This is a genomic window from Arenibacter troitsensis (assembly GCF_900177645.1).
Lineage (GTDB): Bacteria > Bacteroidota > Bacteroidia > Flavobacteriales > Flavobacteriaceae > Arenibacter > Arenibacter troitsensis.
The window spans coordinates 57324-142742 of sequence record NZ_FXAO01000005.1 but is presented as its reverse complement, the minus strand read 5'-3'; the positions used below and the strand labels follow the sequence as shown (position 1 = coordinate 142742).

At 40.6% G+C, this 85419-nt stretch carries 77 protein-coding genes; 37 read left to right on the top strand and 40 right to left on the bottom strand.

Features of this window, described 5'->3' with window-relative positions; translation table 11 throughout:
* Positions 1–1490: collagen-like domain-containing protein (locus tag B9Y87_RS12535; protein WP_217807512.1), on the bottom strand; the 1490-nt coding region annotated here is incomplete at its 3' end.
* 273 nt (positions 1491–1763) lie between these two features.
* Between B9Y87_RS12535 and B9Y87_RS21935 the strand changes: the two genes are divergently transcribed.
* Positions 1764–1982, top strand: coding sequence for a hypothetical protein (locus B9Y87_RS21935; RefSeq protein WP_176225628.1), 219 nt, complete (start codon positions 1764–1766; stop codon positions 1980–1982).
* Between the two features lie 328 nt (positions 1983–2310).
* Here the strand turns inward: B9Y87_RS21935 and B9Y87_RS12530 are convergent, their stop codons facing one another.
* From B9Y87_RS12530 to pepE, 3 genes are all read right to left on the bottom strand, one after another.
* A complete protein-coding gene (locus tag B9Y87_RS12530) occupies positions 2311–3459 on the bottom strand; it encodes a T9SS type B sorting domain-containing protein (protein ID WP_085499350.1) in 1149 nt (382 codons plus the stop codon).
* Between the two features lie 18 nt (positions 3460–3477).
* A complete protein-coding gene (locus B9Y87_RS12525) occupies positions 3478–7773 on the bottom strand; it encodes a bZIP transcription factor (protein WP_139827222.1) in 4296 nt (1431 codons plus the stop codon).
* Positions 7774–8016: 243 nt separating this feature from the next.
* Positions 8017–8709 carry a dipeptidase PepE gene (gene pepE, locus B9Y87_RS12520; RefSeq protein WP_085499597.1) on the bottom strand — a complete coding sequence of 231 codons (693 nt, stop codon included), beginning with the start codon at positions 8707–8709 and terminating at the stop codon, positions 8017–8019.
* Between the two features lie 186 nt (positions 8710–8895).
* On the opposite strand from pepE, the gene B9Y87_RS12515 reads away from it, so the two are divergent.
* The 6 genes from B9Y87_RS12515 (at position 8896) to B9Y87_RS12485 (ending at position 15490) form a co-directional block, all read left to right on the top strand.
* Entirely contained in the window at positions 8896–9654 is a 759-nt protein-coding gene (locus B9Y87_RS12515; RefSeq protein ID WP_085499348.1) for a carboxypeptidase-like regulatory domain-containing protein, read from the top strand.
* A 396-nt stretch (positions 9655–10050) separates the two neighbouring features.
* The gene (locus B9Y87_RS12510) at positions 10051–10794 is read left to right on the top strand and encodes a carboxypeptidase-like regulatory domain-containing protein (protein ID WP_085499347.1); all 744 of its coding nucleotides are present in this window, start codon (positions 10051–10053) and stop codon (positions 10792–10794) included.
* Between the two features lie 511 nt (positions 10795–11305).
* Entirely contained in the window at positions 11306–11815 is a 510-nt protein-coding gene (locus tag B9Y87_RS12505) for a DUF6702 family protein (protein WP_085499346.1), read from the top strand.
* Between the two features lie 60 nt (positions 11816–11875).
* Complete coding sequence (locus B9Y87_RS12500; protein WP_085499345.1) at positions 11876–14185, top strand: M1 family metallopeptidase; 2310 nt, start codon at positions 11876–11878, stop codon at positions 14183–14185.
* Between the two features lie 467 nt (positions 14186–14652).
* Positions 14653–14934 (top strand): Sec-independent protein translocase subunit TatA/TatB, encoded by a 282-nt coding sequence (locus B9Y87_RS12490; protein WP_085499343.1) that lies wholly within the window; start codon positions 14653–14655, stop codon positions 14932–14934.
* A 1-nt stretch (position 14935) separates the two neighbouring features.
* Positions 14936–15490: a phosphatase PAP2 family protein gene (locus B9Y87_RS12485; protein WP_085499342.1), complete on the top strand. Its 555-nt coding sequence runs from the start codon at positions 14936–14938 to the stop codon at positions 15488–15490.
* Between the two features lie 999 nt (positions 15491–16489).
* Here the strand turns inward: B9Y87_RS12485 and B9Y87_RS12480 are convergent.
* Complete coding sequence (locus tag B9Y87_RS12480; protein WP_085499341.1) at positions 16490–17131, bottom strand: O-methyltransferase; 642 nt, start codon at positions 17129–17131, stop codon at positions 16490–16492.
* 41 nt (positions 17132–17172) lie between these two features.
* On the opposite strand from B9Y87_RS12480, the gene B9Y87_RS12475 reads away from it, so the two are divergent.
* The 3 genes from B9Y87_RS12475 to B9Y87_RS12465 all read left to right on the top strand — a co-directional run bounded on the left by B9Y87_RS12475 (position 17173) and on the right by B9Y87_RS12465 (position 20210).
* Positions 17173–17637 (top strand): GNAT family N-acetyltransferase, encoded by a 465-nt coding sequence (locus tag B9Y87_RS12475; protein WP_085499340.1) that lies wholly within the window; start codon positions 17173–17175, stop codon positions 17635–17637.
* 64 nt (positions 17638–17701) lie between these two features.
* Positions 17702–18973, top strand: coding sequence for a kynureninase (kynU, locus tag B9Y87_RS12470; RefSeq protein WP_085499339.1), 1272 nt, complete (start codon positions 17702–17704; stop codon positions 18971–18973).
* Between the two features lie 88 nt (positions 18974–19061).
* Positions 19062–20210 carry an MFS transporter gene (locus B9Y87_RS12465; protein ID WP_085499338.1) on the top strand — a complete coding sequence of 383 codons (1149 nt, stop codon included), beginning with the start codon at positions 19062–19064 and terminating at the stop codon, positions 20208–20210.
* Positions 20211–20225: 15 nt separating this feature from the next.
* Here B9Y87_RS12465 and B9Y87_RS12460 read toward each other — a convergent pair whose 3' ends face one another.
* Positions 20226–20912 carry a hypothetical protein gene (locus tag B9Y87_RS12460; protein ID WP_085499337.1) on the bottom strand — a complete coding sequence of 229 codons (687 nt, stop codon included), beginning with the start codon at positions 20910–20912 and terminating at the stop codon, positions 20226–20228.
* Between the two features lie 275 nt (positions 20913–21187).
* Here B9Y87_RS12460 and B9Y87_RS12455 point away from each other — a divergent pair, with 275 nt between their 5' ends.
* A complete protein-coding gene (locus tag B9Y87_RS12455) occupies positions 21188–21736 on the top strand; it encodes a ClpP family protease (protein WP_072863430.1) in 549 nt (182 codons plus the stop codon).
* A 325-nt stretch (positions 21737–22061) separates the two neighbouring features.
* Positions 22062–23426: an FAD-dependent oxidoreductase gene (locus tag B9Y87_RS12450; RefSeq protein ID WP_085499336.1), complete on the top strand. Its 1365-nt coding sequence runs from the start codon at positions 22062–22064 to the stop codon at positions 23424–23426.
* 53 nt (positions 23427–23479) lie between these two features.
* On the opposite strand, the gene B9Y87_RS12445 is transcribed toward B9Y87_RS12450, so the two are convergent.
* Together B9Y87_RS12445 and B9Y87_RS12440 are read right to left on the bottom strand one after the other, a co-directional pair.
* Positions 23480–24259, bottom strand: a complete 780-nt coding sequence (locus B9Y87_RS12445) for a zinc ribbon domain-containing protein (RefSeq protein ID WP_085499335.1) — start codon at positions 24257–24259, stop codon at positions 23480–23482.
* Between the two features lie 2 nt (positions 24260–24261).
* Positions 24262–25356: a Nif3-like dinuclear metal center hexameric protein gene (locus B9Y87_RS12440; protein ID WP_085499334.1), complete on the bottom strand. Its 1095-nt coding sequence runs from the start codon at positions 25354–25356 to the stop codon at positions 24262–24264.
* Between the two features lie 49 nt (positions 25357–25405).
* Between B9Y87_RS12440 and lpxK the strand changes: the two genes are divergently transcribed.
* Positions 25406–26410: a tetraacyldisaccharide 4'-kinase gene (lpxK, locus tag B9Y87_RS12435; RefSeq protein ID WP_085499596.1), complete on the top strand. Its 1005-nt coding sequence runs from the start codon at positions 25406–25408 to the stop codon at positions 26408–26410.
* On the opposite strand, the gene B9Y87_RS12430 is transcribed toward lpxK, so the two are convergent.
* The 10 genes from B9Y87_RS12430 to B9Y87_RS12390 form a co-directional block, all read right to left on the bottom strand.
* Positions 26407–27957: a response regulator gene (locus B9Y87_RS12430; protein WP_245808701.1), complete on the bottom strand. Its 1551-nt coding sequence runs from the start codon at positions 27955–27957 to the stop codon at positions 26407–26409. The genes lpxK and B9Y87_RS12430 overlap by 4 nt on opposite strands.
* Positions 27958–27987: 30 nt before the next feature.
* A complete protein-coding gene (locus B9Y87_RS22170) occupies positions 27988–28605 on the bottom strand; it encodes a hypothetical protein (protein ID WP_245808700.1) in 618 nt (205 codons plus the stop codon).
* 23 nt (positions 28606–28628) lie between these two features.
* Complete coding sequence (gene gap / locus B9Y87_RS12425; RefSeq protein WP_085499333.1) at positions 28629–29639, bottom strand: type I glyceraldehyde-3-phosphate dehydrogenase; 1011 nt, start codon at positions 29637–29639, stop codon at positions 28629–28631.
* A gap of 69 nt (positions 29640–29708) precedes the next feature.
* The gene (gene lipA, locus B9Y87_RS12420) at positions 29709–30584 is read right to left on the bottom strand and encodes a lipoyl synthase (RefSeq protein ID WP_085499332.1); all 876 of its coding nucleotides are present in this window, start codon (positions 30582–30584) and stop codon (positions 29709–29711) included.
* Positions 30585–30908: 324 nt separating this feature from the next.
* Complete coding sequence (locus B9Y87_RS12415) at positions 30909–31475, bottom strand: RNA polymerase sigma factor (RefSeq protein ID WP_139827221.1); 567 nt, start codon at positions 31473–31475, stop codon at positions 30909–30911.
* A gap of 36 nt (positions 31476–31511) precedes the next feature.
* Positions 31512–31715 (bottom strand): hypothetical protein, encoded by a 204-nt coding sequence (locus B9Y87_RS12410; protein ID WP_031444904.1) that lies wholly within the window; start codon positions 31713–31715, stop codon positions 31512–31514.
* Between the two features lie 78 nt (positions 31716–31793).
* Complete coding sequence (locus B9Y87_RS12405) at positions 31794–32552, bottom strand: anti-sigma factor (protein ID WP_072863414.1); 759 nt, start codon at positions 32550–32552, stop codon at positions 31794–31796.
* Between the two features lie 85 nt (positions 32553–32637).
* The gene (locus B9Y87_RS12400; RefSeq protein ID WP_085499331.1) at positions 32638–33207 is read right to left on the bottom strand and encodes an RNA polymerase sigma factor; all 570 of its coding nucleotides are present in this window, start codon (positions 33205–33207) and stop codon (positions 32638–32640) included.
* A 198-nt stretch (positions 33208–33405) separates the two neighbouring features.
* Entirely contained in the window at positions 33406–34422 is a 1017-nt protein-coding gene (gene murB, locus B9Y87_RS12395) for a UDP-N-acetylmuramate dehydrogenase (RefSeq protein ID WP_085499330.1), read from the bottom strand.
* Entirely contained in the window at positions 34422–35612 is a 1191-nt protein-coding gene (locus B9Y87_RS12390) for a pyridoxal phosphate-dependent aminotransferase (RefSeq protein ID WP_085499329.1), read from the bottom strand. Before B9Y87_RS12390 ends, murB begins: the two co-directional genes overlap by 1 nt.
* Before the next feature lie 148 nt (positions 35613–35760).
* On the opposite strand from B9Y87_RS12390, the gene B9Y87_RS12385 reads away from it, so the two are divergent.
* Positions 35761–37098 carry an aspartyl protease family protein gene (locus tag B9Y87_RS12385; protein WP_085499328.1) on the top strand — a complete coding sequence of 446 codons (1338 nt, stop codon included), beginning with the start codon at positions 35761–35763 and terminating at the stop codon, positions 37096–37098.
* Positions 37099–37272: 174 nt separating this feature from the next.
* Here the strand turns inward: B9Y87_RS12385 and B9Y87_RS12380 are convergent, their stop codons facing one another.
* Entirely contained in the window at positions 37273–37659 is a 387-nt protein-coding gene (locus tag B9Y87_RS12380) for a DUF1573 domain-containing protein (RefSeq protein ID WP_085499327.1), read from the bottom strand.
* 197 nt (positions 37660–37856) lie between these two features.
* Here B9Y87_RS12380 and B9Y87_RS12375 point away from each other — a divergent pair, with 197 nt between their 5' ends.
* From B9Y87_RS12375 to B9Y87_RS12325, 11 genes are all read left to right on the top strand, one after another.
* Entirely contained in the window at positions 37857–40487 is a 2631-nt protein-coding gene (locus B9Y87_RS12375; protein WP_085499326.1) for a valine--tRNA ligase, read from the top strand.
* A gap of 73 nt (positions 40488–40560) precedes the next feature.
* Positions 40561–41577 carry a Gfo/Idh/MocA family oxidoreductase gene (locus B9Y87_RS12370; RefSeq protein ID WP_085499325.1) on the top strand — a complete coding sequence of 339 codons (1017 nt, stop codon included), beginning with the start codon at positions 40561–40563 and terminating at the stop codon, positions 41575–41577.
* Positions 41578–41781: 204 nt separating this feature from the next.
* Positions 41782–42543: a CDP-alcohol phosphatidyltransferase family protein gene (locus tag B9Y87_RS12365; protein ID WP_085499324.1), complete on the top strand. Its 762-nt coding sequence runs from the start codon at positions 41782–41784 to the stop codon at positions 42541–42543.
* Positions 42544–42794: 251 nt separating this feature from the next.
* Positions 42795–43862, top strand: coding sequence for a substrate-binding domain-containing protein (locus tag B9Y87_RS12360; protein ID WP_085499323.1), 1068 nt, complete (start codon positions 42795–42797; stop codon positions 43860–43862).
* A gap of 66 nt (positions 43863–43928) precedes the next feature.
* Complete coding sequence (locus B9Y87_RS12355) at positions 43929–45002, top strand: DUF6807 domain-containing protein (RefSeq protein WP_085499322.1); 1074 nt, start codon at positions 43929–43931, stop codon at positions 45000–45002.
* A gap of 56 nt (positions 45003–45058) precedes the next feature.
* Positions 45059–46411 (top strand): Gfo/Idh/MocA family protein, encoded by a 1353-nt coding sequence (locus tag B9Y87_RS12350; RefSeq protein WP_176225627.1) that lies wholly within the window; start codon positions 45059–45061, stop codon positions 46409–46411.
* 10 nt (positions 46412–46421) lie between these two features.
* Positions 46422–47414: a Gfo/Idh/MocA family protein gene (locus tag B9Y87_RS12345; RefSeq protein ID WP_085499320.1), complete on the top strand. Its 993-nt coding sequence runs from the start codon at positions 46422–46424 to the stop codon at positions 47412–47414.
* Between the two features lie 2 nt (positions 47415–47416).
* Positions 47417–48241, top strand: a complete 825-nt coding sequence (locus tag B9Y87_RS12340; protein ID WP_085499319.1) for a 3-keto-disaccharide hydrolase — start codon at positions 47417–47419, stop codon at positions 48239–48241.
* Positions 48242–48340: 99 nt separating this feature from the next.
* Entirely contained in the window at positions 48341–49510 is a 1170-nt protein-coding gene (locus tag B9Y87_RS12335) for an N-acetylglucosamine-6-phosphate deacetylase (RefSeq protein ID WP_176225626.1), read from the top strand.
* Positions 49511–49580: 70 nt separating this feature from the next.
* The gene (locus B9Y87_RS12330; protein ID WP_085499317.1) at positions 49581–50822 is read left to right on the top strand and encodes an Nramp family divalent metal transporter; all 1242 of its coding nucleotides are present in this window, start codon (positions 49581–49583) and stop codon (positions 50820–50822) included.
* A 9-nt stretch (positions 50823–50831) separates the two neighbouring features.
* Positions 50832–51593, top strand: coding sequence for a glucosamine-6-phosphate deaminase (locus tag B9Y87_RS12325; RefSeq protein ID WP_085499316.1), 762 nt, complete (start codon positions 50832–50834; stop codon positions 51591–51593).
* Between the two features lie 62 nt (positions 51594–51655).
* Here B9Y87_RS12325 and B9Y87_RS12320 read toward each other — a convergent pair whose 3' ends face one another.
* Positions 51656–52000 carry a HopJ type III effector protein gene (locus tag B9Y87_RS12320; RefSeq protein WP_085499315.1) on the bottom strand — a complete coding sequence of 115 codons (345 nt, stop codon included), beginning with the start codon at positions 51998–52000 and terminating at the stop codon, positions 51656–51658.
* Positions 52001–52212: 212 nt separating this feature from the next.
* On the opposite strand from B9Y87_RS12320, the gene B9Y87_RS12315 reads away from it, so the two are divergent.
* Together B9Y87_RS12315 and B9Y87_RS12310 are read left to right on the top strand one after the other, a co-directional pair.
* A complete protein-coding gene (locus B9Y87_RS12315; RefSeq protein WP_085499314.1) occupies positions 52213–52806 on the top strand; it encodes a hypothetical protein in 594 nt (197 codons plus the stop codon).
* Between the two features lie 222 nt (positions 52807–53028).
* On the top strand, positions 53029–54600 hold the full coding sequence (locus tag B9Y87_RS12310) for an SDR family NAD(P)-dependent oxidoreductase (RefSeq protein ID WP_085499313.1): 1572 nt from the start codon (positions 53029–53031) through the stop codon (positions 54598–54600).
* Positions 54601–54608: 8 nt separating this feature from the next.
* On the opposite strand, the gene B9Y87_RS12305 is transcribed toward B9Y87_RS12310, so the two are convergent.
* From B9Y87_RS12305 to B9Y87_RS12295, 3 genes are all read right to left on the bottom strand, one after another.
* On the bottom strand, positions 54609–55757 hold the full coding sequence (locus B9Y87_RS12305) for a protein involved in meta-pathway of phenol degradation (protein WP_085499312.1): 1149 nt from the start codon (positions 55755–55757) through the stop codon (positions 54609–54611).
* Between the two features lie 147 nt (positions 55758–55904).
* Positions 55905–56324 carry a hypothetical protein gene (locus tag B9Y87_RS12300; RefSeq protein WP_085499311.1) on the bottom strand — a complete coding sequence of 140 codons (420 nt, stop codon included), beginning with the start codon at positions 56322–56324 and terminating at the stop codon, positions 55905–55907.
* 93 nt (positions 56325–56417) lie between these two features.
* Complete coding sequence (locus B9Y87_RS12295) at positions 56418–57938, bottom strand: vanadium-dependent haloperoxidase (protein ID WP_085499310.1); 1521 nt, start codon at positions 57936–57938, stop codon at positions 56418–56420.
* 65 nt (positions 57939–58003) lie between these two features.
* Between B9Y87_RS12295 and B9Y87_RS12290 the strand changes: the two genes are divergently transcribed.
* Positions 58004–58735 (top strand): LytR/AlgR family response regulator transcription factor, encoded by a 732-nt coding sequence (locus tag B9Y87_RS12290; protein WP_085499309.1) that lies wholly within the window; start codon positions 58004–58006, stop codon positions 58733–58735.
* On the opposite strand, the gene B9Y87_RS12285 is transcribed toward B9Y87_RS12290, so the two are convergent.
* Entirely contained in the window at positions 58710–61352 is a 2643-nt protein-coding gene (locus B9Y87_RS12285; RefSeq protein ID WP_085499308.1) for an ATP-binding protein, read from the bottom strand. The two genes, B9Y87_RS12290 and B9Y87_RS12285, sit on opposite strands and share 26 nt — an antisense overlap.
* 237 nt (positions 61353–61589) lie before the next feature.
* Here B9Y87_RS12285 and B9Y87_RS12280 point away from each other — a divergent pair, with 237 nt between their 5' ends.
* Positions 61590–62858 carry a sterol desaturase family protein gene (locus B9Y87_RS12280; protein ID WP_085499307.1) on the top strand — a complete coding sequence of 423 codons (1269 nt, stop codon included), beginning with the start codon at positions 61590–61592 and terminating at the stop codon, positions 62856–62858.
* A 144-nt stretch (positions 62859–63002) separates the two neighbouring features.
* Here the strand turns inward: B9Y87_RS12280 and B9Y87_RS12275 are convergent, their stop codons facing one another.
* The 6 genes from B9Y87_RS12275 to rsfS all read right to left on the bottom strand — a co-directional run bounded on the left by B9Y87_RS12275 (position 63003) and on the right by rsfS (position 67788).
* The gene (locus B9Y87_RS12275) at positions 63003–63272 is read right to left on the bottom strand and encodes an acyl-CoA-binding protein (protein WP_085499306.1); all 270 of its coding nucleotides are present in this window, start codon (positions 63270–63272) and stop codon (positions 63003–63005) included.
* A complete protein-coding gene (locus tag B9Y87_RS12270) occupies positions 63262–63936 on the bottom strand; it encodes a phosphatidylserine decarboxylase family protein (RefSeq protein ID WP_085499305.1) in 675 nt (224 codons plus the stop codon). The genes B9Y87_RS12275 and B9Y87_RS12270 overlap by 11 nt, the downstream gene beginning before the upstream one ends.
* Positions 63926–64729 carry a phosphatidate cytidylyltransferase gene (locus B9Y87_RS12265; RefSeq protein ID WP_085499304.1) on the bottom strand — a complete coding sequence of 268 codons (804 nt, stop codon included), beginning with the start codon at positions 64727–64729 and terminating at the stop codon, positions 63926–63928. The genes B9Y87_RS12270 and B9Y87_RS12265 overlap by 11 nt, the downstream gene beginning before the upstream one ends.
* Before the next feature lies 1 nt (position 64730).
* Positions 64731–65342: an LUD domain-containing protein gene (locus B9Y87_RS12260; protein WP_085499303.1), complete on the bottom strand. Its 612-nt coding sequence runs from the start codon at positions 65340–65342 to the stop codon at positions 64731–64733.
* A 61-nt stretch (positions 65343–65403) separates the two neighbouring features.
* Positions 65404–67401: an ATP-dependent zinc metalloprotease FtsH gene (gene ftsH / locus B9Y87_RS12255; RefSeq protein ID WP_085499302.1), complete on the bottom strand. Its 1998-nt coding sequence runs from the start codon at positions 67399–67401 to the stop codon at positions 65404–65406.
* 9 nt (positions 67402–67410) lie between these two features.
* Positions 67411–67788: a ribosome silencing factor gene (rsfS, locus tag B9Y87_RS12250; RefSeq protein WP_085499301.1), complete on the bottom strand. Its 378-nt coding sequence runs from the start codon at positions 67786–67788 to the stop codon at positions 67411–67413.
* Between the two features lie 93 nt (positions 67789–67881).
* Here rsfS and B9Y87_RS12245 point away from each other — a divergent pair, with 93 nt between their 5' ends.
* Positions 67882–68613 (top strand): biotin--[acetyl-CoA-carboxylase] ligase, encoded by a 732-nt coding sequence (locus tag B9Y87_RS12245; protein ID WP_085499300.1) that lies wholly within the window; start codon positions 67882–67884, stop codon positions 68611–68613.
* Between the two features lie 27 nt (positions 68614–68640).
* Here B9Y87_RS12245 and B9Y87_RS12240 read toward each other — a convergent pair whose 3' ends face one another.
* Both B9Y87_RS12240 and pyrE read right to left on the bottom strand, forming a co-directional pair.
* Positions 68641–69033: an orotate phosphoribosyltransferase gene (locus B9Y87_RS12240; protein WP_085499299.1), complete on the bottom strand. Its 393-nt coding sequence runs from the start codon at positions 69031–69033 to the stop codon at positions 68641–68643.
* Positions 69034–69036: 3 nt separating this feature from the next.
* On the bottom strand, positions 69037–69678 hold the full coding sequence (gene pyrE, locus B9Y87_RS12235) for an orotate phosphoribosyltransferase (protein WP_085499298.1): 642 nt from the start codon (positions 69676–69678) through the stop codon (positions 69037–69039).
* 7 nt (positions 69679–69685) lie between these two features.
* On the opposite strand from pyrE, the gene B9Y87_RS12230 reads away from it, so the two are divergent.
* On the top strand, positions 69686–70273 hold the full coding sequence (locus B9Y87_RS12230) for an NUDIX hydrolase (RefSeq protein ID WP_085499594.1): 588 nt from the start codon (positions 69686–69688) through the stop codon (positions 70271–70273).
* A gap of 4 nt (positions 70274–70277) precedes the next feature.
* On the opposite strand, the gene B9Y87_RS12225 is transcribed toward B9Y87_RS12230, so the two are convergent.
* The 5 genes from B9Y87_RS12225 to B9Y87_RS12205 all read right to left on the bottom strand — a co-directional run bounded on the left by B9Y87_RS12225 (position 70278) and on the right by B9Y87_RS12205 (position 76194).
* The gene (locus B9Y87_RS12225; protein ID WP_085499297.1) at positions 70278–72023 is read right to left on the bottom strand and encodes a M14 family metallopeptidase; all 1746 of its coding nucleotides are present in this window, start codon (positions 72021–72023) and stop codon (positions 70278–70280) included.
* 141 nt (positions 72024–72164) lie between these two features.
* Positions 72165–72575: a response regulator gene (locus tag B9Y87_RS12220; protein ID WP_085499296.1), complete on the bottom strand. Its 411-nt coding sequence runs from the start codon at positions 72573–72575 to the stop codon at positions 72165–72167.
* Positions 72562–74412 (bottom strand): PAS domain-containing sensor histidine kinase, encoded by a 1851-nt coding sequence (locus B9Y87_RS12215; protein WP_085499295.1) that lies wholly within the window; start codon positions 74410–74412, stop codon positions 72562–72564. The genes B9Y87_RS12220 and B9Y87_RS12215 overlap by 14 nt, the downstream gene beginning before the upstream one ends.
* A gap of 231 nt (positions 74413–74643) precedes the next feature.
* Positions 74644–75105 (bottom strand): pantetheine-phosphate adenylyltransferase, encoded by a 462-nt coding sequence (gene coaD / locus B9Y87_RS12210; RefSeq protein ID WP_085499593.1) that lies wholly within the window; start codon positions 75103–75105, stop codon positions 74644–74646.
* A gap of 105 nt (positions 75106–75210) precedes the next feature.
* Entirely contained in the window at positions 75211–76194 is a 984-nt protein-coding gene (locus B9Y87_RS12205) for a D-alanine--D-alanine ligase (RefSeq protein WP_085499294.1), read from the bottom strand.
* 199 nt (positions 76195–76393) lie between these two features.
* Between B9Y87_RS12205 and B9Y87_RS12200 the strand changes: the two genes are divergently transcribed.
* From B9Y87_RS12200 to B9Y87_RS12185, 4 genes are all read left to right on the top strand, one after another.
* Entirely contained in the window at positions 76394–76981 is a 588-nt protein-coding gene (locus B9Y87_RS12200; protein ID WP_085499293.1) for a PASTA domain-containing protein, read from the top strand.
* A 2-nt stretch (positions 76982–76983) separates the two neighbouring features.
* Positions 76984–78015, top strand: coding sequence for an RluA family pseudouridine synthase (locus tag B9Y87_RS12195; RefSeq protein ID WP_085499292.1), 1032 nt, complete (start codon positions 76984–76986; stop codon positions 78013–78015).
* 101 nt (positions 78016–78116) lie between these two features.
* Complete coding sequence (gene yaaA, locus B9Y87_RS12190) at positions 78117–78878, top strand: peroxide stress protein YaaA (RefSeq protein WP_085499291.1); 762 nt, start codon at positions 78117–78119, stop codon at positions 78876–78878.
* A gap of 60 nt (positions 78879–78938) precedes the next feature.
* Positions 78939–79301, top strand: a complete 363-nt coding sequence (locus tag B9Y87_RS12185; RefSeq protein ID WP_085499290.1) for a hypothetical protein — start codon at positions 78939–78941, stop codon at positions 79299–79301.
* 18 nt (positions 79302–79319) lie between these two features.
* Here B9Y87_RS12185 and B9Y87_RS12180 read toward each other — a convergent pair whose 3' ends face one another.
* On the bottom strand, positions 79320–79448 hold the full coding sequence (locus B9Y87_RS12180; protein ID WP_085499289.1) for a 30S ribosomal protein THX: 129 nt from the start codon (positions 79446–79448) through the stop codon (positions 79320–79322).
* A gap of 208 nt (positions 79449–79656) precedes the next feature.
* Between B9Y87_RS12180 and B9Y87_RS12175 the strand changes: the two genes are divergently transcribed.
* Positions 79657–83109 (top strand): pyruvate carboxylase, encoded by a 3453-nt coding sequence (locus B9Y87_RS12175; RefSeq protein ID WP_085499288.1) that lies wholly within the window; start codon positions 79657–79659, stop codon positions 83107–83109.
* 290 nt (positions 83110–83399) lie between these two features.
* Positions 83400–84107, top strand: a complete 708-nt coding sequence (locus B9Y87_RS12170) for a uracil-DNA glycosylase family protein (RefSeq protein WP_085499287.1) — start codon at positions 83400–83402, stop codon at positions 84105–84107.
* A gap of 45 nt (positions 84108–84152) precedes the next feature.
* Here B9Y87_RS12170 and B9Y87_RS21930 read toward each other — a convergent pair whose 3' ends face one another.
* Positions 84153–84296, bottom strand: a complete 144-nt coding sequence (locus B9Y87_RS21930) for a hypothetical protein (protein ID WP_176225625.1) — start codon at positions 84294–84296, stop codon at positions 84153–84155.
* Between the two features lie 95 nt (positions 84297–84391).
* On the bottom strand, positions 84392–84826 hold the full coding sequence (locus B9Y87_RS12165) for a hypothetical protein (RefSeq protein WP_085499286.1): 435 nt from the start codon (positions 84824–84826) through the stop codon (positions 84392–84394).
* Positions 84827–85419 lie beyond the last annotated feature (593 nt).

The following is an 85419-nucleotide window of genomic DNA, read 5'->3' as shown; positions in this document are numbered from 1 at the left end:
GCACCAGTATCTCCTTTATCACCTTTGTCTCCCTTGTCACCTTTGTCACCTTTATCTCCAGTTGCACCAGTGTCACCTTTTTCTCCAGTTGCACCAGTTTCTCCTTTATCACCTGTGGCTCCAGTTTCACCTTTGTCACCCTTATCTCCTTTGTCGCCTGTGGCTCCTGTAGCACCAGTGTCACCTTTTGCTCCGGTTGCACCAGTAGCTCCGGTTGCACCGGTATCACCCTTTACACCTTGTATACCTTGCTCTCCCGTAGCACCGGTAACTCCCTTGTCACCTTTGTCGCCAGTAGCACCTGTAGCACCAGTATCACCTTTTAGACCTTGAATTCCTTGTTCTCCTGTGGCTCCTGTAGCACCGGTATCACCTTTCTCACCTTGGATCCCTTGAATTCCTTGAGCTCCAGTGTCACCCTTGACACCTTGTATTCCTTGTGCGCCAGTCGCACCAGTAGCTCCTGTTTCACCCTTGTCGCCTTGGTCTCCTTTAGCGCCAGTGTCACCTTTGTCGCCCTGATCGCCTTTTGCTCCGGTGTCACCCTTGACACCTTGTAATCCTTGGGCGCCAGTGTCTCCTTTGTCACCTTTCTCACCAGTCGCACCAGTTGCTCCGGTTTCACCTTTGTCTCCTTGGTCTCCCTTAGCTCCGGTTGCACCAGTATCACCTTTGTCACCTTTCTCACCGGTAGCACCAGTTGCTCCAGTTTCACCTTTGTCACCCTGATCTCCTTTTAGACCTTGAATTCCTTGGGCTCCAGTCGCACCAGTATCACCTTTTACACCTTGGATACCTTGCTCTCCTGTAGCACCAGTTGCTCCGGTTTCACCTTTGTCGCCCTGATCGCCTTTGGCACCAGTAGCACCGGTATCACCTTTCTCACCTTGAATTCCTTGAGCTCCAGTGTCTCCCTTGTCACCTTTTTCACCAGTAGCACCGGTATCACCCTTGTCACCCTTATCTCCTTTGTCACCTTTTGCTCCAGTTGCTCCGGTTTCACCTTTGTCGCCCTGATCACCTTTGACACCAGTAGCGCCAGTAGCACCGGTTGCACCTGTGTCTCCCTTGGCTCCGTTTGCACCAGAAATACCAGCAGGACCTTGTGGTCCTGTTAAGTTTGAAGTTGTAAAGCTTGTTCCGTCTGTATAGTTGAAAGTAAATGTACCGTTGCCATTATCGACAGTAGATTGGATGCCGACACCTCCAGTGGCAGTTGAACCGCCCGTACACAAGCTATTCCATTGTGTTCCGTTGTAAAAGAAAACGCATTGTGCATCGGTATTAAATACCATTGCCCCACGAAGTGGCCTAATGGCCTGCATTTGCGTATTGGAAACTCTTGTTAGTACCAATGCTTTGTTGGTACTTTCCAATTCAACTATGGAAGCTGAATTAATGCTGTTTGGGTTTTCACCAATTTTTACTTGTGCAGTTGCAAAGGAGCAACTCATCAAAAACAGTAATAGGAGTAATTTTCTAAAGTCCATTCAAGGGGATTTGGGGTGCTAAGACCTATATCGACTCAAAATTAGGTGACTTATAAAGTATTGTTAAAAAAATGTTGTGAACCGGGCAAAAGCTGTTGTGTACCAACATTCTCGGCAATTAGGTCTATAAAATATGCCTTTGGTCGAAGGGGATATTACGGAATATTCTTATAAAATTAGAAAAGACACTATAGTTGGGATCTTGAAATGTAAGCCATTTTAAGCATTCAATTTTACAAGAATTCGGTATCAACTCGCTAATAGGTCTATACAATGAGAGCTATAAAAATTGGGAATTCTTGGATCGCTATTTTAGATATTAGTGTTGAGATCCCAGATGTTAAACTCTGGATTTTAAACATTAAAGCCACCAACTGTTCACTTCTTAACAACTTCGATTTCCCCTACGCTCAATCTCCAATTACTTCACTTGGTGGCTGGGCCTATCCGTTCCGTTCAGGCGGGCGTAGCCGAAGCTACAACTTACAATAACTAAAGGGACAATGGATTGGAAACGGAAGTCATTTCGACATGAGCCCTTCTTCTGGCGATTGAGAAGTCGCACATGTTTGGTCGGAGCCACTTGTGTGATTTAGCTCATGACATCCTCATTTACCGAGTATTCGTGAACCTTCGGTTTCTCACTTTCGTTCGAAATGACTCCTATCCCTTTCAACTTAAACTTTCAACATTCAACCTTGAACCTTGAACCTTGAACCTTGAACATTAAACTTGAAACCCTTTCACTGCCCACCAGCTTCGATTTCGACTCCGCTCAATCTCCGTTAGGACAGACTTTGAATTTTCAACATTCAACTTTTTAATGCTCCAAATACAAGAATCCCTGATAGTTAAGCTTTAGATCTTTCATGGCAATCACATAGAAATAGACACCATTGGGCAATCCGGCTCCGCGGTTTATGACCAAATTATCCACATTGGAGTAACCGGTAAAGCCATTGGTGTAGTTGTCCTCCTCATATACCTTTTGGCCTTGACGGTTAAAAATACTGATGGTATCATCATTGGAAAGTTCCAATTCCTCTATATAAAGGGCATCGTTTACGCCATCGCCATTGGGGGTTACCAGGTAATTGTCCAAGGTAAGCAATTCTTTGGCCGTGGCTTCGGAGGCAAAAGTAATTACGGCATAATCATCCGGAACAAAGTTGTCCGAAACCAAAAACCCTTGGGAGAGGTCGCCCACCACCGAAGCAGCGCCCAGGTTTACCCAAGATCTCCCACTAATGCTCCAACCCACGGGAATAATCTTGGCCACATCCTCGGTAAGGGCCGCTATATTGCTGCGTTCGTTCCAGCTGATCTGAATGGAAGACGAAACACTGCCCTCCAAATGCCAAAACTCTACCTCACTGATATCGCCCATGGTCCTGGGTTTTTTAGTAGGGTCAAAACTTTCCGGGAAGGTGGTAGGGTTGGTGGGACTTTCCCTGTAATAGGCACATTTGGCAAAGCTGTTGGTGCCGGTACTATTCAGGGTCAGGGACCGTAATTGTTCCGAATCGCCCACGGGAAAAATAAAATTTTGTTCATTATTGATGGTGACATAACCATCTACCTTGGAGAGGTTGCTTTCGCCTACATAAAAGGCATCCTGAAGAAAATTAAAATAGACGTCCTGTTGTTGCCTTGGGGTAACAAAATTGCCTGCAATAAAATTGGTGTTGGAGCTAACGCTCATGCCTGTGTTTAGCATTACCCCCTGGTCATTGGCAATTTCGGTATCGAAGAACACTGGCATAAAGGCGCCCGAAACACTGATCATACCACTGCCATAAAAACCGGCCAGGCCTAAATTCTGGTCAAAGGAAGCATTGTTGATGAGGTTGGTATGAAAGCCTATCTGTCCTTCATTGTGGATACGGATGTTGCCACTATTGTACAGGGCCGTTTGGGCCTGTATCCCTAGGGATAGCAACAATGCGAAGATGTAGATAGCGTGTTTCATTTTCCTTGGACAGTATCCTTAGTCCTTGTTTTTTAATAGTGCCTTAATTTCTTCCATGTCCTTACGAAGCGACTGCAGTTCTGCGGACAGGGATTCGTTTTCATTTTTAAGCTGATCTATCTTCTTTTCCTGCTCTATGGTATGCAGGAACAATTCCTCAATTTTTTCGAGGTTAAGTTTGGATGCCTGTCCCAAATCCCAAAAGCCTTGAGCTTTAATTTCCGCTGAAGATTGAATGCCTGGTAAATGATGGTGTTTTTTTACAAAAGCTTCAATTTGCGCCAATGTTTGGAAATCATAACTGTCTTTTAAATCAGAATTCCCTAGAAAGTATTTTTGGAAGACGTAGTCGGGTACTGGCGAGTGAGTGCCAGTAACATTGACATTTCCATCAACTTGTAAGTTTCCAGTAGTACTAACATTTGCAGTAAACACAGGGTTGATTTTGGAGCCGTCTATGGCGGCGGTTCCTGATATATCTGCATTAGTAAGACTTTCGTCCAAGATTTGGTCCGTGGTTATTGTATTATTGCTAATATCCTCTGCTATAATAGTTCCATTGGCTATTTTCATTGACGTCACTGCTCCAGTCTCTATTTTATCTGCTATGATAGCATTATTTGAAATCATATCTGAGGTGATTGCATCATTCGCTATGTCAATAGTCACGTTGGTAAAAGCTGCATTGGTGCCGCCGGTGACATCCAAAGTTCCCGAACTTATAGATCCCGTGCCACTAGCAGTAGGCGGGTCTATCCAATCAACTCCGGTGCCGGTTGATGAAAGAATTTGGCCAGGAGTACCAGCATTGTTGTTAATATCCCTAAGCTCGTTATTAAGTTCCAAACTACCCGTGGCAATTATTTCCAGACCGTTTCCAACTGATTCTTGTAGTCGCAGAATCTCTAGTCCGCCAGCTGAGAAACCTATTTCGTCTGCTACATCCGAAAACATACCAGTATTTGGGTCGCCATTAAAACGATATGAAGGTTCACTTTCATCTCCTGGTGAGTTTAAAATTCCCTCAGATCGGATGGCTCCTGCAACATGAAATTTATTGGTAGGGGGATTTGCGCTATTGCCAATTCCAATGTTACCTAAACCTGTAAATACTAAATTATGATTTACGGTTGGCAGTTCATATGTTCTAATTAAATCTGTTTGAACGAGGTTGGTATTTTCAAGGTTCTCCCCACCGCTTACGCTTGCAATTTCGGTATCCACGTAAGTTTTGACCGCATTCTGAGTAGGGAAAAGCACATCAGAATTCCCGAGGTTTGCATTAGTTGATTTGTTTGCCGTATCTTCTTTAAGTGCAACGGCGGCTGAATCGTCCAGTGCTGAAATGTCTGCGAAGAACGAAGTAGCCCCTTCTGTTACGGTGAGGTTGGTCCCGTCAAAGGTTACTGCTGTTATGTCGTCATCTGCTGCTGCACTCGCTATTTCGGTATCCACGTAAGTTTTAACTGCATTCTGAGTAGGGAAAAGCACATCAGAATTCCCGAGGTTTACATTAGTTGATTTGTTAGCCGTATCTTCTTTAAGTGCAACGGCGGCTGAATCGTCCAGTGCTGAAATGTCTGCGAAGAACGAAGTAGCCCCTTCTGTTACGGTGAGGTTGGTCCCGTCAAAGGTTACTGCTGTTATGTCGTCATCTGCTGCTGCACTCGCTATTTCGGTATCCACGTAAGTTTTAACTGCATTCTGAGTAGGGAAAAGCACATCAGAATTCCCGAGGTTTACATTAGTTGATTTGTTAGCCGTATCTTCTTTAAGGGCAATGGCGTTATTCGCCGCTGTTTCGTTTGCATCGACATCAGCCTGTACCGTTGCGATGGCCACCGAATCGTCCAGTGCCGAAATGTCAGCGGAAAAAGAAGTGGCGCCTTCGGTCACCGTCAGGTCTGTACCATCAAATGAGACTGCGGTAATATCATCGTCCGATACGGTTGCGATCTGGGTATCGACGTATGTCTTTACCGCTAGTTCTGTCGGGAAAAGGGTATTTGTGGCGTCCGCTAGGTTGACATCGGTTGATTTGTTAGCCGTATCTTCTTTAAGGGCAATGGCGTTATTCGCCGCTGTTTCGTTTGCATCGACATCAGCCTGTACCGTTGCGATGGCCACCGAATCGTCCAGTGCCGAAATGTCAGCGGAAAAAGAAGTGGCGCCTTCGGTCACCGTCAGGTCTGTACCATCAAATGAGACTGCGGTAATATCATCGTCCGATACGGTTGCGATCTGGGTATCGACGTATGTCTTTACCGCTAGTTCTGTCGGGAAAAGGGTATTTGTGGCGTCCGCTAGGTTAACATCGGTTGATTTGTTTGCTGCATCCTCTTTTAAAGCTAATGCAGATGTAAGTTCCATATCAGTAGTGAAAACTGGATCTAGGTCAACAGTGCCATTGAATCCACCATTTGTTCCAACGAAATCAATTTCTGTACCAGAAAGAAATGCGTTTGAAACTACTCCGTCAACCCCACCTGAAGCAAGAATTGTAGATATTCTTGTTTCTACATAATTTTGAGTTGCTGCATCCTGAGGTAATGTGGGATCCAAAAGATCATTAATTTGACTATTTCCAGCACTACTGCCATTGGTTAAAACACTAGCTAAATCTTGGGAACCTCCTCCAAGCCCTGAAAGGTCAATATCAAAATTATTTCCACCTTCTGTAATAGTTAGAGTAGTACCGGTTAATGTTGAAGCCGTAATAACTTCATTAGTTGTACTTCCATCAACTTCGGCCGTTAAATAACCATTATTGGCAACGAATGCATCCACCGCTATTTCATCCAAGGTGGTATCAATAGTTGAAAGGTCTAAAGTTCCATTAAAACCACCGCCCGATGCGGTAAAATCCAAATCGGTTCCATTGAGTTCAACTAAGGAAATAACTCCATCGGCACCAGCTCCAGCAAGACTACTCAAATCGACTGTGCCTCCTACGACCGTTGCCGGGTTAGATAAGGAAAGAATATTGGTTGTTGTGTTAAATCCAATGTTTGTAAGTTCATTGGTATCATCACCATCACCGTCATTGTAAAAGGCGCCGCCATCTGTACCTGAAGTAATGGAATTCTGGGCATCCGTACTTACAATGGTCTGTGCTGAACCACCAACAACATTGTCAACATAAGTTTTAACCGCGTTTTGGGTAGGGTAAAGTGTATTGGAGGTGCCTAACAGAACATTGGAGTCTTTGTTCGAAAGATCTTCTTTCAGTAATAATGCCGCATTAGTGGCAGCTTCATTGGCGTCAACATCCGCCTGAACAGCAGAGATAGCTGCAGATTCCTCCAATGTTGATAGATCTGCACTAAATGAGGTGGTTCCTTCGGTGACTGTTAGGGTTGTTCCTGAATAAGTTACTGCAGTTATATCATCATCGGTTGAAATTGTCCCTAATTGACCATCTACATAAGTTTTAACCGCATTTTGGGTAGGGTAGAGGGTGGTTGAGTTTCCAAGGGCGGTGTCATCGGATTTATTGGCCAGGTCTTCTTTGGTGCCAAGTGCCGTATTAATAGCCGCAATATCATTACTATTCTGGGTAATATTGTTGGCATTCACCGTTATGCTGTTGGCATTCGCCAAAATATCCCCGATCACCGTATCGGCCACTTTTATGGGGTCGGCCGAAGTGCCTGCTCCGGTAATCGTAGTCTGGTCCGCCTGGGTAGCACCGAGTTCGTTCTTGTTAAGCCATACCACATTGCCGCCAGCATCGGTCGTCAATAGCTGGTCAAAGGCGCCGGGTTCTATATCTTCTGGTTTAATGGTACCGTCTATTATCTCCAGGGTACCCACAGCGGCCTCCTGTATTTCGTCCTTTCCTACGGTGTTGTCCTGTAGTTCCGATGTGCCCACAGAATTGGGGGCCAATTGCCGCTCCCCAATGGTGGCCGTTGCAATATCGGCACCAAAAACGGTTTCGTTAACAATGTTCATTCCGGTGATCTGTCCCACCTTAAGGTCATAATTATTGCCACCGGTGGAAGTGATAACAACGGTGCCGTCGTCCGAAGTAAAGGTAATTGAGCCTGCCACGGCATCACAGATGTCTTTCCACTCCGTACCTGTATAGTAATGGATACATTGTACGTCCGTGTTGTACACCATGGCGCCTGCAGCCGGTGTAATGGCATTCATTTGTGCAGTGTTTACACGGGTAATGACCAATACCCTGGAACTGCTTTCCAGCTCCAGCACCGAACTGGGGTCTATATTCTGTGGGTTGTCGCCTATCTTTATCTGGGCCTGCACGGCCATTCCCAATAGCAGGCAAAAAAAGAAGTGGATATATTTCATTTTCAATTTTTTTAGTATTCTCCTATTGTTTTATTGTTCAAGGTTCAAGGTTCAAGGTTCAAAGTTAAAGTCAAAGTTTCTTGTACCAAAAACTGATGGATTTATACCTAAATCCATACGTTCTAAAAAATGGGGTGTCTCTACTTTTAAAATAGGGGCTATCAAAAGTAAAATTATCGTAAGATATTCACCCTTTTTTCGGGTAAAATACGTTACTACTAGGTGAACTGAAATCAATCTGCGTTAAAAGGGTATATTCTTACTTTCATAAGGTTTTTTTCCAGCTTCAAAGATGCGCGCCGTACCTTCGCCCTTAAGAATTTTATGGTCTCCGTTCACCAAAATATAGTTGCCTTCGCGGAGGCCTATTACGGGGGTAGTATTAAAGATATGAAATTCACGGATCCTAGTCTCCCTGGTTTCCCCTTTATGTTGGCTATTGGGGTCCGGATCCATATAATGCGGGTTGAGATTAAAATTTACCACACCCAAAGTGTCAAAACTGGGTGGGTACACTATGGGCATATCATTGGTGGTCTTCATACTAGGGCCGGCAATATTGCTGCCCGCGCTGGTTCCCAGATATGGGGTGCCGGACGCTATTTTGGCCTTCAACGGATTTATAAGCTGCAATTGGTGCAATTGCTGTACCAGGAGAAACGTGTTTCCCCCACCTGTAAAAATGCCTTCCGCTTGGGCAAGGCCTTCTAAGGGATCCGTAAAGCTATGGAGTCCTACCACCTTTTTATTTATTTTGGAAAAGGCCGTGGCCGCCAAGGCAGTATAGGCATCATGGGATATGCCGCCAGGCCTGGCATAAGGGATAAAGGTAATGGTGGAACAGCCTTTAAAAAACGACTGTAATTCTTCCAGGAGATATTCCAAATACCCTTGTCCAAATAAGGTAGAGGTACTGGCCAATATTATTTTTTTCATGTGTTCTACTCTTTGGGTACGGATAGGCAAGATACAAATTAACAAAAGTTTAAAGGTCCTTAACTTTTTTATGAACCCAACTTGCATTTTCTTTATCCCTTATTGGGATAAAAGCAGCACTTAAGTTTATTTCTTTAAGAAAAATAGGATATTTGACGCTTAATTTATCTAATTTTAAATAAAAAAATGCAAAATAAAATACTCCTCCTACTTTTCTTCCTTTGTGTTGCCATGTCCTATTCACAGGATGATGATCGCCAATACCTAAGGGGACAGGTACTGTATAGAAATGTGAACGTTCCCAATGAGAATGTCATTAATGTTACTACCGAAAGGGCCACGATTACCAATGATAAAGGGGAATTTGGGATTATGGTAAAGGCCGGGGACCAATTGGTGTTTACGGCCATTAATTACCAGTTGAAGGTGGTGGATATTACCGATGAAATTTTACAGAATAACAGATTGGTAGTAGAGGTTACTGAAAAAGTGACCGAACTGGACGAGGTGGTGGTTACCCCGGAAAATCAGGAAAAATTTCTCCAGGCCCAGAACAAGGAATTCCTGGACAGGGAATACGATTATGAAACTGACCGTTTAACGGAGGTGGAAAACATTGCCATTTCCAATGCCGACAAGGGTATGAAGGACGGACTTAATTTCGTCAATATTTTTAAAGCACTTATGTTGGCTACCAAGGGGAGTGATACCGATGTTGAGCGGGAGCCTTTAAAGGTTAGTGAGGTTTTGCGCCAGGTATATGATGATGAATTTTTTGTGCTGGATCTAAAGCTTCCACAAGACAAAATAGACGATTTTTTACTGTATTGCGACACCCAATTGCCAGAAAGGTCATTGTTGCAAAAGCGCAATGAATTTCAGCTTATAGATTTTTTGGTCACCCATAGCAAGACCTATTTGGAGGGATTGGAAGCGGAGAAGTAGTTGCTGGTTGCCAGTGGGCAGTAATCAGTGGTCAGTGAACAGTAATTAGTTGAATGTTGAAAGTTCAAAGTCTATCCTAACGGAGATTGAGCGGAGTCGAAATTGAAGTTGGTAGCCAGTGAACAGGTGAAAGTTGAATGTTGAAAGTTGAATGTTGAATGTTGAATGTTCAAAGTTTAGTGTCTAGCATCTAGTATCTAAGGTCTAATATCAAGCATGCCGTATTTCAATACTATTATCTAACATCCATTGTCTAACAAGCCCCAAGTATCAAGTCTTAAATATTAAGCCTTCTAGCCTTGAACAGGGCAGTTAAACCACAATAAACAGAACGTAGTGCGTATTGTCCCAATATATTTGGTTTTTATCATTTACAGTGTATTTGCACAAGCGCTAATGGCACAGGATTTTTCCAAGATTTTGGAAGGAAAAGTGTACAGTGATGATGGGGACGTGGCTGCTACCCACGTACTCAACACCACTACGAAAAAAGCCGCTATTACGGATATCAACGGATTTTTTTCCATAGCGGTAAGCCTAGGTGATACCCTGGTCTTTTCTGCCGTACAATACAAGCGCAAGGAAATGGTGGTGAATACCAGTATCCTGGAGAGTAAGTTTTTATCCGTTCCGTTGGAGGAATCCAATATTGCCTTGGATGAGGTTATTGTAATGCCCTATAACCTAACCGGGGAATTGGGCAGGGATATGAACAATATGGATGTGGGAACGGTTATTTCGGCTACCAGTCTGGGGTTGCCCAATGCCCATGTAAAGCCCTTGATGCAGAGTGAAAGATTGTTAAGGGAAGCGTCCATGGGTCCTTTATCTATTGGTATGTTGACCAGTATCCCCTTCAATCCGATTATCAATGCCATATCCGGTCGCACCAAAATGTTGAAGAAACGGGTGGCACGGGATATTAAGTATAACAAATCCCAACAGATACGCACCCAATTTGCCGATAGTCTTTTTGTGCTGCAACTTAAAATTCCCATGGAAAAAATAGACGATTTTTTGTACTTCTGCGAGGTAGATACCAATTTTAATGCCGTTGTAGATAGTCAGGACCTATTCGCCATTTGGGAGTTTATAAAACAAAAAAGTGTTATTTACAGGAAGAATAACGGGTTGGAGTGAATTGCAATTATCAATTAGCAATAAGCAATAAACAATAAACAATAATCAGTGAACAGTGACAGTTGAAGGTTTAAGGTTGAATGTTTGAAGTTAAAAGGGAAATTATTCCCCTCGCTGGCGCGAGCGTCACGCTCGTGCCCAAACAAGTCATTTCAAAAGGAAGTGAGAAACCGAAAGGTTCACGAATATCTGTAAAATAGAAACGTCATGAGCTAAATCATACAAGTGGCTATAACCAAATATGTGCGACTTCTCAATCGCCCCGAAGAAGGGCTCATGTCGAAGTGACTGCCGTTTCCAATACATTGTCCCTTAGGCTATTGTAAGTTGTGGCTTCAGCTACGCCCGCCTGAACGGAACGGATAGGCCCAGCCACCAAATGAATACAATGGTTTAAATTCTAATATCTAACATCTAATATCTAACATCTAATATCTAACGTTTATAATTTCACATTAATAGTCACACAAATGGCACAGTCATTGCTTATTTTTGACGGAGAAAGAAAATCATGCAATCAATAAAGAAGACTCTTATAATATTGGTGCTGCCGCTGCTGGCATTTACGGTGGCCCATAAATTTTACATTAGTGTAACCAGTGTGGAATACTCGGATAAGGACAGGGCACTGCAGATTACAACCCGGGTGTTTATAGATGACTTTGATAAGGTGTTGCAGGAACGTTATGGCGTTAAGGGTAATTTGGCCACCAAAGAGGAGTCTGCCATGGCAGATACCTATATAGAAAAATATTTGAGCACGAAGTTTATTGTTGAAATCAATGGTAAGCAGATGGACTTTAATTTTTTGGGAAAAGAATACGATAACGATATAATGATCTGTTATCTGGAAGTTCCGAAAATTGATATTAGCGCTTCCACATCCATTGGTTTACAGAACGAGGTACTAATGGATATTTTTGAGGAACAGAAAAATGTGGTCCACTTTAAACTTGGCAACCAAAAAAAGAGCTTTGTTCTTATCCGGGAGAATAATAAAGCTATGTTAAACTTAAACTAGATAATAACAATCTATTATATAATTGTTAAATTCCCGCGCTAAAAAAAATTAATTTCAAATATGAGTAGAATGAAACATGTTTTTGCTTCGCTATTGTTCATGATAGCGGCACTTGCTGTTGCCCAGGAAGAAGTAAGGACCGAGCGGGAGCCCGGACACCTTAATCAGAATAAATTTAAGCAGCTTTATGAAGAGTTTGCTACCCCTAATACCTATAGGTCGGCCTCAGGGGCACCGGGTCCGGATTATTATCAACAGCAGGCAGATTATAAAATGGATATTGAGCTCGATGATAAAAATGCCAGGATCTACGGTTCGGAAACCATAACCTATACCAATAATTCACCAGATGACCTTTCATTTTTGTGGGTACAATTGGATCAGAACGTACGTTCCAAAACTTCCAAATCGCCCTTACGAGATGGTGAGGCGGTGCCTTTGGCGGAGCCTGTGGAAAAGTTTGCCCAAAAATATATGACGGAGCCTTTCGACGGTGGATTCAATATAGAATATGTAAGGGATGCCAATGGAAAGGCCTTGCCCTATACTATAAACCAAACCATGATGCGGATAGACCTTCCTCAGGTTTTAAAAAGCAAGGGGCAGGTTTCCTTCTCTATAAAATGGTGGTACAATATTCCGGACCATACCGTAAATAGGGCGCGTTCCGGATATGAGTATTTCCCCAAGGACGGGAATAGGGCTTATGTAATTGCCCAATTCTTCCCAAGAATGGCAGTCTATAGCGATATAGAGGGTTGGCAGAACCATCAGTTCTGGGGCAGTGGGGAATTTGCCCTTCCTTTTGGGAATTACGAGGTGAATATTACCGTTCCGGCCGATCATATTTTGGACGGTACCGGAGAGCTTCAGAATATGAAGGAGGTATTTTCCAAGGAAATGATAAGTAGGTATGAAAAGGCTAAAAAATCCTATGACAAACCAGTGATTATTGTTAGTCAGGCCGAAGCCGAAGCCGCCGAAAAAGGATTTTCGGACAAGAAGAAAACTTGGAAGCTTAAGGCAGAAAATGTTAGGGACTTTGGTTTTGCTACTTCCCGTAAATTTATTTACGATATGCAGGCAGTGAAAATTGGCAATAAGGATGTTATGGCCATTTCCATGTATCCCAAAGAAGGCAATCCGTTATGGGAGGAGTATTCCACCAAGGCGGTGGCCCATACCTTACGTTCCTATTCCGCCCATACTTTTGATTATCCCTATCCTAAAGCCATATCGGTCCACGCCAAAAATCAGGGAATGGAATATCCTATGATCTGCTGGAACTACGGGAGGCCCAATGAAGACGGTACCTATTCCGATAGGGTAAAATATGGGATGATCTCTGTAATTATCCATGAAGTGGGACATAATTTTTTCCCTATGATCGTTAATTCGGATGAACGCCAGTGGGGTTGGATGGATGAAGGTTTGGATACCTTTATGCAATATATGGCCGAGCAGGAATTTGGGGTAGCCTATCCCGAAGCCATTGCCCCCAATAGTAAATATCCATCCGGTAGAGGGGAGCCTTCCAAGATAATACCCTATATGTCCGGGGATCAAAGTACCATAGCACCTATTATGTCCAATCCGGAGAATGTATATCAATTAGGGAACAACGCCTATGGAAAACCGGCTACGGCTTTGAATATTCTTAGGGAAACCGTCATGGGGAGGGAACTTTTTGACCATGCGTTTAAAACCTATGCACAAAGATGGATGTTTAAACATCCGTCCCCTGAAGATTTCTTTAGGACCATGGAAGACGCTTCGGCGGTTGATTTGGATTGGTTTTGGAGAAGTTGGTTCTATACTACGGATTATGTGGATATAGGGGTAAAGGGCGTCAAGAAATATTATGTTTCCGATAGGCCTTCCAAACAAATGAGGGAAATAATGGCGGCAAGGAATATTAAGGAAGAGGATCTGCCTCCCATGGTTTATTTGGAGGAGGAAGACTCGGAAGATGCAGATGCCAAGTTAAAGGGAAAGGCACCATCGGAAAATTCCAAGACATTAAAGGAATTTATGATGGACAATCTGTCGGCGGCTGAGCGAAATGCCATTGAGGAGCCTAAATATTTTTATGAGATTACTTTTAATAAACCAGGAGGCATTCCTATGCCTTTGATCGTAGAATATAGCTATGCCGATGGTTCCAAGGAAAATATTACCTACCCACCGGAAATATGGCGAAAAAATGATCAGGAAGTAAAAAGGGTACTCGCTTCCCGTAAGGAGTTGGTAGGGATTGTGGTGGATCCAAAGGCAGAAACTGCCGACATTGATACCACCAATAATTCATGGCCTGCCAAAGAGGTTAAATCCGACTTCGAACTTTTTAAAGAGAATATAAACGGGAAATAATTTTATTAGTGAAACTCAATTTTGAGAAGTCAGTAAGATGTACTAAAAATGTCAAGTTGAACTAATCCCGCCTTTATCGGCACGATCTAGGTTCAATACTTCAACCCTCGGGTCGATTCCTATTATTGGATTCAGGGTTTGCCTTGAGGTTTAGTACAATATATCTAGGTTTCGCTTTATCGCATATGGAAACAGCAGCATATTTAATGCTGCTGTTTCCATATAATTAAAGCCCCGACACCGTATTGCCTAACAACAATAATGGTGTCGGGGTTTTTCATTTGGGCATTATTCTTTTGCGGCCAAATCCATAGGAAGTGTTTTGTTATCTCGGAATTAAATGGTAAAGGGCTTGTTGTGAATGTAATAAATGCTTGTTCCGGATTTGTTTTAAAGGGTTCTGGTTACCTAAAAAAAGTTAACCATATTTTTTATGCAGCTGTCAAACTTCTCATTATATTTGTGTTATGTTAAGTACGATAATTCTATTTATTAGCGGGGGAGAAATCTTTTTTATCATGTTTATCGTGGTAATGGTTTTTGGCGCCGACAAAATTCCTGGCATAGCCAAGGGATTGGGAAAGGGCATGCGACAACTGAAGGATGCCACGGAGGATATAAAGAAGGAAATTCAAAAAAGTGCCGAGAAGCAGGGCATAGATACTAGCTTTGCGGACGATATAAAGAACGAAATCAATAAAGTGAAGCAGAACGTTGATGAGGTAACCGGCGTTGTCAAAAGAAAGTAATATGTTGGACCAACTGCTGCAGTGGGACAAGGATACCTTTATTTATTTGAACAGTCTGGGCATCGAGAATCATGATGTCTTTTGGTCTACCATAACTAATTTCTCTACTTGGATTCCCTTATTTATTTTATTTGTAGTCCTTGTATTTAGGGCATATCCCAAAAAAGAAGCATTTTGGGCTCTCGGCACCATACTGCTTACCTTGGTCGTAGTAGCAGTACTTACAGGAATCACCAAGGAATTGGTGGCACGTCTTCGTCCAAGCAATACAGAGGAAATAAACACCTTGATCCGGATTCTTAAAAGTCCCACCGGCTATAGTTTTTTTTCGGGCCATGCTTCCAGCTCCTTTAGTATTACGACTAGTGTTTTCTTATTTCTCAGGGATAAATGGAAATGGACCTGGCTCTTCTATATTTGGCCACTCTTGTTTGCGTTGAGTCGAATTTATGTTGGAGTACATTACCCCTTGGATTTGATCGTAGGTGCCTTGGTAGGGATTCTCTTCGCTATTTTGTTCTACCGCTTGTACCATAAAGTTGGAAGGGCAAAGTAAAGTGTAGCGTCCCCTCCCTGGCCCTCCCCCAAGGGGAGGGAATGTACCGCTGCCCTACATGGAATTCTCCCTCCTTGGGAGGGTTAGGGGGAGGACTTTCAAAGTTGGCCCGTACTTATCTACTTTCAAAGTTTAATTATACCCCCTGTTTTTGTAATGATAGTTAGGGAGGAGTACTGTGTTTGGTCCCCTCCCTGGCCCTCCCTCAAGGGGAGGGAATGTAACGCTGCCCTACATGGAATTCCCCCTCCTTGGGAGAGCCTGTCCCGCCTTTTGAGCGGGAGGGTTAGGGGGAGGACTTTCAAAGTTGGCCCCTACTTATCTACTTTCTAAGTTTAATTATACCCCCTGTTTTTGTAATGATAGTTATGGAGGAGTACTGTGTTTGGTCCCCTCCCTGGCCCTCCCCCAAGGGGAGGGAATTTAATTTGTAAATCGACAAGAATTTGCTGCTCTAGGTAGCATTCCCCCTCCTTGCTTGTGCTGCTTTTTGTGGTTTCAAACCTATTTCCCCCTCCATGGGAGAGCCTGTCCCGCCTTTTGAGCGGGAGGGTTAGGGGGAGGACTTTCAAAGTTGGCCCTTGCTTATCTACTTTTAAAGTTTAATTATACCCCCTGTTTTTGTAATGATAGTTAGGGAGGAGTACTGTGTTTGCACCCCTCCCTAACCCTCCCCCAAGGGGAGGGAAAGTTATTTGTAAATCGAAGTGAATGTGCTGCTCTAGGTAGCATTCCCCCTCCTTGCTTGTGCTGCTTTTTTGTGGTTTCAAACCTATTTCCCCCTCCTTGGGAGGGGGTTAGGGGGAGGACTTTCAAAGTTGGCCCTTACTTATCTACTTTCAAAGTTTAATAATACCCCTTGTTTTTGTAATAATAGTTAGGGAGAGTACTGTGTATGGTCCCCTCCCTGGCCCTCCCCCAAGGGGAGGGAATGTACCGCTGCCCTACATGGAATTCCCCCGCCTTTTGAGCGGGAGGGTTAGGGGGAGGTGGCAACCCTTACAACACCCTACTTAAGGTGAGTCCGTCCCTAATGGGCAACAATACCGTTTCTACCCTGGGATCGTTCCTCAATTTTTTATTGTAATCGATCAAAATTTTGGTAGCCTTGTCCTTAGGATCCAAAGGCTCTACAACCTTCCCGGACCAGAGCACATTATCCGATAGAATTACACTGCCAGGGCGACATTTTTTTAAGGCAGCCTCGTAGTAGTGGTCGTAACTTACTTTTTCGGCATCAATAAAAACCATATCAAAAATGAGGTCCAGTTGTGGTATTATCGCCAGGGCATCGCCTGTATGCTGTATAATTTGGGAACCATAGCCGCTTTCGTCGAAATACCTTCTTTGCATAGCATGGAGTTCTTCATTTATATCAATCGTGTGCAATGTTCCCTTCTGTTGTAGGCCTTCCGCAAGGCATATGGCAGAGTAGCCGGTGTAGGTGCCAATTTCCAAAATATTTTTCGGACCTATTATCTTGGATAAAAGACTCAATACCCTACCCTGAAAATGCCCGGTGATCATCCTTGGTTGAATTACCTTTAAATGGGTCTCCCGTGTCAGCCTTTGGAGTAATTCGGGTTCCGATTGTGAATGGTCGGCAATATATTGTTCCAATATGGAAGATAAAAAATGCATAAGGATTACTTTGTATATTTAAGCCTTCAAATATAATGATCATGCTACAATATACCGTAAGAACGGCAACATTGGACGATATAAATATGCTATTGACTTTTGAACAGGAAATAATTCGCGCAGAAAGACCTTTTGACGAAACGCTGGATAAAGATCCGATCAGTTATTATGACTTAAGACAACTCATATTGTCAGACGAGGCGGAGGTGATGGTGGCAGAGCTCGGTTCTAGGATCGTAGGTTCGGGCTATGCGCTGATACGGGACGCAAAACCTTATTTGGACCACAAAAAATACACCTATCTAGGGTTTATGTATACCGATACGGATCATCGTGGCAAGGGTGTTAATAAGGCAATTGTGGATGCTTTGATGCTCTGGTCCAAATCCAGGGGGATCCATGAGGTTAGGCTTACGGTCTACAATGACAATGCACCTGCTATTAGGGCCTATGAGAAAGTGGGCTTTAAAAAGCATATTTTGGAAATGAGGGTACGTATTGATTGATCAAATTTAGAGGGCCATATACCACTTAGGGCCGTAAATTGTATTTTTGAATAAAATTTAGGATATGGAATTTAAAAATTCGTTAGTGTTTGCCCAACAATTGGACGCAATTGATCCTCTTAGGAAATACCGTAACGAATTCCATTTTCCCAAGGTAAAGGGCAAGGATGTTATTTATTTTACAGGAAATTCCCTAGGATTACAGCCAAAACGCAGCCAAAAGTTTATAGACGATATAATGAAGGATTGGAAGGACTTGGCCGTGGAAGGCCATTTCCATGCGGAGAAGCCTTGGTGGGATTACCATGAGCGGTTGGCAGCCCCTTTGGCAAAAGTGGTAGGCGCCAAGACCCCGGAGGTTTCCGTAATGAATACCTTAACAGTAAACCTTCACATGCTGATGGTCTCTTTTTACAGGCCTACCCAAAAGAGATTTAAAATTATTTGTGAGGAAAAGGCATTTCCTTCAGATCAATATATGTTGAACAGTCAGGTACAATTTCACGGTTTTGATCCCGATACCGCCATAGTAGAGGTTAAGAAGAGACCGGGTGAAAATTTTTGGCAAACCCAGGATGTATTGGATAAGATTAATGAAGTTGGGGAAGAGCTGGCACTTGTGCTCATAGGTGGCGTTAATTACTACAATGGTCAGGTTTTTAATATGGAGGCCATAACCAGGGCAGCCAAGGCACAGGGAGCATTCGTAGGATGGGATTTGGCGCATGCAGTGGGCAATGTAGGCCTAAATCTGCACGATTGGGGGGTCGATTTTGCCGCTTGGTGCAGTTATAAATATATGAACAGTGGTCCTGGGAACGCTTCCGGGATTTTTGTACACCAGAAATATCTTAATAATAACGAGATACCTAGATTTGAAGGCTGGTGGGGAACCAGGAAGGAAACCAGGTTTTTAATGAAACCAGAGTTTGAACCTATGGAAAATGCGGATGCATGGCAGGTAAGCAATCCTCCAGTACTTTCATTGGCGCCTTATCTGGCCTCTTTGGAAATGTTCGAAGAAGTGGGTATGGAGACCCTGATTTCCAAAAGGAAACTCATTGTGGCTTATTTGGAATTTATTCTCCAAGAGATAGATAAGGAGACTGAAGGGTCTTTTGAAATTATTACCCCAAAGGACAGGGGCTGTCAACTTTCCGTGTTTTTGCACGGGCAGGGGAAGGAATTGTTCAACTATTTAATGGAAAATGGCGTTATCACAGATTGGCGCGAACCCAATGTAATTCGTCTGGCACCTGCACCTTTTTATTGTTCCTTTGCCGATATGTACAACTTTGGTCAAATTCTTAAATCCGGAATCTTGGCGAAGGGCTAGGTTTACCGTAAACCCTTCCTGTTTTTTTTCTTTTTAATTGTTAAATTTCCGGCCTTAAACCTAAAGCCCTATAACTGTCAAATCCTTTATGAAGTCACTTCGTCTTATTCTTTCCAATCCTAGATATTTTGCACCTTCATGGGTATTTGCCAGTATTAATATTTTGTTCGGTACTTGGGCCATTTATATCCCTTCGGTGAAGGAGAAATTGGGTATTGATAAGGCCGATCTTGGCATAGCGCTATTTTTTCTGTCATTGGGCGTATTTATAGTCTTTCCCATAGCTGCCAAAATCATCAATAAGTTGGGGGTGGGCAAGGCTACATGGTACGGAATAATTTTTAGTAGTGTAGCGGCTTTGTTTCCTTTGTTGGCGCCCAATTATTATTTTTTAATGGCGGGACTTTTTTTATTGGGGGCCGGAAATGGCTTTACCGATATTGCCATGAATACCCTGGTTACGGAAATTGAAAAGGAAGATAGGCAAAACTTTATGTCGGCTTCCCATGGCTTTTTTAGCTTGGGTGGGGTAATTGCCGGTCTGGGCAGTTTTCTGATTTTTACGATCAATAATCCCGCCTTACACATGCTCTATGCCGTAATTTTGGTCCTTGTAGTAAATTTTATATTCCATAAAAACTATAGCCATATTGTAGCGGCACCGGTAGAAAAAGAGCCATTTAGTCTAAAACTGTTTAAACCGCTCTTGGTGCTGGGAATTATTTCCTTTGTGGTAATGGGGGGGGAAGGGGCCATTGTGGATTGGAGTGGGTTGTTTTTACAGGAAATAAGCATGGCCCCCGAAACACTGATAGGCACCGGTTTTTTGGCATTTTCCGTAATGATGACCTTGGGGAGGTTTTTGGGAGATAGCATTAGTGCCGCCATAGGTCCCATTAAAATAGTGGCCTTGGGTGCATCTATTGCCATTGTAGGTTTCGTCTTTGTCCTTAGCACCTATACCTATATGGCCATTGTTGGATTTGCACTGATTGGACTTGGTTACTCGGTAATTGTTCCGGAGCTCTTTAGGATAGGGGGGACGGTCAAGGGTGTAGATTCTTCCCAAGGCGTGTCCTTTATAGCCGGCACGGGCTATTCCGGTTTTTTGATTGGGCCGGTAGTGCTGGGATTCGTAGCCGAGAGTTATTCCCTCAAGTATACCTTTATAATTCTTTTGGCATGCACCATTCTAGTGCTTGTTGCCACTTTAAGGCTACACGGGAAAAAGCGGTAATTTGCAAATTAATTCCTATGGGTTTTTTGAAGTGACCTTAATGTTGGTAAAATACAACTTAAAACTACCATCTTCATTTTGGTGCATCTCGGCAATTTTTAATCCGTTTATATCTGTATAATTTTCCCAGGTGGTGACAAGGGAAGGCTCTGGCTGATTGGATCTTCTAAATACCCATTCCTTGATCATATAGTCGTTGCCGAAATAAAAATCATAGGCATCGCCCGGAGTGTAGCCTCCTTCGTTTCCATAAACAATGGTGAGTTTTTGCATTGGGTTTTTGCTGATAGGGGCCGGCACGTCACTTTTATGGTCGTAGGTGATATTGTTTTTGTCCCAGACCAGATTAAATGGAGCCAGAAACCAATATTTGTCATTGATAAATGCCCCGTTCAATTTGGTGGCCGCACTGTCCATTGCGGTGCGGTTGTAGGAAATGGTATCTCCTTTGTTGATGGAGGTAATGTCGTTGGTAATGGTGTTCCATACCCAGCTACGCTCGGAATGGCTGTCGGCTCTATCCACATTGAATGTAAAAGCAATTTCCTTTACATTTCGGAATTGATTGAAACCATGAGCATTGGCTACCTTGTCCAAAATGGAAAGTTCCATTATTGGAGCGGTCACTTCCGATTTTTTATCCGTTTTACAACCACTTAAGATGAGCGTGAAGCAAAAAATGGCTAGTACTAGTTTTTTCATGTTTGGTTTTTATCAAAGATAATAGGTTTTTGGTAAAATCCTTAATGTTACCTAAATACATTATAAAGAGAAGTCAAAACATAGGCCGATCTGGGCTTTGTTTTACCAACTTTGTCAGTTTCCGTAAAGAGTGATCATTGGATACTTGGAATTAATATTGGCAATTATCAAGGTTGTTGTTATACGCCAATAAAACGGAATGGGCTATCAAATAATTTAGCTACCATAATTCCCAATAAATTCATTATTTTTGAAACTTAATAAGAAATCGAAAAATGAGTTCAAAAAAAGGAAAGATACAAGAGGCAATAGACGAAAAATTGCTGGGCGAAAGAAAAGTTTTTCTTTGGGGAATGGTAGATGATGATACCGCCAAGCACGTAATCGATCGTTTGTTGTATTTGGATATGCAAAACAACAAAGAAATTCAATTGTACATCAATAGCCCTGGCGGTTATGTCACTTCTGGGTTTGCCATGTACGATACCATTAAATCATTAAAGAGTCCGGTTTCTACCATTTGCTCTGGTTTGGCGGCTTCTATGGGGTCCATTTTATTATCGGTAGGGGCCAAGGGAAGACGTTTTATTCAGCCACATGCCCAAGTGATGATACATCAGCCAAGTGGTGGTGCCAGGGGGCAGGCATCAAATATAGAGATACAGGCCAAAGAAATCATAAAGACCCGTGAGCTTAGTGCCAAAATACTGGCGGAAAACTGTGGTCAGGATTTTGAGAAGGTTATGAAGGATTTCGATAGGGATTATTGGATGAACGCAGAGGAGTCCATAGCCTATGGTATTGTAGACGGAATTCTGGAATAACCCTGTCCCAACTTGTTTATAATCAATATCAATTAGCATCTTATGTAAAAGGAAAAGTCCTTCACAATCTTAATGTGAAGGACTTTTTTATATATGGACGCCTAAGCGGTATGTGTTATATATACGTGAAGAACCTGATGTTTGGATGTTCAGGAAAGAAAAATTTTTGGAATTGGGATATTTTTTTTGATCAAAGTTTATTATTCGGAGTATCCAAATGTAGGCATTGTGGGCATTTTGTGATGTTATTGCCCTTTTTTATACAAGTTACTTTATTTTATTACATTTATTACTTTAACGTTTACTTTTCCCTATTAAAACTAGTATGATACAAACTCCTAAAAAAATTGCTATTATCGGTTCAGGATTGGTAGGATCCCTATTGGCAATTTACCTTCGGAAGTTGGGCCACCAGATAACGGTTTACGATCGGAGACCCGATATCCGAAATGTGGAGTTTTCCGGCCGATCCATTAATTTAGCCATGAGCAATAGGGGTTGGACGGCCTTGAGGGAGGTAGGTATTGAGGATGAAGTAAAGAAAATCGCCATTCCTTTGGACAAACGTGCCATTCATGTTGCCGGGAAACCGGAATATTACCAAAAATATGGTAAGGAAGGAGAGGCTATATGGTCTATTTCCCGGGGAATATTGAATCGTAGAATGATAGATCTGGCCGAAGATGCAGGGGTTATTTTTCGGTTCGAGGAAAAGGTGTGGGATGTAAACCTTCCCGAAGGAAAAATATATACCGGTGCTACGGAGAAAGGGAAGTGGAAGGAATATCTATACGATATAGTTTTTGGCTGTGATGGGGCCTTTTCCCGAGTTAGGCACAAAATGCAGCGTAGAAGCAGATTTAATTACGTTCAGGAGTTTATAGATGTGGGCTACAAGGAGCTTACTATACCGGCCAATGAGGATGGTACCCATAAGCTGGACAAGCATTCCTTTCATATTTGGCCCAGGGGGAAGTTCATGTTCATAGCCATGCCCAATATGGATGGTAGTTTTACCTGTACGCTCTTTCTTCCATTTGAAGGGGAAGTGTCTTTTGAGAATATAAACTCCAAGGAAGAAGCCAAAGACTTTTTTAATACCTATTTTCCAGATGTTACCCCGGTTATTGAAGACCTTACTACAGATTTTTTTAACAACCCTACCAGTGCCTTGGTGACCATAAAATGCTACCCTTGGACCTATTGGGATAAGGTGGCTTTGGTAGGTGATTCGGCCCACGCCATTGTGCCATTTTATGGACAGGGAATGAATGCTGGCTTTGAGGATATATATGCCCTTAATAAGATCATTGCCAAGTATGGGGACGATTGGGGACAAATTTTCAGCACCTATCAAACAGAGCGTAAACCCAATGCAGATGCCATTGCGGAACTTAGTTACCGGAATTTTGTGGAGATGAGCAGTATGACGGCCGACCCCAATTTTATATTGCAGAAAAAGATTGAAAAGCGATTTGCCAATAAATATCCGGACAAATGGATTCCTGCCTATTCACGGGTTACCTTTTCCAATAAGCCCTATGTAGAAGCCTTGGCCAATGGGGATGCACAGGAAGAAATAATGAAGCAAATAATGCAAATTCCAAATATTAATGAGATTTGGGAAAGTGAGGAGGTTGACCAAAAGATCCTCAGCTTGTTGAGCGAAAAAGAAAAATACGAAGTATAAAAAATAAGGGCCATCTTTCAAAGATGGCCCTTATTTTTTATGGGTGGTTTTTTCTAAAGTTTAGAAAAAAGCTTTTGCATTTTTTCTTGTTCCTCTTCGGCCAAAACTGGGTCTACCAATATTCTTCCACTGTGTTCATCACTGATGATTTTTTTTCGGGAAGCAATCTCGACCTGTACTTGTGGCGGAATGGTAAAGAAAGATCCACCTGAAGCACCTCTCTCAATAGGAACTACTGCCAAACCATTTTTTACATTGCTTCGGATTCTATTATAGGCCTTTACCAAGCGCTCCTCAATTTGGGATTGGTACTCCTCCGATTTTTTCAAAAGTGCCTTTTCTTCCTTTTCCGTTTCGGCCAAAATGGCGTTCAATTCGCCTTTCTTGTGTTTAAGGTGCGATTCCCTTTCCGTCAATCGTTCTTTGGTAGCGGCTATAACTTCTTTTTTCTGCTCTATTTGGGCCTTGAACTCCTTAATGTTCTTTTCTGCCAACTGAATCTCAAGTTCTTGAAATTCAACTTCTTTGGTCAACGAATTAAATTCCCTGCTGTTACGGACGTTCTTTTGTTGTTCCGCATATTTTTTGATCAAGACTTTGGCTTCATCAATAAGATTTTTCTTGGCGCTTATTTCGTAGTTTATGGTTTCAACATCGGTTTTAAGCTTGTCCATTCTTGTTTTAAGGCCAAGTACCTCGTCTTCCAAATCTTCTACTTCTAGAGGAAGTTCTCCCCTAACATTTCTTATCTCATCAACTCTAGAATCAATTAATTGCAAATCATATAGTGCTCTTAACTTTTCTTCTACTGTTGTTTCTGTCTTTGTTGCCATATTTAAAAATACTTGATGGGATTTGTTTTGCTCTCCGATAAAGAGACTGCAAAATTAGGAATTTTTTTCGTAAGATAATCAACTAAGAGATTTTTTGTAAACTGCTCTGTTTCATAGTGCCCAATATCTGCCAAAAGTATTTTGCTTTCCGCCTCATAGAATTGATGGTATTTTAGATCCGATGTTACAAAAACATCAGCATTGGCGGCTATTGCGGCCGATATGGCAAAGGAACCGCTTCCTCCCAAAACTGCAACTTTCTTTATTTTTTTACCAAGAAAATCTGAGTGCCTAATGCAGGAAACATTCATTTTTTCCTTCAAAAATTCAAAAAATTCCGTTTCCTCCATGGATTTTTCCAGATTTCCTACCATACCCATGCCAATGTTTTGGTTTTTATTTTCCAAAGTTTGTATCTCGTAGGCAACCTCTTCATAAGGATGGTTGCCAAAAAGGGCCTTCAAAATTTTTTGTTCATCCGCCCTGCCATAGGTAACGCTTATCTGGGATTCATCCTCATAATGTGTTTCCCCTATTTTTCCCAAATAGGGATTGGCTCCTGCCTGGGCTTGGTAGCTTCCGCTGCCATCCACCATAAAACTGCAATTGCTATAATTGCCAATATTACCTGCTCCCGCATGGAATAGAGCAGTTTTAAGGGCATCGGTATTCTCTTTTGGGACATAGGTGGTCAATTTTCTAATGGTGCCCTTCTGGGGGATTAGAATGTTTGTGTTTTGCAGCCCCAAGACCTCACAGATTTTAGCATTCACCCCCTTATTGCTATTGTCCAGGGCAGTATGCATACTGTATATGGCTATATCGTGTTTTATGGCCTTTATTACCACCCTTTGCACGTAATCGGAGCCGGTTATTTTCTTTAATCCTCCAAAAATAATGGGATGGAAACTAACTATAAGGTTACATTTTTTGGCTATGGCTTCCTCAACCACATTTTCCAGAGTGTCCAGAGTTACAAGGATACCGTTTACCTCATTATTGGCATTGCCTACCAAGAGTCCAACATTGTCAAAATCCTCGGCATAATTCAGCGGCGCCAATTCCTCTAGGATATCTATAACTTGTTTTATGATCATTTTTAAAATTTATGGTCTTCCAAAGATAAAATATTATATTTTCGTTCTAATGCAGCTACTTAGAAAATTAGGTTTTCCCATTTCATTGATATACGCCCTAGTGGTATATCTGCGCAATTATTTCTATGACATAGGATTGTTTACTTCCAAATCCTTTGATACCACAACCATTTGCGTGGGAAACCTCAGTGTAGGGGGTACTGGTAAAACCCCAATGATTGAGTTTTTGGTTGGCCATGTAAAAAAACATGATAAAATTGCGGTATTGAGCAGGGGGTATGGTCGAAAATCCAAAGGCTATGTGCTAGCCAAACCTGGATTGGAGGTAGAGGAGCTTGGGGATGAACCCTATCAGATCTACAAAAAATTTCCAAATGCCTTTGTCGCTGTGGATGCGGACAGGCAACATGGTATTTCCATATTGGAGGAAACCATTAGGCCAAATGTTATATTGTTGGATGATGCGTTTCAGCATAGAAAGGTAAGATGCGATCAATATGTGTTGCTCACTTCTTACGACAATTTGTATGTTGACGATTGGTATTTGCCTACCGGTAATTTAAGGGATAGCAAACGGGAAGCAAAGCGGGCCAATATTATTGTGGTTACCAAGTGTCCATCAAATTTGAGTGTGGCCGAGCAACAAAGAATACAGAAAAAATTGAAGCCTGGTCCAAGTCAGAAAGTAATTTTCAGCTTTTTGGAATATGAAACTAAATTAAAAGGTACTACAGGGGAGATGGACTTGGCCGAGCTTAAAAATAAAAAAGTAACCCTGGTCACTGGTATAGCCAATCCACAGCAGTTGGTAAGCTTTCTTCAGGCTCAAGGAATTGGGTTTGAACATTTGGCCTACGCTGACCACCATTTTTTTACAGAAAAGGAGATTGCCTTGTTCAATAACAGGGAGATAGTACTTACTACCGAAAAGGATTATGTAAGGTTGGAGGGTAAAGGTGAGAATTTTTATTATATAGGGGTAAGGCACAAATTCATGAATGGGGGAGAGGAAGTATTATTGGATTTGTTGGACGAAAGCCCTACTACATCTTAGGCTTCAATTTTTTTTTTCACATCAAAGATGTTCTCTCCTATTTTTTGATAGAATACCTCAGGTTTAAAAGGTTTTGTTACCACGTCGTTACAACCGGCCGCATAAAAACTTTCCAAACTGTCATCCAGGGAAATTGCGGTAAGGGCTATGATGGGTACCAATCTATTGAACTTTCTGATTTCTATGGTAGCCTCTTCACCACTAATTCCGGGCATATGGATATCCATAAGGATACAGTCGTAATCTGTTTTTCTGACCATGGCCACTGCTTCCAGACCGTTATTGGCAATATCACAGGTGATTTCCTTCTTGTTCAGCATTTTCTTGGTAATCACTTGGTTGATTTTGTTATCCTCCACGACCAATATATGTAGGCCTGCAAAATCGTATTCCACCTCGGTAATTTCAAACGGGATGTCATCAATAAGATCATCCTTGCTTTTTAGGTCCAATTCAAAGAAAAAGGAACTTCCTTTGCCTATTTCACTCTTAAGTCCAATTTTACTGCCAAATAGGCCCAACAAACTTTTTACAATCGTCAGACCTAGGCCTGTACCACCATATTCCCTATTAATTTGGATAGAGCCCTGTTCAAAGCTGTCAAAAATGGTAAGCTGTCTTTCCTTATCAATCCCAATACCATTATCCTTTATTTCAAAATAAATGGTTAGATTCTCTTCCACTTTTTTGGCAAGCTTGGCAATAACCGTAACTTGACCTCCTTTGGTGAATTTTATTCCATTACCAATAAGGTTAATAAAAACTTGGGAAAGCTTAAGGGGGTCGCCCAAAAGATGTGACGGAATATCTTCATCAAACTCCAGTACAATTTTTGTTTTGTTGGCCTTGGCACTTTGGTGTAGGGAATTAATGACTTCCGAAAGTATCTTTTTAAGATTAAAATCTATTTGTAGGGCTTCCAGCTTATCGGCATCAATTTTGTTGATCTGAAGTATGTCGTTAATGAAATTCAATAAATAGTCACCGGAAAACTTTAATGATTTTAGATGTTCTTTTTGATTTTCACTAGGGTTCTCCTCCAGCAACAAATGTGTTAGGCCGGTGACCGCATATAGTGGTGTTCGCAATTCGTGGCTTACCGTGGAAAGAAAATTGGTTTTGGCCTCCATGGCCATTACCGCAGCATCCCTTGCGGCCTGCAATTCATTGTTCTTGGTATGTAACAGGTCGTTTGTCTTTAACTTGATCTGGTTGTTTCTGTATAACGAAATGGCCAGTATGGAAATTACAATCAAAAAGGCGGCGGTTAAAATAGCCGTTATTTCCGTTCTATTTTTGGATTGGTTAAGTTCTTCTATCTTGGCTTCCTGCCGGCCAATCTCATCCTTCATAAACTTGGTCTGGATGTTATCTGCCGTTTTGGTCTCCGCTAAACTTTTTTCTATGGTAAAAATAGAGTCCTTAATGTGTAGTATGTTCCTATTATAGGCCAGTGCAGATTCAAATAGCCCTAGTTTTTCATTGGACTCTGTAAGTAGTCTATTGGCCTCCAGTATTTCCGAATAAAAATTGTTGGCCTTTGCCAATTTTAAGGCACTCTCTGCATTTTTAATGCTCTACTCGTAATTTTGTGTGCTGTTGTTGATCTCCGCCAATTTAATGTGGGCTTTGGCGGCCAGATAGTCCTTTTCATAAATGTCAGTATTTACGGCCAGGGCATTAAAATTTTTGGTAGCACTTTCGTATTTTTCGAGATTTAAGAAAATAATCCCCTCTACAAAAAGAATATTGTTCAGTAAATTTCTGTCGTTGTTGATCTGTTTTGCCTCGTTGAGCATAGAGATGGCCAGAAAATTTTTGCCGTCCCTATAGGAAATAATGGCATCTATATATTTATGTGTAGCCTCACCATAGGGATAGGAAATATCCTTTAAAAGTGATTTGGACCTGTCCGCATAATATTCCGCACTTTCGTCCTTTTGCAGTCGTAAATATAAAATGGCGAATTTATGATAGGTATCTATTAGGGCCTTTTGATCGTTGTTCTTAAAGGCAATCTCCATTGCGGTATTTAATTCCTCGAGGGCAGGTTCAATTTTATTCTTGTTGCCCAATTCCCTTGCCTTATCAAAATGATATTCTATATCCTGTCCGGTAGCTTGACTTTCCTGGGTATAGGAAGGATTTAAACAATAAAACAATAGAAGCGTAAGGAGCCACAATTTTCTGTTCAAATTAATATGTAAGAATTTAGGTCTCAAACGTATCGTTTACTTGTAATATAATCAATTAAATCTACAATTCTACTGCTGTATCCGGTTTCGTTATCATACCATCCTATAATTTTAACCATTTTACCGATTACAGAAGTCATCAGAGAATCAAACGTACAAGAGTAATAAGTATTGTTTATGTCAATAGAAACTATGGGGTCTTTTGTGTAATATAGAATGTTTTTAAGTTCTTTTTGCGATATTTTTAGAAAAGCATCGTTAATTTCTTCAATAGAGGTTTGTCTTTTTACATTAAAAGTAATGTCGGTCAAAGAGCCGTTTGGAACAGGTACCCTTATGCCGCAGCCTCCAATAACATCCGATAGTTCCGGAAATATTCTGGTCAGTGCCTTGGCCGCTCCGGTTGTGGTAGGGACAATGGATTGTGCGGCCGCCCTGGCCCTTCTCAAGTCCTTATGGGGCTGGTCGTGCAGACTTTGATCTGTGGTATAGGAATGGATGGTGGTAATATAAGCCTGCTCTATACCGCAAAGATCTTGGATAACCTTTATCATTGGTGCGGCATTGTTCGTGGTACAGGAGGCGTTGGAGATTATGTCATCTGTTGGGACAAGGGTTTCGTGGTTTATTCCAAATACCACCATCTTTATGTCATCTTCGGATGGCGGAACACTTAGAATAACCTTTTTTGCTCCATTCTTAATATGGTATTCCAAGATGTCCCTCACCTTGAATTTCCCAGTGGCCTCAACAACAATATCAACTTTATATTCGGACCAAGGGATGTCTTTTGGTGAATTGTGGTTTAACAGTGCAACCTTGTTGTTGTCTACGATTATATGATTGTTGCTGTGGGATACTTCTTTTTGAAATACTCCGTGGATACTGTCGTATTTCAATAAATGTGACAATGTAGGGGCATCTGCCAGATCGTTAATGGCCACCACTCTTAAGTGGGGTTGCTCGCTCAGCAGTCTAAATAGGGTACGGCCAATTCTACCAAAGCCGTTTATACCAATATTAATTTGTTTCATAAATAGGGTCAAGCCAATTTATCCGTATAATTTCGGATGGATATTCTAGATAAGGGGTGTAAGGGCTGCTTACTTAATATGTTTGTGTGCCTTGTACGATGATCGTACCAAAGCGCCACTTTCTACATGCCTAAAACCTAATTGAAGGCCTATTTCTTCATATTTCTTAAACTGGTCAGGCAAAATAAATTCCTTTACCGGCAAATGCTTTTTGGAGGGCTGCAGATATTGGCCTATAGTGACCACATCAACATTGGCTGCCCTAAGGTCCTCCATGGTCTGGATTACCTCTTCCTCCCTTTCTCCCAGTCCCAACATTATTCCCGATTTGGTGCGGTTGGCGCCGTTTTCCTTTAAATAGGAAAGGACTCCCAGACTTCTTTCGTATTTTGCCTGTATGCGAACCTCCCTTGTCAATCGTTTTACAGTTTCCATATTGTGGGATATTACTTCCGGCCCAACGGCAAGGATTCGGTCTAAATGGGTATGGATACCCTGAAAATCCGGAATTAATGTCTCCAGTGTCGTAGTGGGGTTCATTCTTCGTATGGCCTTCAAGGTTTCGGCCCATATAATGGAGCCCATATCTTTTAGGTCATCACGATCCACAGAAGTAATTACGGCATGTTTAATGTCCATTATTTTAATGGATCTGGCCACTTTTTCCGGCTCTGCCCAATCTACATCTTCTGGTCTGCCTGTTTTTACACCACAAAATCCGCAGGAACGGGTACAAACGTTTCCTAAAATCATAAAAGTTGCAGTGCCTTCCCCCCAGCATTCGCCCATATTAGGGCAACTGCCCGAGGTGCATATGGTGTGAAGGTTGTACTTGTCCACTAACCCCCTTAACTGGGTGTATTTTTTGCCCGTAGGAAGTTTTACCCGCAACCATTTGGGTTTGCCTTTTGGTGGGATTACACTGTCTATAGTTTCGATACTCATACTATGATTTTGTGCAAATATACGAAATGGGAGGTAGTTAAAATACCAAATGAAGGCAAAGTATGGGAATGCAAAATTATAGAAGTCGTTACTGCCAATATAATGGATTGGTTATTTCTGTATAGTATTTAATCGTGTGATATATGATTGGGGGTAATGGGGCGGGTAGAATTTGTAAAACCGCTTAAAGTGGGGCGTTTTCATTGCTTATGGAGCCAGATTTTTTACAGGGTTCCAATTCCAATGTCCTGTGTCCAACATTTGTGGTAGGTATCCCAATTTGAAGTTTGTTTCTTAAAAAAAACAAGGGGCAATCCAACAGTACTAATTGTTATTTTTGATAATTTCTGCCAGAAGCCTTTTTGCCCTCAGAAGTTTAACCTTCACATTATTGATGGGTTCCCCTAATTTTTCGGCAATTTCGGCATAGGGCAGCTCTTGGAAATACCTAAGATTTATTACCTCTTGGTAGTGTGGTTTAAGCCTTTTTATATACTCCAGCAAAGCGGCCAAGTTTTGTTCGGTAATTAAACTGTCTTCTGGGGAAGGGGCGTCATCCAAAACCTTCTTTATAGCTTCGCTACTACCTTCTTGGTTGCCTTGTAGCACGTTTCTTTTGCTTTTGCGGATAAGGTCGATGTGCAAATTTTTGGAGATGGCGATCAGCCATGTCTTAAATTCATAGTCCTCATTAAAGGTTTGTATCTTGTCAAAAGCCTTGGAAAATGTCTGGATGGTAATGTCTTCGGCATCGTTCTCGTTCCTGGTCCTGATCAATTGAAAGCCGTATACGTCGTTCCAAAAGTTATTTAATAGCGCACTGAAGGCCATTTGATTGCCTAATTTGGCTTTTTCAATAAGATTGGGAAGTGGTTCTTCGGTTTTGTCCAAGATGAGAATTTGTAAAGGGTGATAATAACGGGGATTCTATTGTGTAACGGAATCCTTTCTGCAATCCTGCTCTGTGGGGAGTTTTCCACAGTAGCCACAAGCTTCTCCGTCCTTGTTTAAAAACGGGCTCTGACTGGCGCAAGTTCCCGCAAATTTACCATCCTTTTTAGACCATATTTTTATTGCAATACCTGCAAAAGCAAGTGCTAGTAGACCTATTGTTAAAAATAATAATTTCATATCCCTACATTATTTAATGCAAAGATATGAAATTTATAACCTTAACAATAGGGATTAGGATTACTTTAAGTCCTTTGTTTAATAGGAGATATTGGCTACAATATTCTCCACGGTAGGCTTGGAATTACCTCCAGTTGGTTCAATGGTGATGTAACCAACGGCATTCTCGCCATAGGGCAGGGCCATTAGTTTTTCACTATTGCTGGCTTCCTCTATTACTCCAAGGTTGAGCATCTGTCCGTTGACCTCTGCCCACATTTGATAGCATTGGTTTTCCGGAAGATTTGGCAATTTGCTTACATTGATATAAGAGAGTTTTTTTACAGGATTAACATAGGCCACGGCCTTAAGCTCCTTGGCCTTGTTATTGCCTTTTACCGTAAGTCTCTTTGTTTTAGGGTTGTTGAGTACAATAAATTGATTTCTAACATCCTCCAACTGTAAACGCATATTCTCTTCCAAGTTCTGAATCTTATTGTTGACGATAACATTTTCCTCTTGTAAGTTTTGATTCTGGTTCCAAAAGAAATAGGATGCTCCAGCAAAAATCAGGGCAGCAAAACTGGCAGCAATGGCATACCTAAAGAATTTTGACCGTCCGGAATTTTCCTTTTTGATTCTGGTTTGAATTCTTTCCTTAAGGCCTTCCGGAGTTTTTAAGGCATGTAGCTTGGCAAATATTTCAAGGTTTTCCTGAAGCTCAATATAGGTATTCCTAACCTCGGGATACATGGCGATATATCTTTCTACCTGGAATGCTTCCTCTTGGGTAGTGGTGCCTAATAGATATTTTTCCAGTAGGTCTGTTTCCAAAAATATTCTAATCTTTTCTTTCATGGCTTTATTATTTATAGCACAATTTGGTCGGCTATGCTGTAACGTCAGCTTAATGGTTAGGTCTTAGTCTCGTCAATGTTGTGCTTTAATTCATAATTAAACTTAGTAAACAGGCAAGAACCATCGTAGACCCATATATTTTCTTTAGCTCCCTAAGTCCAATCTTTAATCTGGATTTAATGGTGCCTAGCGGTATGTCCAATTCTTCGCTTGCCTCCTGTTGGGTCATTCCTTGAAAAAATAGGGCGTCCAATACAATTTGATATTTTGAATCTATCTTATCCAAATTATCCTGAACGTCCATTAAGTCAGGGAGTATACCTTCAGTTCCTAGTTTATATACGTCCGAAACATCGATTTGGATTTCCTTATCGGATTTGTTGTTTGCACTTCTTAATTTGTCTATGGCCGTATTGCGTGTAATCCTAAAAAGCCATGTGAACAATTTTGCTTTTGTAGGGTCGTATGAATCCGATTTCTTCCAAATTTTTATGAAACTTTCCTGAACAACATCCTGAGCCAATTCCTCATCGCGTACTACCTTGTAGGCTACCCCGTATAAGGTATCGCCGTAGTGTTCATAGAGAAGCGATATGGCCTTGTCATTTCGCTCCTGTAGAAGCTCAACAATATGATTTTCCAGTAATATGCTCATATAATTAGTGTGTTCTCAAAAAAAAGTTGCTAAGCAATCATCCAACACCTTGGTTTTTATCGTATATACACAAACGCTAAATTATAAAATTGATTGTTATGCTTAGCGTTTTAATTGGATAAATGGACAGCTGGTAACTGTGCATTTAATTTTTGGTTAGTTTGGTTTGGTATAGCCCCTGGCATTCTTTGTCAGGGGTTATTTTATTATATTGACTTCCGGACTAATTGTAATTCCGAATTTTTGTGATACGCTTTCAATTATTTTTTCGGCCAGTTCAATGATATCGGCTCCAGAGGCATTACCGTAATTTACAAGTACCAAGGCTTGGTTTTTGTGTACTCCGGCATCACCAAAGCGCTTTCCCTTATATCCGCATTGTTCAATGAGCCAGCCCGCCGGAATCTTAAACTCATTTTCAGATACCTTGTAAAAAGGTGCCGTGGGGTTCAACCTGGAGAAGTTGTCGAATTGTGGTCTGTCTACGACCGGGTTTTTAAAGAAGCTTCCGCTATTGCCCAATTCCCGTGGGTCTGGCAGCTTACTTTTTCTTATCGCAATTACCGCATTGGAGACATCCTTAATACCGGGATTGGTAATGCCATTATGCTGCAATTCGGAAACAATGGCGCCATAGTCCACATGTAGCTGGTGATTTCTTTTGGTCAATTTAAAACTAACGGAAGTGATAATGTATTTTCCAAGGCCTTTATTTTTGAAATAGGAATCGCGATAGCCAAACTGGCATTCGTCCCTAGTAAAGGTTCTGAGTTTTCGGGTGGCTATTTCCATAGCCTCGCAACATACAAAGGTGTCCTTTAGTTCAACTCCGTAGGCACCTATGTTCTGAATTGGGGCTGTACCCGTATTCCCTGGAATGAGGGATAAATTCTCCAAACCCCCATAATCGCGGTCCAAGGTCCATAATACCATATTATGCCAATTTTCACCGGCACTGACCTTTATGATGGCCTCCTCACTATTTTCTGAAACTACCTCAATTCCCTTTAGATTGATATGCAGTACCAGGTTTTCCAAATTTTTGGTGATGAGCATATTGCTGCCGCCCCCAAGTATAAATAAATTGGGATATCCCTTAAGTTCCAGTGCTTGTTTTAGTTCGGCGATCGAATTTATTTCACAAAAGAATTTTGCCTTGGCGTCAATTCCAAAAGTATTGTATTCTTTAAGAGATATGTCTTCCTGTATATCCATTAACGTGCATATACCTTTAAGGCCTCCCTTAAAATATGAACAGCTCTTTTTAGATCTTCCTTTTCCAAAACATAGGCAATTCTGATCTGGTTGGTTCCCAAGCCTTTTGTTGCATAGAATCCAGCAGCAGGTGCTACCATTACGGTTTCCCCGTTCACATTGAAATCTTCCAGTAGCCATTGGGCAAAAACATCGGCATTGTCTATGGGAAGTTGGGCAATACAATAGAAGGCCCCCTGCGGCTGGGCTACGACCACACCGTCCAGTTTGTTCAATTCCGATAAAAGTATGTTTCTGCGTTCCTCGTATTCCTTTTTTACGTCATCAAAGTAAGATTGAGGGGTGTCCAAGGCCGCTTCACTAGCTATCTGGGCATAGGTGGGTGGGGAAAGTCGGGCTTGTGCAAATTTCAGGGCCGTCTTTATAACCTCCTTATTCTTGGTGACCAAATATCCAATTCGGGCCCCGCACATACTATATCTTTTGGAAACCGAGTCTATTATAATGGCATGTTCTTCCAAGCCTTCTTCCTGAAGAATGGAATAATGCTCCCTGCCTCCATATATAAATTCGCGGTAAACCTCATCGGCGATCAGGAATAGATTGTGTTCTTTTACTATTGTGGCAAGTTTTTTAATTTCTTCCCTTGTATACAGATAACCTGTTGGGTTTCCGGGATTGCATATTAGTATTGCCTTGGTCCTGGGTGTAATTAGTTTTTCAAATTCATCAATGGGAGGTAGTGCAAAATTATTCTCGATATTGGAAACAACCGGAACTACCTTTATGCCGCTAGCATTGGCAAATCCGTTGTAATTGGCATAAAAGGGTTCGGGGATAATAATTTCGTCTTCATTATCCGCAATGCTCCCCAATGCAAAGGACAATGCTTCCGAACCACCTGTGGTTACTATAATATTGTCCGCATTAACTTGAATGTTGTTCTTTGCATAATATCCGGCGATCTTTTCCCTGTAAGTTTCTGAACCTTCTGTTCTGCTGTATGCCAGGACCTCCAGGGTATTGTTCTTAACAGCATCCAAGGCAACTTTGGGAGTTTTTATATCGGGTTGGCCAATATTTAGGTGGATGATCTTAATACCTCTTTTTATGGCAGCTTCGGCAAAAGGGACAAGTTTTCTTATTGGAGATTCCGGCATTGTTTCGCCTCTCCGGGAAATTGATGGCATATGGATTAAAATTTTAGGCAAAAATGAGAAATCAATATGGACAAAACAATAAAACATCCGTATTTGATTCCATATTAATATGTTAAATGATTCTGTTGTCACAGGTTTTGTGTGTAAATTAGAGGGTTAGGTTACTTAAAATGGAAATATGATGGCTTTCTTAAGACATATGGTTTTCCTTATTTGGTGCTGTCCCGCTTTGTTGTTGTCGCAAAATTTTGAATTACCGGCTGGAGAAAAATCTCAAAAGGTGAAGTTTCAATTGGCGAACAATCTAATTATCATTCCAATAGAGGTAAACGGTGCAGAACTTTCATTTATATTGGATTCTGGGGTAAATAAACCCATTCTTTTTAATTTATCGGATAAGGATTCTATTCAAATCAACAATGTATCGGAAATTGTAATCAAAGGCCTTGGTGAAGGGGAACCAATTGATGCCCTGAGTTCCGATTCCAATATTTTTAAGATTGGAAAGGTTGTTAATAGTGATCAGCTACTTTATGTCGTTATGGATGCGGAGCTGAACCTTTCTCCCAGACTGGGTTTGCCGGTCCATGGAATTATAGGTTATGACCTCTTTAGGGATTTTGTGGTCGAGATAAATTATTCATCAAAATTTTTAAAGCTTCATGATCCTAAACTGTATAAGCCCAAGAAAAATTCCAAAATCCGTACGGTTCCCTTGCGCATTGTTCAGAACAAGGCGTATGTTCAGGGTCATGTGTTTATGGAGAACGAACGCAGTATTCCTGTGGAACTTTTAATAGATTCCGGTAGTTCCGATGCGTTATGGCTTTTTGAGGATATGGATAAAGGATTGGGGGTGCCCGAGAACAATTATGAGGATTTTCTGGGCCAAGGGTTAAGTGGTGGTATTTACGGGAAAAGGACCAAAATAGACGGAATTAGCTTGGGTGGCTTTCAATTAAGGGATGCCAAGGCCGCATTTCCTGATTTACGGTACTTTAATTCCATTACCTCTTTTGGGAGTAGAAATGGAAGTTTGGGAGGAGAAGTCCTAAAAAGATTTTCTTTAGTATTCAATTATGGCGAACGTACCCTAAGCTTGCGCAAGAATACATTTTTTAATCAGCCATTCGATTTTAATTTGAGCGGGATAAATATTCAACATAACGGGATGCGTTATATTTCCGAGAGTATAGCCGATACAGGAGGAATGGTATTGATGGATAGTGGGAAGTCTTTCGGGGATGTGCAAATTCTCTTTGAGAACATGACCCGGTTAAGCATGGTGCCAGAAATTATAGTTTCCGGTATTCGTGCGGGAAGTCCGGGGCATAAGGCCGGTTTGCAGGAAGGAGACATTATTCTTGCTGTAAATGGTAAAAAGGTACACCAATATAAGCTTCAACAAATCCTGCACATGCTCAATGAAAAGGAAGGAAAGAGGGTGAAGGTGCTTATAGAACGTTACCAAAAAGATATGTTAATTACCTATGAGCTAAAGGAAATGTTCAAATAAGAGGCCTTAACCAGAAGAGGGGCGCAGTTTTTTTGCGGAACGGATACTGTTATAGGGGGTGTAAGACCTGGTAATGTGCCTTGGGTTCTAAAAAAAAATAGGGATCCTTAAAAAAGAAAGCTTGTTAAATACCGAATTGGATACTTAACAAGCTTGTGCATTTATGAGTAGTATTTACTTGCCTTCCGCCGGTAATACCTTTCCTTTAATTTTTAACACCTTTGTTGGGGTGTCGGCGTTGGAAATTACAGTAATCGCCTTTGCAATTGGTCCAACTCTGTTAGTGTCGTATTTAACTTGAATCTGGCCAGTTTTACCAGGTAAGATCGGAGCTTCCGGTTTTTTTGGTATGGTACATCCACAACTAGAGCTAACTTTACTTATAACAAGTGGGGCGTCCCCGGTATTTGTAAATTCAAATATCCTTACACCATCGCTTCCTTTAGCGATTTCACCATAATCAACGGTTTCTGTTTCGAATTTGATTTTCGCTACATTTTCTTGAGCGGTTAGGCCAAAACCTAAGAGACCAACAAATAGAACTAGTACTATTTTTTTCATATTTTTAGTTTTTGGTGAATTTCAAAAGTAAATGTTTTTAATGAACCTCCAAAATTCTTTTGTTATGTAATAACGTTACTTATTTTTGTTTCGTATTTCAAAATGGTCAAAAACCTTAGAATGACTTCAAGTTTAACCTTAATATTGCACTCATTTAGTAATCGTCCGTATAGGGCTAGCAAAAACTGTTCCAAATAATGGAAATTCCTTCAAAATATGAGCCTCAAAGAGTAGAGGGCCAATGGTACGAGTATTGGACCAAACATAATTATTTTCATTCCACACCAGATGATAGGGAGCCATATACCATAGTTATACCACCACCCAATGTTACCGGTGTATTGCATATGGGGCACATGTTGAACAATACCATACAGGACGTTTTGATCCGTAGGGCCCGATTAATGGGGAAAAATGCCTGCTGGGTTCCCGGTACCGATCACGCTTCCATAGCTACGGAGGCCAAAGTGGTTGCCAAGCTAAAGGAACAGGGGATAGATAAAAAGGATATTACCCGTGAAGAGTTTTTGAAGCATGCTTGGGATTGGACCCATGAATATGGAGGCGTCATCTTGGAACAGTTGAAGAAATTGGGCTGTTCCTGCGATTGGGAGCGTACCAAGTTTACTATGGATGACAATATGTCCGCCTCCGTTATCAAGGTTTTTGTGGATCTTTATAATAAAGGGCTCATATACCGGGGCTATCGTATGGTAAACTGGGACCCTGAGGCAAAAACTACCCTATCTGATGAAGAAGTTGTATATGAGGAGAGACAAGGCTTGTTGTATTATTTGGCCTATAAAATAGAAGGTTCGGAGGAGACCGTTACCATTGCTACGACTAGGCCTGAGACCATTTTAGGGGATACTGCTATCTGTATCAACCCCAATGATGGACGTTATGCCCATTTACGAGGTAAAAATGCCGTAGTGCCCATATGCAATAGGGTCATACCTATAATAGAGGATGAATATGTTGATGTTGAATTTGGAACGGGTTGTCTTAAAGTGACCCCGGCGCACGATATCAATGACAAGGCCCTAGGCGAGAAACACAATTTGGAGACTATAGATATCTTTAATGAGGATGCCAGTTTAAATAGTTTCGGACTGCATTATGAGGGTAAGGACCGTTTTGTGGTGCGTAAGGCCATTTCTAAAGAATTGGAAGAAAAAGGCTATTTGGTAAAGACAGAACAGCATATTAATAAAATTGGTACATCGGAAAGAACTAAAGCGGTCATTGAGCCAAGATTGTCCGATCAGTGGTTCTTAAGTATGGAAAAACTGGCCAAACCTGCTATAAAAGCGGTTTTGGAAGATGATGATATTAAGCTTTTTCCTAAAAAATTCGAAAATACCTATCGCCATTGGATGGAAAATATCCGCGACTGGAACATTTCGCGACAATTGTGGTGGGGACAACAAATCCCGGCCTATTATTTTGGAGACGGACAGGATGATTTTGTGGTGGCCGAATCCAAGGAAGGGGCTTTGGATCTGGCCAGGAAAAAATCCGGGAATTCCAATTTAACATTGAAGGAGCTAAAACAGGATGCAGATGCCCTGGATACCTGGTTTTCTTCTTGGTTATGGCCTATAAGTGTTTTTAACGGGATTTTGGAGCCCGATAATAAGGAAATAGAGTATTACTACCCTACCAATGATTTGGTAACCGGGCCGGATATTTTGTTCTTTTGGGTGGCCAGAATGATTATTTCGGGCTATGAATACCGAAATGAAAGGCCTTTCGAGAACGTATATCTTACTGGTTTGGTGCGCGATAAGCAAAGACGAAAGATGTCCAAGTCGCTCGGAAATTCGCCCGATGCGTTACAATTGATAGAAGATTACGGGGCAGATGGTGTTCGTGTGGGACTTTTATTGAGTTCCGCAGCAGGTAACGATCTAATGTTCGATGAGGCCTTGTGCCAACAGGGGAAAAACTTCGCCAATAAGATATGGAACGGTTTCCGTTTGGTAAAAGGTTGGGAAGTGGCAGATCTGCCGCAACCAGAGGCGTCCAAGTTGGGTATTGAATGGTATACTTCCAAATTCAATAAAACTCTTGAAGAGATAGAGGACCATTTCAGTAAGTACCGTATCTCCGATGCTTTAATGGCTATTTATAAGTTAGTTTGGGACGATTATAGTTCTTGGTTGTTGGAAATTATTAAACCAGCTTACCAGCAGCCTATAGATCGGATTACATTTGATGCCGTAATCCATATTTTTGAAGAAAACCTAAAACTATTGCATCCGTTTATGCCCTTTCTTACGGAGGAGGTTTGGCAGCACATTGCCGAACGTACCCCGGAAGAGGCCTTGGTCATTGCAAAATGGCCAAGCGCACAGCCTGTAAACGAGGACCTGATAGAAGGCTTTAATTTTGCTACGGAGGTTATTGCCGGAATACGGACCATTAGAAAAGAAAAGAATATTCCTATGAAAGATGCGCTACAATTGGCGATATTAAATGACGGGGATATTTCCAGCGATTGGGACGTGGTAATTGCCAAGCTCACCAATTTATCGGCTATTGATTATGTTGACAGTGCAGTGGATGGTGCTCTAACCTTTAGAGTGAAGTCCAATGAATACTTTGTTCCTATGGTAGGAGCCATTGACATTGGGGCGGAAATAAAGAAGTTGGAAGAGGAATTGGAGTATATCAAGGGCTTTTTGGTGTCTGTACGAAAAAAACTTTCCAATGAGCGTTTTGTGGCCAACGCACCAGAGCAGGTAATTGACCTGGAACGGCAGAAGGAAGCGGATGCTATTGCCAAAATTGATACCTTAGAGAAGAGTTTGGCCAGTTTAAAGTAATTGCCAGGACCTGTAATTATAGTGTTTCTGGCTAAGGGAAACTCCCGTGTTTTTAGTGGAAGTAGCTTAAATGATGTCTAAAAAGAAAATAAATACGGGTATTCTTTCCTTCGGAATGTCGGGCACCTTGTTTCATGCTCCATTTTTGAATGAACATCCTGGATTCCAATTAACCGCAGTTGTTGAGAGGAGTAAAAAAATAGCAGCTAAGACGTATCCCAATATAATAAGTTATGACAGCGTTGATGAGCTTATAGCCGATGAGAACATTGAGCTGGTAGTGGTAAATACCCCCAATTATACGCATTTCGAATTTGCGCAAAAGGCGCTCCGGGCAAAGAAGCACGTTTTGGTAGAAAAGCCATTTTGTGTTGGCAGTGCTGAGGCTCAGGAACTATTTGCGGAGGCAAAAAGGGTTGATCGTAGAATTCTGCCATATCAGAATAGAAGGTATGACAGTGATTTTCTGGCCGTAAAGAAGGTGTTGGAGTCCGGAAAATTAGGGGCTTTGGTGGAGGTGCACATGCGTTACGATAGATATCGCTATCACATTGGTCCTAAAATAGCCAAGGAAACCCCGGTGCCTGGTAGTGGTCTCATGTATGATCTGGCCCCACATTTATTGGACGCCACTTTTGCGCTATTTGGATATCCCTTGCAATGGGGTAAGTACACCGGGCAATTTAGGCCCAAAACCCAGGTGGATGATTATGTGCATTTACATTTAGTATATCCAAAAGACGTGCAGGTATTTTTAACAATGAGCATGTTGGTGGTGCAACCGCAAGCCGCTTATATTCTAAATGGAACCAAGGGTACCTTTGTAAAACAGCGAACGGACATACAGGAGCAGCAGCTTCTGGCAGGAATGAGTCCGGGAAACCCTTTGTTTGGAATAGAGGATGCCCATAGAAATGGTGTGCTCACTACCATTTCCGAGAATGGTGAAAGGCATACGGAAGAAATAGAATCGGAAAAATCCTCTTATATTAATTTGTTCGAAGATGTTTACAGATCCATTATTGAAGGTGTTCCCTATCCTATTACCGAAAAAGATATTCTACGGCAAATTGAGATTTTGGAAGGGTAGATGGCGAAATTTTATTTTTGCTGTTTGCCATTTCCGTAGTTACCGTGTAATTTTCTCTCATAATTATTAAGGCCATTCCCTTGTTTTACGGAAGCCTAAAGAAATCGCATCTTATTTAATCGTATATTTAATAAGAATAAATAAGTGTGCTGTTTTAATTTAGGTAGCTAAGTCATTAAAAATGCTCCATAAAAAAAGCTAAGAATGTCTAAATTACCGGATGATCATAAATTTTTAGACCTTTCCGACTATGGGAGACCAATGGCCAGGATTATTGCGAACAGACTAAAGAAAACCACTATTACACCCATTCATGTTACTTTTGGATTCCTTTGTTCGGGTGTTATAGCAGTGGCTTGCATGTATTACAGCTATAATTGGTACGCTGCCTTTTTTTTTATTTTAAAATCAATCCTGGATGCCGCCGATGGTGAATTGGCTCGGATCAAGGATACGCCCTCCTACACTGGTAGGTATTTTGATTCCCTGTCCGATTTTGTTCTGAATATCCTAATATTTGTAGTACTCTGGCATATCACCAATGTGGAATTTGGATTTGCCGTGTTGGCATTTCTGGGCCTGCAGCTTCAGGGTACCCTATACAATTATTATTACGTAATCTTGAGAAATAAGTTTCATGGCGATGTTACAAGCCGAATTTTTGAATCAGGGACTCCGGTGGCAATGTTAGGGGAGCATCAGCGAAATGTGAATGTTCTTTTTTGGTGGTACCGGATTCTTTATGGCAGTTTTGACCGAGTAATTTATAAGTTGGATGGTGAGGCTGCCAATGGAAGGCATCTGCCCAATTGGCTTATGACGGCCGTATCTACCTTTGGTCTTGGGTTTCAGCTCTTAATAATAAGTGTGATGTTGGTTTTGGGTTGGGCAGACTACATAATCCCCTTTTTTATAATGTACTCATTGTTCATTTTTTTGTTTATCGCCATAAGAAAGTCATTGTAGGCCAACATACATTCTGGTTTTTCTTTAGCATATATTTCGCTAGGTCAAAGTTGTTGATTTAGCCATTCCAAAACGGTATTTCGGGATTTGGTAATTTGGTGTGTGCTTACACATTCTTGTTGATATACACCTAAATTATATTGTAATATTTCTAAAAAATGGCTCGTATGTCCTGATAATTTTTATATTTGTGTGCCTACACACTTTTTTAATTCATTACAGGTCATACATTTATATAAGTATTTTTTTTCATGGCAAAGAATAAAAAGACCACTATTCAAGATTTGGCAAACTATGCCAATGTTTCCATAGGGACCATAGACCGGGTACTGCACAATAGGGGGAAGGTGTCGCTTGCCAAAAGGAAAAAAGTAGAAGAGGCCATAAAGAAGTTGGATTTTAATCCCAATCTCCTGGCAAGAACATTGGCCTTGGGAAGGCAGTTCGAGGTTTGCAGCCTATTTCCAGAAGCTACCAATGTACATAGTTATTGGGCCTTACCGAAGATAGGTGTAGACCAGGGGGTGGAAGTATATAGGGATTTTGGCATGGAACTTCATACTTATGAGTACAGTTTGTTCAACGAATCCAGTTTTGTTAAAAGTGCGGATGCCATCCTTGGGAAGAATCCTAGTGGCGTAATCTTGGCACCCTTATTTGAAAAGGAAAGTTTGGAATTTATAGCGAAATTGGAAGAAAGGGATATTCCTTATGTCTTTATAGATGCCAATATCAAAAACAAGAAAAATCTTAGTTATATAGGCCCTGATCTGGAAGGTAGCGGTTATATAGCCGGGAAATTATTGAATTCTCTTCTAGGTCCTTCAGATGACATTCTTATTGTAAACATGGTTAAGGGGTTCGAAAATAGTGCCCACACTGCCCTTGTAGAAAATGGCTTTCGGAATTATTTCAAGGAACATGGATCACGGACGAGAAGGAGTGTAAATTCCATTACAATACCCTCAACGGCCGAGACCGAAGTAAACAGGGAACTGACAACTTATTATATTAAAAACCCGGGAACAAAAGGAGTATTCGTTACCAATTCCAGGGCGCATTTAATTTCCAAGTATCACGCTTTGCACGAATTGGATATAAAGGTGGTGGGCTTTGATATCGTTCCGGGCAATGTAACCGAGTTGAAAAAAGGAAATATCGATTTTATTATTTCCCAAAGACCGGTATTTCAAGGGGTAACCGCAGTAAAGGCGCTGTTCGATTTTTTTGTTTATAAAAAGTCGCCCGCCGCCATTCAGTATGTGCCTTTGGATATCATTATCAAGGAGAATGTAGATTATTATATTAATTTTCAATAAGGGTCATATGCAATAGCCATAACTTGGTAAACGCGCGAGGGCTTTCTTTAAACTAGAATATAAATTATGGGAATAAGGGTAATTGGTTGCCTATTGTTGTTCGTCTTTTTTGGTTCTTGTGGCGAAAGCCAGTCCAAAAAGAATGATGTTATTCCATCACAGGAAATGGAAACGACTGGCATTAGGGTAGTAAATAAAGTATCTGAACAAAAAGTGGATGTCTACTTCGGGGATGAATTGTTTACTTCCTATATCTACCCCGATAATATTATGAAGCCCTGTTTATGGCCCATAGTGACATCTGAAGGTACGGAAATTACACGTAAATACCCATTGAAGAAAGTTGCCGGTGAACGTGCGGATCACCCCCATCACATAGGCATGTGGATGAATTATGGAGATGTTAACGGTATTGATTATTGGGGGCATTCCGAGGCCACCCCTGAAGATCGTAAGCCATTTAGTGGCGTTATCAGGCATCAAGAGGTTGTCCAAGCCATTGCCGATGGTACCCAAGGAGCCATACAGGTACGAACCAATTGGGAAGCTCAGGGCCGTACGCAGATAAAGGAAGATTTAGAACTTTATTTTATGGACAAGGGCAAGGTAAGGGTCATAGATTGGATAAGTACCTTAACCGCCCAAGAGGATATTTTGTTCAAGGATACCAAAGAGGGAATGTTTGCCATTAGGGTAAGTCGAGAATTGGAATTACCTTCAGATGATCCCTTGACATTAACCGATGCCGAAGGAAATCCAGAAACGATAAAAGTAATTAATAATGATGCGGTTTCTGGGAATTACTTGAGCAGCGAAGGAATAAAAGGAGAGGATGTTTGGGGCACCCGAGCCAAATGGATGAAACTCTTTGGAAAGTATAAGGAGGGGGATGTTGCCGTGGTGATACTGGACCACAAAAAGAATCCTGGTTATCCGGCCTATTGGCATGCTAGGGGCTATGGGCTTTTTGCTGTAAACCCCTTGGGTCAGAATGTATTTTCGGAAGGAAAGGAAACTATGGACTTAAGCTTGAAAAAAGGAGATTCCGTACGGTTTGCCTTTCGCACGCTGGTGTGCTCTGGAGAAATCTCCGATGCAGAGATCAATGCCTTGGAGGTAGCGTTTTCAGGCCTTTATTAGCCCCATTTTAATGACCTAAAAATAAATAAAGTTAATAACGATCAAATCTGGATAGCATGAAATCAAATTCAAGTTCAAGAAGAAGTTTTATTAAAAAAACCGCGGCCAGTTCGGCCTTTATTGCGGCCGCCGGAATCCTTCCCCAATTTAGTGCCAAAAGTTATGCCCGTATTCTAGGTGCCAACGATCGTATCAATGTATCCATGATGGGGGTCAATAGTAGGGGAAATGCCTTGGCCCAAAATTTTGCAAGTCAAAATAATGCTGAGGTAATCCATGTTTGCGATGTGGACAGTAGGGCGGTCCTTAAATGTATGGACACCGTAAAAGCAAGGCAGGACAGGAAACCAAAGGCGTATTCCGATTTTCGAAAATCCTTGGAAAGCAAGGACGTGGACGCCATGGTGATCGCTGCACCCGATCATTGGCATGCACCGGCATCGCTCTTGGCCATGGAAGCGGGAAAACACGTGTACGTAGAAAAGCCATGTAGCCACAACCCCAATGAAGGGGAAATTTTGGTGCAGGCAGCCAAAAAATATGGTAAGGTTATACAAATGGGGAATCAGCGTCGCTCTTGGCCCAATGTGGTTGAAGGGATAAATGCCCTAAAGTCCGGTGCCATAGGACGGGTGTATTTTGGCAAAGGATGGTATACCAACAACCGCACGTCCATAGGGGTTGGGAAGGAAGTTGAGGTGCCCCAATGGTTGGATTGGGATCTTTGGCAAGGTCCGGCACCAAGAATGAAGTATAAGGATAATATTGTACATTACAATTGGCATTGGTTATGGCATTGGGGTACAGGCGAAGCCCTTAATAATGGGACCCATATGATAGATCTATTACGCTGGGGCATGCAGGTGGACTATCCAGTTAAGGTTAGCTCAAATGGCGGCAGGTACAGATATCAGGACGATTGGGAGACCCCGGATACACAGGTGATCAATTTGGATTTTGCCGAAGGATTGTCCATGTCCTGGGAGGGTAGGAGCTGTAATGGCAAACCTATAGAAGGGAGTTCGGTAGGCGTTATGTTCTACGGGGAAAATGGCAGTATGCTTATCCCTGGGGGCAATAGCTATAGCATTTTCGATTTGGAGGGCAATTTGGTCAAGGAGGTTGAAAATACCCAGGAAATAGATCCCAGAAATAATTCCAATCCGGCAGAACTTTTGGATGCCCTGCACATACAGAATATGTTCAGTGCCATCCAGAATGGTACAAGCCTCAATGCGGATATAGACTCTGGTCACAAAAGTACCTTGTTGGTGCAATTGGGGAATATTGCACAGCGCACGGGCAGGTCTTTGAATATAGATCCCAATAATGGTCATATTTTACAGGATAGCGATGCCCAAAAATTATGGAGTAGAGCTTATGAAAACGGTTGGGAAATGAAATTGTAAAAAAAAATATATGGTAAAAAGAAGATCATTTTTAGAGAAAATTGGAAAAGGCGCCGCCTTTTCAACTTTGGCCCTGTCCTTGCCATCAACATTGTTTTCACAGGTAAAATTGGGAAAAGCCACAGCAGTGAAAAACAAGATTATCGGTATCATTGGTGCCGAAAATTCGCATACCAGAGGTTTTGGGAAGATGTTCAATTTGGATAAAAAATTTCCGGGATGGGAGGTTAAGTATGTATGGGGTGAAAAGGAAGAATTTGCCCAACAGGCCAAAACAGAGGGTGGCATTCCCAATATTGTAAAAGACCCCTTGGAAATGATGGGGCAGATAGATGCATTGATCGTAGACCATAGACATGGCGATCTTCACTTGGATGCGGCCTTACCGTTTGTAAAAGCCGGGATACCCACATTTATAGATAAACCATTTTGCTATAGCAGTCAGGCTGCGAAAATTTTCCTTGAAATGGCAAGGGCGGTGGGTACTCCGGTAACATCCTACAGTTCAATAGCCCATAGCTATGCCACCGAAGATATGAGGAGGCAATTGGCGGAAATAAAGGACATAAATCAAGTAACCTGTTATGGCAAGGCCGATATTAATTCCATTTATGGAGGCTTTTTCTTTTATGGCGTGCATATGGTAGAACCTCTCATCTATCTTTTTGATGAAAAAATTATTTCCGCCAAGTTCAATAAAAATGAAAAGGAGAATTTGAATAGTAGCGCTAGTTTAATATTTGAAAATGGAAGGATGGCCACTTTGGTCATTACGACCAAAAAGTATGGCTGGCAGACCTTTGTAGAGACAGATGAAGGAGTGGTAGAATTGAAGTCTAGAGTGAAGACCATTGAGCCGGACAAAAATTATGTAGATATGGTAAACATGTTCAGCACCGGAAAGGAACCGCGAAGCCACGAGAGCATTATTCATGGTATAGCGGTGCTGGAAGCAATACAGAAATCCATTATTTCCGGTAACTGGGAATCCGTTATAGCTTAAAAATGAGGATCAAAACGAATGTAATAAAATGTTCTCTGGCGATTGTCTTGATAATGGGTTTGGTATTGATAGGCTGCAGAAACAAAGAACAAAGGCCGCAGGAAGCAATGAAGGGGCCGGAACTTCTCCAAAATAGCCTCACTGAATGGGAGAAGGAGCAGGGCTGGGAACTGCTTTTTGATGGAAAGTCGTTTAAAGGTTGGCGTGGTTTGGGTAGAAAGGATGTTCAGACCCAACTATGGAAAATAGAGGATGGGGCCATACGCAAACTGAATAGTGGAGAGGTGCCTTCCATGCCGGACGGGCAACCCTTGGAAGGGGGCGATCTAATGACTGTGGATACTTTTGATAACTATGAATTGTATTTTGAATGGAAGATATTAAAGGCGGGCAACACTGGCCTCAAGTACAATGTGTCCGAGGAAATGTCCCAGAAGTATGGTTCCCCATATTCCGCCCTGGGATTTGAATACCAATTATTGGATGATTCCGACACCCTTTATGCAGGCAAACTAAAGCCTTCCCAGTACACAGGGAGTCTTTATGATATGATTGCCGCTGACAATGCCGATCTTAGGTCGGCCGGGATGTACAATTCCAGCCGAATTGTGGTCAAGGATAGGAATGTAGAGCACTGGCTTAATGGGAAGAAGGTAGTTGAATATGAATTTGGTTCCCGATATTTGGATTCACTTTACCTAAAAAGCAAGTATGTGGATTATCCGGGGTTTTTGGAAAAAAGAACGGGTCATATCGTACTACAAAACCATAAGGACGATGCCTGGTTTAGGAATATTAAGGTTCGCAGGATTAAATCGGGAAGTTAGTTTCGGATAACATTGATCAGGATCTGAAAATTATAAATTCAACAAATTGTTATGATATTTAAATATACATCAGTTTTAGCACTATTCTTTTTTTATAATATGGGAATATCACAGTCTATGGATAAAAGCGATTTGGAGGGCATTTTGTATTCCGATGGGGGATGGGTCAACATTTCAACCAAAAATGGAAAAATTTCGGGAATAAACAGATTGTCGAAAGGTGATAAGGGTTCAAAAATATATGTGGCCCCCGGTTTATTGGATGTCCAGATCAACGGCTATATGGGAGTAGATTTTTCCGGTCCCGATCTTACGGTGGAAGGGGTAAGGAAAGCTACAAAGGCCTTATGGAAAGCTGGTGTAACTACTTATTTCCCGACCATTATTACCAGTGACTTCAAAAGAATGAAAAGAAATTTTGCTATTCTGGCCGAAGCACAAAAAGATCCGGAAATAGGAGGTTCAATTCCAGGATTCCATTTGGAAGGCCCATATATATCACCGTTACCCGGCTTTAGGGGCGCACATCTGGAGAAATACATCAAAAATCCGGATTGGGATGAATTTCAGGAGTTGCAAAAGGCAGCCAACAATGGCATAAAATTAATAACCTTAGCTCCTGAATTGGAAGGGGCCATACCCTTTATCCGTAATTGCGTTGCCAAAGGAATTATAGTGGCGCTCGGACATCACAACGGCAGTGTAGTGGATATAGAACGTGCCATAGATGCCGGGGCAAAAATGGCTACACACCTCGGTAATGGCTGTGCCAACGAGATCAATAGGCATCATAATCCACTTTGGCCACAGTTGGCCGATGATAGGATTACGCCCAGCATTATAGCAGATGGATTTCATTTGACCAAGGAAGAGGTACGAAGTTTTTACAAGGTAAAAGGACCAAATAAAACGATTTTGGTCTCCGATGCCTTGGACTTGGCTGGTCTTCCTCCCGGAGAGTATACCCGGGGAGAGCGTACGTTATTGCTGACCCCCAATGTGGTAAAATTACCAAAGGAAAATGTTCTGGCCGGGGCAGCATCTCCTATAAGTGCATGTGTAGGCGTAATTATGGATTACACCCAATGTACTCTGAATGATGCCATACAAATGGCAAGTACCAATCCTGCAAAGATGTTTTCCTTAAATGAACTTGGCGAAATAGGACAGGGAAAACGGGCCGACCTAATTCTCTTTGAGTTGGACGATAACAAGGTGATAATTCACAAGACTTTTGTGTCCGGGCAGTTGGTGTATTCCAAAGACTAACATCCTATTTGTTTCTAAAGTGTTGAATGTTAGTGTACTTGGTTGAAAATTAAATCTATAAATGCAGCATATGGGCAATAAATCACTATTCAAAAAAATACTATTGGGACTTAGCGCGGTAGGCCCGGGCTTGTTTCTTATTGGCTACAATATTGGTACCGGTAGTGTTACCACAATGGCCAAGACCGGTGCGGAATTCGGTATGGGTCTTTTTTGGGCAGTAGTGCTTTCCTGTATTTTCACTTACATTTTAATGGTTGCCTATGGCAAAGTAACCTTGGTGACAGGTAGGACCGCCCTGTTTAACTTTAAACAGGAGTTTAAATGGGGCTGGATACTTTCGCTCTACATCATTTTGGTATTGATCATAGGGGAATTATTGGCGCTTATGGGGGTAATGGGTATAGTGGCCGATTTGGTACAGGAAGGGGTGCGCTTGGCATTTAATGGAGAGATAATCCAAAGGGGGTGGATCATCCTTTTTTTTGTAGCCATACTCACATTTTTTTTATGGTTTGGACGTTATAAGGCTTTCGAAAAAGTCTTGACCGTTCTGGTGATTCTGATGGGACTTTCTTTTATGGTCGTATTTATAATGGTCCGCCCGGATATGATGGATATTCTCTCTGGTATGGTTCCGAGTATTCCCGATACTCCTGGCGCGTTGGGGCTTATTGCGGCCATTACGGGTACCACCTGTTCTGCGGCTGTTTTTGTAATGAGAAGTACGGTGGTGGCCGAAAAGGGATGGGGCATAAATGATCTAAAAAAGGAAAAGACAGATGCTTTTGTATCGGCTTTTATGATGCTTTTCTTGAGCGGTATCATCATGGCGGTTGCCGCAGGAACCCTACATATTTCTGGGTTGAAGCTGGACAATACCGTAGAAATGATATCCCTATTTGAACCATTGGGAGGTAAATTGGCGGCTTTTGTTCTGATTATAGGGATTACAGGGGCCGGACTGTCCACTATTTTTCCGATCGTGCTTATAGCCCCTTGGTTGCTGGCCGATTATAGGGGGACTCCAAGAAACATTCATTCCAAATCTTCCAGAGCACTAATTCTTGGCGCTATGGTATTTGCCTTTGGAACGGTCTTTTTGGAGGAAAGACCGCCAGCACTTATGGTATTCTCACAAGCTTTTCAAGCCTGTATCCTTCCAGCAGTGGCGATTCCTATGTTCATATTAATCAACAAACAGAAATTAATGGGGAGTAACAGGGCCAGTGCTAAGATCAATCTTGGACTAATAGCGGTAATCCTTTTTTCACTGCTGACCACATGGTTCGCTATAACCGAATTTTTATAATATTAAACAATGGAAAAATCGTTTCAAATTGATAATTTGTCCGTAAAAATTTATGGGCAAACAAAGGAAATGGGGGCAGCGGCAGCTGATTATGTTACAAGGAAATTGAAAGATGCCATCGAGAAAAAGGGTAGGGCCAATCTTATCTTGGCTACAGGTGCATCCCAGTTTTCTTTTTTGGAGGCCTTGCAGACCAAGGAAATTGATTGGGGGAAAATAACCGTATTTCACTTGGATGAATACAAGGGCGTATCGGAATCGCATCCAGCAAGTTTTAGAAAGTATCTCAAAGAGCGCATTTTAAACAAGGTAGCACCTAAAAAGATTTATTTCCTAAATGGCGACGCACCAAATTTGCAATTGGAAATCAATAACTATGAAGAGGCTTTGAAAGCACATCCAATAGACATAGCTTGTATTGGAATAGGAGAAAATGGACATATAGCCTTTAATGACCCCGGTGTGGCAGATTTTAAAGACCCCAAATTGGTCAAGGTGGTAGAGCTGGATGAAGCTTGCCGAAATCAACAGCTTGGTGAGGGGTGGTTTCCAACTTTTGCCGATGTGCCCAAGGAAGCCGTTACACTGACCATCACTGCCATAATGAATTGTAAGGCCATTAGTTGTGTAGTGCCGGACGAAAGAAAGTCCCGGGCCGTTTATAATAGCCTGTACAGGGATATAAGTACCAGCTGTCCGGCCTCAATACTTAGGACGCACCCTGAAACCGTCCTGTTTTTGGATAAAGGATCGGCATCCTTGATCAAGTAATTGGTCATTTTTCGTTGCCCCATAACTGAACATGAAGGAGACGAACAAGGTATTGCTTGGCCTTACTTTATGCTAAGGGCTTCCTTATCAAAGGAAATACCTTCCCAGCCACTGATCATAAAATTGCGAATGTTTTGGTGGTCTGTACCCGTTGGATTTTCAAGGACATCTTTTCGGTAATAGGAACCAAAGCAAGCCAAGGTTTCCTCCTTGCTCAATTTGTGATGTTGTGCAAAAGAAAATACTTTACAGGAACCTGAATTTTGGCCGGCTTCATTGATCACTTCCCCATTGGTAAATCTTGAAGGCGAAAAATTATAATAAGTGTCAATAATACCTATGGTATCCCCAAATGTTATCTCTTCTGGGGTCTTTCTAAGTTTGTCTAAAAATTCGTAAACCGTCATTGTTCGAAGGGATTTAAGTTCAGGACGTAAATTTAGATTATCCAATCAAGAATCCCCTAGGATATGTGAAGTTAATTATTGCAACATCTCTCAAATGGGTTAGGTCTATATTTTTTATCTTTATGGAAAATAAATAAAATCCAATCCAGTTGTTTGAAGTTTGTGGTAGGGTTTCATTTTCAATAATTAATCGGTACTAAAAATGGATACATATGAAACGACTAATTTTAGGAATGTTGCTATTCTCTGTTTTTCCTTTTATGGCGCAGGAAGTAAAAAAAGAAGTCCCTCCGAATGAAATTCAGATTAAAACGGCCGTACTGCCGGCTCCTGATGAAAAAAAGGATGGAGCTATGGTTTATGGCTATAATAGTTCGGGAGAATTGGAAGTATTGAGAAAGGGAACCAATAATTTGGTCTGCATAGGTGATAACCCAAGTAAGGACGGGATCAATGTGGCATGTTATTCCAAAAAACTTGAACCTTTTATGGCCCGTGGTAGGGAACTGTCGGCTCAGGATCTTTCTGGGGAAGAGCGTGAAAAGATCCGTGCCAAGGAAGTGGCATCCGGAAAACTAAAAATGCCCAAGGAACCAAGTATGATGTATGTTTATTATGGAAAGTCCGAGGATTATGATATTACTACCGGAGAGTTGCAAAATGGGAAATTTAGATATGTTATTTATACACCCTTTGCAACCACGGAATCTACAGGTTTACCAGACAAGCCACACGCTCCTGGAATGCCATGGTTAATGGATCCCGGTACCCATAGGGCGCATATTATGGTCGGCCCTTTTGATTAAAGTTGCATTTCATTCAAAGGATTTTATGTCTAGGTCCCAATTTTGGATGTCTTTTTTAAAATAGTTCATGTAAACTAACATTACCTTCATGTAGTTGTACAAGGTTATTGAACCTAGTACAATCGTGTACTAGCCTTGTTTTTTCACTAAATGGTTCTGTTTGTGCAATCTAATTTAAACCTTACATTTGCACGTTTTTAATTTTTAGAAAAAATTTGGAAAATGGACGGCAATAATCTGGTAGACAGGCAGGAGAATATAGGGCAGGCAATAAGTTCGGAAGAGATAGATCAGTGCATTTTTCTACTTAATAAACTGGTAGGTAACGGGCATAGGATTTTTGAACTTCCAGAGGAAAAAAGAGTAGCTCTTTTGAAGGCTGCCGGCCAGTTGTCCAGACCGGCCAAAAATGAATTCAAACAGCGCAAAAAGGACGCAGCCAAAGCTGCTAAGAGAAAGATGATAGAGCGCGATAAGCATGCGCGTAAGGAAACGGGCATAAGAAGCGCTAGGGAAGCTGCCGTATACGTAGCTCCTAAATTATTGGCTGCTCCCGTAAGGGAAACCTTGGAGGGGCTGGAATTGGAATCCCCAAGGAATTGCTATGTCTGTAAAACCGTATACACCAAATTACATCATTTTTATGATGCCATGTGCCCGGAATGTGGCGATTTTAACTACGCAAAGCGATTTCAGACGGCCGATCTAAGTGGACAGGTAGCCATAGTTACTGGGTCTAGATTGAAAATAGGATATCATATTACCTTAATATTGCTTAGGGCAGGGGCCACAGTGGTGGCAACCACGAGGTTTCCGGTAGATTCTGCGTTGCGCTTCTCCCAAGAAGAGGATTTTCATGAATGGGGCCATAGACTAAAAATACATGGTCTGGATTTGAGACATATTCCTAGCGTTGAGATCTTTTGCAATTTTATAGAACAACAGTACGACCGATTGGATATCCTGATCAATAATGCGGCGCAAACCGTTAGGAGACCGGCAGGATTTTATCAACACCTTATGAAAAATGAGGAGGTTCCTTTTCAGGATTTACCCCCAAGGGCCAGGGAGGTATTGTCCGACCACGATTTTTGCCTACAGGAATTAAATAGCCTTACCAAGGGCACGGCGAGTATACAAAATAATGCCTTGCCTGTTAATTGGCATGCACCGGAGCCTGGTATTGGCATTAGGGCCTCTGCGAAATTGTCACAGATTCCCTACAGTTTTGATAGCTCCCTATCTGCCAAGGAAGTTTTTCCCGAAGGGGAATTGGATGCCGATCTGCAGCAAGTAGATCTACGGAAGACCAATAGCTGGCGTCTAAAATTAGGGGAGATTGAGACTCCAGAAATGATAGAGGTACAATTGGTGAACGCTATTGCTCCCTTTGTGCTCTGTAACCGCTTATCCAAACTAATGCGGCAGGAAAATACCGGTAAAAAACATATTATAAACGTCTCGGCCATGGAAGGGAAATTCCATAGATTTTACAAGGAGGATCGTCATCCCCACACCAATATGGCCAAGGCAGCCTTAAATATGATGACACATACCTCTGCCCTGGACTTTGCTAAAGATGGCGTTTATATGAACGCTGTGGATACCGGTTGGGTAACGGACGAAGATCCCGTAGAGCTATCCAAAAGAAAGGAGGAAATTCATGATTTTCAACCACCTTTGGACATTGTTGACGGCGCTGCCAGGGTCCTGGATCCATTGATCGACGGTATTAACACCGGTAAACATTGGTGCGGTAAGTTTCTTAAGGATTATCGTCCTATTGACTGGTAATTCGTTTATTAATTAAAGGTATTGCGTATAGACGGGTCTATTTCCAGGGTTCTACTTTTTGGGAAACGGTAGGAGATGCCAAAATTAATAAGATAATCGGCAAAGGCGGCATCACCATTTCTAGGAGTTCCAGTGCTTATTTCTGTTTGTCTATCCGTAACACTTTGAGGTCTATCCCGTCTTAAGGCCAGAGGTACATTTAGATTTAATGTGAAATTCTGATGCATATATGCTATACCGGGTTCTAAAGAGAGGACATTACCTGGCCTACGAAAGCCTTCATTTCCGCCAATAAGGTCTTTTACAGGTACCGCATCAAATCTGGCGCCCATAGAAGCCGAAATAACATCGGATAGGCTATAGCTAAGTCCTGTGCGAACAGAATATTGGTCTGGTACCGCCATAATGGCTTCATTCTCCAAAATTGGGCTAAGTGTTTCCCTGAAAGTTCTGATTCCATTGGTTTCCCGTGGGTTAAACAGGTAAAAGCCACCCCCATAGGCAAATAGTCCTGTTGTTATTTTTTGGTAAAATTGAAAATCTACGGTAAAACCGAATCCGCCGTCCCCGGGTTGAATGGACTGATCCACTGGTCTTGCCTCCGGACTCCCTTCCGGGCCTACATTGTAGAATACATCGGTAGCATTGTAATTTCCTGTAGGTAGTTTTAAACCTAAGCCAACCGCAATGTTCCTATTGGGACTCAAGGAAGGGTCAAGTAGCCAATATCCTATGCCTGCCCTTATATCGGCCAATCCCCTAGAAAACGTGCTATTTCTTTCGTTTCTTCCGTGCTCGTATAAGGAAGATCTGGCATTTATTACCGTGGGGATGGTAATACTGGTATAGAGGCGGTCGGAGATACCATAGGTAAGGAAAAAGTCCCATGCATGGGAATGATTAATTACCTCGGTGTTGTTGGCAACCCTATCAGCTTCTTCCTCCGTACCCCTAAAATGTCGAAAGGATTTGAAATATCTATAATTCATGCCAACCTGTAGGTCGCCTTTCCCCAAAAGATTGTTCTCCAAGCTGTTTCCGACACAAGAGGAAAAATGCCTGATGGCTACACAGCCCTGTGCGTTTAAAGTAGATGGTTTAAATGAAAGTGCGAATAGTATGCACCCTAAAAATAATTTTACATGTAGTGTTTTCATAGTTGGAATTGACATTAGGTTAGTACTCGGAATGCCCGATTGGTGTATTAGGACAATCTAGGATATCTATTTAATAATATTTTTTCTTGATTATAATAGCAATGTGTTTGGCCTTGTGCCTTCGTTCTCAAACCTATTGGGTGTTTATCATTGGGTAAGATTTTCGTACGAACGTGGGTATATAAGCAGCAACGCACTTATGATTACAATATTCTTAATAATGTATTGGCCTACCAGAGTAAGGGAGAATGGGGCTTGGGAAAAGGATATTTCAGGAAAAAATACCACAGGAACAAACGTGAGGACCAAATGGGTAATGGCCGCAACAATAACCTTTTTTAGTTGAATTTTAAATATTAAGCATATTCCAATGGCAACCTCAATAATTGCCAGCAATAGGATTCCCATACGCTCGGGAATGAAATTAAAGGTCAATAATGAAATGGTTTGTTTTGCCAACATATCGGCCGGACTCAGTCCAGGAAAGAATTTAAGGAATCCAAACCATAGGTAGATTATGCCAATGCTTATACAGAGTATTCTGCCATTTTGGGTTAAGCGCATCATTTATTAATGTTTTGTTGCTATAGATTTCGATTACATATACTTGATCAATTTACCTTAACCATATTTAGGAAGTGGAAGTTCTTAATGATCCAATTATTGGCCGACTGTTTTTCCTTCCTTGGTATTTTCACCAATAAGATTAAGGTATTTTTTATAATGATACCTAGCCACCTGTCTGCCCAATTCCAGTCCAGCAACATTATCGGCCTGAATATGATATCCTCCCATTACTCTGGATATCCCCGCCATTTCTGCTGTTTCTGTAAAAGTTGGAAATTTTAAAATAACCGGGTCATCAAGATTATTTGGTTCTGTAAGTGCTCCCGGCACCAGTTCAACTTCCACTCCAAAATGGTCGTCTCCAGTAAACAAGCGCAAGGCCTCTGCGCAACCTCCGCTGATGGTGCTATGACCGGAAACATAACTTGGAAAAGGTGGACAAAGAAATGCATCTGGCGAATAGGGTCTCCAATCCTTACCCTTCATTTCAACCATGCCCTTATCGGGACCGCCCCAAGCTTTAATTACTTTGTCTTGATAATAATCATGAACTAGTGCATAGGGACGGGCATAGTCATAATACATTTTGGAATCCCAACACGAGATAAAGGCATCCATGGCTACAGATTCTACCAAAAAATACATTTTTACATCTTGATCCAAGGTATGGTTGTCACGCTCGGATACGTCTTGCGCAAATTTCAACCAATGTCCTGCCTGCTGCACAGATTTGGGCCCATCTCGCATAAACTCTACCAAAGCCTTATTTTCTGGGGTTAAATTAGCCTGAAGGTCAATTACCTCCTGAACTTCCTTTTCCAGTTGTTCGGAACCGACCATAGGAGGTGGACCTGGCCTAAACTGATCTGCAGTCTCCAATAATAAAGGTTTTACTTTTTGCCAATAGGGTGTTAAGCAACCTGGATTATATTTATTGCCTTCCTCATCAATGAAATACTTTGGCTGCCATCTGTTGAGGTCAATATTTTTGTCAATGTCATTTACAGGTGAATAATTGGTATAATCATAATAGGGCTGGCCATTGGAACCTTCCACTTCTCCGTATTGGTTGGAACCATCGTTTTTACGCGCATTGATTACCATATCTGCGGCAAGGTTGCCAACGCCCTCGGGCGTGCTGGCATCCCGCGATTGATTTTCTGGGTCAAGGCCCAATGCGATCATTTTTTGCTTGAACAATGTACTGTCGGAGTAATAGTATTCATTTAGTGCCCTAAATGCGGCGTAGCTTACCGCTATTTCCTTGTTTTTAAGTGTTCTTTTATTTTCTGGGAAACGATCAACGCCTTTAAGGTATAGGGGATGTGCCTTCTCATCAAATCGGGTCCAGGCATCGAACATGGCAGTAAAAATTAATCCAAGATATCTAGAAGTGACCGTGGGTCTTGGCCTAAAGCGATCGGTGTCCAATGCGGTTCCTTCCAGGGCTATATAGGCCCATTGGTAGGCCACATTATCCTTTCCCCGAGGTTCATCGGCCATGGCCATTAGATTGTCCGCCATATTTTTGGCAGGCTTGGATTGCTGTTTACAGGCCATCATTCCAAAAAATAAAATTGAAAGTAAGGCAGGGAAAAGTCTTTTAAGGTTCATGCTGGTTGTTTAATTAGAAACAATAGTAGAATTTTAGATGGCTCAAAAATTATTTTTTATATGAAATGATTATATTGCTATATGAAAATGGTAATTTATTGGATAAGATCATGAAGTGTTTAATTGTTGATGACGATCCGTTGATTTGTGATTTACTTGAACACTTTTGCAGTAAGATCAATGAAATTGAAGGTGTAACCACAACGGTTTCGGGTTTTGAATCTATCAACCTTATTAATAATTCATCGTTTGATCTCATTTTTTTGGACTACAATTTACCAGATATTACAGGAAGGGATATTTTGGACTTAAACCCCAACTCTGCTGTTATTATGATTACTTCCAACAAGGATTTCGCCATCGATTCCTACAATTACCCAAAAATTGTGGACTATTTGGTTAAACCAATAGATTTCCCAAGATTTTATAGGGGGTTTTTAAGGGCGAAGGAATTTATTTCCACTAGCCAAAAATCGCCTGTAAAGGAAAATAGATTGTTTATAAAGGAAGGTGGTAAATTGGTGAAAATTAAATTGAAGGAAGTAGCCTATTTTAAGTCGGAGGCCAATTATATTTCCATCGTTTTCAAAGACAAAAAAATATTGACTCTAATGGCTCTCAAGGACCTTGAACCTAAACTTCCTGATTTTTTTCAACGTGTACATCGGTCTTATATTATTAATCTCAATATGATAGATGTAATACATACCGGTGCATTGGAAATTAACAAAGACCATGTTCCTGTAAGTCAACGTTACGGCCCGGAATTGCTTAGGAAGATCCAACTTTTGAATTAAGGTGTCTTTCTGTTCTAATACAGCATAAATAATAGGCAAAAATATTATTTATTTTTAGGAGACGGTCCTCATCAATAATTGATATTGTGTCCGGAAGAACCTCTTTTAGATCGGTCAATTGAAGATTATTGATATGGGCAATCAATTTATGGTTTATGGCTTCCCATTTCACCTGATCCTTACTTTCGCAAATTTTGTTTATTCCTATAAGATAGTTTTCAAATTCTTTCTCCAGCAATTTTAGAACTTTATTTATTTTGGGAATGTCTTGGTCATAATTGTTATAGATATTTGAAAAATCGGGAGCCTTAAATTCATTCCTCCCTAAAACTTTATAGACCGTATCTTTTAATTGGTCTATTTGGAAGGGTTTTTGAAAATAATGGCCGAATGGGATGTTGGCCTCTGTGGCATCCAAAGCCGAAGTAATAATGAGGGGGCATTCTATCTTTTTAGATTTAATCCAATCCTTCAAACGGGTGTTTATTTTTGTGTTTTCAAGCATGAGATCACTTATGATCAAATTTGGTGTTTCGGAATTTATAATTTCCAAGGCCTCGTCTATGGTTTTGGCTTGAAGTACGGTAATGTTGTTCAATTTTAAAATATGCTGTATCAGTTCTATAGTGGAGGAGTCGTCTTCTATGTGCAGAATTTGATAGTTGCCACTTAGTACCGGAAGAGGCAGGGTTGTAGAGGTGATTGGTTTTGCCAATTTAGGCCTGGATGGAGAAATGGTAGGGATGCTGATCATAAATTCGGAACCTTTACCTTTCATGGAAGAAGCCACTAAGGTGCCCCCAAATAGTGTGGTCAACTGTTTAACAATGGAAAGTCCTAGGCCGTAGCTGCCATATCTTCCAGATAGATCGTTTTTTTCCATAAAAAAACGGTCGTTTATACTATTCAGGTTTTTGGGAAGTACCCCTACACCAGTATCCTTAACCTTTATATTTAAAGTTTGATGGTCCGTACCACTAATGGACGCAATAAGGCTTATACTTCCCTTTTTGGTATATTTAATAGCATTTACCACCAGATTAGTAACTATCTGTGTCAACCTCAAGGAATCGGTCTGATATAGGGTGGTTTCAAGCTTTTCGTCAATGCTAATGTGGAAGGTAAGTCCTTTTTGGACAGCTTCGTACAAATAGGTGGAGTGTATATCCCTCAATAACTTGGCAATGTTGCTAGGCTCCAGCTGAATGTGGAGCTTGCCTTCAACTAATTTTTGGTGGTCCAGAACGTCATATACTAGGCCGGCCAAGCTATTGGAGCTTCTTTCAAGTGCGTTAATAATAGGTAATTGTGGTTCCGAGGCATTTTTGTACAACAATTTGGTAAGGCCCAAAATAGCGTTGAGAGGGGTCCTCATTTCGTGACTCATATTCTGTAAGAATTCATCCCGCTGTTTTCTCGCTATCTGTTCTTTCTCCAATGCCGTATTCAATTCCAAAACATTTTGATCTATTTTTACCTTCATTTTGGTAAAGGTTTTTGCTAAGATCCCTATTTCGTCCTTTCTGTTGATGGGCAGGGAATTATCATCGGGAATGCCCTGGTCGTAGTTGCTGATCGCTTTGGTGATTTTTTTAATTTTTTTTGAAAACAAATTGGTAAAGAACCAAGACAAAAGAATTGAAAACAAGCATACCCATAGCAATGTCTGAATGCTTTCCGAACGTACGCCAAGGGCATTTTTAAGTAATATGTTTTGATCCATATTGGAAATCAGATATATTTTTCGCTTTCCATCAAAATAGGACAATTCTCTAAAATAATTTAGATAACTACTGCCGTTATGCCCTGTGAGCTGCTGGAAACCATTTTTTGGGGTTTCTTGGGAACTATCGTCCTCATTGAAATCAGAATAAAAATTTTGAAACTTTCGGGTCTGTTGGCCAAATTGTTTGGACCTGTCACGGGAATATAAATACTGACCATGGGCGTCTATTAAATAGAACTGACTGTCAGTACCGGCAATTTGATCAAGACTAAGGTAAAGTGGACCAAGGTTAATATTAATTATCAATATGCCAACTTTTGTGTTTTTATCATCAAAAATAGGGCTGGCAACACGTAGGGTAGGGGTAAAAGGAGTGCTGATTACGCCGTATTCCTCATTTAAATTGATATTGGAAAAATAGTGTTCGCCCTTACCTATTTGAAGCGCTTCCTTAAAATATTCACGGTCCCCTTTTTGTTGTAGATTGATCGACTTAACTACTTGGCCATCCAATTTATCGAAGCGAATAATCTCGTTTCCGTTCTCATCCGCGTCCAATAGTCTGATCTGAAAATAGGTTTCCTTGTTTTCAAGTATAATTCGGAAGAGCTGGTCGATATCTTTGGTGGTTTTGTCCGAAGGGCGGGATATATGTTGTTGTAAGGTGGGACTCAACGCTATTACAGCAATGTCATTGGTAACCTCGTTTAATAAGGCATAAAAAGACTGTTCCGCCAATTCTGAAGCATGCATAATACGTTCTTTGGAATGCGCTGTAATTACTTCTGATGCTTTTCTAAAGACTAAATACCCGGATAAAAGAATGGAGAAAATGATTAGGCCCGTAAAGAAAAGTGCAAATCGGGTAACTATGGAATGTCTTAAATTCATGTAAAGGCGAATAAAGGGTATATGCAACTAATTTATACTTTATTTAAATTGAAAACAAAGGCTTTAGGGGAGTGCCATGGAAGCCTTAGATATGAAATCCAATTGGTTATCCGGCTTGGTCTATTTTGTTCGGCTACTACATCATGATTATGTGGTGCTTATTACCGAATTGATATCTTATAAAAAAATAACGATTTTTGCTATATTTGTTAGGTACATCAGGATTTACCTTGCTTTATGGAGACCTACGCAACGGCACTTTTATATGCCATCCCGTTTTTTGTAATCCTTTTAACAATAGAAATAACCTATGGCTATTTTGTTAAAAAGCAAATGCATAATGTTATGGATACGGTTTCCAGTATAAGTTCAGGGTTGACCAATATAATTAAGGATACCTTGGGTTTGGCACTGATCGTAGTTTCCTATCCATTTTTGTTGGAGCATTTGGCAATAACCGAAATTAAGGACACTTGGTTGGTGTGGACCATTGCATTTGTGGTTCTGGACTTTGCCGGGTATTGGAACCACAGGCTTAGCCATAAAATAAATATTTTTTGGAATCAGCATGTAATTCACCATAGTAGTGAAGAGTTTAATCTTGCCTGTGCCCTTAGACAACCTATCAGCAACCTAGTAGGTTATTTTTCCCTGTTCTTGATTCCAGCAGCGGTTTTGGGCGTGCCCCACATGGTCATAGCCATTTTGGCCCCGATACACTTATTTGCACAATTCTGGTATCACACCAGGCATATCGGTAAAATGGGATGGTTGGAATATTTTTTGGTCACCCCTTCCCAACATAGGGTGCACCATGCCATTAATCCGGAATATATAGATAAGAACCTAGGTCAGATTCTGTGTGTTTGGGATCGTATGTTCGGTACTTTTCAGGAGGAGCTGGAGGAGGTTCCGCCCCAATTTGGAGTTTTGAAACCTGCAGGGACTTGGAACCCTATAATCATCAATTTTCAGCATTTGTGGAGGATATTGCAGGATGCATGGCACACCAAGAGCTATAAGGACAAATTACGAGTTTGGTTTATGCCTACTGGCTGGAGGCCGGATGATGTTAAGGCAAAGTATCCCATTACTACTATAGGGGACGTCTACAATTTTAAAAGATATGTTTCCAACGCTAGCAGAGGTTTGAAGATTTATTCCATTTTTCAAATGCTAATGAGTCTGGCTCTAATGATGTTTATGTTCTACAATTACACAGATATTGGTTTTGAGGGACTACTTGCATTTGGTGGCTTTATTTTTATTGGTATTTATGGATACACTACTCTTATGGATAGGAAGAAATATGCTGTTGTTATCGAGGTGATCCGCGGAATGGCCGGCATTTTATGGATAGTTTATTTTGGGGATTGGTTTGGACTAAATACCAAACTTTCAATGGGAAATGCTTGGATTGGGGCTTATTTTCTGATCACGATTTTAGCAGGAATATATTTCACTTATTTTGAAAATAGGGAAACCGAAATGGAAATGGCTGCTTAAAGCACTTTTTCTCTACAAGGAATAATGAATGGTATTTGCAGGAAAAGGAAAGCTCGGATAATAACGGTTTCGTGTCTCATCTACCATATCAAAATTAAGGGAGGTTGGAAGGCTTTGTGAAATATTCCAATTGGAATTTGTGTTTTACTTTTTGTTATTCCTGATTTCTTTGTCCACCAGTTCTATATAGCGTTCCATTGCTTCTTCAATGCTTACATTTTTTGCTTGGATCAGGGCATTGGCCTTAAATGCGTTTATTAAGGGTGTCCTGCTGCCTGGATGGCTAAAATTGCGATTGGCAATTTTAAAACAGGCGTAGAGTTTTAATAAAAGATCGGCAGGCAACGGGTCTGTATAATCATTAACGAAATCGACCGCTGCAATAAAATCTTTCTTTAGTTTATCAGTCTTCATTTTCTTTTTTAACCCTTGTAGTGGCAATACATGTTTTTGCTCCGGTCACCTTTTGGTGTAATTTCACGGTAATTGCACTATCCAAAGGTAAGAACAAATCTACCCTAGAGCCAAATTTAATAAATCCTGCATCTTCCCCTTGTTGAACGCTTTCCCCTACTTCGGCGTAATTGACTATACGACGTGCCAAGGCACCGGCAATTTGGCGGTAGAGGATATCCCCAAACTTGGGAGTGTTAATAACAATGGTAGTCCTTTCATTCTCTTCGCTGGATTTAGGATGCCAAGCTACCAGATATTTTCCGGCATGGTATTTTGAAAATTTAACAAGTCCACTTGCCGGATATCTCGTTACGTGCACATTTATTGGAGACATAAAAATGGACACTTGTATCCGTTTTGCCTTAAAATATTCGGTTTCCTCCACTTCTTCAATAGCAACGACCTTGCCATCTACAGGTGCCAATATTTCATCAAAATTCTTGGATACGTTCCTTTTGGGATTTCTAAAAAACTGTAGAATTAAAATAAGGATAAGTAGGGAAATTATTTGAAGTCCAAATTTTAGCCAAGTTATATCTATGAAATAATTGGCCAATACTATAATGGTACAAACTATAATAAAGGTTGTAATAATAATTCTTTGTCCTTCTCTATGAAACATGGGAAAAAATAATTAAAGTTAAATATGCAAAAGGTGCGGCAAAAACCAAACTATCCAATCGGTCCAACATGCCGCCATGTCCCGGTAAAATTGCTCCACTGTCCTTGACCCCAGCGGCCCTTTTAAATTTTGATTCTATAAGATCGCCCAAGCTTCCCGTAAGTACAATCACAGTTGCTAGGATCAACCATTGTCCCAATGAAATATTGGTCTCATATTTCGATAAAAAGTAGGAAGCGGCCAAGGCAAAAGCAAAACCTCCTATGGCTCCCTCTATTGTTTTTTTTGGGGAAATGGACGGGAACAATTTATTGCGACCAATACTTTTTCCTACCAAATAGGCAAAAGTATCGTTGACCCAAATAAGGATAAATACCCCCATGATCAGAAATTTTGCAAATTCATTGTCCTTGTACGGTATCATGGTAAGGAAAATACATCCTCCCCCTATATAAAATAAGCCAATAATAAACTTTTGCAAATTGTTGAACAGCTTTTCCTTACCGGAAAATAGATAGTACAACAATATAAAATTAATGGATATTGTAATGAACATCAAAATATTGATGGGAATCTTATTATCTATAATATAAATAAATGCCCACCAAAGAGCCAAATAGGCTATAAAAATATGGTAGCCGGGCAGTTTAATCATTCGTTTGTACTCATAAAGACAGGCAAGTCCAAAGGTCATAAACAAAAAATCAAACGCATCGGAGCTTAGAAATACGGCGGAAAGTAGCAGAATTACATAGACCGCACCTGTAAGTAAGCGCCTTAAAATTTCTCTCATGTTATAAGTCTTCCAGAAGTAAAAGATAAAGATTTTTAGAACTACTTCCGTAAGTTAAGAAATCATCGGAATTTTCAGCCGTGGGTTGGAAATGCTTAATGGTGGTAATATTGGCAGGGATTACATTTTTGTACTTCTTTTTAATTGTCTTTAATCCCTCTCCAATAGATTCGACCATTTGGCTAGTAGTGGCAAAAACAATAACATTTGATGGTAATTCGTGAAGCTTTCTTTCTTTCAATTGATTGGAGCAGACCAAAATGGAACCATTTTGGGCAATTAAATGCTCACAGGTAGTAAAAAATATTTCGCTGTTATTGGGGAGATTGGTGAAATTAATTTCTTGTTTGGCAAACTTTTCCTCCAATCTTTTGTCCATTGAAAAAAAGGTTTGGTCCTGCCATTTATTTTCAATGATAATGTTGTCCAAATTGCTGAAAACTTCATTAATGGAATCACAATAAAGAAACTTGCCTCCGTTGTGTTTAAAATTAATGGTAAACTTTTCGTCGACAGGAATATTTAAGTCGGGCATATGTTGCCCCCTCGTTTCCACAGTTTCCTTGGAAACCTTTCTTTTTCCTCCCCCGAAAAGTTTATCAAATAATCCCATTAATGTCTAAATGGAGCCTTATGCCCCTTAGTTGTTTAGGAACAACGAATTATTTATTGTTTTATTTTTCTGTTTCCGATTTTGGAAGATCCCTGTTGGATTTTTCCTCTTTTTCAGCTGCTTCCTCAGCTTCCAGTCTTAAGTCTTTTTCAAAAGGGCGCTTCCCAAAAATCTTTTCCAAATCGTCCTTAAATATAACTTCTTTTTCCAATAAACGTTGCGCTAATTCGGTAAGTTTATCTTTGTTTTTGGACAATAGTTCAACGGCCCTTTTATATTGCTCCTCTATAAGCTTGGAAATCTCTCTGTCTATGGTCAATGCCGTCTGTTCGCTATAGGGTTTGGAGAAACCATATTCATTTTGACCCGATGAGTCGTAATAGGTAATGTTGCCAATCTCATCGTTTAATCCATAAATGGTTACCATGGCCCTGGCCTGTTTGGTCACTTTTTCCAAATCGCTAAGTGCGCCCGTAGATATTTTGTTAAAGATTACTTTTTCGGCGGCCCTACCACCTAGGGTAGCACACATTTCATCTTTCATTTGTTCCGGACGGACAATAAGGCGTTCTTCCGGCAAGTACCATGCGGCACCCAAGGATTGTCCTCTGGGCACAATGGTCACTTTTACCAAAGGAGCGGCATGTTCCAACATCCAGCTTACCGTGGCATGTCCGGCTTCATGATAGGCAATGGTTTCCTTTTCCCCTGGAGTAATTATTTTGTTCTTTTTCTCAAGCCCTCCTACTATTCTGTCTACAGCATCCAAGAAATCCTGTTTGGTAACAGCTTTTTTCTCCTTACGTGCTGCGATCAATGCCGCCTCGTTACAGACATTGGCGATATCGGCACCCGAAAAACCTGGAGTTTGTTTGGCCAGAAAATCCAGATCCAATGTTTCGGCTGTTTTTATAGGTCTTAAGTGTACTTCGAATATTTCTTTCCTTTCCCTAATATCCGGAAGGTCTACGTATATCTGTCTATCAAATCGGCCGGCCCTCATTAATGCCTTGTCCAAAACATCTGCACGGTTGGTGGCTGCCAAAACAATAACGTTGGTATTGGTGCCAAAACCATCCATTTCGGTCAACAACTGGTTGAGGGTATTCTCCCTTTCATCATTGGAACCTGTAAAATTATTTTTGCCCCTGGCCCTGCCAATGGCATCGATCTCATCAATAAAGATAATGGCCGGTGATTTGTCCTTGGCTTGTTTAAACAAGTCTCTTACCCTAGAGGCTCCGACCCCTACGAACATCTCCACAAAATCCGAACCGGAAAGTGAAAAGAAAGGAACTTTTGCTTCACCCGCAACCGCTTTAGCCAATAAGGTTTTACCCGTTCCTGGAGGTCCTACCAATAGAGCTCCTTTAGGAATTTTACCCCCTAGGGAGGTGTATTTGTCCGGATTTCTTAAGAATTCCACAATCTCCTCTACTTCTTCCTTGGCGCCTTCCAATCCGGCAACGTCCTTGAACGAGGTTCTTGTATCCGTTTTTTCGTCGAACAATTTAGCTTTAGACTTTCCAATATTGAAGATTTGACCGCCAGCGCCTCCACCGGCTCCGCCAGACATACGACGCATTAAATAAATCCAAATGCCAATGATAAGCACAAACGGCAATAAGGTTAACAGAAGTTCGGTAAGCACATTCGACTCTTGGTCGTAGGTAAGCTCCGTGTCTAAATTGTTTTCCTTTTTAATGTCATTGATCTCATTTTCAAAGTTCTGCTGATCCCCATAGTTTACTACATATTGGGGCGTAGCAGTGGCCGTCAAAGAGAAAGGCTGATCGGATACATCCTTATGAACCTCCTTATTCAAGGCTTCCTCGGTAAGGAATATTTTTGCTTGCCTGGTATTGGTAATGACCAATATTTTTCTGATATCACCATTTCTAAGATATTCCTGAAGTTCGGAAGTACTCGCCTTTTTTGTATTCGCGAAGTTTCCGCTACCGAAAAATTGAAAACCGATTAGTAATATTGCTATTACGCCATATATCCACCAAGTATTGAATTTAGGCTTTTTGGGACCTGTATTATTTTCTTTTGCCATTATTTTTTTTTACTGATTGAAGCTACTTTCAACTGAGGTTACTTTGGCGTCTCCCCAAAGTCCTTCTATATCATAATATTCTCTAACTTGTTTTTGAAATACATGTACAACTACGTTTACGTAGTCCATTAATATCCATTCCGCATTGTCAGAACCTTCTACATGCCAAGGTTTGTCTTGAATTGCTTTACTGACAGTTTTTTGGATGGAGCCTACTATGGCATTTACATGTGTGTTGGAAGTACCATTACAAATTATAAAGTAGTCACAAACAGTATTCTCAATATCTCTAAGATCAAGTAAATTTATATCATGTCCTTTAACCTCTTCTATTCCACTTAAAATTAAGGCAATTAACTCATCTGCGCTACTTTTCCTTTTCTGCATTCAAAAATTTTAAATTTTTACAAAGTTATTATTTTTTTGTTTTTTTAACTATTGTTTTTAACAATACATTATATAATAATCATAAGATTGTAAATGCAATTAATCAAACTTAGTGCCACGGACTCAACAAATGCCTATTTAAAAGATTTGTTGTTCCAAAATAAGATCGGGAATTTTACGGCAGTGATGGCCCATACTCAATTGAAGGGGCGCGGGCAAATGGGGACAAGTTGGTTGTCTGAACCTGGTAAGAATCTGACTTTTAGCGTTTTAGTTAAATCTTTGAAGGAGCCGGTCTCAGAGCAGTTTCTTCTGAATATTTATGTTTCACTGGCTATTTATGATACCTTAACCCAACTTCATGTGCCCGATTTAAAGATTAAATGGCCTAACGACATAATGTCAGGACATTCCAAAATTTGTGGAATTCTTATTGAAAATATTTTATCCGGACAACATATTCAGGCTTCAATTGTTGGAATTGGTTTAAATGTAAATCAATTAACTTTCAATAACCTTCCCAATGTGTCCTCTTTAAAACTGCTTTTGGGAAGATCATTGGATCTAGAGGAACTATTATTGGGTATTGTTGATAACCTTAAAAATTTACTCGCCAAGAATACGAAATTGGACAGGAGAAATCTTGTTGAACGATACGAGAGCGCACTTTTTAGAAAGGATAAACCTTCCACCTTTAAAGATCAGGATGATGAAATGTTTATGGGTTTTATTAAAGGCGTTTCAAGTGCAGGTAAACTAAAGATTTTATTGGAGGATAACATCCTTAAAGAATTTAACCTAAAGGAAGTTAGGCTGCTATATTGAGCAATTTTTGAAAAATAAGGGTTACAATTATATCTTGGAAAGATTCTCGGACAATGTTCCTATAAAATTATTGATCGGCGATTTTATCATCATGGCCATCATGGCATTGAATTCCCCTTCAAAACTTAGGGTAACTTCACTCTCATGCTCATTTATTGATACAATATCTACGGTCAGGGTAAAGGGCAATTTATCACTGGCTGCACCTAAAATCAATTGGGAATATGGGGTCTGCTGTTTCTTTTGCAAAACAATTTCAGGCATTCCTGTAAGGGCAAACAAAAATCTATTTTCATTGATAAGCTCGAACTTACTTATATTTTCTGGCATTAAGGTTTCGAAATTCTTCACATCGTTTAGAAAATCAAAAACTTCCTTACTGCTTTTATTAACTTTTTTCTTGGGAGTTTCTAAATACATAATTTAAGATTGCCAGGTAGAGGGGCTGCTTTTCCACTCTAACAAAGTTTTTAATTGATTCTCTTTAATATAATTGGTGTCCGAGGCTTGCTGAATTAAATAATCATAATTGCTCAAGGTGTGTAAATCGAGGCCGTACTGCTTAAAGTTTTCATTGGCTATATCAAAGCCGTAGGTGAAAATGGCGAGCATTCCCTTTACGTTGGCACCATTACTTTTTAGAGCGTCCACAGCGTTTAGACTGCTCTTTCCGGTACTGATAAGGTCTTCAATAACAACAACACTCTGATTGGCCTCCAAACGACCTTCTATTTGGTTTTGACGCCCGTGCGATTTAGCCTCTGGTCTTACATATATAAATGGAAGTCCCAAATATTCGGCTACAAGCATCCCGATTCCAATGGCCCCGGTGGCCACTCCGGCTATTACATCCGGTTTCCCGTACAGGCTTTCTACTTGCTTTCCCATTTGTTCCCGAACATAGTTCCTAATGCTTGGGTACGAAAGGATTATTCTATTATCGCAATAAATTGGAGATTTCCATCCTGAAGCCCATGTAAAAGGATTTTCAGGTTTCAACTTAATTGCATTAATTTGCAGCAGAAGCTCTGCAGTTTTTTTGGCAGTGTCTTTGTCTAAAACCATGACGCAAATGTATAAAGTTTTTGTTAATGAGTCACCTCTGATTTTAACAAATAAATTATCAGATACGGCAAATAATAAATATTTTTTGTTGAACGGGTCTGCTATTAATGAGGCAATAGACTCCTTGGCTAGCAAAAAACTTAATGAAGCTTTTATTTATCACCCTAATAATGAGGAGATATTAAAGAAATTTTCTAAGAAAATACCGCTGGTGGTCGCGGCAGGTGGAGTGGTAACCAACAAGGAGGGGAAAGTACTTTTTATTTACAGAAACGATAAATGGGACCTTCCTAAAGGGAAATTGGACAAGGGGGAGACCATTGAGGAATGTGCGTTGCGCGAAGTAGAGGAGGAGACAGGGGTAAAGGGTTTAAAAATTGAAAATTTTCTAAGGACCACATATCACCTTTTTAAAAGGAATGGTAATTATAAATTAAAGGAGGTACATTGGTTTGCCATGAAGACCAATTACAAAGGAGATTTAGTGGGCGAGGCCTCTGAGGGAATAGAAAAGGTAAAATGGAAGGGCCCTGATAAAATAAAAAAAGCCTTGGAGAATTCTTATGCCAATATTAGAATCCTGTTCGAAGATTAAAGGATTATTCCTTTAAAATTCTATAAATTGGATATTGCATGTGTTCCGCCTCATAGTATTTGGACCTTTTGTAGATCCAATCCAGTTGGGCGTACCAATCGCCGGCAAAAGTACTGTCTATTTCCTTTTTTAAATTGAATTGGGTTTTCATTTCTTGGTTCTCTTGGAGGATGTCCAGGGCTAGGTCTTCAAAAACGTAAGGAGAGAAACCTTCCTTTTGTTGTAAAATAGCATCAAAGAAATTCCAATTAAAGAAAGAGTCCGTAGCTTCTGGTTCCAAGGTCTCCAATAAATAACGCAAGCCTTTCTGATTAGTTGGGACCAGGATGTCCCCAGCCGTAAAATTGACTTTTTGGTTGCTGCGCAGCACTTTGGTGTTAAAGTGTGGGTAATGGCCCTCGTATGAATTTTCAACAGTACTGTAGCTATCTATTTTATAAGACTCAACTGCTATGGAAGTGTCTTGTTTCAAGGTTTTAAAGCTGATCTGGTTAACCGCTAATAAATCTATTATCCTGTCCCATCCTTTCTTTATTACGTAGGCCTTGGGGATTTCCACCTCATGGGTTGAATTATAAAAGTTTTGATATTCCACTTCTTTTGTAAAAGGTCTATTCCTATCGTATTTAAGCCTTGGTAAACCTGTTATTTCGCTATTAAATTCATCGGCTTCGTAACCCTTAAACTCCAGTATGGTACTTTTTGTGGTGTCGATGGCCCATTGTAGCGGGTAGTTCTGTTTTTCTAGATAAACCTCAAAGGCATTCTCCCTTAAGTGCTTGATTTTCTTGTAATCCTTTTCGGAAATTTCCAGAATTTTTGTCATTATGGCGTATACGCCCTCTACCCTTTGTTTGTAAGGTTTAAGCATATGTGTCTCCACCATTAGGCCAACAGTGTTCCAAAGAGCGGCATAGCCTGTGGAATATCTGGGATAGTCCATAAATTGGGAAAAGCCTTTTTCGGGAACCTGGTTAAATACGTTTACATAGGGGGTAATGTCCCAGTCCAATTCCTTTAAAGAATTTTCCAATGTGGGAACCATCTCTTCATGAAGGTACGTGCCCAATTCTCCGCCCAATTTATTATGTTGGGTAAATAGGTGTGATAGGGTATATTGATAGTCGGCCCCATTGCTCACATGGTTGTCTATAAAGATATCCGGTTTTATTAAGTGAAAAATTTTAGCAAAGGTGTGGGCGTTTTTAGTATCTACTTTTATAAAATCGCGATTAAGGTCGTAATTTTTTGCATTGCCCCTAAAACCATAGGATTTGGGACCATTTTGATTTGCCCTGGAGGTAGAATTTCTATTCAAAGCACCGCCTACATTGTAGATAGGTATGGTTACTACCACCGTATTCTTGGGGGCATCCATATTTTTTAGGGCCAAATCCCTGAATAGTAACATGGTTGCATCTATGCCATCGCTTTCCCCGGCATGTATGCCGTTATTAATAAATACGATGCTCTTGTCCCGTCCTATTTTTTGGAAATTAAAATCTGCATCCGGGTTGTACGTTACTACGTGTAGTGGGTTGCCGCTATCGGTATCGCCAATGATCTGTATATTTATTTCTGGAAACTCCTTGGCAAGTTGAATGTAGAAGTCTATTATTTGGAGATAGGTTGCCGTTTCTTCTCCGTTACTGCGTTCAAAAACAGTTTTAATATCTTCAATTTTTCTTTCTTTTTTAGTCTCGCAGGAAATAAGACAAAGCAGTAAAAAAAGTCTTACCAGAAGTTTCATGCTACGTTATAATTGGTTTAAAACTCAAAAAAAAAGACTTTGAAGTTCACTTGGGAAATTAGGTGTTACATAGGTAATTCTCCTTCGTAAAGGAGGTCCAAAATAATCTTCAAGAATTCAAAGTTAGCTAAATCTTGGGTATTAAACGGAAATGGCTGTTGTAATTTTTTCTATATCAGCCCTTCTGATAGGTTTACTGGTGTAAATAACGCTGTGGTGTGTCAAGGACTTGAAATTTTCCGCCTTGTCCATATCAAATTGGTCAATGGAGGAGGTTACTATATTTATAGTTACCTTTTTGTTTATGGGTAATTTTATGAACTCTTCCATAAATTCCCAGCCATCCATTATTGGCATGTTGATGTCCAAAAAAATTAAATCCGGTAATTCCGATTTTTCGATAATCATTTCCTTTATACGGTCAAGTGCCATTTGTCCGTTTTTGAATTCAAAAATATCGTTACAGGTGGCGACAGAAGTTAAGATTTTTTTAATTCCGTAGATCGTTATGGTGTCATCATCGACAATAAATATTGAGTTAATTTTTGTCATTAAAATATAAATTAAAAGTGCTTCCAATACCTACTTGGCTATTGGCACTTATTTTGCCATGCATGGCTTCAATTTGATTTTTGGTAATGTATAGTCCTAGGCCTTTTGCGTCCGAATTGCCATGGAAGGTTTTGTACATTCCAAATAACTTGGTTCCATATTTTTTTAAATCCATTCCAAGTCCGTTGTCTTCGATGCTTATGACCGTGTAATTTTGGACATAATTAACGCTCAATTTTATTACAGGGTCAACTTTGGGCTTTTTATATTTAATGGCGTTGGTTATAATGTTCGTTAAAATGTTTTTCAAATAATCAGGTACCACGTTTATGTTAACATCATCCGATACTTCACTGATTACTGTTGCTTTGGCAGTGATAAGTTGATTATTTACTTGCTTAAGCACAGCGTTTAGTTTTTTATTAAAGTTGACCTCTTTTTTAATTATGTTCGACTCGGTATTTATGGCAACAATATCATTTAAATTATGAAGGGTTTCCATAAGGCTTTTGGAGGAGTCCGAGAGCATCTCCATTATTTTGTGTCTTTCCTTTTCATCTTCCTCATTGCCCAAGAAATCCAATAGCATGGCAAAATTGGCAGAGTGGGATCTTAAATTATGCGAAACGATATGTGCAAAATTAATTAATTTCTTGTTTTGGGAGGAGGTTACGGATATTAAGCTTTTTAGTTCCTTTTGTTTCTGCTTTTGTTCCGAAATATCCATACTGATTCCTACTAGACCAGTCACTTCTCCATTTTCCCCAATCAAAGGAATTTTGGAGGATAGAAAGGTAATAATGGAACCATCGGGGTTGGTTCGGGTCAATTCCTTGTTTAACATGGGGATTTGTGAAATCATTACTTCAATGTCTTCATCCCTGAATTTTTGAGCTGTGGCCCTATCGTATAGGTCAAAGTCATCCTTACCGATAATATCGGATTCATTTTCAATTCCAAGAAATTGAAGTTCGGATTTATTTGCCAGCAACTTTTTGGATTGGGTGTCCTTTATATAAATTTGTAATGGTAGGTTGTTTATAAGCGTTTTTAATAGATGTTCATTGTCTTTGGTCTTTTGTTCTTTCTGAACATAATCCGTAATGTCCTGGACAATGCCAATGAGTCCCACATATTCGCCGTTTTTGTATAATGGCTTACCGGAAACATTTACCCACTTTTCATTTCCTTTGGCGGTAATGATCTGTAATTTTTCGTTCCAAGGAGTTTTTTTCTGATTGGCAGAATAAATTGCCATAGAAATAGTGTTCCTGCTATAACCGGTCTTATAAAAATTAACAGAGTTGTCTATATTGATTTCAAAATCATCGTCGACTTCGAAAATGCGTCTTATCATTTCACAGCATGTAAACTTATCTTTGGATTTTTGGTATTCCCAATTCCCAATTTTACCATGCTCTCCGGTCTCCTTTTGTAGGAACTCCAGCTTTTCTATTCTTAATTCATTTTTAACCCTATCCGTTACATCCTCTGTTTGTACGATTGCTCCAATTATGTTTTCCTGTTCATCATACCAAGGAATGTTTGTCCATTTGAAACATCTTTCTTTAGGACTATTATTTGGGTAGACCTCTATTTCGGGCTCTGGAAATTTCCCATCGAAGCAAGCTAACAAATTGTGGGACCATTTCTTGGTTGTAGCGCCAAACAGTTCATAAATGGATTTTCCAATATAGTCCATACCTTGGAAACCAAAGTCTTCGGCCCACTTATCGGACGCAAGCACAACCTTAAATTCCTTATTAATAAAGGCTGTCGATTTAGGCAACTGTTTAATTAGGAATTGATTTGATACGATGGGGGTATTCATAATCATCTGTCGCATTTTCCTACAATAGTAGTCCGATTATTTAATTCGGCGAATAGATTGTTGTGAATTGGACAAAATTAGTTGTGTAATGGTAATATAAAGAAATTTTAAGTCTATTTTGGATGCTGCGGTCTGGTGTAGAGCATAAAAACAAGCTTATCTAGAGGTGTCCATAATAGTACGGTGCCATATTTGTATTTGGTTTATTTGTAGGAAAAAAAGACAAGGGTATATTTCTTATTTTGTTCGCACGGAATCAGGTACCAAGCCAGAATAATCGCCACCATTTCTAATAACATCCCGTACAATGGAGGAACTGATATAAGATTTGCCCGACGAGGTAAGCAAGAATACGGTTTCTATTTCGGAGAGTTTGCGATTGGTATGGGCTATGGCCTTTTCAAATTCGAAATCCGCTGGATTTCTAAGTCCCCTAAGTATAAAACCGGCATTGACTTTTTTGCAGAAGTCGACCGTTAACCCCTGATAGGTCAACACAGTAATTTGGGGTTCGTCCTTAAATGCCTCGGATATAAATCTTTTGCGCTCCTCGAGGGGAAACATGTATTTTTTATCGGTATTTACCCCAATGGCGATGATTAGTTCATCAAAAAGGGTTATTCCTCTTTTAATAATATCATAATGGCCTAAAGTTAAAGGGTCAAATGAACCTGGAAAAATAGCACGTCTTTTCTTCATTATAGCAAAATTAAAGTTGTCAATCTCCGGTGGCATTGCAAGAGACCGGAAAACGAATGGTTCACTAAAATACCCATAATGTGGTAAACGGGTATGGTATTAAAATTAATTATTTTCTTCCAAAGCTTCCCAAATGGCACTTTCAAATAGTTCTGAAAGGGAGATACCTGCAATTTTTGCCTGTTGGGGCAATATACTTTCTGTAGTAAGTCCAGGTGTAGTGTTCATTTCCAGCATAAAGGGTTCATCATTTACAAAAATGAACTCACTTCTAGAAAACCCTTTCATTTTTAACACCTCATAGGCTTTTTTTGCAATTTGTCTCACTTTTTGCTCTTGTTCCTTTGTTATTCTCGCCGGCGTTATTTCTTGGGATTTACCTTCATATTTGGCTTCATAATCAAAAAAATCGTTTTCCGATACAATTTCGGTGATGGGCAATACTTTGGTCTCCCCCTTGTATTTGATAACCCCTACGGATACCTCGGTTCCGTCCAAAAAGGATTCTATTAGTATTTCATTGTCCTCTTTAAAGGCATTGTCAATGGCTTTGAGTAATTCCTCCTTTTTATAGACTTTGGAAATGCCAAAACTGCTTCCGGCCTTATTGGCTTTTACGAAACATGGCAATCCTACTTTCGCTATTATCCCATCCTCGTCAATGGGGTCTCCCAAATTTATATAATAGGAAGGAGCCGACTTAATGCCATAAGGTTTTAGAACGCTCAATAGGTCTCGTTTATTAAATGTTAGGGAAGCCTGGTAGTAATCACAGGAAGTTTGTGGTATTCCAATAAGCTCAAAGTAGGCCTGCATGAGTCCGTCCTCCCCGGGGGAACCATGTATTGCATTAAACACGCAATCGAATTTTATTGTTTCCGTGGCTAGGTCCACTGTAAAGTTGTGCCTATTAACAGGGTGTTCTTCTTGGTCGGCATCTACATAGACCCATTTGTTCTTAAAAACATGTATTCTATAGGCGTTGAATTTTTCTTTGTCCAAGTAATCATATACCACACCTCCGCTAATTAAGGAAATCTTGTACTCGCTGGAGTAGCCGCCCATTATAATTGCAATATTTTTTTTCATTGGTAGAACTAAATTTATAAATTGGTCATAACAGCTAGTCAAAGTGAGTTATTGCTTGCAAGGATACTATAAAATGTCCATAATTGTTCTGGCTTATTTTAAAGCTGTCCAATCGCTAAAATCAATAATCAAATAACATGCGTTCAAAGTAAAGAAAAAGCGTCCGGTTTTCTATCTTTGTGGCACAAGAAAATATACCATGCGAAATTTTTTTAATTTTTTAACGAGTAAAACTTTTTTGATTCAGTTGGTGCTGGCATTAGTGGTTTCTGTTTTATTGGTAGTTGGGGCAATGCAGTATTTAAAGGCCACTACCAATCACGGTAAATTTGTGGAGGTTCCGGATCTATCCAAAATGTCGGTGACGGAGATGAGGTCCATCATAGATCAATCACAGTTGAGATATGAGGTATTGGATTCGGCCAATTACAATCCAACGTATCCTAGGTTTTCCATCATTGATCAAACTCCCCGTGCTGGAAGCAAGGTTAAAGAGAACAGGAAAATTTATATAACCGTTAATCCATCCGGATATAAAAAAGTCACTATTCCCAATATTATTCAGGTTACCCAAAGAAATGCAAGTTCAATGCTCAAAGCGGTCGGTTTGGAAGTGGAAAGGGTTACCTATGTGGACGAATTGGGAAAAGACATGGTCTACAACATTAAGTATAAAGGAAAATATGTTGTCCCCGGTGACAAGCTGCCAAAAACCTCTAAGATAGAGTTGATATGCGGCAACGGTAATATTACCTCAAGAGCAGAAGTAAAGGCAGAGTCCGAATAATTATGGAGGTACAGGATGATTTTGAATTAAATGAAGAGGAACTTTTTGAGCATCATAGTTTTAAGGCTTCCAAAGGTCAGGATCCATTAAGGATAGATAAGTTTTTAATGAATTTCATTGAAAACGCAACGCGCAATAAGATTCAGCAGGCCGCAAGGGATGGAAATGTCTGGGTAAACGGAGCTGCGGTAAAACAAAATTACAAGGTAAAGGCGGGTGACCATATCCGGGTCATGTTTGCCCATCCACCCCATGAAAACTTACTTACCCCAGAGAACATTCCTTTGGATATCGTCTATGAGGATGATGTTCTTTTGGTGGTGAACAAACCGGCTGGGATGGTGGTGCATCCGGGGCATGGAAATTATTCAGGAACTTTGATCAATGCCCTGATTTATCATTTTGACAATTTACCCAAGAATAGTGATGAACGTCCTGGACTGGTGCACAGAATTGATAAGGATACTTCAGGCCTCTTGGTCGTGGCAAAGACTGAAGCTGCAATGACGCATTTGGCCAAGCAGTTTTTTGAAAAATCTAGCGAACGGGAATATATAGCGTTGGTCTGGGGAAATGTGGAAGAGGATGAGGGAACCATTGAGGGACATATAGGCCGAAATCCGAAAAATCGTTTGCAGATGCATGTTTTTCCAGAGGGAGAGCAGGGCAAGGAGGCGGTAACCCATTATAAGGTTCTGGAACGATATGGGTATGTAACCTTGCTTTCCTGTACCTTGGAAACAGGTAGGACACATCAGATTCGTGTGCATTTAAAACATATTGGCCATACATTGTTCAACGACGAGCGGTACGGTGGGGAAAAAGTTTTAAAGGGGACCACTTTTACCAAATACAAGCAATTTGTGGATAATGCCTTTAAAATATTACCTAGACAGGCCCTACATGCAAAGACCTTGGGATTTATGCACCCCGTTAGCGGTAAATTTATGAGGTTCGATTCCGAAATTCCTGAAGATATGGCCAATTGTATCGAAAAATGGAAGCAATACGCCAAACATAGTCAAGTTGAATAGGTTTCGTTTATACCGATATTGATAACAAGATTTTAAAGGCTTAGGTAATTTAATGTTCAGACATTATTTTTGGTCTAAATCTTAAATAGATCCCAGCAAGTATGAAAATAGTAATATCACCTGCAAAATCTTTGGATTTTGAAAGTAAATTGCCCACTAAGAAATTTTCACAACCCTATTTTATAAAGGAGGCGGAACAGTTGAACAAGGTTTTGGCCAAGAAAAAGCCCAAGGCCTTAGCTGAGTTAATGGGCATTTCCGCAAATCTTGCTGAACTTAATTGGGAAAGGAACCAGCAATTTTTGGTTCCCTTTACAGAAACAAATGCCAGGCCGGCAATCTATGCATTTAATGGGGATGTTTACCAAGGTCTGGACGCATATACCTTGGCTGCGGAAAAATTGGAACCTCTACAGGAGAAACTTAGGATATTGTCTGGTTTATATGGTGTTTTAAAACCTTTGGATCTTATGCAGCCCTATCGTTTGGAAATGGGGACGCAATTAAAGATAGGACGCAAAAAGAATTTATATGAGTTCTGGAAAAAACAGATCACAGATTATTTAAATTCAGAATTGGAGGACAATGAGCTTTTCCTAAATCTTGCCAGCAATGAATATTTTGGTGCAGTAGATGAAAAGCATCTTAAAGTACCTGTAATTACCCCAATATTCAAGGATTGGAAGAATGATAATTTAAAGATAATAAGCTTTTTCGCTAAGAAGGCCAGGGGAACAATGGTGCGTTATATATTGGATACCGATGCCAAAACCTTGGACGATGTTAAGGGGTTTGACAGGGATGGCTACCTGTACAGTAAAGAACATACCTTAAAGGAAAATCAACCGGTGTTTATCAGATAGAATATTTCAGGAAAAAAAGCGTTATTTTCAAATAAGTAATACTACTTAATTGAGTTTGATATGAAACGATTCGCTTTGTTATTTTTGATTGCTACTGTGTTTATTAACTGTTCTGATAGGGATGACAACCTGGAAGGGGTGAACATCAGGATAAAAAATGAAAGCAGTGTTATCTTTGATGCCGTACAGGTGGGTAGTGATGATATGATTCATGAGAATATAGCTCCCGATGAGTATTCCGATTATCTGGAATATGAAACGGCCTATACCTATGCCTATATCAATATTATGGTCGGTGAGGAGAATTATGTTGTTCAACCCATAGATTTTGTAGGTGAAACACCATTGGAAAATGGATTTTACACCTATGGCCTAAATATCTCCGAGGAGGGGGATGTTGTCCTAAATTTTATAATGGACTAAACGCTATTAAAAGTGCCCTTATTTTTTCTTGCCAGGATTTATTTTTTCTTCAATAGTGGGTCTTTTTTTAATTTTTCTTTTACGCCTTGTTCCATAGGTGCCATTAATAATTTTTCCTCTTTTCGATTTTTTATCTCCTTTTCCCATTTTGTCTGTATTTTATCTCCTTTAAAATTAAAGTATTAATATCTTAATGGCAAGTTTCATTTGGAATCACTTTTTTCCTATTTATTTGTATTTGTAACAATTTTGTTAAAAGATATACTTTTAACAAATTGGCTTCCTAACCCTAATATGCTAAGTTTGTAGAATTGTCAGATTATGTTAAACTGAGTATTTCCAAAAACGTAATAGGTTGAAAATAAAAAAGGTATTAGTAGCAAATAGGGGCGAGATTGCCATTCGAATATTTAGGGCGTGTGTAGAAATAGGAATTAAGACGGTAGGAGTTTATACCTATGAAGACCGCTATTCCCTGCATCGATATAAGGCTGATGAAAGTTATCAGATTGGGGAGGACAATGAACCCTTAAAGCCTTATTTGGATATGGATGCCCTAATCAAGGTTGCTAAGGACAATGATGTGGACGCCATACACCCTGGATATGGATTCTTGTCCGAGAATGCCAAATTTGCACAAAAATGTTACGACAACGGAATTATTTTCGTAGGCCCAAAGGTTTCTGTGCTTAAGGCTTTAGGGGATAAGATTACCGCAAAGGACGTAGCAGTAGCCAATAATATACCAATTATAAGAAGTAGTGATAAGGACTTGACCGATATAGATGTTGCCCTTGCAGAAGCTAAGGATATTGGTTATCCCTTAATGCTCAAAGCTGCTTCAGGTGGTGGTGGGCGTGGGATGAGGGTGATCCGTACGGAGGATGAACTTAAAAAAGGGTTTCCTGAGGCAAAGAGGGAATCCCTGAACGCGTTTGGTGATGATACCGTTTTTCTCGAAAAATTCGTGGAAAACCCAAAACATATAGAAATTCAGATCGTTGCGGATACCCATGGCAACATAGTGCACCTATATGAACGTGATTGTTCCGTGCAACGCCGATATCAGAAGGTTATAGAGTTTGCTCCCTCCATAGGTCTTCCACAGGAAACCAAGGATAATCTATACAAGTACGCTATAGATATTTGCAAGGCTGTAGATTATAATAATATTGGAACGGTAGAGTTTTTGGTCGATGATGACGGAAGTATATATTTTATAGAAGTAAACCCTAGGATACAGGTAGAACATACCGTGACTGAAATGATCACGAATATTGATCTGGTCAAGGCCCAACTGTTTATAGCGGGAGGGTATAAACTGTCCGATAAACAGATTAAGATTCAGAATCAAGCCTCCGTGGTTGTAACGGGCTATGCCCTGCAATGTAGGATAACCACCGAGGATCCAGGAAACGATTTTAAGCCCGATTATGGAGTGGTTACCACGTATAGGAGTGCTTCCGGATTGGGTATTAGGCTAGACGCCGGTAGTATTTATCAGGGGGTGGCCATATCCCCATTTTTCGATTCCATGCTGGTTAAGGTGTCCGCTATTAGTAGAACTTTGGACGGATCCTGTAGAAAAATGCGTAGGGCGTTGGCGGAATTCCGTATCCGTGGTGTTAAGACCAATATGGCATTTTTGGACAATATCCTAAAGCATCCTACTTTTAGGGAAGGCAAGGTTACCGTGAATTTTATTAAGAACGAACCGGAACTCTTCAAGTTCGTGGAACCAAGGAACCGTGCCAATAAACTGGTAGAGTTTCTGGGGGAAGTTATTGTTAACGGGAATCCCGATGTGAAGAAATTGGATAAGGATCATATTTTTTCCAAACCAAAAGTTCCTTCTTTCCCTAAGTTCGAAGGTTATCCAAAGGGTACAAAGGATCTTTTGACGGAATTGGGACCGGAGCAGTTTTCGCAATGGCTAATGAATGAAAAAAAGGTCCATTATACAGATACTACCATGCGCGATGCCCATCAAAGTTTGTTGGCCACACGTATGCGAACAGTGGATATGTTGAAAGTGGCCGAGGGTTATGCCAAGAACCACCCTGAAATTTTTAGTATGGAGGTCTGGGGAGGTGCCACCTTTGATGTCTGTCTTAGATTTTTACAGGAAAATCCCTGGGAACGTTTGGAACTATTGCGTAAGGCCATGCCCAACGTATTATTGCAGATGTTGATAAGGGGCTCCAATGGTGTGGGTTATACGGCTTACCCAGATAATTTAATAGAGCGGTTTGTTGAGGAATCCTATAAGTCCGGAGTGGATGTTTTTCGAATATTTGATTCGCTCAACTGGATGCAATCCCTTGCTCCATGTATTGAATATGTACGTACCAAAACCGGGGGTCTGGCCGAAGGCTCCATTTGCTATACTGGGGACATTTTGGATCCTTCCAAAACAAAATACGACTTAAAATATTATGTGCAATTGGCCAAGGACATAGAAAATGCGGGAGCACATATTTTGGGAGTTAAGGATATGGCTGGTTTGTTAAAACCTTATGCCGCCTATGAATTGATTTCCGCCTTAAAATCGGAAATTAATATCCCTATACATCTACATACCCACGACACCTCCTCTACCCAATCGGCCATGTACCTAAAAGCTATAGAGGCCGGAGTGGATGTAGTTGATGTTGCCTTGGGCGGATTGTCCGGGCTTACTTCCCAGCCTAATTTTAATTCGGTGGTGGAGATGTTGCGTTTTAACGAGCGGCAGAATATTATGAATACCGATAAATTGGCCGAGTATTCCAATTATTGGGAAACTGTCCGTAATTACTATTATACTTTTGAGTCCGGATTAAAGTCGGGTACTGGAGAGATATACAGTCATGAAATACCGGGCGGACAGTACTCCAACCTAAAAGGGCAGGCAATAGCTTTGGGATTGGAGGACAAATTTCCCGAGGTCACCAAAATGTACGGGGAAGTAAATAAACTATTTGGGGATATTGTAAAAGTAACCCCTAGTTCCAAAGTGGTAGGGGATATGGCTCAATATATGATCAGTAACGGTCTTACGGCAGAGGATGTACTGGAAAGGGGTGATAGCATTTCTTTCCCCCAATCTGTAATAGGCTTCTTTAAAGGAGATCTTGGGCAACCGGTTGGTGGCTTCCCCTCTAAACTACAGAAAATTGTGCTGAAGGATGAAAAACCGTTTACGGATAGGCCCAATGCACATTTGGAACCTATAGATTTTGATAAGGAATTCAATGACTTCAAAAGAAAATTCAGTTCGGGAATGGGGCGCGAGTTGCTTATAACAGATTTCCTTTCCTATAAATTGTATCCAAAGGTTTTCACGGACGCCTATAACCACCATGTAAAATATGGCAATGTTATGAATATCCCAACCAAGAATTTCTTTTATGGGATGGAAATTGGGGAAGAGATCATTGTAGAGTTGGACAGGGGGAAAAACATTCTTGTTTCACTTATGCTCAAGGGGGAACCCGATGAAGCTGGAAATGTTAGCATATACTTTAAGGTAAACGGACAATTGCGAAATGTAATCATAAAGGATAAATCCGTTAAGGTGGACAAGGTTGAAAATGTTAAGGCAGATGCTTCCAATCCAAAGCAGATTGGGGCACCATTGCAGGGATTGTTGTCCAGTGTTTTGGTAAAAAAGAACCAAGAAGTAAAAAAGAACCAGCCCTTATTTGTGATTGAAGCCATGAAAATGGAAACAACGGTCACTGCAACAGAAGAGGGTATTGTAGACATAGTACAATTAAACGGAGGTTCCCTGGTCAATTCCGAGGATCTGGTGTTAGTATTAAAATAATAAATTAAGCGTAATAATAAAAGGTATTAAACCTCAGGGCAAGCCCTGAGCGCAATAATAGGAATCAACCCAAAGGTCGAGGCATTGAATCTAGATCCCGCCGAAAAAGGCGGGATTAATTCTACTTACAATTTTCAGTGCGTCTTATTGACTTCTCAAAATTGAGTTTCACTAATAAATATTATAGTTGCAGGGAATTTGTCGATACTTGGGCATATCCCTGCAACTTTTTGTTTTATCCGTTTACCTTTGTAAGCGTTTAGCCTTTTAAACTAATTAAATTGTCCAACATGTTCTTGCATACACATCCTTATGAACCCTTTTTATTCAAGGAGGCCACCAAGTTGATAGTAGGAACCTTGCCACCGCCAAGATTTACTACAGGTGATTTAAAGGAGGGGGACGTTAATTTTTGTTACGGCAGCCGGGATGGCCAATTGTGGCCTATTTTAGATCGCATTTTTGGACTCGATTTAGATTTTGAAACTACAGAAAAGGCCATTAGGCAACGCATGGATTTTCTTAAGGAGCGAAAAATAGGAATATGCGATATAGTGCAAAGTGCGCATCGTTCCAAGATGGATGCATCGGATTTGGGGATGGAAAATATTGTATTGAGGGATATGTTGGGATATATTAAACAGTATCCTAAGGTGGAAACCTTATTGTTTACGGGCGGAAATAGTAAAAATGGTCCCGAATATTTTTTTAGAAAATATCTGAAGGAACAAGGAATTAGCTTGGAACCGGTTACCAATGAGGTACCCCGTATTCATCAGTTCGTTCTGCCATCCGCAAAATTGGACATTTCGTCCAAAACCACATTAGATCTAAGGGTCGACAAGAAGAGGGTAATTAAAACAGTATCCTTAACGGCACCTTCAGGGGCGGCCAACAGGGCAGTGGGAAGCTTGAAATTATTTAAAAAAATGAAAGACGCAAACCCTAAATTCAACACGATCGATTTCAGGGTTTTGCAGTATAAAGATTTTTTCTAGAATAATTCCATTATGGTTTCAGCTTGTGAAATTACTTGGCATCTATTAATGCTTGTTCTGCTGATTCTTTATAGTATCCTTTTCAATGTCAAAGTCATTGGTGTCAACATTGGTATTCCCGGTAGGGTTAGTAGGATTGGATTGTTCCACTTTTCTTTTAAACTTTCTCTTTTCATGTATAATTCCCATTCTTTTTAAGTTTTAAGGTTCACCTTTAACTTAATAAAACTATCTGTAAAATACCGTTAAAGCCCTATTAAACCTTTGTTAGGGAATGTTAAGGCTCATAGTTTAATTTTCAGGGACATCGTTGGATAAGATTGTGTTGCGGCCAAGTTATCACTGGAAAAATAAATTGGTATATAATCAAATGTAATGGACATGGCTGTTTTTTTGTTTTTGCAGGCACTGATAAAATAGGGAATACTGGCTAAACCGGTCAAAAATCCGACCGTGCCGATAATGCCAGCTATGTCCGTGCTACTGGCGGATCCACTATCCCAGCTGGAATCAAATTTAGCGAATCCTCCAACAGCCATTGCCGTTCCCCCTCCTAACAATATCCAAGCGGTGGTCTTTTGTTTTTTGCTTTTTTGTAAAAAATAATCTTTGGAGAATTCTTTGGTCTGTCCAATTAAAATAGAACTGACAAGTAGTAATGCAAGAAGTAAGCGAATTTTTCTCATGACATTTGTATTAATGACAATTTGGATATTCATCTTATTCAGGGGGCCACTACTTTTTTAAGGTATTCAAAGAGCGGATAATTAATTGTATATAGTATTAAAGGTAAATGTTAAATCTGGATTAACAATCTGCTTTATGGTTAAATAAAATAGACGGTCCATAAATAATTCTAGGCCATTGGATTCCTGCCTGCGCAGGAATGACATTGCGTGTATAAAGGCAACTAGTAACCAATCATGTGGTTATTGGAGTAAAGCTGAAATTGGGAAGTTTCCAATTTCGATTCATAGGTAGTTTGTGGTAAACAATTAAGAACTGATAAAAAGGGTATACCAGTCTAATGGATTCCTGCCTGCGCGGGAATGATTTTGCGTAAATAAAGGCAACTAGTAACCGATCATGTGGTTATTGGAGTAAAGCTGATATTAAGGAAGTTTGCCCTTTTCAATTTGTATAAATATTGGTGAAGGGAACCAAATGTTTTTTTAATGTATTCCTGCACAGGCAGGAATCCGGATATTACTGTGTTTTATTTTAGAGTGGTATTTCAGGATGGTGTGGCTTAGGGTTTTTAGTGATGACTTTTATTGGCTGTCTGCCTAGTTGATTAAGTTGTCATTCCTGC

Coding starts and splice junctions, on each gene's coding strand:
- B9Y87_RS21935 (WP_176225628.1), top strand. CDS start 1,764: ATGAGAGCTATAAAAATTGGGAATTCTTGGATCGCTATTTTAGATATT.
- B9Y87_RS12530 (WP_085499350.1), bottom strand. CDS start 3,459: ATGAAACACGCTATCTACATCTTCGCATTGTTGCTATCCCTAGGGATA.
- B9Y87_RS12525 (WP_139827222.1), bottom strand. CDS start 7,773: ATGAAATATATCCACTTCTTTTTTTGCCTGCTATTGGGAATGGCCGTG.
- pepE (WP_085499597.1), bottom strand. CDS start 8,709: ATGAAAAAAATAATATTGGCCAGTACCTCTACCTTATTTGGACAAGGG.
- B9Y87_RS12515 (WP_085499348.1), top strand. CDS start 8,896: ATGCAAAATAAAATACTCCTCCTACTTTTCTTCCTTTGTGTTGCCATG.
- B9Y87_RS12510 (WP_085499347.1), top strand. CDS start 10,051: ATGGCACAGGATTTTTCCAAGATTTTGGAAGGAAAAGTGTACAGTGAT.
- B9Y87_RS12505 (WP_085499346.1), top strand. CDS start 11,306: ATGCAATCAATAAAGAAGACTCTTATAATATTGGTGCTGCCGCTGCTG.
- B9Y87_RS12500 (WP_085499345.1), top strand. CDS start 11,876: ATGAGTAGAATGAAACATGTTTTTGCTTCGCTATTGTTCATGATAGCG.
- B9Y87_RS12490 (WP_085499343.1), top strand. CDS start 14,653: ATGTTAAGTACGATAATTCTATTTATTAGCGGGGGAGAAATCTTTTTT.
- B9Y87_RS12485 (WP_085499342.1), top strand. CDS start 14,936: ATGTTGGACCAACTGCTGCAGTGGGACAAGGATACCTTTATTTATTTG.
- B9Y87_RS12480 (WP_085499341.1), bottom strand. CDS start 17,131: ATGCATTTTTTATCTTCCATATTGGAACAATATATTGCCGACCATTCA.
- B9Y87_RS12475 (WP_085499340.1), top strand. CDS start 17,173: ATGCTACAATATACCGTAAGAACGGCAACATTGGACGATATAAATATG.
- kynU (WP_085499339.1), top strand. CDS start 17,702: ATGGAATTTAAAAATTCGTTAGTGTTTGCCCAACAATTGGACGCAATT.
- B9Y87_RS12465 (WP_085499338.1), top strand. CDS start 19,062: ATGAAGTCACTTCGTCTTATTCTTTCCAATCCTAGATATTTTGCACCT.
- B9Y87_RS12460 (WP_085499337.1), bottom strand. CDS start 20,912: ATGAAAAAACTAGTACTAGCCATTTTTTGCTTCACGCTCATCTTAAGT.
- B9Y87_RS12455 (WP_072863430.1), top strand. CDS start 21,188: ATGAGTTCAAAAAAAGGAAAGATACAAGAGGCAATAGACGAAAAATTG.
- B9Y87_RS12450 (WP_085499336.1), top strand. CDS start 22,062: ATGATACAAACTCCTAAAAAAATTGCTATTATCGGTTCAGGATTGGTA.
- B9Y87_RS12445 (WP_085499335.1), bottom strand. CDS start 24,259: ATGGCAACAAAGACAGAAACAACAGTAGAAGAAAAGTTAAGAGCACTA.
- B9Y87_RS12440 (WP_085499334.1), bottom strand. CDS start 25,356: ATGATCATAAAACAAGTTATAGATATCCTAGAGGAATTGGCGCCGCTG.
- lpxK (WP_085499596.1), top strand. CDS start 25,406: ATGCAGCTACTTAGAAAATTAGGTTTTCCCATTTCATTGATATACGCC.
- gap (WP_085499333.1), bottom strand. CDS start 29,639: ATGAAACAAATTAATATTGGTATAAACGGCTTTGGTAGAATTGGCCGT.
- lipA (WP_085499332.1), bottom strand. CDS start 30,584: ATGAGTATCGAAACTATAGACAGTGTAATCCCACCAAAAGGCAAACCC.
- B9Y87_RS12410 (WP_031444904.1), bottom strand. CDS start 31,715: ATGAAATTATTATTTTTAACAATAGGTCTACTAGCACTTGCTTTTGCA.
- B9Y87_RS12405 (WP_072863414.1), bottom strand. CDS start 32,552: ATGAAAGAAAAGATTAGAATATTTTTGGAAACAGACCTACTGGAAAAA.
- B9Y87_RS12400 (WP_085499331.1), bottom strand. CDS start 33,207: ATGAGCATATTACTGGAAAATCATATTGTTGAGCTTCTACAGGAGCGA.
- murB (WP_085499330.1), bottom strand. CDS start 34,422: ATGGATATACAGGAAGACATATCTCTTAAAGAATACAATACTTTTGGA.
- B9Y87_RS12390 (WP_085499329.1), bottom strand. CDS start 35,612: ATGCCATCAATTTCCCGGAGAGGCGAAACAATGCCGGAATCTCCAATA.
- B9Y87_RS12385 (WP_085499328.1), top strand. CDS start 35,761: ATGATGGCTTTCTTAAGACATATGGTTTTCCTTATTTGGTGCTGTCCC.
- B9Y87_RS12380 (WP_085499327.1), bottom strand. CDS start 37,659: ATGAAAAAAATAGTACTAGTTCTATTTGTTGGTCTCTTAGGTTTTGGC.
- B9Y87_RS12375 (WP_085499326.1), top strand. CDS start 37,857: ATGGAAATTCCTTCAAAATATGAGCCTCAAAGAGTAGAGGGCCAATGG.
- B9Y87_RS12370 (WP_085499325.1), top strand. CDS start 40,561: ATGTCTAAAAAGAAAATAAATACGGGTATTCTTTCCTTCGGAATGTCG.
- B9Y87_RS12365 (WP_085499324.1), top strand. CDS start 41,782: ATGTCTAAATTACCGGATGATCATAAATTTTTAGACCTTTCCGACTAT.
- B9Y87_RS12360 (WP_085499323.1), top strand. CDS start 42,795: ATGGCAAAGAATAAAAAGACCACTATTCAAGATTTGGCAAACTATGCC.
- B9Y87_RS12355 (WP_085499322.1), top strand. CDS start 43,929: ATGGGAATAAGGGTAATTGGTTGCCTATTGTTGTTCGTCTTTTTTGGT.
- B9Y87_RS12350 (WP_176225627.1), top strand. CDS start 45,059: ATGAAATCAAATTCAAGTTCAAGAAGAAGTTTTATTAAAAAAACCGCG.
- B9Y87_RS12345 (WP_085499320.1), top strand. CDS start 46,422: ATGGTAAAAAGAAGATCATTTTTAGAGAAAATTGGAAAAGGCGCCGCC.
- B9Y87_RS12340 (WP_085499319.1), top strand. CDS start 47,417: ATGAGGATCAAAACGAATGTAATAAAATGTTCTCTGGCGATTGTCTTG.
- B9Y87_RS12335 (WP_176225626.1), top strand. CDS start 48,341: ATGGGAATATCACAGTCTATGGATAAAAGCGATTTGGAGGGCATTTTG.
- B9Y87_RS12330 (WP_085499317.1), top strand. CDS start 49,581: ATGGGCAATAAATCACTATTCAAAAAAATACTATTGGGACTTAGCGCG.
- B9Y87_RS12325 (WP_085499316.1), top strand. CDS start 50,832: ATGGAAAAATCGTTTCAAATTGATAATTTGTCCGTAAAAATTTATGGG.
- B9Y87_RS12320 (WP_085499315.1), bottom strand. CDS start 52,000: ATGACGGTTTACGAATTTTTAGACAAACTTAGAAAGACCCCAGAAGAG.
- B9Y87_RS12315 (WP_085499314.1), top strand. CDS start 52,213: ATGAAACGACTAATTTTAGGAATGTTGCTATTCTCTGTTTTTCCTTTT.
- B9Y87_RS12310 (WP_085499313.1), top strand. CDS start 53,029: ATGGACGGCAATAATCTGGTAGACAGGCAGGAGAATATAGGGCAGGCA.
- B9Y87_RS12305 (WP_085499312.1), bottom strand. CDS start 55,757: ATGAAAACACTACATGTAAAATTATTTTTAGGGTGCATACTATTCGCA.
- B9Y87_RS12300 (WP_085499311.1), bottom strand. CDS start 56,324: ATGATGCGCTTAACCCAAAATGGCAGAATACTCTGTATAAGCATTGGC.
- B9Y87_RS12295 (WP_085499310.1), bottom strand. CDS start 57,938: ATGAACCTTAAAAGACTTTTCCCTGCCTTACTTTCAATTTTATTTTTT.
- B9Y87_RS12290 (WP_085499309.1), top strand. CDS start 58,004: ATGATTATATTGCTATATGAAAATGGTAATTTATTGGATAAGATCATG.
- B9Y87_RS12285 (WP_085499308.1), bottom strand. CDS start 61,352: ATGAATTTAAGACATTCCATAGTTACCCGATTTGCACTTTTCTTTACG.
- B9Y87_RS12280 (WP_085499307.1), top strand. CDS start 61,590: ATGGAGACCTACGCAACGGCACTTTTATATGCCATCCCGTTTTTTGTA.
- B9Y87_RS12275 (WP_085499306.1), bottom strand. CDS start 63,272: ATGAAGACTGATAAACTAAAGAAAGATTTTATTGCAGCGGTCGATTTC.
- B9Y87_RS12270 (WP_085499305.1), bottom strand. CDS start 63,936: ATGTTTCATAGAGAAGGACAAAGAATTATTATTACAACCTTTATTATA.
- B9Y87_RS12265 (WP_085499304.1), bottom strand. CDS start 64,729: ATGAGAGAAATTTTAAGGCGCTTACTTACAGGTGCGGTCTATGTAATT.
- B9Y87_RS12260 (WP_085499303.1), bottom strand. CDS start 65,342: ATGGGATTATTTGATAAACTTTTCGGGGGAGGAAAAAGAAAGGTTTCC.
- ftsH (WP_085499302.1), bottom strand. CDS start 67,401: ATGGCAAAAGAAAATAATACAGGTCCCAAAAAGCCTAAATTCAATACT.
- rsfS (WP_085499301.1), bottom strand. CDS start 67,788: ATGCAGAAAAGGAAAAGTAGCGCAGATGAGTTAATTGCCTTAATTTTA.
- B9Y87_RS12245 (WP_085499300.1), top strand. CDS start 67,882: ATGCAATTAATCAAACTTAGTGCCACGGACTCAACAAATGCCTATTTA.
- B9Y87_RS12240 (WP_085499299.1), bottom strand. CDS start 69,033: ATGTATTTAGAAACTCCCAAGAAAAAAGTTAATAAAAGCAGTAAGGAA.
- pyrE (WP_085499298.1), bottom strand. CDS start 69,678: ATGGTTTTAGACAAAGACACTGCCAAAAAAACTGCAGAGCTTCTGCTG.
- B9Y87_RS12230 (WP_085499594.1), top strand. CDS start 69,686: ATGTATAAAGTTTTTGTTAATGAGTCACCTCTGATTTTAACAAATAAA.
- B9Y87_RS12225 (WP_085499297.1), bottom strand. CDS start 72,023: ATGAAACTTCTGGTAAGACTTTTTTTACTGCTTTGTCTTATTTCCTGC.
- B9Y87_RS12220 (WP_085499296.1), bottom strand. CDS start 72,575: ATGACAAAAATTAACTCAATATTTATTGTCGATGATGACACCATAACG.
- B9Y87_RS12215 (WP_085499295.1), bottom strand. CDS start 74,412: ATGATTATGAATACCCCCATCGTATCAAATCAATTCCTAATTAAACAG.
- coaD (WP_085499593.1), bottom strand. CDS start 75,105: ATGAAGAAAAGACGTGCTATTTTTCCAGGTTCATTTGACCCTTTAACT.
- B9Y87_RS12205 (WP_085499294.1), bottom strand. CDS start 76,194: ATGAAAAAAAATATTGCAATTATAATGGGCGGCTACTCCAGCGAGTAC.
- B9Y87_RS12200 (WP_085499293.1), top strand. CDS start 76,394: ATGCGAAATTTTTTTAATTTTTTAACGAGTAAAACTTTTTTGATTCAG.
- B9Y87_RS12195 (WP_085499292.1), top strand. CDS start 76,984: ATGGAGGTACAGGATGATTTTGAATTAAATGAAGAGGAACTTTTTGAG.
- yaaA (WP_085499291.1), top strand. CDS start 78,117: ATGAAAATAGTAATATCACCTGCAAAATCTTTGGATTTTGAAAGTAAA.
- B9Y87_RS12185 (WP_085499290.1), top strand. CDS start 78,939: ATGAAACGATTCGCTTTGTTATTTTTGATTGCTACTGTGTTTATTAAC.
- B9Y87_RS12180 (WP_085499289.1), bottom strand. CDS start 79,448: ATGGGAAAAGGAGATAAAAAATCGAAAAGAGGAAAAATTATTAATGGC.
- B9Y87_RS12170 (WP_085499287.1), top strand. CDS start 83,400: ATGTTCTTGCATACACATCCTTATGAACCCTTTTTATTCAAGGAGGCC.
- B9Y87_RS21930 (WP_176225625.1), bottom strand. CDS start 84,296: ATGGGAATTATACATGAAAAGAGAAAGTTTAAAAGAAAAGTGGAACAA.
- B9Y87_RS12165 (WP_085499286.1), bottom strand. CDS start 84,826: ATGAATATCCAAATTGTCATTAATACAAATGTCATGAGAAAAATTCGC.